The 97687-nt window shown below is 73.4% G+C and carries 109 protein-coding genes and 1 tRNA gene; 70 read left to right on the top strand and 40 right to left on the bottom strand.

Annotated features, from left to right (window positions below; all coding sequences use genetic code 11):
• Positions 1-237 precede the first annotated feature (237 nt).
• Together dnaE and ASG49_RS18045 are read left to right on the top strand one after the other, a co-directional pair.
• On the top strand, positions 238-3759 hold the full coding sequence (gene dnaE / locus ASG49_RS18050; protein WP_056544803.1) for a DNA polymerase III subunit alpha: 3522 nt from the start codon (positions 238-240) through the stop codon (positions 3757-3759).
• Between the two features lie 18 nt (positions 3760-3777).
• Positions 3778-4326 carry a hypothetical protein gene (locus ASG49_RS18045; RefSeq protein WP_056544800.1) on the top strand — a complete coding sequence of 183 codons (549 nt, stop codon included), beginning with the start codon at positions 3778-3780 and terminating at the stop codon, positions 4324-4326.
• Positions 4327-4338: 12 nt separating this feature from the next.
• Here ASG49_RS18045 and ybaK read toward each other — a convergent pair whose 3' ends face one another.
• Both ybaK and ASG49_RS18035 read right to left on the bottom strand, forming a co-directional pair.
• Positions 4339-4839, bottom strand: coding sequence for a Cys-tRNA(Pro) deacylase (gene ybaK, locus ASG49_RS18040; protein WP_056544797.1), 501 nt, complete (start codon positions 4837-4839; stop codon positions 4339-4341).
• A 4-nt stretch (positions 4840-4843) separates the two neighbouring features.
• Positions 4844-5509 carry an LON peptidase substrate-binding domain-containing protein gene (locus ASG49_RS18035; RefSeq protein WP_056544793.1) on the bottom strand — a complete coding sequence of 222 codons (666 nt, stop codon included), beginning with the start codon at positions 5507-5509 and terminating at the stop codon, positions 4844-4846.
• A 67-nt stretch (positions 5510-5576) separates the two neighbouring features.
• Between ASG49_RS18035 and ASG49_RS18030 the strand changes: the two genes are divergently transcribed.
• From ASG49_RS18030 to hisF, 7 genes are read left to right on the top strand one after another with little or no spacing between them, the layout of a single operon-like run.
• Positions 5577-6455 carry an aldo/keto reductase gene (locus ASG49_RS18030; protein WP_056544790.1) on the top strand — a complete coding sequence of 293 codons (879 nt, stop codon included), beginning with the start codon at positions 5577-5579 and terminating at the stop codon, positions 6453-6455.
• 49 nt (positions 6456-6504) lie between these two features.
• Positions 6505-7809, top strand: a complete 1305-nt coding sequence (hisD, locus tag ASG49_RS18025) for a histidinol dehydrogenase (RefSeq protein ID WP_056544786.1) — start codon at positions 6505-6507, stop codon at positions 7807-7809.
• The gene (locus ASG49_RS18020) at positions 7806-8960 is read left to right on the top strand and encodes a histidinol-phosphate transaminase (RefSeq protein ID WP_369814238.1); all 1155 of its coding nucleotides are present in this window, start codon (positions 7806-7808) and stop codon (positions 8958-8960) included. Before hisD ends, ASG49_RS18020 begins: the two co-directional genes overlap by 4 nt.
• Positions 8957-9565: an imidazoleglycerol-phosphate dehydratase HisB gene (gene hisB / locus ASG49_RS18015; RefSeq protein ID WP_056544784.1), complete on the top strand. Its 609-nt coding sequence runs from the start codon at positions 8957-8959 to the stop codon at positions 9563-9565. Before ASG49_RS18020 ends, hisB begins: the two co-directional genes overlap by 4 nt.
• On the top strand, positions 9562-10218 hold the full coding sequence (hisH, locus tag ASG49_RS18010) for an imidazole glycerol phosphate synthase subunit HisH (protein ID WP_056544781.1): 657 nt from the start codon (positions 9562-9564) through the stop codon (positions 10216-10218). Before hisB ends, hisH begins: the two co-directional genes overlap by 4 nt.
• Positions 10219-10253: 35 nt before the next feature.
• Positions 10254-11051: a bifunctional 1-(5-phosphoribosyl)-5-((5-phosphoribosylamino)methylideneamino)imidazole-4-carboxamide isomerase/phosphoribosylanthranilate isomerase PriA gene (priA, locus tag ASG49_RS18005; RefSeq protein ID WP_056544778.1), complete on the top strand. Its 798-nt coding sequence runs from the start codon at positions 10254-10256 to the stop codon at positions 11049-11051.
• Positions 11048-11809, top strand: a complete 762-nt coding sequence (gene hisF, locus ASG49_RS18000) for an imidazole glycerol phosphate synthase subunit HisF (RefSeq protein WP_056544774.1) — start codon at positions 11048-11050, stop codon at positions 11807-11809. Before priA ends, hisF begins: the two co-directional genes overlap by 4 nt.
• 137 nt (positions 11810-11946) lie before the next feature.
• On the opposite strand, the gene ASG49_RS17995 is transcribed toward hisF, so the two are convergent.
• Positions 11947-12837, bottom strand: a complete 891-nt coding sequence (locus ASG49_RS17995; RefSeq protein WP_056544771.1) for a septum formation family protein — start codon at positions 12835-12837, stop codon at positions 11947-11949.
• The gene (locus ASG49_RS17990) at positions 12834-13652 is read right to left on the bottom strand and encodes a septum formation family protein (protein WP_056544768.1); all 819 of its coding nucleotides are present in this window, start codon (positions 13650-13652) and stop codon (positions 12834-12836) included. The genes ASG49_RS17995 and ASG49_RS17990 overlap by 4 nt, the downstream gene beginning before the upstream one ends.
• A gap of 219 nt (positions 13653-13871) precedes the next feature.
• On the opposite strand from ASG49_RS17990, the gene ASG49_RS17985 reads away from it, so the two are divergent.
• From ASG49_RS17985 to leuA, 4 genes are all read left to right on the top strand, one after another.
• The gene (locus tag ASG49_RS17985; protein WP_056544765.1) at positions 13872-14432 is read left to right on the top strand and encodes a heme NO-binding domain-containing protein; all 561 of its coding nucleotides are present in this window, start codon (positions 13872-13874) and stop codon (positions 14430-14432) included.
• Between the two features lie 8 nt (positions 14433-14440).
• Positions 14441-15892: a cell wall metabolism sensor histidine kinase WalK gene (locus tag ASG49_RS17980; protein WP_056544762.1), complete on the top strand. Its 1452-nt coding sequence runs from the start codon at positions 14441-14443 to the stop codon at positions 15890-15892.
• A 154-nt stretch (positions 15893-16046) separates the two neighbouring features.
• Positions 16047-18587 (top strand): GH92 family glycosyl hydrolase, encoded by a 2541-nt coding sequence (locus ASG49_RS17975; protein WP_056544760.1) that lies wholly within the window; start codon positions 16047-16049, stop codon positions 18585-18587.
• 155 nt (positions 18588-18742) lie between these two features.
• A complete protein-coding gene (gene leuA / locus ASG49_RS17970; RefSeq protein WP_056544757.1) occupies positions 18743-20467 on the top strand; it encodes a 2-isopropylmalate synthase in 1725 nt (574 codons plus the stop codon).
• A 12-nt stretch (positions 20468-20479) separates the two neighbouring features.
• Here leuA and ASG49_RS17965 read toward each other — a convergent pair whose 3' ends face one another.
• Entirely contained in the window at positions 20480-23233 is a 2754-nt protein-coding gene (locus ASG49_RS17965) for an ATP-binding protein (protein WP_082534246.1), read from the bottom strand.
• A gap of 104 nt (positions 23234-23337) precedes the next feature.
• Between ASG49_RS17965 and ASG49_RS17960 the strand changes: the two genes are divergently transcribed.
• The 5 genes from ASG49_RS17960 to ASG49_RS17940 are packed head-to-tail and all read left to right on the top strand — an operon-like array spanning position 23338 to position 26629.
• Complete coding sequence (locus ASG49_RS17960; protein WP_056544750.1) at positions 23338-24186, top strand: alpha/beta fold hydrolase; 849 nt, start codon at positions 23338-23340, stop codon at positions 24184-24186.
• Positions 24187-24201: 15 nt separating this feature from the next.
• Positions 24202-24933: a DNA repair protein RecO gene (gene recO, locus ASG49_RS17955; RefSeq protein ID WP_056544747.1), complete on the top strand. Its 732-nt coding sequence runs from the start codon at positions 24202-24204 to the stop codon at positions 24931-24933.
• Positions 24933-25727: an isoprenyl transferase gene (locus ASG49_RS17950; RefSeq protein WP_056544744.1), complete on the top strand. Its 795-nt coding sequence runs from the start codon at positions 24933-24935 to the stop codon at positions 25725-25727. The genes recO and ASG49_RS17950 overlap by 1 nt, the downstream gene beginning before the upstream one ends.
• 4 nt (positions 25728-25731) lie before the next feature.
• Entirely contained in the window at positions 25732-26235 is a 504-nt protein-coding gene (locus tag ASG49_RS17945) for a metallophosphoesterase family protein (protein ID WP_056544740.1), read from the top strand.
• A gap of 10 nt (positions 26236-26245) precedes the next feature.
• Complete coding sequence (locus ASG49_RS17940) at positions 26246-26629, top strand: hypothetical protein (protein WP_056545089.1); 384 nt, start codon at positions 26246-26248, stop codon at positions 26627-26629.
• Here ASG49_RS17940 and ASG49_RS17935 read toward each other — a convergent pair.
• Positions 26626-27525 (bottom strand): LysR family transcriptional regulator, encoded by a 900-nt coding sequence (locus ASG49_RS17935; protein ID WP_235562161.1) that lies wholly within the window; start codon positions 27523-27525, stop codon positions 26626-26628. The two genes, ASG49_RS17940 and ASG49_RS17935, sit on opposite strands and share 4 nt — an antisense overlap.
• A gap of 66 nt (positions 27526-27591) precedes the next feature.
• Here ASG49_RS17935 and ASG49_RS17930 point away from each other — a divergent pair, with 66 nt between their 5' ends.
• The 5 genes from ASG49_RS17930 to ASG49_RS17910 all read left to right on the top strand — a co-directional run bounded on the left by ASG49_RS17930 (position 27592) and on the right by ASG49_RS17910 (position 33362).
• A complete protein-coding gene (locus ASG49_RS17930) occupies positions 27592-28533 on the top strand; it encodes a DMT family transporter (protein ID WP_235562160.1) in 942 nt (313 codons plus the stop codon).
• Between the two features lie 55 nt (positions 28534-28588).
• Positions 28589-30973 carry an FdhF/YdeP family oxidoreductase gene (locus tag ASG49_RS17925; protein WP_235562159.1) on the top strand — a complete coding sequence of 795 codons (2385 nt, stop codon included), beginning with the start codon at positions 28589-28591 and terminating at the stop codon, positions 30971-30973.
• An 8-nt stretch (positions 30974-30981) separates the two neighbouring features.
• The gene (locus ASG49_RS17920; RefSeq protein ID WP_056544738.1) at positions 30982-31395 is read left to right on the top strand and encodes an HIT family protein; all 414 of its coding nucleotides are present in this window, start codon (positions 30982-30984) and stop codon (positions 31393-31395) included.
• Positions 31396-31454: 59 nt separating this feature from the next.
• The gene (gene fabG, locus ASG49_RS17915) at positions 31455-32213 is read left to right on the top strand and encodes a 3-oxoacyl-ACP reductase FabG (RefSeq protein ID WP_056544735.1); all 759 of its coding nucleotides are present in this window, start codon (positions 31455-31457) and stop codon (positions 32211-32213) included.
• Between the two features lie 93 nt (positions 32214-32306).
• Entirely contained in the window at positions 32307-33362 is a 1056-nt protein-coding gene (locus tag ASG49_RS17910; RefSeq protein WP_162244543.1) for a DUF3048 domain-containing protein, read from the top strand.
• On the opposite strand, the gene ASG49_RS17905 is transcribed toward ASG49_RS17910, so the two are convergent.
• Entirely contained in the window at positions 33350-33994 is a 645-nt protein-coding gene (locus ASG49_RS17905) for a TetR/AcrR family transcriptional regulator (protein ID WP_056544729.1), read from the bottom strand. The two genes, ASG49_RS17910 and ASG49_RS17905, sit on opposite strands and share 13 nt — an antisense overlap.
• Before the next feature lie 127 nt (positions 33995-34121).
• Between ASG49_RS17905 and ASG49_RS17900 the strand changes: the two genes are divergently transcribed.
• Genes ASG49_RS17900 through ASG49_RS17885 form a run of 4 tightly spaced genes read left to right on the top strand, consistent with a single transcriptional unit; the run spans position 34122 to position 37738 of the window.
• Entirely contained in the window at positions 34122-34604 is a 483-nt protein-coding gene (locus ASG49_RS17900; RefSeq protein WP_056544725.1) for a hypothetical protein, read from the top strand.
• Between the two features lie 52 nt (positions 34605-34656).
• Positions 34657-34893, top strand: coding sequence for a DUF3039 domain-containing protein (locus ASG49_RS17895; protein ID WP_056545076.1), 237 nt, complete (start codon positions 34657-34659; stop codon positions 34891-34893).
• A complete protein-coding gene (locus ASG49_RS17890; RefSeq protein ID WP_056544723.1) occupies positions 34890-35918 on the top strand; it encodes a zinc metalloprotease in 1029 nt (342 codons plus the stop codon). The genes ASG49_RS17895 and ASG49_RS17890 overlap by 4 nt, the downstream gene beginning before the upstream one ends.
• Positions 35915-37738 (top strand): DEAD/DEAH box helicase, encoded by a 1824-nt coding sequence (locus tag ASG49_RS17885; protein ID WP_235562158.1) that lies wholly within the window; start codon positions 35915-35917, stop codon positions 37736-37738. The genes ASG49_RS17890 and ASG49_RS17885 overlap by 4 nt, the downstream gene beginning before the upstream one ends.
• Positions 37739-38002: 264 nt before the next feature.
• Here the strand turns inward: ASG49_RS17885 and ASG49_RS17880 are convergent, their stop codons facing one another.
• The 4 genes from ASG49_RS17880 to ASG49_RS17865 all read right to left on the bottom strand — a co-directional run bounded on the left by ASG49_RS17880 (position 38003) and on the right by ASG49_RS17865 (position 41508).
• Positions 38003-39022 (bottom strand): 1-aminocyclopropane-1-carboxylate deaminase, encoded by a 1020-nt coding sequence (locus ASG49_RS17880; RefSeq protein WP_056544720.1) that lies wholly within the window; start codon positions 39020-39022, stop codon positions 38003-38005.
• Positions 39019-39702 (bottom strand): GntR family transcriptional regulator, encoded by a 684-nt coding sequence (locus tag ASG49_RS19490; protein ID WP_056544715.1) that lies wholly within the window; start codon positions 39700-39702, stop codon positions 39019-39021. The genes ASG49_RS17880 and ASG49_RS19490 overlap by 4 nt, the downstream gene beginning before the upstream one ends.
• A gap of 134 nt (positions 39703-39836) precedes the next feature.
• Positions 39837-41063 (bottom strand): MFS transporter, encoded by a 1227-nt coding sequence (locus ASG49_RS17870; RefSeq protein ID WP_056544711.1) that lies wholly within the window; start codon positions 41061-41063, stop codon positions 39837-39839.
• 28 nt (positions 41064-41091) lie between these two features.
• Complete coding sequence (locus ASG49_RS17865) at positions 41092-41508, bottom strand: MarR family winged helix-turn-helix transcriptional regulator (RefSeq protein ID WP_235562157.1); 417 nt, start codon at positions 41506-41508, stop codon at positions 41092-41094.
• 110 nt (positions 41509-41618) lie between these two features.
• Between ASG49_RS17865 and ASG49_RS17860 the strand changes: the two genes are divergently transcribed.
• Genes ASG49_RS17860 through ASG49_RS17845 form a run of 4 tightly spaced genes read left to right on the top strand, consistent with a single transcriptional unit; the run spans position 41619 to position 44435 of the window.
• Positions 41619-42143: a PadR family transcriptional regulator gene (locus tag ASG49_RS17860; protein WP_056544706.1), complete on the top strand. Its 525-nt coding sequence runs from the start codon at positions 41619-41621 to the stop codon at positions 42141-42143.
• Positions 42140-42841, top strand: coding sequence for an ABC transporter ATP-binding protein (locus ASG49_RS17855; RefSeq protein WP_056544702.1), 702 nt, complete (start codon positions 42140-42142; stop codon positions 42839-42841). Before ASG49_RS17860 ends, ASG49_RS17855 begins: the two co-directional genes overlap by 4 nt.
• A complete protein-coding gene (locus tag ASG49_RS17850) occupies positions 42838-44208 on the top strand; it encodes an FtsX-like permease family protein (protein WP_056544699.1) in 1371 nt (456 codons plus the stop codon). The genes ASG49_RS17855 and ASG49_RS17850 overlap by 4 nt, the downstream gene beginning before the upstream one ends.
• Before the next feature lie 23 nt (positions 44209-44231).
• Positions 44232-44435 carry a zinc-ribbon domain-containing protein gene (locus tag ASG49_RS17845; protein ID WP_056544696.1) on the top strand — a complete coding sequence of 68 codons (204 nt, stop codon included), beginning with the start codon at positions 44232-44234 and terminating at the stop codon, positions 44433-44435.
• 278 nt (positions 44436-44713) lie between these two features.
• Here ASG49_RS17845 and ASG49_RS17840 read toward each other — a convergent pair whose 3' ends face one another.
• On the bottom strand, positions 44714-45022 hold the full coding sequence (locus ASG49_RS17840; protein WP_056544693.1) for a DUF4873 domain-containing protein: 309 nt from the start codon (positions 45020-45022) through the stop codon (positions 44714-44716).
• Entirely contained in the window at positions 45019-45747 is a 729-nt protein-coding gene (locus tag ASG49_RS17835; protein ID WP_082534244.1) for a TetR/AcrR family transcriptional regulator, read from the bottom strand. The genes ASG49_RS17840 and ASG49_RS17835 overlap by 4 nt, the downstream gene beginning before the upstream one ends.
• A 59-nt stretch (positions 45748-45806) precedes the next feature.
• Between ASG49_RS17835 and ASG49_RS17830 the strand changes: the two genes are divergently transcribed.
• Entirely contained in the window at positions 45807-46682 is an 876-nt protein-coding gene (locus ASG49_RS17830; RefSeq protein WP_056544687.1) for a diiron oxygenase, read from the top strand.
• A 3-nt stretch (positions 46683-46685) separates the two neighbouring features.
• On the opposite strand, the gene ASG49_RS17825 is transcribed toward ASG49_RS17830, so the two are convergent.
• Positions 46686-47411: a hypothetical protein gene (locus ASG49_RS17825; protein ID WP_235562156.1), complete on the bottom strand. Its 726-nt coding sequence runs from the start codon at positions 47409-47411 to the stop codon at positions 46686-46688.
• A 176-nt stretch (positions 47412-47587) separates the two neighbouring features.
• On the opposite strand from ASG49_RS17825, the gene ASG49_RS17820 reads away from it, so the two are divergent.
• Together ASG49_RS17820 and ASG49_RS17815 are read left to right on the top strand one after the other, a co-directional pair.
• Entirely contained in the window at positions 47588-48757 is a 1170-nt protein-coding gene (locus tag ASG49_RS17820; RefSeq protein ID WP_162244542.1) for a sensor histidine kinase, read from the top strand.
• Positions 48754-49428, top strand: a complete 675-nt coding sequence (locus ASG49_RS17815) for a response regulator transcription factor (RefSeq protein WP_056544678.1) — start codon at positions 48754-48756, stop codon at positions 49426-49428. The genes ASG49_RS17820 and ASG49_RS17815 overlap by 4 nt, the downstream gene beginning before the upstream one ends.
• On the opposite strand, the gene ASG49_RS17810 is transcribed toward ASG49_RS17815, so the two are convergent.
• Positions 49383-49703, bottom strand: coding sequence for a hypothetical protein (locus ASG49_RS17810; RefSeq protein WP_056544675.1), 321 nt, complete (start codon positions 49701-49703; stop codon positions 49383-49385). The genes ASG49_RS17815 and ASG49_RS17810 overlap by 46 nt on opposite strands.
• Before the next feature lie 163 nt (positions 49704-49866).
• On the opposite strand from ASG49_RS17810, the gene ASG49_RS17805 reads away from it, so the two are divergent.
• The 3 genes from ASG49_RS17805 to ASG49_RS17795 all read left to right on the top strand — a co-directional run bounded on the left by ASG49_RS17805 (position 49867) and on the right by ASG49_RS17795 (position 52911).
• Positions 49867-50775 (top strand): alpha/beta fold hydrolase, encoded by a 909-nt coding sequence (locus tag ASG49_RS17805; protein WP_200936374.1) that lies wholly within the window; start codon positions 49867-49869, stop codon positions 50773-50775.
• Between the two features lie 9 nt (positions 50776-50784).
• Entirely contained in the window at positions 50785-52512 is a 1728-nt protein-coding gene (locus ASG49_RS17800) for a hypothetical protein (RefSeq protein ID WP_056544669.1), read from the top strand.
• Positions 52513-52590: 78 nt separating this feature from the next.
• Complete coding sequence (locus tag ASG49_RS17795; protein ID WP_056544667.1) at positions 52591-52911, top strand: putative quinol monooxygenase; 321 nt, start codon at positions 52591-52593, stop codon at positions 52909-52911.
• 15 nt (positions 52912-52926) lie between these two features.
• On the opposite strand, the gene ASG49_RS17790 is transcribed toward ASG49_RS17795, so the two are convergent.
• On the bottom strand, positions 52927-53244 hold the full coding sequence (locus ASG49_RS17790; protein WP_056544663.1) for an AzlD domain-containing protein: 318 nt from the start codon (positions 53242-53244) through the stop codon (positions 52927-52929).
• A complete protein-coding gene (locus ASG49_RS17785) occupies positions 53241-53924 on the bottom strand; it encodes an AzlC family ABC transporter permease (protein ID WP_056544661.1) in 684 nt (227 codons plus the stop codon). Before ASG49_RS17785 ends, ASG49_RS17790 begins: the two co-directional genes overlap by 4 nt.
• A gap of 68 nt (positions 53925-53992) precedes the next feature.
• On the opposite strand from ASG49_RS17785, the gene ASG49_RS17780 reads away from it, so the two are divergent.
• Entirely contained in the window at positions 53993-55012 is a 1020-nt protein-coding gene (locus tag ASG49_RS17780; protein WP_056544658.1) for an LLM class flavin-dependent oxidoreductase, read from the top strand.
• 6 nt (positions 55013-55018) lie between these two features.
• On the opposite strand, the gene ASG49_RS17775 is transcribed toward ASG49_RS17780, so the two are convergent.
• On the bottom strand, positions 55019-55363 hold the full coding sequence (locus ASG49_RS17775; protein WP_056545072.1) for a DUF2200 domain-containing protein: 345 nt from the start codon (positions 55361-55363) through the stop codon (positions 55019-55021).
• 134 nt (positions 55364-55497) lie between these two features.
• Here ASG49_RS17775 and ASG49_RS17770 point away from each other — a divergent pair, with 134 nt between their 5' ends.
• The gene (locus tag ASG49_RS17770) at positions 55498-57003 is read left to right on the top strand and encodes a cell wall metabolism sensor histidine kinase WalK (protein ID WP_056544653.1); all 1506 of its coding nucleotides are present in this window, start codon (positions 55498-55500) and stop codon (positions 57001-57003) included.
• 59 nt (positions 57004-57062) lie between these two features.
• Here ASG49_RS17770 and ASG49_RS17765 read toward each other — a convergent pair whose 3' ends face one another.
• The 3 genes from ASG49_RS17765 to ASG49_RS17755 are packed head-to-tail and all read right to left on the bottom strand — an operon-like array spanning position 57063 to position 59203.
• Entirely contained in the window at positions 57063-57710 is a 648-nt protein-coding gene (locus ASG49_RS17765) for a hypothetical protein (protein ID WP_056544651.1), read from the bottom strand.
• A gap of 11 nt (positions 57711-57721) precedes the next feature.
• Positions 57722-58252, bottom strand: a complete 531-nt coding sequence (locus ASG49_RS17760) for a hypothetical protein (protein WP_056544649.1) — start codon at positions 58250-58252, stop codon at positions 57722-57724.
• Between the two features lie 60 nt (positions 58253-58312).
• Positions 58313-59203, bottom strand: a complete 891-nt coding sequence (locus tag ASG49_RS17755) for a class I SAM-dependent methyltransferase (RefSeq protein WP_082534242.1) — start codon at positions 59201-59203, stop codon at positions 58313-58315.
• A gap of 65 nt (positions 59204-59268) precedes the next feature.
• Between ASG49_RS17755 and ASG49_RS17750 the strand changes: the two genes are divergently transcribed.
• The 3 genes from ASG49_RS17750 (at position 59269) to ASG49_RS17740 (ending at position 61702) form a co-directional block, all read left to right on the top strand.
• Positions 59269-60081 (top strand): bifunctional 2-polyprenyl-6-hydroxyphenol methylase/3-demethylubiquinol 3-O-methyltransferase UbiG, encoded by an 813-nt coding sequence (locus tag ASG49_RS17750; protein ID WP_056544643.1) that lies wholly within the window; start codon positions 59269-59271, stop codon positions 60079-60081.
• On the top strand, positions 60072-61058 hold the full coding sequence (locus tag ASG49_RS17745; RefSeq protein WP_056544640.1) for a phytanoyl-CoA dioxygenase family protein: 987 nt from the start codon (positions 60072-60074) through the stop codon (positions 61056-61058). The genes ASG49_RS17750 and ASG49_RS17745 overlap by 10 nt, the downstream gene beginning before the upstream one ends.
• Positions 61059-61147: 89 nt before the next feature.
• A complete protein-coding gene (locus ASG49_RS17740; RefSeq protein ID WP_056544636.1) occupies positions 61148-61702 on the top strand; it encodes a hypothetical protein in 555 nt (184 codons plus the stop codon).
• Between the two features lies 1 nt (position 61703).
• On the opposite strand, the gene ASG49_RS17735 is transcribed toward ASG49_RS17740, so the two are convergent.
• Entirely contained in the window at positions 61704-62003 is a 300-nt protein-coding gene (locus tag ASG49_RS17735) for a DUF1905 domain-containing protein (protein WP_056544633.1), read from the bottom strand.
• Between the two features lie 116 nt (positions 62004-62119).
• On the opposite strand from ASG49_RS17735, the gene ASG49_RS17730 reads away from it, so the two are divergent.
• Positions 62120-62578 (top strand): hypothetical protein, encoded by a 459-nt coding sequence (locus ASG49_RS17730; RefSeq protein WP_056544630.1) that lies wholly within the window; start codon positions 62120-62122, stop codon positions 62576-62578.
• A 26-nt stretch (positions 62579-62604) separates the two neighbouring features.
• On the opposite strand, the gene ASG49_RS17725 is transcribed toward ASG49_RS17730, so the two are convergent.
• From ASG49_RS17725 to ASG49_RS17695, 7 genes are all read right to left on the bottom strand, one after another.
• Complete coding sequence (locus ASG49_RS17725; RefSeq protein ID WP_056544627.1) at positions 62605-63249, bottom strand: hypothetical protein; 645 nt, start codon at positions 63247-63249, stop codon at positions 62605-62607.
• Positions 63250-63357: 108 nt separating this feature from the next.
• Positions 63358-63564 carry a hypothetical protein gene (locus ASG49_RS17720; RefSeq protein WP_056544624.1) on the bottom strand — a complete coding sequence of 69 codons (207 nt, stop codon included), beginning with the start codon at positions 63562-63564 and terminating at the stop codon, positions 63358-63360.
• A 17-nt stretch (positions 63565-63581) separates the two neighbouring features.
• Positions 63582-64244: a hypothetical protein gene (locus ASG49_RS17715; RefSeq protein WP_156384411.1), complete on the bottom strand. Its 663-nt coding sequence runs from the start codon at positions 64242-64244 to the stop codon at positions 63582-63584.
• A gap of 95 nt (positions 64245-64339) precedes the next feature.
• On the bottom strand, positions 64340-64711 hold the full coding sequence (locus ASG49_RS17710) for a VOC family protein (RefSeq protein ID WP_200936373.1): 372 nt from the start codon (positions 64709-64711) through the stop codon (positions 64340-64342).
• Positions 64708-65643 (bottom strand): NAD(P)-dependent oxidoreductase, encoded by a 936-nt coding sequence (locus tag ASG49_RS17705; RefSeq protein WP_056544618.1) that lies wholly within the window; start codon positions 65641-65643, stop codon positions 64708-64710. The genes ASG49_RS17710 and ASG49_RS17705 overlap by 4 nt, the downstream gene beginning before the upstream one ends.
• Before the next feature lie 220 nt (positions 65644-65863).
• Complete coding sequence (locus ASG49_RS17700) at positions 65864-67015, bottom strand: fumarylacetoacetate hydrolase family protein (RefSeq protein ID WP_056544616.1); 1152 nt, start codon at positions 67013-67015, stop codon at positions 65864-65866.
• A complete protein-coding gene (locus ASG49_RS17695) occupies positions 67012-67773 on the bottom strand; it encodes a hypothetical protein (RefSeq protein WP_056544614.1) in 762 nt (253 codons plus the stop codon). The genes ASG49_RS17700 and ASG49_RS17695 overlap by 4 nt, the downstream gene beginning before the upstream one ends.
• 36 nt (positions 67774-67809) lie before the next feature.
• On the opposite strand from ASG49_RS17695, the gene ASG49_RS17690 reads away from it, so the two are divergent.
• The 7 genes from ASG49_RS17690 to ASG49_RS17660 all read left to right on the top strand — a co-directional run bounded on the left by ASG49_RS17690 (position 67810) and on the right by ASG49_RS17660 (position 75569).
• Positions 67810-69012: a homogentisate 1,2-dioxygenase gene (locus ASG49_RS17690; protein WP_056544611.1), complete on the top strand. Its 1203-nt coding sequence runs from the start codon at positions 67810-67812 to the stop codon at positions 69010-69012.
• Positions 69009-69545, top strand: coding sequence for a DUF1697 domain-containing protein (locus tag ASG49_RS17685; protein WP_056544609.1), 537 nt, complete (start codon positions 69009-69011; stop codon positions 69543-69545). Before ASG49_RS17690 ends, ASG49_RS17685 begins: the two co-directional genes overlap by 4 nt.
• Complete coding sequence (locus ASG49_RS17680; protein WP_056545064.1) at positions 69542-71236, top strand: glycoside hydrolase family 13 protein; 1695 nt, start codon at positions 69542-69544, stop codon at positions 71234-71236. Before ASG49_RS17685 ends, ASG49_RS17680 begins: the two co-directional genes overlap by 4 nt.
• A gap of 81 nt (positions 71237-71317) precedes the next feature.
• On the top strand, positions 71318-72586 hold the full coding sequence (locus tag ASG49_RS17675) for an ABC transporter substrate-binding protein (RefSeq protein ID WP_056544606.1): 1269 nt from the start codon (positions 71318-71320) through the stop codon (positions 72584-72586).
• Positions 72583-73512: a carbohydrate ABC transporter permease gene (locus ASG49_RS17670; RefSeq protein WP_156384410.1), complete on the top strand. Its 930-nt coding sequence runs from the start codon at positions 72583-72585 to the stop codon at positions 73510-73512. Before ASG49_RS17675 ends, ASG49_RS17670 begins: the two co-directional genes overlap by 4 nt.
• The gene (locus ASG49_RS17665; RefSeq protein WP_056544603.1) at positions 73509-74348 is read left to right on the top strand and encodes a carbohydrate ABC transporter permease; all 840 of its coding nucleotides are present in this window, start codon (positions 73509-73511) and stop codon (positions 74346-74348) included. Before ASG49_RS17670 ends, ASG49_RS17665 begins: the two co-directional genes overlap by 4 nt.
• Before the next feature lie 30 nt (positions 74349-74378).
• Positions 74379-75569 (top strand): ABC transporter ATP-binding protein, encoded by a 1191-nt coding sequence (locus tag ASG49_RS17660; RefSeq protein WP_056544600.1) that lies wholly within the window; start codon positions 74379-74381, stop codon positions 75567-75569.
• 51 nt (positions 75570-75620) lie between these two features.
• On the opposite strand, the gene ASG49_RS17655 is transcribed toward ASG49_RS17660, so the two are convergent.
• On the bottom strand, positions 75621-76508 hold the full coding sequence (locus ASG49_RS17655; RefSeq protein WP_056544597.1) for a ParB/RepB/Spo0J family partition protein: 888 nt from the start codon (positions 76506-76508) through the stop codon (positions 75621-75623).
• 20 nt (positions 76509-76528) lie between these two features.
• On the bottom strand, positions 76529-77200 hold the full coding sequence (locus ASG49_RS17650) for a metallophosphoesterase (protein ID WP_056544594.1): 672 nt from the start codon (positions 77198-77200) through the stop codon (positions 76529-76531).
• Between the two features lie 71 nt (positions 77201-77271).
• Between ASG49_RS17650 and ASG49_RS17645 the strand changes: the two genes are divergently transcribed.
• Positions 77272-78042 carry an enoyl-CoA hydratase gene (locus tag ASG49_RS17645; RefSeq protein ID WP_056544591.1) on the top strand — a complete coding sequence of 257 codons (771 nt, stop codon included), beginning with the start codon at positions 77272-77274 and terminating at the stop codon, positions 78040-78042.
• A 178-nt stretch (positions 78043-78220) separates the two neighbouring features.
• Here the strand turns inward: ASG49_RS17645 and ASG49_RS17640 are convergent, their stop codons facing one another.
• Both ASG49_RS17640 and ASG49_RS17635 read right to left on the bottom strand, forming a co-directional pair.
• Positions 78221-78796 carry a nicotinamidase gene (locus tag ASG49_RS17640; RefSeq protein WP_056544587.1) on the bottom strand — a complete coding sequence of 192 codons (576 nt, stop codon included), beginning with the start codon at positions 78794-78796 and terminating at the stop codon, positions 78221-78223.
• Positions 78797-78805: 9 nt separating this feature from the next.
• Positions 78806-80116, bottom strand: a complete 1311-nt coding sequence (locus ASG49_RS17635; RefSeq protein ID WP_056544585.1) for a nicotinate phosphoribosyltransferase — start codon at positions 80114-80116, stop codon at positions 78806-78808.
• 47 nt (positions 80117-80163) lie between these two features.
• Here ASG49_RS17635 and clpS point away from each other — a divergent pair, with 47 nt between their 5' ends.
• Genes clpS through ASG49_RS17590 form a run of 9 tightly spaced genes read left to right on the top strand, consistent with a single transcriptional unit; the run spans position 80164 to position 85128 of the window.
• Positions 80164-80460 carry an ATP-dependent Clp protease adapter ClpS gene (gene clpS, locus ASG49_RS17630; RefSeq protein ID WP_056545058.1) on the top strand — a complete coding sequence of 99 codons (297 nt, stop codon included), beginning with the start codon at positions 80164-80166 and terminating at the stop codon, positions 80458-80460.
• The gene (locus ASG49_RS17625) at positions 80457-81032 is read left to right on the top strand and encodes a DUF2017 domain-containing protein (RefSeq protein ID WP_056544582.1); all 576 of its coding nucleotides are present in this window, start codon (positions 80457-80459) and stop codon (positions 81030-81032) included. Before clpS ends, ASG49_RS17625 begins: the two co-directional genes overlap by 4 nt.
• Positions 81033-81051: 19 nt before the next feature.
• Complete coding sequence (locus ASG49_RS17620) at positions 81052-81480, top strand: Mov34/MPN/PAD-1 family protein (protein ID WP_056544577.1); 429 nt, start codon at positions 81052-81054, stop codon at positions 81478-81480.
• Positions 81477-81761, top strand: coding sequence for a MoaD/ThiS family protein (locus ASG49_RS17615; RefSeq protein WP_056544574.1), 285 nt, complete (start codon positions 81477-81479; stop codon positions 81759-81761). Before ASG49_RS17620 ends, ASG49_RS17615 begins: the two co-directional genes overlap by 4 nt.
• Positions 81758-82708, top strand: a complete 951-nt coding sequence (locus ASG49_RS17610) for a PLP-dependent cysteine synthase family protein (RefSeq protein WP_056544571.1) — start codon at positions 81758-81760, stop codon at positions 82706-82708. Before ASG49_RS17615 ends, ASG49_RS17610 begins: the two co-directional genes overlap by 4 nt.
• Positions 82709-82718: 10 nt before the next feature.
• Positions 82719-83090 carry a hypothetical protein gene (locus ASG49_RS17605; RefSeq protein WP_056544566.1) on the top strand — a complete coding sequence of 124 codons (372 nt, stop codon included), beginning with the start codon at positions 82719-82721 and terminating at the stop codon, positions 83088-83090.
• The gene (locus ASG49_RS17600; protein ID WP_056544564.1) at positions 83083-83478 is read left to right on the top strand and encodes a hypothetical protein; all 396 of its coding nucleotides are present in this window, start codon (positions 83083-83085) and stop codon (positions 83476-83478) included. Before ASG49_RS17605 ends, ASG49_RS17600 begins: the two co-directional genes overlap by 8 nt.
• Before the next feature lie 53 nt (positions 83479-83531).
• A complete protein-coding gene (gene murI / locus ASG49_RS17595) occupies positions 83532-84347 on the top strand; it encodes a glutamate racemase (RefSeq protein ID WP_056544561.1) in 816 nt (271 codons plus the stop codon).
• Positions 84348-84369: 22 nt separating this feature from the next.
• Positions 84370-85128 carry an MBL fold metallo-hydrolase gene (locus tag ASG49_RS17590; protein ID WP_056544556.1) on the top strand — a complete coding sequence of 253 codons (759 nt, stop codon included), beginning with the start codon at positions 84370-84372 and terminating at the stop codon, positions 85126-85128.
• 19 nt (positions 85129-85147) lie between these two features.
• Here ASG49_RS17590 and ASG49_RS17585 read toward each other — a convergent pair whose 3' ends face one another.
• Genes ASG49_RS17585 through ASG49_RS17575 form a run of 3 tightly spaced genes read right to left on the bottom strand, consistent with a single transcriptional unit; the run spans position 85148 to position 88756 of the window.
• A complete protein-coding gene (locus ASG49_RS17585) occupies positions 85148-86161 on the bottom strand; it encodes an acetamidase/formamidase family protein (RefSeq protein WP_056544554.1) in 1014 nt (337 codons plus the stop codon).
• The gene (locus ASG49_RS17580; protein ID WP_056544552.1) at positions 86158-87591 is read right to left on the bottom strand and encodes an APC family permease; all 1434 of its coding nucleotides are present in this window, start codon (positions 87589-87591) and stop codon (positions 86158-86160) included. Before ASG49_RS17580 ends, ASG49_RS17585 begins: the two co-directional genes overlap by 4 nt.
• Before the next feature lie 55 nt (positions 87592-87646).
• Positions 87647-88756, bottom strand: a complete 1110-nt coding sequence (locus ASG49_RS17575; RefSeq protein ID WP_056544549.1) for an ABC transporter substrate-binding protein — start codon at positions 88754-88756, stop codon at positions 87647-87649.
• Between the two features lie 49 nt (positions 88757-88805).
• Here ASG49_RS17575 and ASG49_RS17570 point away from each other — a divergent pair, with 49 nt between their 5' ends.
• From ASG49_RS17570 to rdgB, 5 genes are read left to right on the top strand one after another with little or no spacing between them, the layout of a single operon-like run.
• Positions 88806-89258, top strand: coding sequence for a MarR family winged helix-turn-helix transcriptional regulator (locus ASG49_RS17570; RefSeq protein ID WP_056544545.1), 453 nt, complete (start codon positions 88806-88808; stop codon positions 89256-89258).
• Positions 89259-89299: 41 nt separating this feature from the next.
• A complete protein-coding gene (locus ASG49_RS17565; RefSeq protein ID WP_200936371.1) occupies positions 89300-90238 on the top strand; it encodes an ABC transporter ATP-binding protein in 939 nt (312 codons plus the stop codon).
• Positions 90235-91020: an ABC transporter permease gene (locus ASG49_RS17560; protein ID WP_056544542.1), complete on the top strand. Its 786-nt coding sequence runs from the start codon at positions 90235-90237 to the stop codon at positions 91018-91020. The genes ASG49_RS17565 and ASG49_RS17560 overlap by 4 nt, the downstream gene beginning before the upstream one ends.
• Positions 91021-91077: 57 nt before the next feature.
• The gene (gene rph / locus ASG49_RS17555) at positions 91078-91809 is read left to right on the top strand and encodes a ribonuclease PH (RefSeq protein ID WP_056544539.1); all 732 of its coding nucleotides are present in this window, start codon (positions 91078-91080) and stop codon (positions 91807-91809) included.
• Complete coding sequence (gene rdgB, locus ASG49_RS17550) at positions 91806-92426, top strand: RdgB/HAM1 family non-canonical purine NTP pyrophosphatase (protein WP_082534241.1); 621 nt, start codon at positions 91806-91808, stop codon at positions 92424-92426. The genes rph and rdgB overlap by 4 nt, the downstream gene beginning before the upstream one ends.
• Positions 92427-92444: 18 nt before the next feature.
• Here the strand turns inward: rdgB and ASG49_RS17545 are convergent, their stop codons facing one another.
• From ASG49_RS17545 to bcp, 3 genes are all read right to left on the bottom strand, one after another.
• On the bottom strand, positions 92445-93380 hold the full coding sequence (locus ASG49_RS17545) for an NADP-dependent oxidoreductase (protein ID WP_056544536.1): 936 nt from the start codon (positions 93378-93380) through the stop codon (positions 92445-92447).
• Between the two features lie 219 nt (positions 93381-93599).
• Positions 93600-93676, bottom strand: a tRNA-Leu gene (locus tag ASG49_RS17540).
• A 9-nt stretch (positions 93677-93685) separates the two neighbouring features.
• The gene (gene bcp / locus ASG49_RS17535) at positions 93686-94174 is read right to left on the bottom strand and encodes a thioredoxin-dependent thiol peroxidase (protein ID WP_056544533.1); all 489 of its coding nucleotides are present in this window, start codon (positions 94172-94174) and stop codon (positions 93686-93688) included.
• Positions 94175-94241: 67 nt separating this feature from the next.
• Between bcp and ASG49_RS17530 the strand changes: the two genes are divergently transcribed.
• Genes ASG49_RS17530 through ASG49_RS17510 form a run of 5 tightly spaced genes read left to right on the top strand, consistent with a single transcriptional unit; the run spans position 94242 to position 97098 of the window.
• Positions 94242-94991: an energy-coupling factor ABC transporter permease gene (locus tag ASG49_RS17530; protein WP_056544531.1), complete on the top strand. Its 750-nt coding sequence runs from the start codon at positions 94242-94244 to the stop codon at positions 94989-94991.
• Positions 94988-95344, top strand: coding sequence for a PDGLE domain-containing protein (locus ASG49_RS18810; RefSeq protein WP_056544528.1), 357 nt, complete (start codon positions 94988-94990; stop codon positions 95342-95344). Before ASG49_RS17530 ends, ASG49_RS18810 begins: the two co-directional genes overlap by 4 nt.
• Before the next feature lies 1 nt (position 95345).
• Complete coding sequence (gene cbiQ, locus ASG49_RS17520; RefSeq protein ID WP_056544525.1) at positions 95346-96029, top strand: cobalt ECF transporter T component CbiQ; 684 nt, start codon at positions 95346-95348, stop codon at positions 96027-96029.
• Complete coding sequence (locus ASG49_RS17515) at positions 96026-96790, top strand: energy-coupling factor ABC transporter ATP-binding protein (RefSeq protein ID WP_056544522.1); 765 nt, start codon at positions 96026-96028, stop codon at positions 96788-96790. The genes cbiQ and ASG49_RS17515 overlap by 4 nt, the downstream gene beginning before the upstream one ends.
• Before the next feature lie 59 nt (positions 96791-96849).
• Positions 96850-97098 carry a DUF3618 domain-containing protein gene (locus ASG49_RS17510; RefSeq protein WP_056544519.1) on the top strand — a complete coding sequence of 83 codons (249 nt, stop codon included), beginning with the start codon at positions 96850-96852 and terminating at the stop codon, positions 97096-97098.
• On the opposite strand, the gene ASG49_RS18990 is transcribed toward ASG49_RS17510, so the two are convergent.
• Positions 97095-97687: cell wall metabolism sensor histidine kinase WalK (locus ASG49_RS18990; protein ID WP_162244541.1), on the bottom strand; the 593-nt coding region annotated here is incomplete at its 5' end. The two genes, ASG49_RS17510 and ASG49_RS18990, sit on opposite strands and share 4 nt — an antisense overlap.

Here is a 97687-nt window from a genome sequence, read left to right as displayed (position 1 = left end):
ACGTCGCCGGACAACTTTTTATACTGAGGGCCGCCCCCGGACATCCGGGGAGCGGCCCTCAGTTCTGTCATGCCCAGGGCACCGCGGCGTACGACGGACGGGGCTGTGTCCCTGTCAGGGGTCGCTGCGATGCTGTCGTAGGGTTGATCCTCTTCCCCCCGCACCCCCTGGAGCCGGTGAGCTCCGGGCGGTGGCTGGTGTCCTGCCGAGACTCCGCGAAAGGGCTGATCGCGCTCCATGTCCTCCCCCCGGGACGGCTTCGTCCACCTGCACAACCACACCGAGTACTCGATGCTCGACGGGGCGGCGCGGCTCGGTGACATGTTCGACCGGACCGCCGAGCTGGGCATGGACGCCATCGCCATGACCGACCACGGCAACGTGTTCGGGGCCTACGACTTCTGGTCGAAGGCGCGTGCGGCCGGGGTGAAGCCGATCATCGGCATGGAGGCCTACGCGACCCCCAACACCCCGCGCAACGTGCGCAAGCGGGTGCGGTGGAACGACGGCGGTGACGACGACGTCTCGGGCTCGGGCGCCTACACCCACATGACCCTCCTGGCCGAGACCACCGAGGGCATGCACAACCTGTTCCGGATGTCCTCGCAGGCCTACATCGACGGGTTCTTCTACAAGCCCCGCATCGACCGCGAGCTGCTCGCGCAGCACGGCAAGGGCATCATCGGCACGACCGGCTGCCCCTCCGGCGAGGTGCAGACGTGGCTGCGGATCGGGCAGTACGACAACGCCCGCCAGGCCGCCTCGGAGTTCCAGGACATCCTGGGCAAGGACAACTACTTCCTCGAGCTGATGGATCACGGGCTCGACATCGAGACCCGGGTCCGCGACGGCCTGCTGCGCCTGTCCCGGGACCTCGGCATCCCCCCGATCGCGACCAACGACTCCCACTACGTGCGCCAGGAGGACGCGGGGGCCCACGAGCACCTGCTGTGCGTCTCGTCCGGCAGCATGATGAGCGACCCCAAGCGGTTCCGCTTCAACGGTGACGGCTACTACGTCAAGTCGCCCGCGGAGATGCGTCACCTGTGGCGCGACCTCCCCGAGGCCTGCGACAACACGCTGCTGATCGCGCAGCGCTGCGACGTGGAGTTCAACGAGTCCGCCAACTACATGCCCGCCTTCCCGTGTCCCGAGGGCGAGGACGAGACCTCCTGGATGATCAAGGAGGTCGAGAAGGGCCTGCGCTACCGCTACCCGCAGGGCATCCCGGACGACGTGCGAGCCCGGGCCGACTTCGAGGTCGGCGTGATCACCCAGATGGGCTTCCCCGGCTACTTCCTCGTCGTGGCCGACTTCATCAACTGGGCCAAGGACAACGGCATCCGCGTCGGCCCCGGTCGTGGTTCGGGCGCCGGCTCGATGGTGGCGTACGCCATGCGCATCACCGACCTCGACCCGTTGGTGCACGGCCTGATCTTCGAGCGGTTCCTCAACCCCGACCGCGTCTCCATGCCCGACTTCGACATCGACTTCGACGAGCGTCGCCGCGGTGAGGTGATCCGCTACGTCACCGAGCGCTACGGCAGCGAGCGGGTCTCGATGATCGTCACCTACGGCACCATCAAGGCCAAGCAGGCGGTCAAGGACTCCTCCCGGATCCTCGGCTACCCCTTCGCGATGGGCGACCGGGTCACCAAGGCCATGCCGGCCGCGGTGATGGGCAAGGACATCCCGCTCAAGCAGCTCTTTGACCCCGCCCACAAGCGCTACAGCGAGGGTGGCGACTTCCGCTCGCTCTACGAGGGCGACCAGGACGTCCGCACGGTCGTGGACACGGCGATCGGCATCGAGGGTCTCAAGCGGCAGTGGGGCGTGCACGCGGCCGGCGTCATCATGTCCAGCGAGCCGATCCAGAACGTCATCCCCGTGCTCAAGCGCGAGGCCGACGGCGCGATCATCACGCAGTTCGACTACCCGACCTGCGAGAAGCTCGGCCTGATCAAGATGGACTTCCTCGGGTTGCGCAACCTGACGGTCCTCGACGACGCCCTGATCAACATCGAGAACAACCGCGGCGAGAAGGTCGTGCTCGAGGACCTCGAGCTGACCGACCCGGCGACGTACGCCCTGCTGCAGCGCGGCGACACCCTCGGCGTCTTCCAGCTCGACGGCGGCCCGATGCGGGCGCTGCTGCGCAGCATGCAGCCCGACGTGTTCGAGGACATCTCCGCGGTCGGTGCGCTCTACCGGCCCGGCCCGATGGGCGCCGATTCCCACAACAAGTACGCCCGCCGCAAGACCGGCCGCGAGCCGGTGGTGGCGATCCACCCCGAGCTCGAGGAGCCGCTGGCCGACGTCCTGGGCGAGACCTACGGGTTGATCGTCTACCAGGAGCAGGTGATGGCGATCGCGCAGAAGCTCGCCGGCTACTCCCTCGGACAGGCCGACATCTTGCGGCGCGCCATGGGCAAGAAGAAGAAGGAGGAGCTCGACAAGCAGTTCGCCGGCTTCTCCGCGGGCATGCAGGAGAGGGGCTACTCCGCCGCCGCGGTGAAGACGCTGTGGGACATCCTGCTGCCGTTCTCCGATTACGCCTTCAACAAGGCCCACTCCGCGGCGTACGGCGTGGTGTCGTACTGGACGGCCTACCTCAAGGCCAACTACCCGGCCGAGTACATGGCGGCGCTCCTGACCTCGGTCAAGGACGACAAGGACAAGATGGCGATCTACCTCAACGAGTGTCGCCGCATGAAGATCCAGGTGCTGCCGCCCGACGTCAACGAGTCGCAGGCCAACTTCACCCCGGTCGGGGAGGACATCCGCTTCGGCCTCACGGCCGTGCGCAACGTCGGCGCCAACGTGGTCGAGCAGATCATCGCCACCCGTCGCGAGAAGGGCCGCTTCACCGACTTCGCCGACTTCATGGGCAAGGTGCCCGCGCAGGTGTGCAACAAGCGGCTGGTGGAGTCGCTGGTCAAGGCCGGCGCCTACGACGAGATGAAGCACGGTCGACGTGCGCTGCTCGCCGTGCACGAGCAGGCGGTCGACCAGTACGTCGACATCAAGCGCAACGAGGCGATCGGCCAGGACTCGCTGTTCGGCGGTCTCGACGACGACGAGGGCGGCTTCGGCGTCAGCGTGGCCGTGCCCGACATCCCGGAGTGGGACAAGTCGACGCTGCTGGGCCACGAGCGCGAGATGCTCGGCCTCTACGTCTCCGACCACCCGCTGACCGGGCTCGAGCACGTGCTCTCCCAGGCGGCCGACTGCACCATCGGCCAGCTGCTGACCGACGAGGACCGGGGGGAGAACTCCCCGGCGACGATCTGCGGGCTGATCACGGCGGTCACCCGCAAGATCACCAAGACCGGCAACGCCTGGGCCATCGTCACCGTCGAGGACCTCGAGGGGGCGATCGACGTGCTGTTCTTCCCCAGCGACTACCAGCTCGCGGCCACGCTGCTGGTCGAGGACACCGTGGTGGCCGTGCAGGGACGCCTCGACCGGAGCAAGGACCAGCCCGAGCTGCGCGGCAAGACCGTCTCGACGCCGGTGATGGAGGAGCGCGGGGTCGGACCCGTCACGCTCAACCTGCCGGCCACGCGGTGCACGCCCCCCGTGGTGGAGCAGCTCAAGGAGGTGCTGAGGACCCACCCCGGCACGACCGAGGTCCGGCTCAAGCTGGTCGGCCGTCGCGGCACGCAGCTGCTCCGGCTCGACGACCGGTTGCGGGTCTCGGCCTCACCGGCGCTCTACGGCGACCTCAAGCACCTGCTCGGCCCGGGCTGCCTGGGGTGAGCCTGCGATGATCCCCCGGTGAGCACCGTGCACCAGGGGGCCCCCGTCGACCACGACCGGCCCGAGCCCGACGCGCCTCGACCGGCCACGCCGCGCGAGGTGCTCCTCGACGCCGTGGTGGTGCTGGTCTGGTCGCTGGTGGCAGGCGTGGTCGGCGCGCTGGTGTGGTGGCAGGCGACCCCGTTGCCGCAGGCGACCGCCACCCCCGACGGTCCCGCCCTCACGGCCGACGCGCTGGCCGGGCAGGTCGCCGTCGACGGCTGGTTCGCCGTCGTGGCCGTGGTCCTCGGACTGCTCAGCGGGCTGGTGCTCCTCGCCTGGCGGCGACGCGACCCGCTGCTCAGCGTGGCGCTCGTGGTGCTCGGCGCCGCGCTCGCGGCCCAGGTCGCCGTGCGCCTGGGCGAGGTGCTCGGCCCGGCCGATCCGGCGATCGTCCTCGACGGACGCGCCGAGGGCGCTCAGGCGCCGCTGCAGCTCGCGCTGCAGGCGCCCGGGCTGGTGTGGGTCTGGCCCGCCGCTGCGGCGCTGGGGGCGCTGCTCCACCTGTTCGTGCTGCGCCGCGACTAGCAGCGCGGCCGCTCAGCCGCTCGCCGAGGCGCGCGCCACCGGGGCCACGAGCGCTCCGGTCAGGGCGACCAGGTCGGCGGGGGCGAGGCCGAGGTCCAGGCCGCGCTTCCCGCCGCTGACGTAGACCGTCTCCCGCCCCGTGGCGGAGGCGTCGACCACGGTCTCCAGCCGGCTGCGCTGGCCCAGGGGCGAGATGCCGCCCACGACGTAGCCGGTGCTGCGCTCGGCCACAGCGGGATCGGCCATCGTGGCCCGCTTGCCGCCCACGGCCGCGGCCAGGGCCTTGAGGTCCAGCCGCGTCGAGACCGGGACGACCGCCACCACCAGGCGCCCGTCGACCTCGGCCACGAGCGTCTTGAGCACCGCGTCGGGGTCCAGTCCCAGCTGCTCGGCGGCCTCGAGGCCGAAGGAGGCGGCTGCGGGGTCGTGGACGTAGGGATGGCTGGTGAACGCCAGTCCCGCCCGCTCGAGGGCGATCGTGGCCGGCGTACCCCCGGCGCGTCGGCGTGCCACCGCGCTAGTTGGGCGACCAGCGGGTGCGGGCGACCTCGGTCGCCGGCAGCGAGGGGACCGCCCGCATCGCCCGCATCTCGTCGTGCAGGGTGTGGCGCAGCATGCCCAGCCGCTGCCGCGCGCTGTCGGCCTCGAGCAGCGCCTGGCGCTGCGGCAGGGTGAGCAGGCAGGTCGTGGCCAGCGCGTAGGAGAGGTACGCCGGGTCGTCGGGCATCTGACCGGCCAGCACCGGCCCGCCGCGCAGCTCGGAGAGCTGGTCGCGGTAGCGCTCGAAGGCCGCGAGCGTGCGCGCGGCCTCGACCTCGGCCTCCGGCTCGTCGGTGTCGCCGAGCAGCTCGACCTCCCCGCGCAGGAACGGCCCGCTGCTCTCGTGCTCGACCACCCGCAGCCGCTGCCGGCCGATCACCTCGATGTCGTAGCGACCGTCGTCGTAGGCCTCGGCCTCGGTCAGCTGGACGAGCGTGCCCACCCGGTGCACCGACTGCGCCCCGTGGTCGCCGACCTCGTAGCCCTCGCGGATCGCGACGACGCCGAAGACCCGGTCGAAGACCTCCTCGACCTCGAGCAGCTCGCGCACCATGGCGCGGTAGCGGTCCTCGAAGATGTGCAGCGGTGTCGCGACACCGGGGAACAGCACCGCGTTGAGCGGGAACAGCGGCACCGTCGTCACCCCGCCAACCTACGACGCGCACCGCGCTAGCGTGGCCAGGCGCACCCCGACATCGCTGGAGGCAGCTGTGGAGACCCGACGCCTGGGCCGGCTCGAGCACCGTTCGTCGGTGCTGGTCTACGGGGCGGCCTCGCTCGCAGAGGTCGACCAGGACACGGCCGACGCCTCGGTGGCCGAGGCACTGGCGGCCGGCATCAACCACGTCGACGTCGCCGCGGCGTACGGCGAGGCGGAGCTGCGGCTCGGCGCGATGATGGACCAGCTGCGCCCCCAGGTCTTCCTGGCGACCAAGACCGGCCTCCGCGACGAGGAGGAGGCCTGGGCGCAGATCAACCGATCGTTGGAGCGGCTGCGGACCGACCACGTCGACCTGCTGCAGCTGCACGAGGTGGGCAAGCTCGCCGACCTCGACCGCGTCACCGCCCAGCACGGGTCGCTGCGCGCGGCGGTGCGGGCCCGCGAGGAGGGGCTGGTGCGCGCCATCGGCATCACCGGGCACACCCACGAGGCGCCGGCCACGCACCTCGAGGCGCTGCGACGCTTCCCCTTCGACACCGTGCTCACGCCGCTCAACCGCACCCTGTCCCGCGTCCCGGGGTACGCCGAGGACTACGCCGCCCTGGTGGAGGCGGTCCGGGCCGACGACGTCGGGCTGATGACGATCAAGGCAGTGGCCCGTCGACCCTGGCCGGACGGGGAGCGCCGCTACGCCACCTGGTACGAGCCGCTCGACGAGCAGCCGCTCGTCACCGCCGCGGTCTCGTGGGTGCTCGACGACCACCCCGAGGTCACCGGCATCGCCACGGCGGGGGAGACCCGGCTGCTCCGCCAGGCGGTCCTGGCCGAGCGGCAGCGCCACGACCTGGCCGCCGGCGAGGCCGAGGCGACCCTCGACCGGCTGGGTGCGACCGACTACTCCACGCCCTTCGTGGGGGCCGACGCCTGACGGTGGGCGGGGGGAGAGCGGCGTCGTCGCGGGCACCTAGAATGGAGCCATGATCCGCCGCATCGACCTGCGGGACGGTGCCGCCGGCACCGATCCCGACTACCGCACCCTCGTGCCCCGCGCCGACTTCGACGTCGAGGCCGCGGTCCACGTGGTGCGTCCGATCTGCGACGACGTCCGCGACCGGGGCGTCGAGGCGATCCGGGAGTACTCCCGGAAGTTCGACCGCGTCGAGCAGACCGACATCACCGTGCCCCGCCAGGCGCTGCGCGACGCGCTGGCCGCGCTCGACCCGGCGATCCGGGCCGGGCTCGAGGAGTCCGTACGCCGGCTGCGGTTGACCTGCGAGGCCGAGCTCGAGTCCGACGTCGTCACCGACCTCGGCCCCGGCGCCCGGGTCACCCAGCGGCTGGTGCCCGTCGACCGCGTCGGCCTCTACGTGCCCGGCGGCGTGGCGCCGCTGGTCTCCAGCGTGCTGATGAACGTCGTCCCCGCCCAGGTGGCCGGGGTGGGCTCGATCGCGCTGACCAGCTCGCCGCAGGCCGACTTCGGCGGGCTGCCGCACCCCACGATCCTGGCGGCCTGCGAGCTGCTCGGCATCGAGGAGGTGTACGCCGTGGGCGGCGCCCAGGCGATCGCGATGTTCGCCCACGGGGCCGGCCCCTGCCGCCGCGTCGACCTGGTGACCGGTCCGGGCAACATCTACACCGTCTCGGCCAAGCGGCTGCTCAAGGGCATCGTGGGCATCGACTCCGAGGCCGGGCCGACCGAGATCGCGGTCCTGGCCGACGACACGGCGGACGCCGGCCACGTCGCCGCCGACCTGGTCAGCCAGGCCGAGCACGACCCCATGGCCGCCTCGGTGCTCGTCACCGACTCGCTGCGGCTGGCCGGCGAGGTCGAGGCCGCGCTGGACAAGCAGGTCGCCGCCACCCGCCACGTCGAGCGGGTTCGCACCGCGCTCACGGGCGAGCAGTCCGGCATCGTGCTGGTCGACGACGTCGAGCAGGGGCTGGCGGTCGTCAACGCCTACGCCGCGGAGCACACCGAGATCCAGACCGCCGACGCCGCCGCCGTGGCCCGCCGGGTCCGCAACGCGGGCGCGGTGTTCGTGGGCCCGTGGGCCCCGGTGTCGCTGGGCGACTACTGCGCCGGGTCCAACCACGTGCTGCCCACCGCCGGCTGCGCCTGCCACTCCTCGGGCCTGTCGGTCCGGTCCTTCCTGCGCGCGATCCACCTCGTGGAGTACTCCCGCGAGGCCCTCGACGAGGTCGCCGGCCACGTCACGACGCTGGCCCACGCCGAGGACCTCCCCGGCCACGCGGCCGCCGTCGACGTCCGGTTCGACCGGTGAGCACCACCACGCCCGCGAGCACGCCCACCCGTCCCGGCGACCTGTCCTGGGTGCCGCTGCGCGAGGAGCTCCGTGGCGCCGCGCCCTACGGCGCCCCGCAGCTCGACGTGCCCGTGCAGCTCAACGTCAACGAGAACCCCTACGGTCCCTCGGCCGCGGTGGTCGAGGACGTCGCCGCCTCCGTGGCCCGGGCCGCGACCACGCTCAACCGCTACCCCGACCGCGAGTTCGTCGAGCTGCGCGCGGGGCTGGCGGCCTACCTCAGCGCCGAGGCGGGGGTCGAGGTCGGCCCTGCGCAGGTGTGGGCGGCCAACGGCTCCAACGAGGTGATGCTGCAGCTGCTGCAGGCCTTCGGCGGGCCCGGCCGGACGGCGATCAGCTTCGCGCCGACGTACAGCATGTATCCCGAGTACGCCCGCGACGCGATGACCGGCTGGGTCGCGGGCCGTCGGCACGAGGACTTCAGCTTCGACCTCGCCGAGGCGCAGCGTCTGATCGCCGAGCACCGGCCCAGCGTCGTGCTGCTGCCCTCGCCCAACAACCCGACCGGCACCGCGCTGCCCCACGACGTGATCGGCACCCTGTGCGAGCTGGTCGGCGACACCGGCGTCGTGGTCATCGACGAGGCGTACGCCGAGTTCCGTCGCTCCGGCACGCCCTCGGCCCTCGAGCTGCTGCCCGCGCACCGCAACCTCGTCGTCACCCGCACGATGAGCAAGGCGTTCGCGCTGGCCGGCGCCCGGCTGGGCTACCTCGCCGCGGCGCCGGAGCTGTGCGACGCGCTGCGCGTCGTCCGGCTGCCCTACCACCTGTCCGCCGTCACCCAGGCGACCGCGCTCGCCGCGCTGCGTCACGCCGGGGAGCTGCTCGGCCGCGTCGAGGAGCTGCGCGCCGAGCGCGACCGCACCGTCACCTGGCTGCGCGAGCAGGGTCTCGAGGTCGCCGAGAGCGACGCCAACTTCGTGCTCTTCGGCCGCTTCGCCGATCGTCAGGACGTCTGGCAGCAGCTGCTGGACGCCGGTGTGCTGATCCGCGTCACCGGGCCCGAGGGCTGGCTGCGGGTCTCCATCGGCACCCCGGCCGAGATGCAGGCCTTCCGGAGCGCGCTCACCGCCGCGCTCGACACCACCACCGAAGGAGGCGGCCGATGAGCCGCACCGCCCGCATCGAGCGACGGACCAACGAGTCCTCGGTCGTCGTCGAGCTCGACCTCGACGGCTCCGGACGCACCGACATCGCCACCGGCGTCGGCTTCTACGACCACATGCTCGACGCCCTCGGTCGCCACTCGCTGATCGACCTCACCGTGCGCACCGAGGGCGACGTCCACATCGACGGCCACCACAGCATCGAGGACACCGCCATCGTCATCGGTGCCGCGCTGCGCGAGGCGCTGGGCGACAAGCGCGGCATCAAGCGCTACGGCGACGCGCTGGTGCCGCTCGACGAGGCGCTGGCGCAGGCCGTCGTCGACGTCTCCGGCCGGCCCTACTTCGTGCACTCCGGCGAACCCGACGGGCAGGTCTACGCCCTGATCGGCGGCTCCGGCGTGCCGTACGCCGGCTCGCTGACCGCCCACGTGCTGGAGTCGCTCGCCCACCACGCCGGCATCACCCTGCACGTCCGGGTGCTCGGAGGCCGCGACCCCCACCACATCGTGGAGGCGCAGTTCAAGGCCGTCGCCCGGGCGCTGCGTGACGCGGTCGCCCTCGACCCCCGCGAGACGGGCGTCCCCTCGACCAAGGGCACGCTCTGAGCGCGCCGCGCGTCACCGTCCTCGACTACGGCTCGGGCAACCTCCGCTCGGTCGTCCGGGCCGTGGAGCGGGCGGGTGCCGAGGTCGTGCTCAGCTCCGACCACGCCACCGCGATGGACGCCGACGGGCTCGTGGTGCCGGGTGTCGGCGCCTTCGCCGCGTGCATGGAGGGCCTGCGCGCCGTGCGCGGCCACGAGGTCATCGGCCGCCGGCTCGCCGGGGGCCGTCCCGTCCTCGGCATCTGCGTGGGGATGCAGATCCTCTTCGAGCGCGGCGTCGAGCACGGCGTGGAGACCGTCGGCTGCGACGAGTGGCCGGGCGTGGTCGAGCGGCTCCAGGCCCCGGTGGTGCCCCACATGGGATGGAACACCGTCGAGGTGCCCGAGGGGTCGCGGCTGTTCGCCGGCATCGAGGACGAGCGCTTCTACTTCGTGCACTCCTACGGCGTCCGCGACTGGACGCTGCAGACCAACGGCCGCACCCGCCCGCCCCTGGTCACCTGGGCCGAGCACGGGACGGCGGAGCAGCGCGACCGCTTCGTGGCCGCGGTCGAGAACGGCCCGCTGACCGCCACCCAGTTCCACCCCGAGAAGTCCGGCGACGCCGGCGCCGCGCTGCTGCGCAACTGGGTCGCGACCCTGCCGCACGCCTGACCCGCCCCACCGACCCGCCACCTGCGAAGGACACGATGACCCAGCACCCCGCCAGCCAGATCCCCGCGCCGCACCTCGAGCTGCTGCCCGCCGTCGACGTGGCCGGCGGACAGGCGGTCCAGCTGGTGCAGGGCGTCGCGGGCTCGGAGAAGCGCTTCGGCGACCCGGTCGAGGCGGCGCTGCGCTGGCAGCAGGCCGGGGCGGAGTGGATCCACCTCGTCGACCTCGACGCCGCCTTCGGTCGGGGCCACAACCGCGACCTTCTGGCCCGCATCGTCGGGACCCTCGACATCGACGTCGAGATGAGCGGCGGCATCCGTGACGACGAGTCCCTCGAGGCCGCGATGACCGCCGGCTGCCGCCGGGTCAACATCGGCACCGCCGCGCTCGAGCAGCCCGAGTGGTGCGCCCGGGCGATCGCCTCCCACGGCGACCGGGTCGCGGTGGGCCTCGACGTGCGCGGCCGCACCCTGGCCGCGCGCGGCTGGACCCAGGAGGGCGGCGACCTCTACGAGGTGCTCGCCCGGCTCGACGCCGAGGGCTGCGCCCGCTACGTCGTGACCGACGTCAACAAGGACGGGATGCTCCAGGGCCCCAACCTCGACCTGCTGCGCGCGGTCTGCGCCGAGACCGACCGCCCGGTGGTCGCCTCCGGCGGCATCACCGAGTTCGCCGACCTCGAGGCGCTGACCGGGCTGCTGGCCGACGGCGTCGAGGGCGCCATCGTGGGCACCGCCCTCTACGAGGGTCGCTTCACCCTGGCCGACGCCCTCGACCTCACCTGGCCCGACCGGCCGCGGCCGCCGGTCCAGCCCGAGGCCCCGCAGCCGTGAGCCTCGCCGTCCGCGTCATCCCGTGCCTCGACGTCGACGGGGGCCGGGTCGTCAAGGGCGTGAACTTCCAGTCGCTGCGCGACGCCGGCGACCCCGTCGAGCTGGCGCGTCTCTACGACGCCGAGGGGGCCGACGAGCTGACCTTCCTCGACATCTCCGCCTCCCACGAGGGCCGCTCGACGACGATGGAGATCGTGGCCGCCACGGCCGAGCAGGTCTTCATCCCGCTCACCGTCGGCGGCGGCGTCAGCAGCGTCGCCGACGTGGACCGGCTGCTGCGCTCCGGCGCCGACAAGGTGGCGGTCAACACCGCGGCGATCCGTCGCCCCGAGCTGGTCGCCGAGATCGCCGACCGGTTCGGCAACCAGGTGCTGGTCCTCTCCGTCGACGCCCGGCGCGCGCCCGGCACCGACTCCGGGTTCGAGGTCACCACCCACGGGGGTCGCACCTCGGCGGGCCTCGACGCCCTGGAGTGGGCGTCGCGCGCCGCCGAGCTCGGTGCCGGCGAGATCCTGCTCAACGCGATGGACGCCGACGGCACTCAGGACGGCTTCGACACCGAGCTGATCCGCGCCGTACGACGCGAGGTCGGGGTCCCCGTGATCGCCAGCGGGGGAGCCGGGCGGGTCGAGCACTTCGCCCCGGCGGTCGACGCCGGGGCCGACGCCGTCCTGGCCGCCACCGTCTTCCACTTCGGCACCCTGCGCATCGGCGAGGTCAAGGACGCCCTGCGCGACGCCGGCCACCCCGTCCGCTGACGCGGCGTCGTCCGTCCGGTGCCGGTTTCCCAGGTGATGAAGGGATACCGCCTCTCTGCACACCACGCGACGCGTGTGCAGAGGCAGATCGGGTTCACCACCTGGGAAACCGGACGCGGCCACCGAACGACCGAGAGCTAGGAGGCGTCCGGCACCCAGCACCAGCCGTACCGCTGCCCGTCGCGCCACTGCGGACGGGTCGGCCACTCGAAGGACCACGAGTAGCGCAGCGCCCCGTCGGCCCGCGACGCGGCGACGTCCTCGCAGGCGCTGTCGCCGCGGTCGGTGACGGCCGCGTCGAGGTAGCGCGCGTCCGCCGGCAGGTCGACGGTGTCGACCGCGCGCCAGCGGTGGGGGTCGGCGCAGGCGACGCGTCGGAAGCCGCGGGCGTCGGGGGCCGTGGTGCCGCAGGTGCCGAACCGGTCGAGCGCACGCGGACGGTCGAGCAGGCCGGCCAGGCGGGCGGGCAGCGGCAGTAGCCGGTCCTCGTCGCGGACCGCGACCACGTCGCAGCGGTAGCGGTCGGCCCCGGCGTCGGCCTGCTCCACCGACGGCGTGAACCACACCACCCGCAGCCGGCTCAGCCGTCGCGCGCTCTCGTCGCCACCGGCCCGCTCCAGAAGCGAGTCGGGGCAGGACCGGGCCACGCGGTCGCGGACCGTCACCGAGTCGACCGCGAGCAGGTGGCCCGACTCCAGCAGCGGCAGCATGCCCACCTTCACGGTCACCGCGGTGTGCGGGCCGCGGCACGCGACCGGTGACGTCGCGTCGACCGGAGCCGTGGCCCGGACCAGCGTCAGCGACCGGCACTCGCCCACCGCAGGGGCCGCGGGGGTCGCGGCCGCGCTGGGGGAGGCGGACGACGAGCCGCCCGACGAGGTCGGCGACGACCCGGACGACGACCCGGACGAGCCGGACCCGCCCGCGCAGCCCGTGAGCAGGACGGCGGCGAGCAGGACGGCGGCGAGCAGGGCGGCGGCGAGCAGGGCGGACGGCGCGGTCAGCAGGCGCGAGACCGCGGGCCTCATCGGTCGGTCTTCGCCCAGCAGATCGACCGCCGGTTGCCCGCCTGCCACTCGCCCTGCTTGAACCACGTGAAGCCGAACTCGTAGTCGACCGGGTAGTTCATCCAGGCCCCGACCGAGTCGGAGCAGAAGTCGCGGGTGCGGACCTGGGTGAGCCGCTCGCCGGGGTAGGGGTCGCCCTCGTCGCCCAGCTTGATGGTGGTCACGGCCCGCCAGTCGTGCTCCTCCGAGCACGGGACCTTGGTCGACCCGAGGACGGTGGCGCCGGTCGCGCAGGTCAGCCACTCCTCCGGGGGCTTGGCCCGGAACAGGCCCTTCGCCGGGTCGGGCAGCGCGCGGTAGGCGGCGCTCTCGGTGGTCCCGCCGACCAGGTCGCAGCGGTACCACCGGGCACCGTCGTCCCAGGCGTCCTCGGAGGGGCGGAACCACGCCCAGCTCAGCTGGATCCGCATGGCCAGGCTCTCGTCGACGCCGAGGAACTTCTCGAAGGCGGCCTCGCAGCGGGGGTAGATCCACTTGCCGTGGCCCCGGTCGTCGTAGCCGTCTCCCGTGGAGTCGGGCAGCGTGCCGATGGCGAAGGTCTGCGCCGTGTGCTCGGTCCCGCACGCCACCGGCTCGTCGTCGTTGCTGGGGCTCTCGACGTCCTCGGGGGCGAGCCGGTAGCACGCGCCGAGCTCCGGCGGGTCGGAGCGGTCGGAGGCCGCCTTGGGCGCGAGGGGCGCCGAGGAGCAGGCGGAGAGCAGCAGCCCCAGCGCGAGCAGCAGGAGCGGGGCGGCGCGCCGGTCGTGCCGGAGTGCCCCGGTCGGGTGCTGCGTCACCGGGTCCCCTCTCGGTCGTGGCGGTGCGGCGATGCTACCGCCAGGTCACCTCGCGCGACGCAACTCCACCTACCTCGTCCACCACCCGGTCGACGGTCTTTTCCGCACCCGGCCGTCACCCCTCTAGACCGGGTCCCAGGACACGGTCGTGCACCGAGCGCACGGGCGTCGCGACCCCTAGGCTCCCCTCGACGTTGCAGGCGTGCGGACGGGGGACGGGTGAAGGGCGTCATCTTGAACCTCGTGGAGGAGGCCGTGGTGCGGGAGCACGGCGACGACGTCTGGGACACGTTGCTCGAGCGCGCCGGCGTCGAGGGCGCGTGGACCAGCCTCGGCACCTACCCCGATGACGAGCTGCCGCTGCTGGTCGAGGTCGGTGCACAGCTGTTCGACGTCGAGCCCGAGGAGCTCGCCCGCGACCTCGGCCGCCACGCCGCGCAGGGCCTGGCCCAGCGGCACCCCGAGCACTTCGCCCGCTGCGGCGACACCCTCGGCTTCCTGCGCACCCTCGACGACGTGATCCACCGCGAGGTCCGCAAGCTCCACCCCGACGCCTCGCCGCCCCGGTTCTCCTTCACCGAGGTGGAGGGCACCGCGCCCGGGGGCGGGCGTGCGATGGACGTGCACTACCGCTCCGCGCGGCGGCTGTGCTGGCTCGCCGTGGGCATGATCGAGGGCACCGGGATCGTCTACGGTGAGCCGACCGAGGTGCGCCACGAGGCGTGCCAGCTCGATGACGCGCCCCACTGCACGCTGCGCGTGACGACGAGAACAGGCTGATCGACCGCATGGAACTGCTCTCCTCCACGACCTCCGGATCGACCGATCCCGCGAGCGAGGTACGCCGCCTGCGCCGCCAGCTCCGGCGCGAGCAGGTCCGTCGCCAGGCCGCCGAGTCCATCGGCGAGCAGGCCACCGCCGACCTCTACGACTCCGTGCGCGAGCTGCGCAGCGCCCAGACCGAGCTGCTCGAGAAGGCCGACCAGGACCGTGTCGTCGCCGAGCTGGCCCGGGCCCTGCGCCAGGACTTCGACACCGCCCAGGTCGTCAACCGCGCCGCCGAGTCGGTCGGCCAGGCCACGATGGTCGACCGCTGCGACGTGCTGCTCGTCGACGCCGACCGGTACTCCGCGGTCCGCGGCTCCTGGACCGGCTCGGAGGAGGCGGCGGCGCTGCCGCAGCCCGCGTCGTTCGTCGACCTGCCCGAGCCGCTCACCTCGCTGCTCCTGGAGGCGGCCCAGCAGCTGACCCCGCTCCAGGTCGCGCACGTCGGTCAGGACGACCGGCTCGGTGCGGCCGGTTCCGCCGAGGTCCTCAGCGCGCTGGGCGTGCTGGCGCTCGCCGCGGTGCCGATCGCGGTCGGCGACGAGGTGGTCGGCTGGTTGCTGCTGTCCTCGATCCGGCCGCGCGGGTGGCAGCCCCGCGAGATCGCCATCTGCCAGGGCGTCTCCCACGACCTGGTGGCCTCCCTGGTGCAGGTGCAGGCCTTCGAGCAGCAACGCGAGTCCGTACGCCGCCTCGAGGAGCTCGACCGGGCCAAGGACGCCTTCATCTCCACCGTCAGCCACGAGCTGCGCACGCCGCTGACCAGCATCGTCGGCTACCTGGAGATGATGAGCGAGGGCGGGATGGGCGAGCTCAGCGAGGACGTCTCGCAGGGCATCACCATCATCGAGCGCAACGTCGGGCGGCTGCGGTCGCTGGTCGAGGACCTGCTGGCCCTCTCGGCGTACGACGCGGAGCAGGTCCACCTCGACATGCGACCCCTCGACCTCGGTCTGGTCGTCGCCGACTGCCAGCAGACGCTGGCGCCCGCGACCCACGCCAAGCAGCTCGAGCTGGCGCTGGTCACCGAGGCGTCGCTGCCGGCGGTGCTCGGTGACCGGACCCAGCTGGAGCGGGTGGTGCTCAACCTGCTCAACAACGCGGTGAAGTTCAGCCACGACGGCGGCGTGGTGACGGTGCGGCTCAATCTCGAGGACGAGCAGGTCGTGATGCGGGTCGTCGACCGCGGCATCGGGATCCCGCTCGCCGAGCAGGACCGGCTGTTCTCGCGCTTCTTCCGCTCCTCGCTCTCGGTCGCCGACGAGATCCAGGGCACCGGCCTGGGCCTGGCGCTGGTGCAGTCGGTCGTGGAGTGGCACGCCGGCACCGTCGAGGTCGAGTCCGCCGAGGGGCAGGGCACGACGGTCGTGGTCCGTCTCCCGCAGGCGCCCCGACCGGCCGGCACCCGCGGCTGATCCAGCCCCCTGGGCGGCCGGGCACCGGCGTGGCAGGGTGAGGCGGGCCACGTCCGGCCGCCGGGTCGCGTCGGCCCGGCGTTCGGGCCCCACGGCCCCGGCGCGACACCCGGGAGCGGTGCACTGCCGCCCCGACCCGCCCCTGGAGGAACCCGTGGCCACACCGCTCCCCGGCACCACCGGCCGCCGCGTCGTGCCCGTCCTGGCCCTGGCGCTGGGGCTCGCCGGCCTCGCGCTCCCCGCCGCCGGGGCGGCGTCCGACCCGGTCTCCGCCGCGACCACCGCCGCGACCACCGCCGCGACCACCGCCGCGACCACCGCCGCGACCACCGCCGCGTCCACCGCCCCGTCGGCCGGCGGCAGCAGCCGCACGCTGCGCTCCGTGGTCCGCTACGTCGACCCGCTGATCGGCACGGCCAACGGCGGCAACACCTATCCCGGTGCGGTGCGGCCGTTCGGGATGCTGTCGTGGTCGCCGACCAGCACGAGGGGCGACCAGACCGACACCGGCGCCGCCAACGGCTACCAGTACGACACCACCCGGATGCGCGGCTTCGCGCTCACCCACGTCAACGGCGCCGGGTGCCACCCCGGTGCGGCCGGCGACGTGCCGATCTTCCCGCACGTCGGGGCGATGACGGTCTCGCCCAGCGCCGACAGCACGGACGCGACGTACGCCAGCGACTTCTCCCACGCCGACGAGGTGGCCGAGCCCGGCCGCTACGCCCTCGGGCTGGCCAACGGCGTCCGCACCGACTTCGCGGCCACGACCCGCGCGGGCGTCGGCACCCTGGCCTTCCCCCGCGGGAAGGAGGCCAACCTGCTGTTCCGCGTGTCCAACTCGCTCAACGGCAGCGAGGACGCCGACGTGCGGATCGACCGTCGGGCCCGCACCGTCAGCGGCTCGGTGCTCACCGGCGGGTTCTGCAGCCGTCGCGCCAACGGCGGCGGCAGCAACAAGTACTCCTACTACCGGCTGCACTTCACCGCGCACTTCGACCGGGCCTTCGCCCGCACCGGCACCTGGGTCGACGGGGCGCTGCGACCGGGCACCACCTCGGCGAGCGGGGGCGAGGGCTACGAGACCGGTGCACTGCGCCGCGGCCGCGGCTCGGGCGGGTACGTCGGCTTCGACACGACGCGCCGCGGCCCGGTGACGATGCGCGTCGGGCTGTCCTACACCAGCGCCCGGGCGGCCGAGGCCAACCTGCGCGAGGAGGTCGGGCGACGTGCCACCGTCCGCTCCGTCGCGGCCCGGGGCACCCGGGCCTGGGAGGCGCAGCTGCGTCGCATCGAGGTGGCCGGGGGCACCCGGGGCGAGCGCACGGCGTTCTACACCTCGCTCTACCACGCGGCGCTGGAGCCCAACGTCACCAGCGACGTGGCCGGCACCTATCCCGGCGCCGACCGCTCGGTGCGCCGGCTCGTGCGCGGCCAGCGCGCGCAGTACGGCAACTTCTCGGGCTGGGACCAGTACCGCGCGCACACCCAGCTGCTGGCCCTGCTGAACCCCCGTGTGGCGGGCGACTTCGCCCAGTCGCTGCTCAACCTGTCGCGGCAGCGCGGCGGGGTCTGGGACCGGTGGGTGCACGTCAACGGCGCCACCCGGGTGATGACGGGCGACCCGAGCGGACCCACGCTGGCCGGGATGCACGCGCTGGGCGTGCGCAACTTCGAGGTCCGCGCCGCCCTCGACTCGCTCGTCAGGCAGGCCAGCGTGCCGCACCCCGACGGCCTGTCCGACTACGGCTGCCCCGGTCAGTGCGCCGGGATGCGACCCAACCTGGCGGAGTACCTCCGGCTCCGCTACGCACCCCAGGACGACTGCCACTGCTGGGGCGGGGCGGCCGAGACCCTGGAGGACGCCGCGGCCGACTACGGCCTCTCGGACTGGGCCGGGCGCCTGGGTCGCACGGCCACGCAGCGCCGCTTCGCGGAGCGGGCCGGGTGGTGGGAGAACACCTTCGACCGGGACGCGACCCCGGAGGGCGGCTACCAGCGGGCGAGGAACGCCGACGGCTCCTGGCTGGCGCCCTTCACCCCGGCGACCGGCGAGGGCTTCGCGCAGGGCACGTCGGCGACGTACACCTGGATGGTGCAGCACGACGTGCAGCGACTGGCCACCCTGATGGGTGGGCGGTCGCGCGCGGCGCAACGGCTCGACGCCTTCTTCCGCACCCCCGACGGCGGCTGGTCGACCACGGTCGACCCGCTGCGCTACGACCCGACCAACGAGCCCGGCATCCACACCCCGTGGCTCTACAACGCGCTCGGCCAGCCCTGGAAGACCCAGGAGACGGTGCGGGCCTACCTCCGGCTCGTCTACGGCACCGGGCCCACGGGCCTCCCGGGCAACGACGACCTCGGCACCATGTCGGCGTGGTACGTCTGGGGCGCGCTGGGGATGTATCCCCAGACCCCCAGCCGCGGCGAGGTGCTGCTCTCGAGCCCGACCTTCACCCTGGCCCGGATCCACCGCGGCAACGGCCGCACGATCACGGTCCGGGCGCCGGAGGCCTCCGCGCGCGCGGTCTACGTCGAGGGCCTGCGCGTGGGCGGCCGCCCGACGACCCGCAGCTGGCTGCCGGCCTCCGTGCTCAACCGGGGCGGGGAGCTGCGCTACGACCTCTCCACCCGGCCCGACGAGCGCTGGGGGACCGGTGCCCGCGACCTGCCCGTGGACCACGGCCGCTGAGCTGCGGGTAGGGTGGTCGCCGATGACGTGCCGCAGCCTCCTCCTTCGCTGCCGCAGCGAGGTCTGACCCGCCGGACCTCCTCGCTGCGGAGAGCTCGCCGTGCCCGGCCCGCCCGCGAGGGCGACGACCCGACAGCGACCACGAGGACCTCCCCATGACCCTGCAGCACTCCGGCTTCACCAACACCCAGCGCGCGAGCGGCATGCCGGTGCAGCGCTACCGCCCGTTCCCGCCGATCGACCTGCCCGACCGCACCTGGCCCTCGCAGACCATCACGCAGGCGCCGCGCTGGCTCTCCACCGACCTGCGCGACGGCAACCAGGCGCTGATCGACCCGATGTCGCCCGAGCGCAAGCACCGCATGTTCGACCTGCTCGTGAAGATGGGCTACAAGGAGATCGAGGTCGGTTTCCCGAGCGCCAGCGAGACCGACTTCGCCTTCGTGCGCCAGCTGATCGAGCGCGACAAGGTGCCCGAGGACGTCACCATCTCGGTGCTGACCCAGGCCCGCGAGGACCTGATCGAGCGCACGACGCAGTCGCTGGTCGGCGTCCACCACGCCAACATCCACCTCTACAACGCGCTCGCGCCGATGTTCCGCAAGGTCGTCTTCCGCGCCAGCCGCGACGAGGTCAAGGACATCGCGGTGCGCGGTACCGAGCTGTTCATGAAGTACGCCGAGGCCAACCTCGCCCAGACCGTGATCGGCTACGAGTACTCGCCCGAGATCTTCACCAGCACCGAGCTGCCCTTCTCGCTCGAGGTGTGCGAGGCGGTCTCCGACGTCTGGCAGCCCGACGACGGCCGCGAGATCATCCTCAACCTGCCGGCCACGATCGAGGTCGCGACGCCCAACGTCTACGCCGACCAGATCGAGTGGTTCTCCCGCCAGCTGACCCGGCGCGAGCACACCACCATCAGCCTGCACCCGCACAACGACCGCGGCACGGCCGTGGCCGCGACCGAGCTGGCCCAGATGGCCGGCGCCGACCGGGTCGAGGGCTGCCTCTTCGGCCACGGCGAGCGCACCGGCAACGTCTGCCTGGTGACGCTGGGGATGAACCTGTTCAGCCAGGGCGTCGACCCGCAGATCGACTTCTCCGACATCGACGAGGTGCGTCGCACGGTCGAGTACTGCACCCAGCTGCCCGTCCACCCGCGGCACCCCTACGCCGGCGACCTCGTCTACACCGCCTTCTCCGGCTCCCACCAGGACGCCATCAAGAAGGGGCTGGAGGCCCTCGAGCAGGAGGCCGCCGACGCCGGTCGCCCGGTGGGCGAGCAGCCGTGGGAGGCGCCGTACCTGCCGATCGACCCCAAGGACGTCGGCCGCACCTACGAGGCCGTGATCCGGGTCAACAGCCAGTCCGGCAAGGGCGGCGTGGCCTACGTGATGAAGTCCGAGCACAAGCTCGACCTGCCCCGCCGGCTGCAGATCGAGTTCAGCCGCGCGGTGCAGGAGCGCACCGACGGCGAGGGCGGCGAGATGGGTCCGGCCGCGATCTGGGAGGCCTTCCAGGGGGAGTACCTCCACCCGACCACCCCGCTGCGCCTGAACTCGGTGCACACCTCCTCGGCCGCGGGGGAGAAGGACCAGCTCGACGTCAACGTCTACGTCGACGGCGAGATCCAGTCGTTGCACGGCTCGGGCAACGGGCCGATCGCGGCCTTCGTGGACGCGATCAACTCGCTCCCGCACGGGTTCGACGTGCGGGTGCTCGACTACGCCGAGCACGCGCTGTCCTCGGGCGGCGACGCGATCGCGGCGGCCTACGTCGAGTGCGCGGTGGGGGAGAAGGTGCTGTGGGGCGTCGGTCTCGACGCCAACATCGTCACGGCCTCGCTCAAGGCCGTGATCTCGGCGGTCAACCGGCGCTGAGGGGCCGCCGGCTCAGGCGGGCCGCGCGGACGGCGTACGACGCAACGGGAGCGTGACGCCGAAGGTGCTGCCCTCGCCCGGGGCCGAGGTGACGTCGACCCGGCCGTCGTGCGCCTCCACGATGGTGCGCACGATGGCCAGGCCCAGGCCGGTGCCCTGGATGGCCTGCTCCTGGGCGGTGGCCGAGCGGTAGAACCGGTCGAAGACCTGGCCGAGCTCGGTCGGGTCGATGCCGAGGCCGGTGTCGCCGACCTCGACCAGGGCGCTGCGGTGCTCGGGGGCCTGGCGCAGCCGCAGCGAGACCCGGCCGCCGTCGGGGGTGAACTTCACCGCGTTGGTGAGCAGGTTGGTGAACGCCCGCTCGAGGTGGCTGGGCTCGCCGCTGACCGGCACCGGCAGGTCGGGGAGGTCCCAGCAGGTCTCCAGCCGTCGGCCGGCCAGGGCGCTGTCGACCGAGGCGATGCTCTCGCGGACGACGTCGCGCAGGTCGAGGTCCTGGGTCGGCTCGGTGCGCCCGCCGGCGTCGGAGGTGGCGAGCAGCAGCAGGTCGTCGGCCAGCGACAGCAGCCGGGCACCGTTGCGTCCGACCACCTCGACCAGCTGCTCCTGAGCGGGCTCGAGGTCGCCGACGAGGCCGTCGAGGAGCATCTCGGCGCTGCCGATGATGCTGCTCATCGGCGTGCGCAGCTCGTGGCTGACGGTGGAGACGAAGTCGTCCTTGGCGTGGTCGAGCTCGCGGAGGCGCGCGACGACCTGGCGCTCGCGGCGCAGCGCGTTGACCAGGATCTCCTGGCTGCGACGGGTGTCGGTGACGTCGTGGGCGACGAAGAGGTAGGCGAAGACCGTCCCGCGGCCGGTGGTGACCGGGTTGCTCGTCATCGAGATGCGCAGCGGCGAGCGGCCGTCGACCAGGAGCGTCCAGTCGCGGGTCTCCGGGGCGAGCTCGGACCCGCCGCCCGCGAGGAGGTCGGCGACCGTGAGCGGGTCGTCGTCACCGCACTCCTCGACGCGCTGCAGGAAGTCGGTGAGCAGGCGGCCCTCGGCGCGCGCCGCGGGCAGGCCCAGCAGTCGTTCCGCGCCGGGGTTGAACAGCGTGATCCGGCCCTCGAGGTCGGTGCCGACGAAGGCCATCGTGGTGGCCGAGCGCAGCAGGTGGCGCACCAGCCCGGCGCTCTCGCGCGCGTCGGTGACGTCGGTCGCGCTGAAGACCAGGGTGACGGGCTCGTCGGGCCCGGCCGTGTGCACCGCGTTGGAGAACACCACGCTGCGGTGCTCGCCGTCGCGGGTCAGCACCGTGGTCTCGCCCGAGCGCGGCAGCGAGGGCAGGTGGGCCACGAGCTCGCTGAACCGCAGCCGCTGGTGGGCCGGGACGAGGGTCTCCCAGATCGGCCGGCCGACGAGGTCCTCGGCGGCGTACCCCGTCATCCGGCAGGTCGCCGGGTTGGCCGCGATCACGGTGCCGTGCTCGTCGGTCACCACGATCAGGCTGGAGGCGGTGTCGATGACCGCGCGGGTGTAGGTGCGCTCCGCGCCCAGCCGCTCCTGCAGCTCCAGCGGCTCGGTGAGGTCGATCAGGTGCAGCGAGTACGACGCCTGCTCGCCCGACGCGTCGAGCAGCGACAGGATGCCCTCGAGCCGGGTCCGTGACTGGCCGACCACGCCCATGTCGCCCGACCAGCCCTCCGTGCTGCTGGCGAGGTCGAGGCCGGGGGTGGTCAGCAGCTCTCCGACCTCACGCCCCACCAGCTCGCCTGCAGGGCGGCCCAGCAGCCGGGCGGTGGCGGGGTTGGCCTCGGCGACCCACAGCCGGCCCTGGCGGCGGTGGACCAGCAGCACCGGCACCCGCGACTCGGTGAAGCTGCGCCGGAAGACGCGCTCGCTCGCGGTGGTGCGGGTCAGTGCGCGCTCGCGCTCGCGCATCGCCTGCACCAGCGGCAGCGCGATCAGGGTGGCGCAGATCAGGTAGACCTGCGAGACGATCCCTCCGGTCGTCGGGTCCCCGGCGCCGAGCACCGGGAACGGGCCCCAGCCCAGCGCCGTACCGGTGGAGACGACCAGGGCGAGGGCGACCAGCTGGAGCAGGACCGTGCGCACCTCGAAGCGGGCCGCGGCCCACACCAGCAGCGGCAGCGGGACCAGGCCCACGCCGGGCAGCAGCGAGCCGAGCGGCCCGAAGGCGACGGCGGCCACGAGCAGGAGCAGGGCCGTGTGCAGCGCTACCTCCGCCTGTCGGCCCGGCACCGTGCGGCGGCTGCCCCCGAGCATGGCCAGCGGGCCGAGGAGCACCAGGGAGGCGAGGTGGGCCGGGGCGATCACCAGGGCGGTCTGGCCGTAGGGCCGGTCCAGCCACACGGCGTACACCGCGGCGACGGCGAGCCCGGCCACTGCCGCCCCGCAGCCCGCGGCCAGCACCAGCAGCCAGGTGTCGCTGAGCCGGCGCAGCCGGCCCCCGGTCCAGCGCAGCACCAGCGTCAGCACGACGACGGCCTCCGCGGTGTTGGCCAGGCCGAGCAGGGCCGAGGGCAGCAGCGGTCGGCCGGCGGTCAGGTTCGCGGCCGTCCAGACCAGGAGCAGCAGGACGGTCATCGCCACCCGGCGCTCGGCCCGGGTCAGCAGCAGCGTGAGCAGGCCGAACCCCGCGGTGGGCCACCACGAGACCGTCACCTCGAGGGTGTACGCCGCCAGCAGCGCGCCGACCCCGGTGGCGTACGCCGCCAGCAGCAGCCCGGCGAGCACCAGGCGTCGTCGCGTCGTCTCCCGTGGCACCGCCTGATTCTCACCCCTGCGGACGGGTGGGAGTGCGGTTTCGGGCTCCCGTGATCTGGACGAGATCGTCGCGGCGGGGCGGACGGCCTGCCAAGGTGGCCCCCATGAGCCTGGTTTCGGAGCGCATCGGTCAGTTCTTCCACGACGGCCACCGCCTGGAGTTCACCGAGTACGGCGGCGGCGACCGCTGGGTGGTGCTGCTCCACGGCCAGCTGATGCCGCGTCGGATGCACCAGCCGCTCGCGCGGCACCTGGCCTCCCAGGGCCACCACGTGGTCACCCTCGACCTGCTCGGCCACGGCCGCTCCGACCGGCCCGACGACCCGCTGCTCTACTCCATGACCGCCTTCGGCGAGCAGGTGGTCGCGCTGCTCGACGAGCTCGGCATCGAGTCGGCCGTCGTCGGCGGCACCTCGCTGGGCGCCAACACCTCGCTCGAGGTGGCCGTCGCGGCGCCCGAGCGGGTGCGCGGGCTGCTGCTGGAGATGCCGGTGCTCGACAACGCGCTGGAGGCGGGCATCCTCGCCTTCGCGCCGCTGCTGTTCGCCTCGCGCTTCGTGCCGCTCAGCGTCGCCGCGCTGCGCGCGGTGACCCGTGCCGTGCCCCGCGGCCTGGTGCCGTTCTGGACCGGCATCGCGCTGGACACCATGGACCAGCGCCCGGCGCCGATGGCCGCGGCCATCCACGGCATCTTCTTCGGGCGCATCGCGCCGTCGTCGCGGATGCGGCAGCGGATCCAGGCGCCCGCGATGGTGGTCGGCCACCCCAGCGACCCGATCCACCCGGCCGCCGACGCGGCGATGCTGGCCGGCGAGATGCCCGACGCCCGCTTCGTCGAGGCGCACTCGATCCTGGAGTGGCGTGCCCGTCCCGCGCGGCTCGACGGGCTGGCCTCGGACTTCGTCGCGGAGTGCTTCGCGCGCGAGGCGGTGCCGCGCAGCGTGGGGAGCTGAGGGGACAATGGCCCCATGCCCCTGTACAGCGACGAAGCGGTGGTGCTGCGCACCCACAAGCTGGCCGAGGCCGACCGCATCATCACGTTGCTGACCCGGGAGCACGGGGTGGTGCGAGCGGTGGCCCGCGGCGTACGACGCACCTCCTCGCGCTTCGGCTCCCGGCTCGAGCCGTTCACCCACGTCGACCTCCAGCTGGCCGTGGGCCGCAACCTCGACACCGTCACCCAGGCCGAGACCCGCGCGCCGTTCGGGTCGGTGATCTCGGCCGACTACGACCGCTACACCGCGGCGAGCGTGATGCTGGAGACCGCCGAACGGCTGGTCAGCGAGGAGCGGCAGCCCTCGGTGCAGCAGTACCTCCTGCTCGTCGGGGCGCTGCGCGCGATGACCGCGGGGGAGCACCGTCCCGGTGACGTGCTCGACTCGTTCCTGCTGCGCTCGCTCTCGGTCGCGGGCTACGCCCCCTCGCTCTCGGCCTGTGCCAGCTGCGGGCTCGAGGGTCCGCACCGCGCCTTCAGCCCGGCGGCCGGCGGCTCGCTGTGCACCGTGTGCCGCGTCCCCGGCTCGGCCAACCCGGCCGGCGAGACGCTCACCCTGATGGGGGCGCTGCTGGCCGGGCACTGGGACGTCGTCGACGCCGCCGAGCAGCGCCACCGCAAGGAGTCGCGGGGGCTGGTCGCGGCGTACGTCTCCTGGCACCTCGAGCGCGGCCTGCGCTCCCTGCCCCACCTGAGCGAGACCTGATGCGCCGTACGACGCGACGGGCCGCGCCGGCCCGCGCCGAGGTGCGCCGGCCCGACCCGCACCCCAGCGGCGCGACCGCGCCCGTGCTGCCGGCCGAGCTGGTGCCGCAGCACGTCGCGATCGTGATGGACGGCAACGGCCGCTGGGCCAAGGACCGCGGGCTGCCGCGCACGGCCGGACACACCGAGGGCGAGTCGTCGTTGTTCGACGTCGTCGAGGGCGCCATCGAGGTCGGCGTGAAGGCGATCTCGGCGTACGCCTTCTCCACCGAGAACTGGTCGCGCTCGCCCGAGGAGGTGAAGTTCCTGATGGGCTTCAACCGCGACGTGATCCGGCGCCGCCGCGACGAGATGCACGAGCTCGGCGTGCGGGTCCGCTGGGCCGGCCGGGCTCCACGGCTGTGGCGCTCGGTCGTCAAGGAGCTGCAGGTCGCCGAGGAGCTGACCCGCGACAACGACGTGCTGACGCTGACGATGTGCGTCAACTACGGGGGCCGGGCCGAGCTCGCCGACGCCGCACGGGCCCTGGCCCAGGACGTCGCCGCGGGCAGGGTGAACGCCGACCGCGTCGACGAGCGCACCTTCGCGCGCTACCTCTACGTGCCCGAGCTGGCCGACGCCGACCTGGTCTGGCGCACCTCGGGGGAGCAACGGCTGTCCAACTTCATGCTCTGGCAGGCGGCCTACAGCGAGCTGGTCTTCACCGACGTGCTCTGGCCCGACGTCGACCGCCGTCACCTGTGGGCGGCCGTCGAGGAGTACGCCGGCCGCAACCGCCGCTACGGCCAGGCCTGACCGCGTGCGCGTCGCCGTCCTCGCCGACACCCACGCGCCGCGGTTCTGGAAGGGCTGTCCGCCCGGCGTGGCACGTGCCCTGGAGGGCGTCGACCTGGTGCTGCACGCCGGCGACGTGTGCACCCCGGGGGTGCTCGACGAGCTGGCGACGTGGGCCCCGGTGCTCGTGGTGCGCGGCAACAACGACGGCGACGACGTCGCCGCGTGGGGCGCGCCCGAGGTGCTCGAGACCGAGCTGGCGGGGGTGCGCGTGGCGATGCTGCACGACAGCGGAGCGGCGAAGGGCAGGGGCGCACGCCTGCGCCGGCGGTTCCCCCGAGCCGACCTCGTGGTCTTCGGCCACTCCCACATCCCGTGGGACGAGGTCCACGAGGGCCAGCGCGCCTTCAACCCCGGCTCGCCCACCGACAAGCGGCGCCAGCCCCGGCCCACGATGGGCGAGCTGGTGCTGACCGAGGGGCGGATCGTCTCGGCCAGGATCTTCCCGGTCGACCTGCCTCACGGTTAGCGTGCGACGGGTGAGCCGGGCACCCCACGAGAACGTCGCCACCGTGCTGGTGGACCCGTGCGTGCTCGCCGACCTCGAGCTCTCGCTGATGGCGCTGGACCTGCGGGTGTGGCCCGTCCGCACCGCCCCGATCTGCGCGGACGGCCCGCGCCAGGAGTTCCAGGTGCGGCGCCGGCTGCTGATGGGCCGCCGCGGCGCGTGGGACTGCGCGGCCACCTGGGTGCCGGTGTGGATCGGCTTCGGCCCCAGCTGGCGCACCGGCGACGAGCCGCTGCCCTGGGCGGCGCACGAGGCGCTGTGGGAGGCGCTGGGCCGCCGCGCCGAGCACGTCCGGTTCCACAAACGGCTGGGCGGCGTGCGTCCCCTGCCGCTGCCGGTCGACCTCGACGGCTAGGCGGCACCCGACGCGCGGAGCCGGTCGAGCACCAGCCGCAGCGGGGGCCAGGCGTCGCGGCCGCGGCGGGTGGCGGCGTACGCCGTGAGCACCACCCCCGTGCCGGCCAGGTCGAGCACGCGCACGCCCGGGCGGGTGGCCCGGTCGACGGGCAGCAGCCCGACCCCCAGCCCCTGCTCGACGAGGTCCTCGACCAGGTCGAGGCTGTCGAGGAAGTGCGTCAGGCGGGGGGAGAAGCCGGCGGTCGCCGCGAGGATCCGGACGGCGTCCTCGTCGGCGGTGTTGCGCGAGTTCACGATCCACGGCCGGTCGGCCCAGCGCCGCAGGTCGTGGGCGTCGTCGACCGGCTCGTCGGCCGGCACCGCCAGCCCCCAGGTGGTGCTCCACAGCGGGACCAGCCGCAGGGTCGGGGCGACGGCAGCCGGGGCGAGGTCGTAGTCGTAGGTCAGCGCCAGGTCGAGGTCGTCGGACTCCAGCAGGGCGTGGGCCTCCAGCGGCTCGTGCTCGCGCACCGTGACCGTGACGCGCGGATGGGTCGCGGCCAGCTCGCGCACCACCGGCAGCAGCGAGCGCCGTACGCCGGTCGCGAAGCCGCCGACCCGCACCGTGCCGACCGGCTCCGCGTCGGGGTCGAGGTCGAGCCGGGCGGCGTCGACGGCGGCCAGGATCGTCACGGCGTGGTCGGCCAGCCGCAGGCCCGCGGGGGTCAGGCGGACCCGGCGACCCACGGGCTCCAGCAGGTCGGTGCCGGACTCGCGGGCGAGCGCGGCGAGGTGCTGGGAGACCGCCGAGGTGCTGAGCCCGGTCGCGTCGGCGACCTCGCGCATCGAGCCCCGCCGGGAGAGCTCGAGCAGCAGCCGGAGCCGACGGACGTCCACCACGACATCGTCCAGCATTGCTGGACGGTGTGTCCAGCACGATCACGTGGACGCGGACGGTCGTGGTCGGGTGGACTGCTCCGCGTGAGCACCTCCACCACCCTCGCCCCCGCGAACCCCGGCGGTCCGGCCGGCACCCCCGTCCTCGGCGGCTCCCGCGCGGGCGCGGCCATGGCGACCGCCTCGATGCTGTGCGTCCAGCTCGGGCTGGCGCTGTCGGTCGGGCTGATCGGCACCGTCGGCGCCGAGGGGGCGGCGTGGCTGCGGCTGGTGTGGGCGGGCGCGTTCTTCGCGCTCCTCGGTCGGCCGTGGCGGCTGCTGCGGTCGGGCGCGACGGCGCGCTCGACGCTCGCCGCGTGCGTGGCGCTCGGCGTGGTGACGGCGTCGGTGACGCTGCTGTTCATGCAGGCGGTGGCCCGGCTGCCGCTGGGCACGGCCAGCGCCCTGGAGTTCCTCGGCCCGCTCTCGGTCGCGGTGCTGCGCGGGCGGGGGAGCGCGCGGTGGGTGTGGCCGCTGGTGGCGGCCGCGGGCGTGCTGCTGCTGACCGAGCCGTGGTCGGGTCAGGCCGACCCGGTGGGCGTCGCGTTCGCCCTGGGCGCGGCGTGCTGCTGGGCGGCGTACATCCTGCTGACGCAGCGCGTCGGCGACGAGGTCGCCGGGCTCGCCGGGCTGTCGGTCTCGATGCCGGTCGCGGCGCTGGTCGGGACGGCGTACGTGCTGGTCACCGGGGCCGACGTGCTCGACCGGCTCACCCCGGGGCTGTGGCTCGCCGGACTCGGCCTGGCGCTGCTGCTGCCGGTGGTGCCGTTCTCCCTGGAGCTGCTCGCGCTGCGGCGGCTCACCACGGCGGCGTTCGGCACCCTGATGTGCCTCGAGCCCGGGTTCGCCCTGCTGCTCGGCCTGCTGCTGCTCGGCCAGGTGCCCACCGGGCTGGCGGTGCTCGGCATCGGCTTCGTGGTCGTCGCCGGCGTCGGCGCCGAGCGGACGGGCGCCCGCGAGGTGGAGCAGCCGACCCATCCCGGGTGAGCCCACGGGGCGAGCCCCCGTGTGAGGTCTGTGACCGCCGGGGTACACATGGCGCATGGCGCTGCGACGCAAGACCCCGATGGACGACATCGACGAGAACGACCTGCACGTGGGGAGCCTCAAGCACGAGGCGGCCGGTGTGACCGCCGTGGCGGTCGCGATGAAGCGGTCCCTGCAGCAGATGGGCCCCTACCGCACCGCGCGGACGCTGCTCAAGCTCAACCAGGCCGATGGCTTCGACTGCCAGGGCTGCGCGTGGCCCGACCCCGACCCGGAGCACCGCCACACCGCGGAGTTCTGCGAGAACGGCGCCAAGGCCGTGGCCGAGGAGGCCACCAAGCGCACCGTGCCGCCGTCGTTCTTCGCCGAGAACAGCCTGGCCGACCTGGCCGACCGCAGCGACTACTGGCTGGGGCACCAGGGCCGCCTCGTGCACCCCGTCGTACGCCGCGCCGGCGCGACCCACTACGAGCCCATCTCGTGGGACGACGCCTTCGCGCTGATCGGCGAGCACCTGCGCGGGCTCGACAGCCCCGACGAGGCGGTGTTCTACACCTCCGGCAAGGTCTCCAACGAGGCGGCGTACGTCTACCAGCTCTTCGCCCGCAGCTTCGGGACCAACAACATGCCCGACTGCTCCAACATGTGCCACGAGTCGACCTCGGTCGCGCTCGCCGAGACGATCGGCATCGGCAAGGGCTCGGTCAGCCTCGACGACGTCCACCACGCGAAGCTCATCGTCATCAGCGGCCAGAACCCCGGCACCAACCACCCGCGGATGCTCTCCGCGCTGGAGGAGGCCAAGCGCAACGGCGCCAAGATCCTCGCCATCAACCCGCTGCCCGAGGCCGGGCTGATGAAGTTCAAGAACCCCCAGACGGTCAAGGGCATGACCCTCGGCCAGGGCCTGGCCGACACGTTCCTGCAGATCCGCATCAACGGCGACCTCGCGCTGTGGCAGGCGATCGGCCACGTGCTGCTCGAGGCCGACGCCGCCGGTCAGGAGGTGCTCGACCACGACTTCATCGACCAGTGCACCGTCGGCTTCGAGGAGTGGGCCGCCGGCCTGCGCGAGCTCGACTGGGACCGGGTCGAGTCGGCCACCGGCCTGAGCCAGGCGCAGATCCGCGAGGCCGCGCAGATGCTCATCGACTCCGACGCCACCGTGCACTGCTGGGCCATGGGCATCACCCAGCACCGCAACTCCGTGGGCACCATCAAGGAGTTCGTCAACATCGCCCTGGCGCAGGGCAACATCGGCAAGCCCGGCGCCGGTCTGTGCCCGGTGCGCGGCCACTCCAACGTGCAGGGCGACCGCACCATGGGCATCTGGGAGAAGGTCCCCGACCACTTCCTCGACGCTCTCGAGTCCCACCACGGCATCACCCCGCCGCGCGAGCACGGGCTCGACACGGTCGACTCCATCCGCGCGCTGCGCGACGGCAAGGCCAAGGTGTTCGTGGCGATGGGCGGCAACTTCGTCTCCGCCGCGCCGGACACCGTGGTCACCGAGGAGGCCATGGAGCAGGCCGAGCTGACCGTCCAGGTCACCACCAAGCTCAACCGCTCGCACGTGAAGTGCGGGCGGACCGCGCTGATCCTGCCGCCGCTGGGCCGCAGCGAGAAGGACCTCACCGGCGGCCGCGAGCAGCGGGTCACCGTCGAGGACTCGATGTCGGCCGTGCACGCGTCCAAGGGTCCGCTCACGCCGGCCGGTCCCCACCTGCGCTCCGAGGTCGACATCGTCTGCTCGATCGCCGAGGCGACGCTGGGCACGAGCGGCCCGGTGCCGTGGAGCGACTACCGCGCCGACTACACCGAGATCCGTCGCGCCATCTCGATCACCGTCCCCGGCTGCGGGGCCTACGACGAGAAGGTCGACCAGCCCGGCGGGTTCGTGCTGCCGCACCCGCCGCGCGACAGCCGTACCTTCCCCACCGAGCAGGAGCGGGCCGTCTTCAGCGTAGTGCCGATGAGCGTGCTCGAGGTGCCCGAGGGCCGGCTGCTGCTGCAGACGATGCGCAGCCACGACCAGTTCAACACCACGATCTACGGCCTGTCCGACCGCTACCGCGGCATCGAGAACGGCCGCCGGGTGATCTTCATGCACGAGGACGACATCCGCGACCAGGGCTGGTCCGAGGGCGACGTCGTCGACCTCGTCAGCGAGTGGGAGGACGGCACCGAGCGTCGCGCCGCGGAGTTCCGGATCGTGCGCTTCGACACCCCGCGCGGGTGCGCGGCGGCGTACTACCCCGAGACCAACCCGCTCATCCCGCTGGACTCCACCGCCGAGAGCAGCAACACCCCCACCTCCAAGGGCGTCATCATCCGGCTCGTCGCCGAGCAGGAGGACAAGGACGCCAGCGAGGGCCACGGCGACGCGGTCGGCTCCGACGAGGGCCACAAGTCCGACGTCGAGCCCCACGTGATGAGCTGACCGGCGCCGTGCCCGCGTGCCTGTTCTGCCGCGTGGCGGCGGGGAAGGCCGAGGCCTCGGTGGTGTGGGAGGACGACGACCTCGTCGCCTTCCTCGACATCCGGCCGCTCTTCAAGGGCCACACCCTGCTGGTGCCGCGTGCGCACGTCGTGACCCTGCCGGAGCTCCCGGCCGCGCTGCGCGACCCCTTCCTCGCGACGGCGCAGCGGCTGGCCACGGCGATGGTCGACGCGCTCGGGGCGCAGGGGTCGTTCGTGGCGATGAACAACACCGTCTCGCAGTCGGTGCCGCACCTGCACTGCCACGTCGTGCCCCGCACCAAGGGCGACGGGCTGCGGGGCTTCTTCTGGCCCCGCACCACCTACGCCGACGTCGACGAACGGGACACCTGGGCCGCGCGCCTGGCCGCCTCGTTAGAGTGACCGGCGGGTAACCACGGGCCGCACGGCCCGATCCGACGATCATTGAGGAGACCGACGACATGGGTCGTTTCGACGGACGGGTGGCCATCGTCACCGGCGCGGCGCGAGGCATCGGCGCCGCCATCGCACGCCGCTTCGCCGAGGAGGGGGCCGCCGTGGCGATCCTCGACCTGGACGAGACGCAGGCGGCCGCGACCGCGACCGAGGTCGGCGGGGACGCCGGCGCCATCGGCGTGGGCTGCGACGTCGCGAACGCGGCGTCGGTCGAGGCGGCGGTGGCCCGCGTGGTCGAGGAGCTGGGCGGCGTCCACATCCTCGTCAACAACGCCGGCATCACCCGCGACAACCTGCTCTTCAAGCTCACCGAGGACGACTGGGACCTGGTCATGGGCGTGCACCTCAAGGGTGCCTTCTTGATGAGCAAGGCCGTGCAGAAGACCTTCGTGGAGCAGAAGTACGGCAAGATCGTCGGCCTCTCGAGCGTCTCGGCCAACGGCAACCGCGGCCAGGCCAACTACTCCGCCGCCAAGGCCGGCGTGCAGGGCTTCACCCGCACCCTGGCCCTGGAGCTGGGCAAGTTCGGCGTCAACGTCAACGCCATCGCGCCGGGCTTCATCGCCACCGAGATGACCGACGACACCGCCCGCCGGGTCGGCATGAGCGTGGAGGACTTCCGCGCCGCGGCCGCCGACCGCAACCCGGTCAAGCGCGTCGGCTTCCCCGAGGACATCGCGGCCGCCGCCGCGTTCCTGGCGAGCGACGAGGCGTCCTACATCACCGGTCAGACGCTCTACGTCGACGGCGGCGCCAAGATCTGAGCAGCCGCGCCGACCGCACCCGGTCGGCGGACACACGCGGACACGGGCGGGCCTTGCACGATTTGCGGGGCCCGCTCGGTCATGCTGCTGCCCATGACGCCCCCCGGACGCCCGTACGCCGTCGTGCCCCGGCGTCGCGCGCCGCTCCTCGCCGGTCTGATCACCGCCGGGCTGGTCGGGCTGGCCGCCTGCAGCCCCGCCCCCGCCGCCGAGAAGGAACCCGCCTCGCAGCCGGTGTCCGGCGGCACCCAGCTCGCCGCGCTGTGGCCGCTCACCGGCCGGTCGGTCGACGAGCGGACCCCCGACCACCCGGTCGTGGTGGCCAAGGTCGACAACACCCGCGCCAGCGCCCCCCAGGTCGGGCTGGCGCAGGCCGACCTGGTCACCGAGGAGCTGGTCGAGGGCGGCATGACCCGACTGGCGGTGATGTTCTACGAGGACCTGCCGTCGGTCGTCGGCCCGGTGCGCTCGATGCGGGCCACCGACATCGGCATCGTCAAGCCGACCCTCGGTGTCGTCGCCGCGAGCGGCGCGGCCCCGTCGACGCTGAAGCGGGTGCGCAAGGCCGGCATCACCGCCTTCGACGACCGCAACGGCACCGGCTACTACCGGGACCCGGCACGGACCAAGCCCTACGACCTCATGGTCAAGGTGCCGGCGCTGGTCGCCTCGCTCACCGAGGAGCCCGTGGTGCCGCCGAGCTACCTGCCGTGGGGCAGCGCCGCCGACTTCCCGGGCGGCACCCGCGCCCGCAGCCTGGAGGCGGTGTTCAGCGACGAGCACACCACCTCGTGGCGCTTCGCCGACGGCACGTGGGTCAACGACAACAGCTTCGCCGCGCCCGGCCAGCGCTTCGACCCCGACACCCTGCTCGTGCTGCGGGTGAGGCAGCGCGACGCGGGCTACCTCGACCCGGCCGGCAACCGGGTGCCCGAGACGGTCTTCACCGGCCGCGGCGAGGCGATGCTGCTGCACGGGGGCGAGCTGGTCCGCGGCACGTGGTCCAAGCGCACGGCCGGCTCGCCGCTGCGGCTGCGCACCGAGGCGGGGGAGCTGCGGGTGCCTGCGGGTCGGACCTGGATCGAGCTGGTCCCGACCGACCAGGACGGTGGCCGCGTCTCGGTCGGCGGGTCGGGTCAGTCGGGCTGACACGGGTCGGTCAGCGTGACGCCCTGGTCGGCGAGCTGGCGGACGCCGGCCAGCAGGAAGCCGATGGCCGCCTCGACGCGGCGTACGGCCGCAGCGGGGTCGGGGGCGGTGCTCACGTCCTCGCCGGCGGCCTGGACGGCGCCGAAGATGATCCGGCTGAAGGTCTCGCGCATCGCGTCGTCGAGGTCGTCGCCGGAGACCTCCAGCACCCGTCCGACCACCTCGCGGACCAGGGCGTAGCTGGACCGCTCCTCCTGCTCGCGGAACCGCTCGTGGCCGAGGGTCGCCGGCCCCTCCTGCATCACCACGCGCTGGTAGGCCGGCTGCCGCACCACCACGAGGAACGCCCGCAGCCCGGCCAGCGCGGCCTCCCAGGGGTCCTCGACCCCGTCGACCGCGTCGCGGACGGTCTGGGTGGCGTCGGCCTCGACCTGGGCGAAGACCGCCTCGAAGACCGCCTGCTTACCGCTGAAGTGGTGGTAGAGCGCGCCCTTGGTCAGGTCGGCGGCGGCGACGACGGCGTCGAGGCTGGTGCCGCGGTAGCCGTGCTCGGTGAACTGCGCCCGCGCCGCGTCGAGCAGGGCGCGGCGGGAGGAGCCGGTGAGACGCCGGCGCAGCGAGGCGGGGGGCACCCGCGCAGCATAGGGCCGGGCGGTGTGGGTGAGGTCACCAGCGAGGTCCGTGAGCGGTGGGGTCGGCGGGGTACATACTGGAAGTACGTACCTTCGGTATGTGAACCATCACGGAAAGGTGTCTCCCATGACCCGCTCCCTCCCCTCCGTACGACGCGCCGACGTGCTGCGCTCCGTGGTCGAGGTGCTCGACCGCCGGCTCGACGGCGTCCTCCCGCAGGACGTCCGCGGCCTCGACCAGGCCTTCGCCGACGACCTCGACCTGCTGGGCGCGCTCACGCTGCGCTGGCACGCCCGGCTCGGGGCCCAGCTCGACCGGGCCCTCGACGTGCCCGTCGCCGACCGCCCCCGCGCCGTGTCGCTGGCCTGGGCCACCACCGCCGAGCAGATGCGCGGCGTACGACGGCTGCTGGACCGTGAGGCCGAGCACCCCCGCTCGGCCGAGGTGCGGCGACTGCTGGAGCGCTCGACCGCCGCCGAGCACGGCCTGCTGGCGCGTGCCGCCGGTGTGCCGCTGGCGTCGGTGAACGGCCGCACGCTGCTCGCCGAGGGCCGTGCCCTGGTGCGACCCGCCCTGGCCGATCGGATCCGGGCGCTCGTCCCCGCGTAGGTAGGATGCCGGGGTGAGCAGCCCACAGACACCCGGTTTCGGGACCGGCGTCCTGGAGGACACGCGCGTCGAGGAACGCACCGTGCCCACCGATTCCGGTGACCACGAGCGGTTCTCCCACTACGTGCCCAAGGCCAAGCTGATGGACGCGATGGTCAACGGCACCCCCGTCATCGCCCTGTGCGGCAAGGTGTGGATCCCCAGCCGCGACCCCAAGAAGTACCCCGTGTGCCCGTCGTGCAAAGAGATCTGGGAGACCATGCGCGGCGGCCAGGAGGGCGACGAGTGACGCACCGCCGCACGCTGGCCCTCGTGGCCGCGGCGGCGCTGGGGCTCACCGCCCCCACGCTGCCCCTCGCTGCCCAGGCCTCCGGGCCGTCCGAGCTCGCGACCGTCGCCGGTGCCGGTGCCGGTGCCGGTGCCGGTGCCTCGGCCGCCGCGGTCGTGCCCTGCCTCACCGGCGCGGCGCTGCGCGACGACGACGTCCCGGCCTGGCGCCGCGGCCAGCTCGAGGACACCCCCACCATCACCGACGAGGACCTGCAGGCCGTGGTGCCGGCCGAGACGACGCGTCGCTCGGTGCAGGCCGAGGTCGAGCCGGTGCTGCCGGCGACCGTGACCGTCCCGGTCTACGTCCACGTCATCAAGGGCACCCACCGCGGCGAGCGCAACGCGTTCGGGCCGCGGAAGGTGGCCCGTGCGCTGGGCATCCTCAACAACGCCTTCGACGGCGGCCAGGGCGCCAAGAACGCCCCGACCCGCTACCGCTTCGAGCTCGTGCGCACCGACTACACCAAGCGCGACGGCTGGTTCCACGCCTACAACAACGGCTCGCGCGACAACCGCATGAAGCGTGCCCTGCACCGCGGCGGCGCGGACGCCCTCAACCTCTACCTCAACCGCGGCGGTGCGCCCGGGATGCCGGTGCTGGGCTGGGCGCGGTTCCCGTGGCGCGCGGCCGGCACGCCCCTCGACCACGTCAGCGTCAACATCGACGCGATGCCGGGTGGACGCGCCGACGGCTACAACGCCGGCGACACCCTGGTCCACGAGGTGGGTCACTGGATGGGCCTGTTCCACACCTTCGAGGGGGGCTGCGAGGGCGGCGGCGACCTCGTCGCGGACACCGCGGCCGAGGCCGAGCCGGAGTTCGACTGCACCGAGGGACGCGACACCTGCCCCGAGCAGCCGGGCCTCGACCCCGTCCACAACTTCATGGACTACTCCCTCGACGCGTGCATGACCGAGTTCACCGCGGGCCAGGTGCGCCGCATGGACACCGCGTTCGCGCAGTACCGGTCCGGGCGCTCTTGACCGAGGCTCACCCCCCGGCGCAGATCGACCTGTCGCCGGCGTACCCCGGCCGCGCGGCCTGGGGCACCGCCGGCAGCCTGCGCGCGTGGCAGACCGCAGCGCTGGCGTCGTACGCCGAGCGCAACCCGCGCGACTTCCTGGCGGTCGCCACCCCCGGGGCCGGCAAGACCACCTTCGCGCTGACGGTCGCCAACGAGCTGCTGCAACGGCGCGTCGTCGAGCGGGTCACCGTCGTCGCCCCCACCGAGCACCTCAAGACCCAGTGGGCCGAGGCGGCGGCCAAGGTGGGGATGGCGCTGGACCCGGAGTACGGCGGCAAGAAGGGGCGCACCAGCGCCGACTTCGTCGGGGTCGCCCTGACCTACGCCGGTGTGGCCGCCAACCCGCTCGCCCACCGGATCCGCACCGAGCGCTTCAACACCCTGGTGATCCTCGACGAGGTCCACCACGCCGGTGACGCCCGCGCCTGGGGCGAGGCGGTGCGCGAGGCCTTCGAGCCCGCGCGGCGACGCCTGGCGCTCACCGGCACGCCGTTCCGCTCCGACGTCAACCCGATCCCGTTCGTCACCTACGCGCCCGGCGAGGACGGGGTGCCGCGCTCGGTGGCCGACTACACCTACGGCTACGCCCACGCGCTGGCCGACCACGTCGTGCGCCCGGTGCTGTTCCTGGCCTACAGCGGCGCGATGCAGTGGCGCACCCGGGCCGGTGACGAGGTGGCCGCCCGGCTGGGGGAGCCGCTCACCAAGGACCTCACGGCCCAGGCGCTGCGCACCGCGCTCGACCCCACCGGCTCCTGGATGCCCTCGGTGCTGCAGGCGGCCGACCGCCGCCTGTCCGAGGTGCGTCGGCACGTGCCCGACGCGGGCGGCCTGGTGATCGCCACCGACCAGACCTCGGCACGCGCCTACGCCCGGCTGCTGACCGAGATCACGGGCGACAAGCCCACCGTCGTGCTCTCCGACGAGAAGGCCGCGTCGAAGAAGATCGCCGCCTTCTCCGAGGACGGCTCGCGCTGGATGGTCGCGGTGCGGATGGTCTCCGAGGGCGTCGACGTGCCGCGGCTCGCGGTCGGGGTCTACGCCACCACCACCTCGACCCCGCTGTTCTTCGCTCAGGCGGTGGGCCGGTTCGTGCGTGCCCGCAAGCGCGGCGAGACCGCCTCGATCTTCCTGCCGTCGGTGCCGGTGCTGCTGGGCCACGCCGGCCAGCTCGAGCTCGAGCGCGACCACGTGCTGGGCCGCCGGGTCACCGACGAGGACGACATCTTCGCCGCCGAGGACGAGCTGCTCGCCCAGGCCAACGCCAGCGAGGGTGCCAGCGACGACCAGCTCGGCGTCTTCGAGGCGATGGGCTCCGAGGCGCGGTTCGACCGGGTGCTCTACGACGGCGGCGAGTTCGGCCACGAGGGCGAGGTGCACGTCGGGTCGGAGGAGGAGATGGACTTCCTCGGCATCCCCGGCCTGCTCGAGGCCGACCAGGTGCGTGACCTGCTCCGCCACCGCCAGAGCGAGCGCGCGCGGCGTACGGCCTCGGCGGGGCGGGCGGCGGCCTCGGCGGCGGCCTCGGGGGGCTCGGGCGCTGGTGCGAGTGCTGCGGACCACGCTCCGCGCCAGGTCGCGACCCACGAGCAGCTCGCCACGATGCGCCGCGAGCTCAACGGCCTCGTCGCCGCCTGGTTCCACCGCACCGGCCAGCCCCACGGCATCACCCATGCCGCCCTGCGCAAGCAGTGCGGCGGCCCTCCCGCCGCCGCCGCCACCGCCACCGAGCTCGAGGCCCGGATCGAGAAGATCCGGGAGTGGGCGACGCGGGGGTAGGGGCGGGGGCAGTTTCACCGGCCAGCCGGTGAAACTGCCCGCGAGACCGGGACGAACCGGTCAGCGGCGGCCAGTTTCGCCACACCAGTAGCCCGGATTGTCCGATCAGCGCCGACAGCCCGCGGGGCGTCGTACGTCGGGGTGGCCCCGACGCCCACTGCGCATGACGTCCCGGGGTGCGTCAGACGCAGTGGCGCCCCGGGCGACCAGCTCGTACGACGCACGGGGCGACCCGGCGGCGGGGAGCAGGTCCGACCCGGCGATCTAGTCGAAGATGCCGCTGTAGGCGTTGAGCGCGGGCTGGCCGCCGAGGTGGGCGTAGAGGACCGTGGAGTCGCGGGGGATGTCGCCGCTGGTGACGAGGTCGACGAGGCCGGCCATCGACTTCCCCTCGTAGACGGGGTCGATGATCATCCCCTCGAGCCGCCCGCTGAGCCGGATCGCCTCGATCGTGGACTCGACGGGGATGCCGTAGAGGTCGCCGGCCCAGCCCTCGAGCACGGTGACCTCGTCCTCGCGCAGGTCGCGGCCGAGCTCGATCAGCTCCGCGGTGTGACGGGCGATGCGGGCCACCTGGGCGCGGGTCTTCTCCAGGGTCGCGGAGGCGTCGATGCCGAGGACGCGGCGCGGGCGGCCGGTGATCTCCTCCAGCGCGGCGAACCCGGCGATCATGCCGGCGTGCGTGGAGCCGGTCACCGTGCAGACCACGACGGTGTCGAAGAAGACGCCGAGCGCGCGCTCCTGCTCGGCGACCTCGAAGGCCCAGCTCGCGAAGCCGAGACCGCCGAGACGGTGCTCTGAGGCGCCGGCCGGGATGGCGTACGGCGTGCCGCCGGCCTCCTCGACCTCGCGCAGCGCGTCCTCCCAGGACGCCCGGATGCCGATGTCGAAGCCGCTGTCGTCGAGGCGCACGTCGGCGCCCATGATCCGCGACAGCAGGATGTTGCCGACGCGGTCGTTGACCGGGTCGTCCCAGTCGACCCACCGCTCCTGCACCAGCCGGCAGCCCAGCCCCAGCTTGGCCGCGACGGCGGCGACCTGGCGGGTGTGGTTGGACTGGTAGCCACCGATCGAGACCAGCGTGTCGGCGCCCGAGGCGAGCACGTCGGGGACGATGTACTCCAGCTTGCGGGTCTTGTTGCCGCCGTACGCCAGGCCGGAGCTGACGTCCTCGCGCTTGGCCCAGACCGCGGCGCCGCCGAGGTGGTCGGTGAGCCGGTCGAGCCGGTGGACCGGGCTCGGGCCGAAGGTCAGCGGGTAGCGCTCGAAGTCGTGCAGCCTCATGCGGGGTGCTCCTCGGTGGTGGCGGGGTCGGGGGTCAGGTCGACGAGGTGGTCGAGGCATCGCCAGGTCTCGCGCTCGACGGCGGCGGCGTCGTCGGCCCGTCCGGCGGCGAGGTGGTCGAGCAGCCGGGCGTGCCGGACGACCGAGTCGTGGCCGGCCAGCGAGGCGAAGCGAAGCCGCTCGGCGCGGCGTACGGACGGGGTGTGCTGGTCGAGCACGTCGGCCACGGCGCGGTTGCCGGCGACCCGCACCGGTACGCCGTGCAGCTCGTCGTCGGCGGCCAGCGCCGCCTCCACGTCACCGGACGCGATCGCCGCGGCGAACGCCTCTCCGGCCCGGCGCATCTCGTCGAGGTCGGTCGCGGTCAGCAGGGGTGCGGCCTCGCGGACCGCCAGCTCGTGCATCGCCGCGACCACGGCGCTCGCCTCCCGCAGGGTGCGCGCGTCGGGGGTGGTGACGACGGTCGAGCGACCGGGCACGGTGGCGACGAGGCCGGCGCGCTCGAGGCGGAGCAGGGCCTCGCGGACCGGCGTACGGCTCACCCCGAGCTGCTCGGCGAGGTCGACGTCGCGCAGCTGCTCGCCCGGCGCCAGGTCGCCGATGACCAGGGCTGCACGCAGCCGGTCGTGCACGTCGTCGCGCAGCAGTCGCCGCGGGACGGGGGTCGAGACAAGCGGCATGCAATATATTGCAGCACGGATCGGGCTCGTTGACCAGTCCGAGGTGACCGGGGAGACGGGTGGTCCCTGACGTTCTCGCCCCGGATCGCGCGGGGAGGGGCGAGGACGTCAGGGACTACCGAGCAGGGTGGGCCTCAGTCGAGGTCCCCGACGAGCACCGCCTCGGCCTCGTCGCGCTGCGCCTCCTCGGCGGTCTCCTCGTGGCGGGTGGTGGCGGCGACGGTGCGGGCGCCCACGGCGAGCACCACGACGCCGATCGCGACCATGACCGCGCCGAACCAGAACGGCGCGTGGACGTGCGGGGCGGCCTCGGAGCCGAAGAGCCGCAGCGCGACGTAGGGGCCGACGGCGCCGCCGGTGAACCGCACGAAGGAGTACGCCGCGGACGCGACCGGCCGCTCGACCGGCGCCGCCCCCATCACGGCCTCGGTGATGAGGGTGTTGTTGCTGCCGATGAAGGCACCCGAGGCGACGATGCCGACGATCACGACGGTGGGCTGGTCGGCCCAGATCGCCATCACGGCGAGGTCGGCGGTGAAGAGCACCAGCGTGGCCAGGATGGCCGGCACGGTGCCGATCGCCCGCTGCACCAGCGGCGCCACGACGACCGAGACGAACGCGACGAGCAGGCCCCAGCCGAAGTAGACCCAGCCGATCTCGATGATGCCGAGCTCGGGCAGCGCGAACGGGCCGGCGGCGAGGATGGTGAAGAAGCCGATGTTGTAGAAGATCGCGGTCACCGCGACGATCAGCAGCGGCTTGTGGGTCAGCGCGCGGAACGGGTCCGCGAGCGACGTACGCCGGCCGGTCGGCGGGGTGCTGGGCAGGAAGATCGCGGTGGCGATCAGGGCGACCACCATCAGCACCGAGACGCCGAAGAACGGGGCGCGCCAGGACTGCTCGCCCAGGACGCCGCCGATGAGCGGGCCCGAGGCGATGCCGATGCCCAGGGCCGCCTCGAACAGGATGATCGCCTGCCCGGTCGAGCCCTTGGCCGACATCACGATGGTGGCCAGCGCGGTGGCGACGAAGAGCGCGTTGCCCAGGCCCCAGCCGGCGCGGAACGCCACGATGGCACTGACCGAGTCGGACGCGCCGGCGAGCGCGGCGAAGACGATGATGAGCACGAGTCCCGAGAGCAGGGTGCGCTTGGCGCCGATGCGGCTCGAGACCACGCCGGTGACGAGCATGGCGATGCCCATGATCGCCATGTAGCTGGTGAACATCAGCGAGACCTGGCTCGGCGTGGCGTCGAGCTGGGCGGCGATGGACTTCAGGATCGGGTCGACCAGGCCGATGCCCATGAAGGCGATGACGCAGGCGAACGCGACCGCCCAGACGGCCCGGGGTTGCTTCAGCATGACTTCCTCTGCAGGTGGTGGTGGATGGTCAGGAGACGAGCTCGCGCAGGACCGCTACGGCGGTGGCGAGGTCGTCGGGGGAGAGGCCGGCGGCCTCGGTGCGGTCGGCGACGAGCGCGGCGTTGCGCTCGCGGACGCCAGCGAGCTGCGCCCGGCCCGCGTCGCTCAGCGCGACCAGGGTCGAGCGGGCGTCGTCGGGGTGGGGGGAGCGGTCGACCCAGCCCTTGTCGGCGAGGCCCTTGACCAGCCCGGTCATCGTCGGCTGGCGGCAGCGGTCGGCCTCGGCGAGCGCACCGACCGTGCTGGGACCGAGCTCGTCGAGCAGGCTCAGCACGCGGGTGCTGGCGGCCGGGACGCCGACGTCGTTGCGGCGTACGACACGCACCAGCCGGGCGGTCAGGACCACCAGCTCGTTGCTGAGGTGCTGCACGTCGTGGTTGCTCACGACAACCAGTATGCATAGGCAGGCTATGGACATGCAACCTCAGGTGGCACCGGTCGGGCTCGCCCAGGTCTCTATTCACTCCGAGTAGTCATCGTGTGTATAGTCGCGCCATGTCCACCGCCCACGTGCTGCTCGGCGTCCTCGCGGGCGGTCCGGCGCACGGCTACGACCTCAAGCGCGAGCACGACGCCCGGCTGCCCGGCGCCAAGCCGCTGGCCTACGGCCAGGTCTACGCGACGCTGGCGCGGCTCGAGCGCGACGGGCAGGTCGAGGTCGCCGCGACCGAGGGCGGGAGCGGTCCCGAGCGCACCGTCTACGCCATCTCCGAGGTCGGCGAGGAGGTGCTGCTCGACTGGCTCGCCACCCCCGAGCAGCCCGGGCCGTACGCCGCGGAGGAGCTGGTGCGCAAGACCGTCACCGCGCTGCGGCTGCACCGGGACGCCCGCCCCTTCCTGGCCGCCCAGCGGGCGCTCCACCTCGAGCGGATGCGGGCCCTGGTCGCCGAGCAGCGAGCGGCGCCCGACGTCGAGGCGCGGATCGCGCTCGACCACACCATCGTCCACCTCGACGCCGACCTGAGGTGGCTGGACGACGCGGCTGCACGGGTCGCCGACGAGGGGAACGCACTGCGATGACCAGCACTGACGGGAGTGGCGCCACGGCGCTGCTGCGCGCGCACGCCCTGCACAAGTCCTTCGGTCGCACCGAGGCCCTGCGCGGCGCCTCGGTCGAGGTGGCCGCGGGCGAGGTGGTGGCCCTCACCGGCCCGTCCGGCAGCGGCAAGTCGACGCTGCTGCTGTGCCTGGCCGGGGTGCTGCGCCCCGAGGCCGGCTCGGTCGCCTACGACGGCTCGCGCCTCGACGACCTGCCGGAGGCGACGCGCACCCGGCTGCGGCGCCGCGAGTTCGGGCTGGTGCTGCAGTTCGGCCAGCTGGTGCCCGAGCTGAGCGCGGTGCAGAACGTCATGGTCCCGCTGTTGCTCGAGCGGCACGGCCGCGCCGCCGCCCGCACCGCCGCGCTGGCGTGGCTGGACCGTCTCGGGGCCGCCGGCCTGGCCGACGCGCTGCCCGGCGACCTCTCCGGCGGGGAGTCCCAGCGGGTCGCGATGGCCCGCGCGCTGGTGACCGGGCCGTCGGTCGTCTTCGCCGACGAGCCGACGGGCTCGCTCGACCGGGTCAGCGGTGAGGACGTGATGGAGGTCCTGGTCTCGACCGCGCAGTCCACCGGCGCCGCGGTGGTGCTGGTGACGCACGACAACCGCGTCGCTGCGTACGCCGATCGCGAGGTCGTGCTGCGCGACGGCGCCGTCGACGACCCGGCGGTCGTGCGGTGACGACGCTCGCGCTCGTCCTGCTGCGCCGGGGCGGACGGCTGCGGCCGGTGGTGGTCGCCGCGACGACGGCGGTGGTGACCTCGCTGGTCCTGGTGGTGGTCGCCGTGCTGATGCTCCCCGCCGACCCCGACGAGCTGTTGTTCAACGTGGTCCAGGAGCCGGGGCTGCGCTACGGCACCGTGCTCGGCATGAGCCTGCTCGTGGTGCCGCTGCTGCTCCTGCTCCACCAGGCGTTGCGGCTCGGCAACGCCTCGCGGCAGCGCCGGCTGGCCGGCCTGCGGATCGCAGGCGTGACGGCGCGCGAGGCGCGCCTGCTGGGGGCGGGGGAGGTCGCCGTCCCCGCCCTGGTCGGCTCGCTGCTCGGCATCGTCGGCTTCGGTGTGCTGCGGTCCGTCCTCGGCGGCGGTGCCGACGGCGGTCCGTCCCTGGTGGTCGGTGACTACGGCTACTCCGTCGCGCTGGTCCCGACCTCGGTCACGCCGACCTGGTGGATGGTCACGTCGGTCGTGGCGGGCGTCACTGCCCTCGGTGTCCTGCTCGGGCTGCGCACCGGCTCCGGGGTCAGCGACCCTCCCCACGGCGTGTCGCGTCGCAGCGCAGCGCGGGCGCCGCGACCGTGGGGGGCCTGCGTCCTGGTCGCGCTGGTCCTCCTCACCGTCCCCGCGGCGGTCGTCCCGCCCGTGGCGTACGCCCTGTTCGTGGACGGGTTCGGGACGCTCGCGCTGGTCGCGGTCACGGTCCTCGCCTTCGTCAGCACCGGACCGTGGGCAGCCCACCTCGCGGGTCGCGTGGCGCAGGACCGTGCGAGCACCGTCCCCGTCCTGCTCGCGGCCAGGCGGCTGGTCGTGGACCCGCGGCCCGCGGGTCGGGCGGGCGCGGCGGTCGGTGGGGTGGGTCTGGTGGCGGGCGGCGTCGGCGTGCTGCTGGGCGACGTGGTCGGGTCGGGCGGAGCGGACTTCTTCTTCGTCTTCTCCTACGTCCTGGTCGCCCTGGGGCTGCTCGTGACCCTGCTGCTGGTGAGCCTGACGCTCGCGGTGCACTCCGTTGAGACGCTCACCGACCGGCGTCGCTCGATGGCCTCGCTGCACGCCCTGGGTGTGCCGGCGACCGACGTCCGCCGCTCGCAGCAGTGGGAGGGCTACCTCGTCGCGGTCCCGATGTCGCTCGTCGGCACGCTGCTCGGCGCGTGGACGGTGGGCGGCACGGCGGTCGTCGACCCGGCGGCCGGACCGGCCCCGCTCGTGCTCACCCTGGCGTGCGTCGTGCTCACGCCGGTCCTGGCCGCGTGTGCGGTGCGACTCGCGGTCGCGCTCACCGGCCCGGTGGCACGTCGCGTCGTCGATCCCGAGCACCTCCGCACCGCGTGAGCCCGCCTGCCTAGGCTGGCGCGGTGTTCCTCCTCTTCGGCTTCGGCACCAAGCAGCGCCACGTCGGCCCGGGCGACTCCCGCACCTGCCCGCGCTGCCACAACACGACGCGGTGGGCGCGGATGCGGCAGTACCGCCAGTTCACGCTCTTCTTCGTCCCCGTCGCCCGCTGGAAGCGGCAGGAGCTCGAGGTGTGCGGCATCTGCGGCACGTCGGCGGTCGTCTGAGCGGTAGGTCTCGGTCGTCCGGTGGGTGTGCGGCGACGCTGGCATCCCGGTGAGGGGCAGTTTCACCGGCCGGCCGGTGAAACTGCCCCTCGCTGACACGCCAGCGCTGTGCGACCGGGGTGTCGACGACGCTGGTCTGACACTGGCACTCGCGGACCGACGTACGACGCCCCGCGGTCTGCTGCGCCGGGGAGCCGGGCGCTCCGCCGGAGATGTTGCTCCGGCGCAGTGGCGGTTTCCCAGGCGACCTCGGGAATCCGCCACCGGTCAGCCCAGCCCTAGAAGGGAGGCCGACCCGTCCCGCTGACCCGGAACCGACCCCAGGGGTCGCGGTCGGAGAGCCGAGCCGGCGCCTCGCCGTACGCCGTGCGCAGCGTGACAACCGACCCGGACCTGCCGTCGTCCAGGGAGTCGTCGGCTGCGACGCGGCCCCACCAGTGGAACAGCCCGTCGATGGGCTGGAAGTGGCCGCGCAGCCGGACCCGGACCTCCACGCCGCCGACCAGCGCGGGTCCGTCGTAGGACTCCCCGGGCTCGTGGACGACCGGCGTCGTGTTCGGGGTGTCCGGCGTCGTCGGCGCGCTCACTCGGCCACCAGCCGCAGCTTGCCCTGGCGGTCGACGACGACGCCGTGCTCGGAGGCGATGCCCTCGAAGGCGTGCCAGACGAACGAGCTGAGGTAGCGCGAGACCGCCGCCCGGCTCATCGTCCTGCGCCGCAGCCACCACTCGCCGGTGGAGAGACCGAGCCCGACCAGGCCGTGCGCCCAGGGCTCCGCGCCGGCGGCGTCGAGGCCGAGGTCGCGCAGGACGTCGCCGAGGGTGCGGGCGATGGTCGCGGCGACCATCTCCTTGCCGTCGGCCAGGGGGTCGTCGGTCGTGGGGTGCTCGACGAGCAGGAAGAACACGTGGGGGTGGGCGGCGATCAGCCGCAGGTAGACCTCGCACCCCTTCTCCACGCGCTCGCGGATCGGGGTGTCGGTCAGCAGCACGGGGAGCAGCCCGTCGATCACCTGCTGCGCGCCCCAGGCGCCGACGGCGCGGTAGAGGTCGTCCTTGTCGGCGAAGTAGCGGTAGAGCACGGGCCGGCTCACCCCGGCCGACGCCGAGACCTGCGCGATCGACGCGCCCGGCCCGTGCTCGTCGATCGCGGCGACCGCGGCCTCGACCAGCTCGGCGCGACGCGCCTCGCGGTGCTCGTCCCAGCGGGAGGCGCGGCCGTCCTCGGAGGAGACCAGGTCCTTGACCCCGTCCCGCACCCCGGTGCCGACGCGTCTAGCGGTGTCGGTGACGTCCTTGACGCGGCGTGTCATGGTCGTCACAGTAACTCAGTGTTACGGCAAGTAACAGTTACTTCGAGTCAGGAGTCCCGATGAGCCTCTCCGTCCCCGAGCGCCTGCTGAAGTCGTCCGCGCGCCACTCCTACGACCCCGAGGTCGACATCGACTGGGACGCCGCCGTGGACCCGACGCTGTGGGGGATGCAGCCCGAGCGGATGTCGCTCTACGGCACCGAGCTGTGGGAGGGCCTCACCCCGGAGCAGCGGGTCACGCTGTCGAACCACGAGGTCGCCTCGATCGCGAGCGTCGGGCTGTGGTTCGAGCTGATCCTGATGCAGATGATGCTCCGGGACGCGTACGACGACGACCCGACCACCGCGCACATGCACTACGCGTTGACCGAGGTGGCCGACGAGTGCCGGCACTCCACCATGTTCGGCAAGTCGATCGCCCACCTCGACGTCCCGGCGTACGGCCCGCCCGCCTCGGTGCACCGCCTCGGTCGGCTCTTCCACACGGTGGTGCGCGGGCCCTCGGCGTACGCCTCGATCCTGGTGGCCGAGGAGATCCTCGACACCTGGCAGCGCGAGGTGATGAAGGACGAGCGGGTGCAGCCGGTGACGCGGATGGTCGCGCGGATCCACGTGCTGGAGGAGGCGCGGCACATGACCTTCGCCCGCGACGAGGTACGCCGCCAGGTGGCGGGACTGTCCGGGCTGGCGCTGCTGAAGCAGCAGGTCCTGACCGCGCAGACCTGCTTCATGGTGGCCCGCTCGCTGGTCAACCCCGAGGTCTACCGCTCGGTCGGCATCGACCCTCGGGTGGGGCGTCGTGCGGCGCTCGGCAACCCCCACTACCGCGCCACGATGCAGTGGATGGGGGAGAAGCCGCTGGCGTTCCTGCGCGAGAACCGGCTGCTGCCCGCCCACCAGGAGAAGACCTGGCGGGGGTCGCTGCTGCTGGGGTGAGCCTCAGCGCCGCGGGTCGGGCTCCGCGGAGGTTGCGGCTCCCCGGACCAGGTGGAGCCCCACGGCCGCGAGGGACGCGGCGGCGAGCACGAACAGGACGGTCTCGCCCGCGGCTCCCATGGCGGCGCCGAAGAGCGAGAGGAAGACCGCCGACCCGGCGACGATGGCGAGCGGGGCGGGGACCTGGCCGGCACGGGCCAGGCCGGTCAGCAGCATCGGCCAGCCGAGGTGGAAGCCCAGGAGCGCGAGCACCGCGGTGAAGCCCAGGCTCACGGCGCTGTCGGTCCGGGCGAAGGCGTCGAGCAGCTCTTGGGAGACAGGTGGGGCGCCGACCATCGCGGCCGCCTCGGCGTGGAACTGGCCGAAGGCGAACAACGCCACCAGCGAGGCTGCGGTCAGCGTCCCTCCGGCCGCGGTGAGCCGGACGCCGCGGCCCGTGACGACCCGGGCGCGGTAGCCGAGCACGGCCGGCAGCTGCAGCAGGGCGGTGGCCATCACCAGCAGTCCCCAGCTGGTCCAGGCGGCGCGTGAGCCGGCCACCGAGACGGCGAAGACCTCGTCGCCCCCGCGCGGCTGCACAATCGACGCCGCCGCGAGGGTGACGCCGCCCAGGACGAGCATCGCGCCGGCCCACCGTCGCCGTCGCACGCGCCGGCGGGTGGCGTCGTCGGGCCGGCCCGGCTTCGTGCTGGGACGGACCTCGGAGGGGGGTGCGGACGGTGCGGTCATGGCGGTCATGGCGTCTCCCGGTGCGGTGGTCTGGGTGGCAGCGACGCTAGGCAGCCGTACGTCGCCGCCGCGCCCGGCGTGGGGCCGATCCGCATCGGTGTCAGGGAGGACGCCGGGCGCCGATCTCCACCCTGGGACTGATGCCGCGGGGCGCCGATCGTCCTACGCTCGTGGACATGAGGTCCTGGGCACTGGACCCACGCACACGCCACGCGCTGCTGGCCGTCGGGCTCGCGGTGGGGGCGGTCGCGCAGCTCGGGGTCGACGGTGACGTCGGTGCGCCGCTCCTCGGGTGGGTCCTCCTCACCACGCTCCCGCTGGCGCTTCGCGACCGCGCGCCGGTCACCGCCGGGCTCGTGGTCCAGGTCGTCTTCCTGGTCGGCACGCCGTGGGCGTTGCAGGTCGAGCTGCTGGCGCAGGGGGTCGCGGTGTTCCTCGTCGCCACCTACGTGGCGGCCCTGGGACCGGGTTCGTGGCGTGGATCGGTCCTCGCCGGGCTGGCGTCCCTGGCGCTGCTCGGGACCCAGGGCGCGATCGACCCGCGCTTCGACGCGACCGGTGCGGTGGTGGCGAACTGCGTCTACGTCGCGATGTCGTGGGGCGTCGCGGCGGCGGTCCGCGTCCATGCTGAGAGCGCGCGACGGTCGCGGCGGCTGGCCGAGCACGCGACGCGCACCTCGCGGCAGCAGGCGCGCCTGGCCGTCGAGGAAGAACGCTCCCGGCTGGCCCGTGAACTGCACGACGTGCTGGGGCACTCGATCTCGGTGATGGTGATGCGGGCGCGGGGCGGCATCCACGACCACGCGACCGATCCCGCCGTCGGGCTCGAGGCGCTGCGTGACGTCGAGGCGGTGGGGGCGCGGGCACTGGCCGACGTGCGCGTGCTCCTGCAGCTCGACCACGGCACACCGGCCGCCGACGACCCGGGTCCGGATCGTGAGGAGGGTGGCGCCGAGCACCGTCCGGCCCCGGGGATCGACGACCTGGCGGAGCTCGCCGCCCAGACGACCCGCGCCGGGCTGACGGTCGAGCTGAGCGAGCGTGGTGACCGCCGGCCGGTCAGCGGCGGACTCGCGCTGACGGCGTACCGCGTGGTGCAGGAGTCGCTCACCAACGTGATGCGTCACTCGCACGCGCCCTCGGCCCGGGTCGTGCTGGTGTGGGGCGAGCAGGACCTGCGGGTCGACGTCACCGATGCCGGGCCGTCGCTCCTGGGACCGCCGGGCGGTCGCGGGCTGCTGGGGATGACCGACCGGGTCAGGCTGCTGGGGGGCGAGCTCTCCTGGGGCGAGGTCGAGGGCGGTGGGTTCGGCGTACGGGCCTGCCTCCCGGTCACGTCCCCGTGAGCGGCTCGCCGGGACTCCGGCTGCTGGTGGTCGACGACGAACGGCTGGTCCGTCTCGGGCTGAGCGGCATCCTCTCCTCGGCCCCCGACGTGGAGGTGGTGGGGGAGGCCGCGGACGGCGTCGAGGCGGTCGAGGTCGCTCGGGCGACGCGCCCGGACGTGGCCCTCGTGGACGTGCGGATGCCGCGCTGCGACGGCATCGAGGCCACGCGCCGGCTGCGCGCGTTGCCGTCGCCGCCGGCCGTCGTGGTGCTGACCGCGTTCGATCTCGACCGCTACGTCTACGAGGCGGTGCAGGCGGGCGCCTGCGGGTTCCTGCTCAAGGACGCCCCGGAGGAGCGGCTGCTGGCCGCGGTCCGCGGGGCGGTCGAGGGCGTGGCCCTCTTCGACGCCCGGCTGACCCTGCGTCTGGTCGGCCGGTTCGCGGCCCGGACCCGGGCCGGGACCGAGCTGCGGCGTCGCCTGACGCCGCGGGAGGAGACCCTGCTGCTCGAGCTGGCCTCGGGTTCCGGCAACGCGGCCATCGCCGCGCGCCTGGACATCACCGAGGCCACCGTGAAGACCCACGTCTCGCACATCTTGGCCAAGCTCGGGCTGCAGACCCGTGTGCAGGCGGTGGTCCTCGCCTACGAGTCGGGCCTGGTCGGCACCGACCCGCGTTCCCCACGTTGACCCTCCCGCCGCGGGTCTGGCTCCGGGGGCAGCGGCTGCGGGTCGAGCTCGGCCAGCACGCGGTCCACGTCGAGGACCATCCAGCGCCGTCCACGTCCCCCGACGATGATGATCGAGGTCTCCTCGGCGATGGTGGGTCGCTGGTCGTCGTCGCGGACCTGCAGCGGCGTCCCGGTGACCACCGCCTCCAGGACGTCGGCCTGGCCGGCCGGCAGCGTCTCGAACAGGTCCTGCAGGTGGGACTGCACGTGTCGGATGTCCTCGGTGCGTCCCATCGCGGGACTCCTCTCCTCGGGTCGACCGCAGGCCGCAGGCCTGTCCAGGTCAGATCCCGAGACCGTCGCTCCACTGTGCGCCCGAACGCCGCGCCGCACCAGCCCCCGACGACGGGGGCTAGCGTGGGGACCCCGGCCGACGACCACCCGAGGGACGATCCACATGCCCCGCATGACCCCCAGCACGGTCCGGCTCCACGGCCACGACCTGTCCTACGTCGACAGCGGCACCGGCCCTGTCGTGCTGTTCATCCACGGGATCCTGGGCTCGCAGCGCCAGTGGGAGCACCTCGTCGACCGGATGGACGACGACCACCGGGTGCTGCTGCCCGACCTGTTCGGCCACGGCGACTCGGCCAAGCCGTCCGGCGACTACTCGCTGAGCTCCCACGCCGCGACCCTGCGCGACCTGCTCGACCGCCTCGGCGTCGACCGGGTGACGCTGGTGGGCCACTCGCTGGGCGGCGGCATCGCGATGCAGTTCTTCTACCTCTTCCCCGAGCGGGTCGAGCGCCTGGTCCTGGTCTCGAGCGGGGGACTGGGTCGCGAGGTCAACCTGGTGCTCCGCGCGGCGACCCTGCCCGGCGCGGCGCAGGTGCTCGGCGTCGTCGCCTCCGCACCGGTGCTGTCCCGCCTCGAGGCTCTCGGCCGCGGGGCCCAGCGGATCGGCTGGAAGCCCGGCGCCGACGTGGCCGCCGTCTGGCGCGGCTTCAGCACCCTCGGCGACCGCGAGAGCAGGGCCGCGTTCCTGTCCACAACCCGCGCCGTCATCGACGTCGGCGGCCAGAGCATCTCCGCCCACGACCACCTCGAGGGCGCGCTGCCGGTCCCGACGCTGATCGTGTGGGGCACCCGGGACCACATGATCCCGGCCGCGCACGCCGTCGCCGCCCAGCAGGCGGTGCCGGACTGTCGGGTCGAGCTGTTCGAGGGCGCCGGGCACTTCCCCCACCTCGACGCCCCGGACCGGTTCGCCCGGGTGCTGCGGGCGTTCGTCGCGGACGTCCCGGCCCAGGCGCGGCCCCGCCACGGGTGGGCGAGGCGACCCGCGCGCAAGGGGCTTCCCGGATAGCGTCCTGGGATGCCCGGTCGACGTCCGCCCCCGGCCCGTCGCCGCACCGCGTCACCACGCCGGACCGGCACGCGCGACCGGGCGCTGCCGGTCGCCGGACCGGGCGAACGGCTGTGGGTGCTCGACGTCCCCTACGGCACCCAGGTCGAGGGGGCCACGTGGCACCCGGCGGTCAGGACCCATCTCCACGTCGGCCGCGCCCTCCCGGCGCACCTCGCGCCGTACGCGCCGGGCCCGCACACCCTCGGGCGGTTCGTCGAGAACACCCTCAACGCCGACGGCCCGACGCCCGTCCCCGAGCCGACGGGCGTGCTCGAGCCACGGCAGAACCAGTACGAGGCGGCCGACGCGATCGCGGCACGAGCCGCGGCGGGCGGACGTCAGTTCCTGCTGGCCGACGAGCCGGGCGTGGGCAAGACGATCTCCGCGGTCCTCGGGGCGACGGCGGTCGGCGACCTCCGGGGTGCGCGACGGGTGCTCGTCGTGGCGGACCGGCCCGCCGCGATCACCATCGGCCACTGGTGCCGCACCATCGAGGCGCTGGGCGACGCCGGCCTGGAGTGGGTGGTGATCACCTGGGACCGGCTCGAGAAGGTCACGGGCCACGACTGGGACGTGATCATCGCCGACGAGGCCCACGCGCTGCGGCGTACGACGACGAAGCGGTGGAAGCACTGGGCGCGGGTCTCGGGGCACGGACGATCGCACGAGACGGCGCCGTTCGTCATCGCGACTACCGCGACCCCCGGACACACGCCGCTGGAGCTGCCCTACCTCGCCCCCGCCTACGGGCAGGTCCACGACGAGCCGGTGCGCGAGTGGACCTCGGCGTCCCGACCGGCCGAGGTGTTCGCCGCCGCGCTCGAGCGCCACGGCGTCGGGGTCGAGCAGGGTCGTCACGGCGCGACCTGGACCACCGACGCCGGGCGGCGCGCCGCGGACCTGAAGCTGGTGCGCGGCTGGCTGGCCGACGACCGTCCCCCGGCGATGCTGCACCGCGCCGCGCCGTGGGGCCCGGTGCCGATCTCCGGGATGCCGGTGGCGCTGACGCCGACGGAGCGCAGCGCGTACGACGCCGAGTGGGGCGAGTTCTGCCGCGAGATGGAGATCGCGCGGCGTGGCCGCAGCATCGCGAAGGGCCGGTCCGCGCTGCTGCGCTTCCGTCAGAAGGCCGGGCTGCTCCGGGTCGACTCGACGGTCGCCTGGATCGCCCAGCAGGTCCAGGCCGAGCGCCAGGTGGCGTGCTCGGTGGAGTTCGTCGCCACCGCGGCCGACCCGATCGCCGACCGGCTGCGCGACTCGGGCATCGACGTGGCCACGATCTACGGCCGCGACCGGTTCGACCCCGAGGTCGAGCGGCTGCGGTTCCAGACCGGGCGAGCGAGGGTCTGCGTGTTCACCACGGTCGCGTCGATCAGCCTGCACGCCGGTGAGGCCCTCCCCGACGGTCGGCGGGCCAGCACCGAGCCTCGGGTCGGCGTCTTCCACCAGCCACGGTTCTCGGGGATCGCGGGGCGGCAGGTGACCGGCCGCACCCACCGCGACCACCAGGTCTCGCCGTGGCACGTGGCCTACGCCGAGGGCACGGTCGAGGAGCAGGTCGGCAAGGTGATGGTCGAGCGGATCGCCGCCGCCTCCGACACCGTCGGCGGCGACACCACCGGACTGGCCGACCTCGCCCGGCTCCTCGGGGCCGACTGGCTCCCGACCACGACGCTGACCGAGGACGGGGCCTGACCGTCCGTCGGTCCGACCTGCGAGAGTGCGAGCCGGAGCCGGCACCCCGGCCCGTCGTACCCGACCCAGGAGAACGCCTTGATCTACATCACCGTGAAGAAGAAGCTCAAGCCCGGCACCGCGGAGGCCTACCTCGCGGCGAGCCAGGCCTACACCGACGCGACCCGCGCCGAGCCCGGCAACCTGTTCTACGAGCACTACCGCAGCGTCGACGACCCCGACACGATCCTGACGATCGAGGCCTTCACCGACAAGGCGGCCGGCGAGGCCCACGTCAACACCGACCACTTCCAGAACGGGGTGGACGGCGACGCCAAGCAGTACATCGCCGAGCGCCCGGACATCATGTACATCGACGCCGCGGACCGTGACGGCTGGGACAAGATGTCGGAGTTCTGAGCCGTACGCCGGACCTCAGATCGCCCGCAGCCCGGCGGTCACGACGACCGCGACGACGACGCACAGCACGAGCGAGCAGCGTCGCCAGAGCATCACGCCGGCGACGGCGACGCCGACGGTGTGGGCACCCACCGACCACGAGCGCCCGCTGGCGAGCACCGAGGTGACGACGAGCGCGCACAGGAGCGTCGGCGCCATCAGCACGATCACGCGGGTGAACCACGGCGGCAGCTCCCGGCCGCCGAGGAGCACCGGGCCGAAGGCCTTGATGAGGACCGTCAGCGCGGCGCAGCCGAGGATGAGGACCCAGACCTGGGTGGAGGTCAGCGTCATGCCGGTCTCCTCACGAGACCGATCAGCGCCACGGCGCTGGCGGCCAGGATCGGGATGCCCGGAGGACTGATCGGCACCAGCGCGAGGGCGAGGAGACCGCCGCCCGCCGCCGCCCAGCGGGACGTCCGGTCCCTCAGCTCGGCGATCAGCAGCGACAGGAAGAACACCGGGTAGATCGCGTCGAGGCCGAGCCGGTGCGTGTCACCCAGGGCCTGCCCGAAGACCGCGCCGACGACCGAGCCCAGTGTCCAGGTGAGGTACTGCGGGAGGGTCGTGCCGAACAGCAGCCACCGGTCGAAGGTGCCGTCGCCGCGGTTGGCCAGCGCCCACGAGGAGTCGACGACGGTCTGGCCCTGCGCCGCCCGCTTCCACGGGCCGCCCGGCAATGACGGCGCCAGCGCGACGCCCATGGCCAGGAAGCGCGTGTTCATCAGGCTCGCCGCGGTCAGCGCGGCGGGGATGCCGCCACCGACGGTGACCACCGACAGCATCGCGAACTGAGCGGAGCCGGCGAACACGACCGCCGAGGTGACGACCGCCTGGGTGACGCTGAAGCCGGCCTGACGGGCCAGGACGGCGAACGAGAGGCTGAGCAGGAAGCCGACCACCGCGAACGGGACCCCCAGCCGCACGCCGCGACGGAACGCCTCGCGCGCCCCCGCGTCCCTCGCCTCCGCCACGTCCGCAGTGTAGGAAGCCCTGACCGGCAGCCGGGAAGAAGGCGGGCCGGGGCGGGGTTCTGCCCGACATGAAGAACATCGGCTTCCTGTCGTTCGGCCACTGGAACCCGTCGGCGCACTCGCAGGTGCGCTCGGCCTCCGACGTGCTGCTGCAGTCGATCGAGCTCGCGGTCGCGGCCGAGGAGCTGGGCGCCGACGGCGCCTACTTCCGGGTGCACCACTTCGCCCGGCAGCTCGCCTCACCGTTCCCCCTGCTCGCCGCGGCCGGCGCCAGGACCAGCCGGATCGAGCTGGGCACCGGCGTGATCGACATGCGCTACGAGAACCCGCTCTACATGGCCGAGGACGCCGGGGCCGCCGACCTGATCGCCGGCGGCCGGCTGCAGCTCGGCGTCAGCCGCGGATCACCGGAGCAGGTGGTCGACGGCTTCAAGTACTTCGGCTACGACCCGGGCGAGGGCAACGACCACGCCGGCATGGCGCGTGAGCACACACGGGTGTTCCTCCAGGCGATCGAGGGCGCTCGGTTCGCCCAGCCCCACCCGCGACCGATGTTCCCCAACCCGCCCGGGCTGCTCGGTATCGAGCCGCAGTCGCCCGGCCTGCGCGACCGGATCTGGTGGGGTGCCGGTACCCGCAAGACCGCCGTCTGGGCTGGGGAGCAGGGCATGAACCTGATGAGCTCGACGCTGCTCACCGAGGACTCGGGGGTGCCGTTCCACCAGCTCCAGGCCGAGCAGATCCACCTGTTCCGCGAGGCGTGGAAGACGGCCGGCCACCAGCGCGAGCCGCGGGTCTCGGTCAGCCGCAGCATCTTCCCGATCGTCGACGCGACCGACCGGGCGTACTTCGGTGCGCAGCGGGGCAGCGAGGACCAGGTCGGGTTCATCGACGGCGGCACGGCCCGGTTCGGCAAGACGTACGCCGGTGAGGTCGACCAGCTGGTGAGGGAGCTGGCCGAGGACGAGGCGATCGCGGCCGCGGACACGCTGCTGCTGACGATCCCCAACCAGCTCGGCGTCGACTACAACGCGCACCTGCTCGACAGCGTCGTGCGCCACGTCGCCCCGGAGCTGGGCTGGCGCTGAGGGCGCTCAGGCCCGGAGCACCTTCTCCATCGGCTTGCCCTTCGCGAGCTCGTCGACCAGCTTGTCGAGGTAGCGGATCCGCCGCATCAGCGGGTCCTCGACCTCCTGCACCTTGACCCCGCAGACCGACCCGGTGATGAGCGAGACGTGCGGGTGGAGCGAGGCCGCGGCGAAGAAGTCCTCGAAGGTGGTGCCGGCCTCGAGGTGGTGCTGCAGCGTGGGCGCGTCGAAGCCGGTGAGCCAGCCGACGACCTCGTCGAGCTCGGCCCGGGTGCGCCCCTTCTTCTCCACCTTGGCGAGGTAGTGCGGGTAGACCGACGCGACGCTGGTGGTGAAGATCCGGTGGCCCATGCCCGGAGGGTAGACCGGGCACCGACCGCGGGTCACGGGCCACGGGGTCCTGGCGCGGGCCCGGAGGGCGTGATTGGCTGCCACGTCGGGGCGTTCCGTCGGGGCGTCCCCTGCCGCCGGCTCGGGGAGGCGTCGTGGACGAGTCGCTGGACGGCGCCCACCTGTGGCGCCTGACGCTCGAGCACTCGCCCATCGGGATGAACCTCGTCGCCCTCGACGGCCGGCTGCTCATGGTCAACCGCGCCTTCTGCGACATGCTCGGCTACGACGCGACCACGTTGACTCGGCGCGGGTTCCAGGACGTCAGCCACCCGGACGGGGCCGAGGCCGACCGCCTGGTCTTCGCCCGGGCCAGCTCGGGTGAGATCGACTCCTTCCGGATGCTCAAGCGCTACGTCCACGCCGAGGGCCACGCCGTGTGGGGCGACCTGTCGGTCGCGCTGGTGCGCGACGGCGACGGGCACCCGCTCCACCTGATCGCGCAGATCCTCGACGTGACCGAGCAGCGCGAGCGGGAGGCGCGCCTGGAGGCCGCCCGGGCCGAGCTGCAGCGCGAGCACCAGACGCTGGAGGCGATCTTCGAGGCGGTGAGCGTCGGCCTGCTGCTGATCGGGCGCGACGGTCGCTACGAGCGGATGAACCGCCGCCACCGGGAGACCATGGACCTGCCGTTCCCGGACGGGCACGCGGGACAGGCCGGCCAGCTGGGCCACGTCTACCACCTCGACGGCGAGACCCTGCTGACCGCGGAGGAGATGCCGTCGTCCCGGGCGGTCGCGGGGGAGGAGTTCTCCGACTTCACCTACTGGGTCGGTCGCGACCCCCGCACCCGCGCCGCGTTCTCCACCTCGGCCCGGCAGGTGCGCGGTCCCGACGGCGAGCGGCTCGGCGCTGCCCTGGCCTACCAGGAGGTCACCGAGCTGCTGCGCGCGGTGCAGGTCCAGGACGAGTTCGTCTCCTCGGTCTCCCACGAGCTGCGTACGCCGATCACCTCGGTGCTCGGTTACCTCGAGCTGCTGTGCGACCACGACGACCTGCCGACCGACGTGCTGGCCCAGCTGCACGTCGTACGCCGCAACGCCGAGCGGCTCGAGTCGCTGCTCTCCGACCTGCTCCTCGTCGGCCAGGTGGGGGAGGACCGGCTGGTGCCGCAGCGGGCGTGGAGCGACCTGGCCGCGGTGCTGGACGAGGCGGTCGAGTCGGTCCGACCCGCCGCGGCCGAGCGGGGCGTCGACGTCGCGCTCGACGCCCCGACCGGGGTCACGGCCCTCGTGGACGAGCAGCAGGTCCGTCAGGTGGTCGACAACCTGCTGTCCAACGCCGTGAAGTACAGCGACGTGGGCGGAGCCGTCGGCGTCCTGCTCCGCCAGGTCGCGGGTGCGGTCGAGATCGAGGTCCGCGACACCGGGATGGGCATCCCGTCGCACGAGGTGGACCTGGTCTTCGGCCGGTTCTTCCGCGGCGATGCGGCGCGGGAGCAGCACATCGCCGGCACCGGTCTCGGCCTCGACATCGTCAGCTCGATCGTCGCCGCCCACGCGGGCACGGTCAGCGTCGAGAGCGAGGTGGGTCGCGGCAGCACCTTCCGGGTGGTGCTGCCCCAGCCGGGCGGGGTGCCCGAGGACCCCGCCGGCGCGTAGACGACAGCAGCCCACGACCGGGAGGTCGCGGGCTGCTGGTCGAGCGGGAGGTCAGCGGGTCAGCTGTCCTTGCGCTCCTGCTTCTTGGTCTCGGTGAGCTGCTCGAGGCGCTCGGCGTCGGCGCGGGCGTCGTCGGCGGCCTTCTTCGACGCCTTGGCGTCGTCGAGCTCGGCCTTGGCCTCGCGCTGGGCGGCGGCCTTCTTGTCCTCGGCGCGCTTCTGCTCCGCGGCCTTCTGCTTCTCGACGGCGTCCTTGCGGTCCTGCGCCTTCTTGTCCGCGGCGGCCTTCTTGTCGGCGGCGACCTGCGCGGCCTTCTTCTCGGCCTCGGCCTTGCCCTTCGCCTCGGCGACGTCGGCCTCCTTCAGCCCGGACGCGGCCTTGTCCTGGGCCTGCTCGCGCTGCTTGGCGGCCTTGCGGCGCGCGGCGGCGGACTTCTTGGAGGCCTCGCGGCGACGCTCGGCGGCCTCGGCCTCGAGCTGGGTGGCGGTCGCGAGCTTGGCCGAGCGCTCCAGGCGGTCGGTGCCGCGCCGGGTCAGCTGCTCGTTGAACAGCAGCGTGCCGGCCAGCTTGTCGGTGGAGCCGACGACGCGGTCGAAGCCGAGACGCGCGGGGGCGTCGTCCGCGACCCGGCTGCTCAGCCGACGGTCGACGACCGTCAGGGGAAAGCGGGCGATCTCGTAGGGCAGGGCGATCAGGGTCTTGATCATGGGGTGGGTCCTCACTTCTCGGTGTCGGCGCGCAGCTGCGCGGCCTGTACGTCGGCCTGGGTGGCCTCGCGCTCGAGGCGCGCCTTCTCGGCAGCGGCCTGCTGCTCGGTGGCGTCGGCGGAGCGCACCTCGCGCTCCGCGTCCTGCAGGTTCTTCTCGGCGAGCTGCTCGGCGTCGCGCTCGGCCTTGGCGCGCTCGGCGGCGGCCAGCTGGGCGGCGTCGCGCTCGGCGGCGTCGTGCTCGCCCTCGCGGCGGTCCTCGACCTGCGACTCCGCCTTGGCGGCGTCCTTCTGGGCCTCGCCCTGCTCGCGGGCGGCCTCGCGGCTGGTCTCGCGGAGCTCCTGCGAGGCCTCCTCGCGCTTGGCGTCGGCCACGGCCTCGTCAGCGACAGCCTGCTTGCGGTTGGCGGCCTCGGCCTGCTGGAGCTGGCCCTCCTCGACCAGCTCGTCCTTCCCGGTCACGGCTCCGGCCACTTCCTTGGCCTTGCCCTTGACGCTGTCCAGCAGTCCTTCGCGTGCCTGTGCGGCGTTGTCGTTGCTCATACCTCACCGTGCCCGGTGCGGGGGAGGCCGAGACGAGGTCGCAGTGTGACGTTGGTCCCCTCAGGCGGCGCGCACGACCCGGTGGACGTCGACGGGGTGCGGCACCCGCGGCCCGTCGTACGCCGGGTCGGTGCGGGCCACGGCCGCGAGGTACTCCCGCACCAGCGGGCGCAGCCGCGGGGTGAGCCTGCCCTGCACCGTGAAGTCGAGGACCCGGTCGCTCGCGTCGACGAGGTCGAGGCGCGCCCCCAGGGTGGTGGTCGGCTCGGCACGCAGCCCGGCGTCGGCGAGACCGCGGGCGACGTCCTCGCTGAACCACTGCCGGTGCCCCGCCACCGGGGGCGCGAGCACGTCGGTGAGCGCGTTGAGCACGCCGCGGGGGCCGCTGAGCACGAGCAGCTCGCCGCCCGGCCGGAGCAGGTCGTGGGCCGCTCGCAGCGCGACCGCGACGTCGGGCACGTAGTACATCGAGTGCACGAAGGTGACGACGTCGAACCCGCCCGTCAGCCGGGCGTCGGCGAACGTCGCGACCTGCGGCTCGGCGCTCAGCGCGTCGCGGCGCAGCCCCGCCATCGCCGCCGCCCAGGACCGGGTGCTGCCGGCCCACGGGTCGACCCCGACGTAGCGGACCGGTCGTGGCTGCACGACGTCGACGGCCGCGCGCGCGACCTGCGCGTCGAGCGCCCCGTCGCCGCAGCCCACCGACAGCACCGAGACCGGGCCGGTGGGACGACCGGCGAGCCGGGCGCACAGGTGGTCGGCGATCAGCGCGCGCTGGTCGGAGCGGGCCTCGAAGGCGGCGTGGTCGCGGGCGTACCCCTCGGGCGCCAGCGCCGGGAGCGGCCCGGCCCCGCGGTGGGCCTCGCGCAGCGCGTCGAGCAGCCCGGGGCCGGCGTCCTGCCGCACCTGCGGCGCGGGTCCCGGCGAGGGGGCCCGCGTTAGGTTGGTCACCTCGGCGAGTCAAGCACGCGGCCCATCACGGGTGCCGCTCTCGGACGACCGGGTGAGGGGCTCCCATGACCACCGGCGACACCGCCGCACGCAGCCTCGAGCACTGGAGCGAGGCGGGGCGCACCGGCATGGAGGCGTTCTACGCCCTGGCCACCGAGGACTACCGCCAGCTCGCGCTGGCCGCCGACTGGCGCACCCTGCTCGCAGAGCGCGCCCACGAGGGCTGGTCGCTGCTCGACGTCGCCTGCGGCAGCGGCAAGTGGCCGACCGCGCTGCTGCGCCACGTCGACCTGGCCGGGCTGCCCGACGTCGCCTACGACCTGCTCGACCCCTCGGAGTTCTCGGTGCGGGAGGCCGGGGGAGCGCTCCGCCCGCCCTTCGTCGCCCGCCACGAGCTGGTGACCACGCTGCAGGACCTGGCGCCCGAGCACACGGCGTACGACGTCGTCTGGGCCACCCACGCGCTCTACGCCCTGCCCCCGGCCGAGCTGGACGCCGCCGCCGAGCGCTTCGTCGCCGCGATCGCCCCGGGCGGGCTGGGCCTGGTCGCCCAGGCCACCGCCGCCTCGCACTACCTGGTCTTCTACGACGCGTTCCGCGCCGGCGTGCGCGACGCAACGCCGTACACCACCGCGGAGCAGGTGCGTGACGCCCTCGCCGGCGCCGGGGCCGACGTGCGCGAGCAGCGGGTGCGCTACCGCACCGGCACGGGCGACCGCGCGGTCGTGGAGGGCTTCCTGCAACGCTGCGCCTTCGACACCGGGGTGTCGCTGGAGGAGATGGAGGCGGCGCCGGTGCTCGGCGACTACCTCGCCTCCTGCCGCGACTCCGCCGGCTCCTACACCTTCGAGCACGAGGCGGCACTGCTGTGGCTGTGAACCCCGAGGTCAACGAGCGACTCCCCGCGCAGAACCGCGAGGGCGGGCTCGAGCAGGACTGGGCGGGCGACGACCAGGACTGGTGGGACTGGTACGTCACCCTGGCCGTCAACGAGCAGGCCCCGACCGACCTGGTCGCCGGCCCGGGGCTCCCGCCCGTCGACCCCGCGTCGGACGAGCAGCTGGCGCACGAGCTGGCCGAGCCCTACGACCTGCCGCGCGACGCCGTCGAGCAGTTCGCCCGCGACGCCTTCGTGCGGCTGCCGGGCGTGCTCTCGCCCGCCGTCGTGCGCCGTCTCGCCGAGCGGCTCGAGGTGCTGCTCCGGGCCGAGCACGGCGACGACGTGGCCGGCCGGTTCACCGCGCTGGAGCAGATGTGGCTGCACGACGACCTGATGCGCGCGGTCGCGCTCTCGCCCCGCCTCGGCGGGCTGGCGGCGTCGCTGCTGGGCGAGACCGGCGTACGGCTCTACCACGACAACGCGCTGTCCAAGGAGCCCGGCTGCGGCCGCACCCCGTGGCACCACGACGCCGAGCACTTCCCGCTCCAGACGGTCCAGGCGGTCACCGCGTGGATGCCGATGTCGGCGATCCCCGGCCGGATGGGCCCGCTGTCGTTCGCCCGCGGCCGCGACGTCCGCGAGCAGGTGGCCGACCTCGCCTTCGACAAGGTCGGCACGTCGTACGACGCCGCCGTCGCCGACCGCTTCGCCGAGCGCGGTGTCGCGGTCGAGTCGCAGCCGTTCGCCGTCGGGGACGTGTCGTTCCACTCCGCGCTGTGCTTCCACACCGCCGGCCCCAACCTGACCACCCAGCCGCGCCGGGCGCTGGCCACGACCTACTTCGTCGACGGCGCCCGCGTCGTGGAGTCGCCCACGCTGATCAGCGGCACCTGGCGGGAGTTCCTCCCGGGTGTCGAGCCGGGTGGGATCGCCGCCTCCGAGCTGAACCCCGTGGTGGGCCGGGTCGAGCGCTGACCCACCGGCCGGGCGAGGTGTTGTCAGGCCCGCGTGACGGGACGACAGTGGGACCACCCCGGACGCGCCGGGGCGACCGAGGAGGCCCCATGTCGACCCACCACCGCCCCGCCCTCGTCCGCGCCACCCTGGCCCTGGAGGACGCCACCGCCCTCGACGGAGCGGTCGGCGCGCTGCGTCCGCACGTCACGAGGCTCTTCGGCAGCGGGGTCCGCGGCCGGGTGCTGCGCGGCGACCAGGTCGGCCACGCGCTGCACCCGGTGCTGACCAACCTCGTGCTCGGCAGCTGGACCTCGGCAGGCGTGCTCGACGTCGTCGGCGGCGCGGGCGCGGCCGGTTCGGCCCAGCGACTCGTCGCCACCGGCCTCCTGTTCGCCGGCCCCACCGCCTGGACCGGCTGGGCCGAGTGGTCCGGCACCGGGCAGCGCGAGCAGCGGGTTGGCCTCGTCCACGCGGCCACCAACGGGGCCTCGATCGGCCTGTACGCCGCGTCGTACCTCGCCCGACGACGGGGGGACCACCGCGCCGGGCGCGCCTGGGCCCTGGCCGGGGCGACAGTCTCGAGCGTGGGTGCCTACCTCGGGGGACACCTGTCGCTCGCCAAGAAGGTCGGCAGCCACCACCCGGCGTACGACGCGACCTGAGTCAGCGGTCGGTGCGGCCGACGTCGAGCCCGGCGGCGAGCTCGAGGTCGGTCTCCACGTCGATCCCGGCGAGCCGTCGCGCGGCGACCTTGAGCGGCACCAGGTAGCGGCCGTCCCGGGGGAACAGCGCGGTCGTGAAGAGCGTGCCGTGGATGCGGACCGTGACCGGCACCTGGCCCCAGTACTCCAGCCCCTTGGCGGCGAGCTTGATGTCCTCGGTCTCCTCGGCCGGCACCCGCAGGAACCAGTACGGCGCCGGGCCGCGCCACTCCACGACCTCGCCGGTGAACTCGAAGTCCATCGCACGAGTATCACCCGGGACCCGGGACGACGGGCAGTCCGAGCGCCACGTCCCGGCGGCGCGCCCCCGGGCCGGGCCAGGGCCGGAGCCCGACCGGCGCCTGACAGGCTGGACGCGTGAGCGACCTTCCCCCCGACGACGACCTGCGCCCCGAGGTCCGCTGGGCCACCCACGCCGGCCCCGACTTCCTCGTGCTCCAGCTCCCGCCCGTCCCCGTCGTGCAGGGCGGCGGTGCGCACGACGCGATGAAGAAGCTGTTCGCGCTGCGCGGGTTCCGCCCGGTCGCGCAGACCGACGACCTCGACCTGCAGCCCGCCAACGGCTGCCTGCTGACCCGCACCGGCCGGACCCGTGCCGAGCTGCTGCTGCGGATCGGGGGCGAGGACGCCAGCCGGATCCCGCTGCACTCCCTCGACCACGCGTGGCTCGCCCGCGCCGTGAAGGGCGGCCAGGCGGCGGTGCTGCTCGCCGAGGCGGCCGTGGGCGCGGACGGCATCGTCACCCGGGCCGACCTGCTCCGCGACGTGGACGCCGGCGTCGTGCTGGCCGCGCTCGTGCCCGCCGGCGACGCCTGAGCCCCACCGGTCCGGGCGCTGCTGCGTCACCCGGTCGAGGAGGTGATGCCGTCCTCGGCGGGCTCGAGGGTGAAGGAGCCGACGAACTGCTCGAACTCCTCGGTGCGGCGGTCCGGCACGTCGTCCGGGGCGGCCGAGGCCTGCCACACCAGCTGGTAGGTCACGTCGAGGCCCTCGGGGCTCGCGAGGTAGACCACCAGGGTCGAGTCGTCGTCCCCGCCGGTGACGGTGGACCACGTGAGGTCCCCGACCTCCACCTCGGCGGGCTGGTAGTCGGCCTCCGGCGGTGCGTCCGCCTCGATCTCGTCCAGCATGTCCTGATACGCCTCCTGCTGGACCTTGTCGCCGATCAGGCCCACGCCCATCGTGACCTCGAGCCCGTCCGCGCTCAGGGAGGCCATCCGCAGGTCGGGCGAGGTGGTGTAGCCCTCGGGGAAGCGCCACTGCGCGTCCAGCCCGGTGCCGGGGAACTCCTTGGCCAGGATCGGTCGCTGCAGCAGGTCGTCGTCGGGGTCGAGCACTCGGGGCGAGGGGGACGCGGACTCGGCCTCGGGCTTCCCCTCGGGAGCAGCCCCGGCCTCGGTGCCCGAACCGCCGCAGGCGGCGAGGCCGGCCGTGAGCACGAGCGCGGTCGCGGCGCCGAGCAGGCGGCGTGGGTGGATCCGGGTCATGCGTCCCCCGAGGGTGTGTGTGGCCGGAGCACGACGGTAGCGACCGCACGACCGACGTGCCCGGGTTTCGGGCCGGTCGTGCTCGTTACCGAGAGGCAGCCGGACGGCTCACCGGCTCGGCGTCACCGGGGCGACGGGCGCGGAGGAGGAGGACGAGGGGGAGGAGCGGTCGTCCTCGGAGCCGCCGCACCCGGTCAGGGCGGAGGCGAGACCGACGGCGAGACCGACGGCGGCGACCCGTCCCGTGGTCGAGGGGTGGGTCCGGGGCGTGGACCACACGGGGCGGGCGGCCGCCCGGATGTCGGCCTGGACCACCTCGAAGCCGCTGGCCGTCAGGGTGCTGCCTCGAGGTCGAGGGACCCGACGGTCTGGTAGACCTCGTCGAGCCGCTCGCCCGGCGTGTCGGCCACGGTCGTGTCGTAGGCGAACAGGAGGACCGCGTAGGTGCCGTCGACGCCGTCGGGCGACCAGAAGTAGGTGCGCAGGCTGCCCGACGTGCTGTCCGTCGCGGTGGTGACGATGGGCTTGCCCCCCACCTCCACCTCGTCGACGGTGACCTCCTGGTCGGCGTCGGCGCGGTCCGCCAGCGCCTGGCCCTCGGTGCGGCTGTCGGTGCCGGCCTTGAAGCCGATCGCGAGGTCGTACTTCGCGCCGTCCTCGTCCTGCGACGAGGCCTGCTGCGCGTCCGACGTCTCGTAGGTCTCCGGGAACTTCCACGTCAGGTTGCGGTCGGTCCCCTTGATGACGACGCCGCGGACGACGTCGTCGAGCAGGTCCTCACCCGGGTCGGCGGGGTCGACGCTCGCCGCACCGTCGGCCTCGACGCCGATGGAGGCGCCGGTGGAGGCGCTGGTGGACGCGCTGGTGGACGGCGTGGCCGCCCCGGAGTCCTCCGCGGACCCGCCGTCGCCCCCCGACTGCCCGCACCCGGCGAGGACCATTGCGGCCAGGCAGGCGAGCACCGCTCCGACCGCGCGCGTCCGTCGTGCCCCCATGCGTTCCCCCGTGGTGATGAGCGTCCGGCGACGCTAGCAGCGGAGGTGCCCCCGCCTCAGGGGAACGGACCGGGCCGTCGGGAACCCGACCCGGCTCAGCGGGGGACCTGCTGCAGCGTCCAGCCGTTGCCGTCGGGGTCCTCGAAGTGGGCGTAGAGCACCCCGCCGAGGTCGTCCACGTCGGAGACCTCCACCTCGCGCTCGACCAGCGTGCGGCGTACGGCGTCCAGGTCGTCGACCACGAGGTGCAGCCCCCGCAGCCGCGGCGCCTCGGGGTCGCTGATCCCGACGCCGATGACGATCGAGCAGGCCGACCCGGGCGGGGTCAGCTGCACCACGCGCATGCCGTTGCCGGGCTCGACGTCGTGGTCGAGGCTGAAGCCGAGCTGGTCGACGTAGAACGCCTTGGCGGCGTCGACGTCGGTGCACGGCAGCGGGATCAGCTCCAGCCGCATCTCGAGGCTCATCCGCGCAGCCCGGCGTCGATCTCGGACAGCGCCTGCGTCAGCCCGACCTGCGGGCTCCAGCCCCACGCGTGGGCACGGTCGGCCGAGAGACGTCCGGTCCAGGCCGGGCCGTCCTCCCAGGTCGGCTCGACGCCGAGGGCAGCCGTGACGGTGCCGAGGTAGTCGCGCTGGGTCGCCTTCTCGCCGGTGACGTTGAGCGGGGTGCAGCCGCCCTCCACGGGCCCGGTCGCGGGGTCGGAGCCGCTGGGGATGCGGCCGGCCGCGAGGTCGGCGGCGACCGCGGCGAGGTCGTCGACGTGCACCCACGGGAAGGTGGCGTCGGGCTGGGTGCTGCGCGCGGACTCGTCGTCGCGTACCTGCGCGGGCCGGAGCGTGTTCCACACCGAGGTCTCGCCCGCGCCGAGGATGGCCGGGGGCCGCAGCAGCACCGTGGTCAGGCCATCGACCTCGGCGAGCGCGCGGTCGGTGGCCAGCTTGGTCACGGGGTAGTCGCCCCCGTCCTCGCCCACCACCCGGGACTCCTCGTCGACGTCGCCGGCCTCGGGGGAGCGGTCGTAGACGGCCGCGGTCGAGATGTGGACCAGCCGGGTGACGCCGGCGTCGCGGGCGGCCCGGGCCAGGACGGGCGTGCCCTCGACGGCGATGCGGTGCTGGGTCTCGAGGTCGGAGCCCATCGGGTGGACGGTGGTGACCACGGCGTCGGCGCCCTGCACCACCGTCTCGGCGAGGTCGGGGTCGAAGAAGTCGCCGACGTGCTCCTCGACGCCGGCGAGGTCGGGCGCGGTGCCGGCGCGGCGTACGACCGCACGCACCGACGCGCCCCGCTCGACGAGGGCCTCGACGGTGCGGGCCCCGACGAGGCCGTTGGCCCCGGTGACCACGACGACGGGGGAGGAGCCAGGGGAGGACGTGGTGCTGCTCGACTCGGTCATGTCCCCAGCCAAGCACGCAGCCCGGCCGGGTGGTGGAGGAGGTCGCGTGGCCGTGCGGTTGCCCGGCGGGTCACGGACACGGGGTCGGCCACGCCGAAGTGACGATCAGTTCGTCCGGCCCGGGCCGGGCGCCACGCTCACCGGCCCGCGCCCCGTGTCGAGCTGATCGTCGCTCGGGTGCGCACCGGAGCCAGGTCCGGCTGGCCGCTGTCGCGTCGGGTCAGGCGGGGAGGGCGGGCAGGACGCGGCCGGTGACCTCGCCGAGGGTGATCCGGCCGCCGAGGGCGCCGGGGGCGGTGGCGCGCAGGGTGACCTGGGCGCCGTCGGGGAGGAAGCGCTCGCCGCGGAACAGCTCGAGCAGCGAGCCGACCTGGTCGGGGGCGTCGCCGGAGATGGTGCCGCTGGCGTAGAGGTCGCCGGTGCGCAGCGAGGCGCCGTTCGCGGTCAGGTGGGCGAGCATCTGCGCGGGGGACCAGTACGTCGCGGCGTACGGCGGGCGGCTGACCACGTCGCCGTCGACCACCACCTCGACGGCGACGTCGTAGCCGGCGGGCTCGGCGACGGCGAGGTGCGCCGGCGGGGGCGGGTCCTGCCCGGGGAGCGGGACGCGGGCGGCCTCCAGCGCGGCGAGCGGGGTGACCCAGCCGCTGATCGAGGTCGCGAAGGACTTGCCGAGGAACGGCCCCAGCGGGCGGTACTCGAAGGCCTGCACGTCGCGCGCCGACCAGTCGTTGAGCAGGGTCACGCCGAAGACGTGGTCGCGGAACGCCGTGGTCGGCACCGGCGTCCCGTGGACCGAGGGCGCCCCGACGACGAAGCCGAGCTCGGCCTCGAGGTCGAGCCGCTCCGTGGGTCCGTACGACGGCCGCTGACCCCAGGGCCGCCGCACGTCGGTGCCCGAGACGACGACCGTCCCGGCGCGGCCGTGGTAGCCGATCGGCAGCGAGCGCCAGGCCTCGGGGAGCGGGTCGGCGGCGTCGGGCCGGAACAGCCGGCCGACGTTGGTGGCGTGCTGCCGCGAGCAGTAGAAGTCGACGTAGTCGGCGACCTCGAACGGCAGCAGCGCCGCGACGTCGGCGACGGGCGTCAGCAGCGGCTCGACCTCCGCGCGACGGCCCGGGTCGGTCAGCGCCTCGACGACGCTCGCGCGGGTGCTCCCCCACAGCGCCGGGCCGCGGGCGAGGAACGGGCCCAGCGACGGGGCGGCGTGCACGGGGTCGCCGGTGAGCCGACCGAGGTCGAGCACCAGGTCGCCGACCCGGACCCCGACGTACGGCGTCCCACCGGCCCCGGCGACCACGGCGAGCGGGAGGTGGTCGACGTCGTGGCCCGACCCCGCCGCGCCCTCGACCCAGGTCGGCGCGGGGCTCACGTCAGGTCCCGGACCGACAGGTCGTCGAGCGCGACGGCGAGGTCGGGCACCGCCACCGAGACGCACCATCGTCGCGTGCGGCGCGCGGCGTCCGGGTCGTCACGGACCCAGGCCACGGCGGCGTCGGCGTCCCCGAGCGCCGCGGCGACGGCGGCCGGCCCGTCGCCGTCGAGCGCGACCCGCACCGCGCGCAGCCCGGTGAGGGCGTCGTCGAGGCCGTCGCCGACGAGGGCGAGCGGCAGCTCGCGGTCGAGAGCCGCCTCGATCGCGGCGGCGGTCCCCGGGCCGGGCGCGTGGGCCAGCAGCACGCCGAGCTCACGCGCGGCCAGCTCGTCGAGCGCGCCCAGCCACCCCGCCGTGGGCTCGCCGGTCAGCACCGGCAGCGCGACGTGGACCGCGAGATCCTCCGGGGCCTCGGTCACGTCGAGCACCTGCACGACGCGACGGGCGTTGTGGGCGAGGTCGGCCTCGTCGCGCAGCGCGATCTCGACGCGACGCACGGCCAGGTCGCTCGTCACGAGCGACCGCAGCGCGGCCTCCAGCATCCCGGCGCCGCCCGTCACCCGCAGGTGCACGGGCAGGTCGCCCGGGGGCAGGTGGGGCAGCTCGCGGTCGGTCACCGCGACCCCGCCGACGACCTCGCCCAGGTCGCCGCTGCGCAGCGACGCGTGCGCCTCCAGGGCGCGGTCGAGGGACAGGCCCCGCGGTGGCAGCACCGCGGCGTCGTCGAGGAGCGCGTGGCACCACGGGGCAGGCATGTTGCGAGGCTAGAGGACGCGGGGCAGGGTGACGGAGTGGCTTACTACCGTCGCGTCGGCGACGTCCCCCGCACCCGGCACACCGCGTTCCGCGACGAGGCGGGTGCGCTCCGCTGCGAGGAGCTGATGGGGGAGGAGGGGTTCTCCAGCGACTCCTCGCTGCTCTACCACCGCGGCGTCCCGTCGGCGATCGTCGACAGCCGGGTGTGGGACCTGCCCGACCTCACGACGCAGGCCAACCACCCGCTCAAGCCCCGGCACCTCAGGCTGCACGACGTGGTCCCACCAGGCTCGACCGAGGAGAGGGGCGGCGACCCGGTGACCGGGCGGCGGCTGGTGCTCGGCAACGCCGACGTGCGGATCTCCTACGTCGTGTCGGGGGAGACCTCGGCGTGGTACCGCGACGCCGTCGGTGACGAGTGCGTCTACGTCGAGCAGGGCAGCGGCACCGTCGAGACCGTGTTCGGGGCGCTGGCCTACCGCACCGGCGACTTCGTGGTCGTCCCCCGCGCGACCACCCACCGCTGGGTACCGGCGGAGGAGAGCCGGCTCTACGCGATCGAGTCGAGCAGCCACGTGGCGCCGCCCAAGCGCTACCTGTCCCGCTACGGCCAGCTGCTCGAGCACGCGCCCTACTGCGAGCGCGACCTGCACGGCCCCACCGAGCCGCTGCTGCTCGAGGGCACCGACGTCGAGGTGCTGGTCAAGCACCGCGGCCACGGGCCGGGCGGGATCGTCGGCAGCCGGCTGACCTACGCCACGCACCCGCTCGACGTGGTCGGCTGGGACGGCTGCCTCTACCCCTACACGTTCAACGTCGAGGACTTCATGCCGATCACCGGCAAGGTCCACCAGCCGCCGCCGGTGCACCAGGTCTTCGAGGCGGGCGGCTTCGTGGTCTGCGCGTTCTGCCCGCGCAAGGTCGACTACCACCCGCAGTCGGTGCCGGTGCCCTACTACCACTCCAACGTCGACTCCGACGAGGTCATGTTCTACGTCGGCGGCGACTACGAGGCGCGCAAGGGCTCGGGCATCGGGATCGGGTCGATCTCGCTGCACCCCGGCGGCCACGCCCACGGACCGCAGCCCAGCGCGGTCGAGGCCTCGATCGGGGCGGAGTACTTCGACGAGCTCGCCGTCATGGTCGACACCTTCCGTCCGCTGGAGCTGGGCGAGCTCGCGCTGGCGGTGGAGGACCCGGCGTACGCCTGGACCTGGGCGGGGCGCGGCCCCGCGTGAGCACCTGGATCGCGTTCCTCCGGGCGGTCAACGTCGGCAAGCGGCAGTACCCCATGGCCGAGCTGCGCGCCGCCCTCACCGCGGCCGGGTTCGAGGAGGTCGAGACCCACATCCAGACCGGCAACGTGCGGGTCCGCACCCGGCTGCGCAGCCGGGAGCGCGTCGCGGCGGCGCTCGAGGCGGCGATGCTGGCCGACCGCGGGTTCGAGGTCCCGGTCGTGCTGCTGAGCCCGGCCGAGCTGGCGCAGGTGGTCGCGGACGCCGACGTGGTGCGGGCCGAGCACGGCGACCCCGCCTGGCGGCAGTACGTCGAGCTGCTGGCCTCGCAGCCCGACGCAGCCGCCGCGGCGCTCATCGAGGGGGGCGTCCCCGGGGCCCGGGCCCTGGTGCGGGAACGGGCCGTCCACCTCCTCTACGATGTCGCGTTCGGTGAGGCGAAGCCGCCGCGGGCCGCCGTGAACCGGGCGTTCGGGGTCTCGACCAACCGCAACCTCACCGTCCTCCGCACCCTCTCCGAGAAGTGGTCCCGATGAGCTCCCAGCAGTGGTGGCGGCACGCCGTCATCTACCAGGTCTACCCGCGCTCCTGGGCCGACGCCGACGGCGACGGCATGGGTGACCTGCCGGGCATCACCTCGCGGCTGCCGCACCTGCGCGACCTCGGCGTCGACGCGATCTGGCTCTCGCCCTTCTACACCTCGCCGCAGCACGACGCGGGCTACGACGTCGCCGACTACCGCGACGTCGACCCGCGCTTCGGCACCCTGGCCGACGCCGACGCGATGATCGCCCGCGCCCACGAGCTGGGCCTGCGGATCATCGTCGACATCGTGCCCAACCACTCCTCCAGCGACCACGTGTGGTTCCAGCAGGCGCTGGCCGCGGCTCCCGGCAGCCGCGAGCGCGCGCGCTACCTCTTCCGCGACGGCACGGGGCCCGACGGCTCCGAACCGCCCAACAACTGGATCAGCAACTTCGGCGGCCCCGCGTGGACCCGCGTCACCGAGGCCGACGGGTCGCCGGGCCAGTGGTACCTCCACCTCTTCGACGTCACCCAGCCCGACTTCGACTGGACCAACCCCGAGGTGGGCGAGGAGATGGAGCGCAACCTGCGCTTCTGGCTCGACCGCGGCGTGGACGGCTTCCGCATCGACGTCGCCCACGGCATGGTCAAGGCCGAGGGACTCCCCGACGACGCCGTGCTCAGCCACGAGATGGTGGGCCGTACGTCGGACCACCCGATGTGGGACCAGCCCGGCGTGCACGACATCTACCGCCGCTGGCGCCAGGTCACCGACTCCTACGCAGTGGAGGGTGAGGACGCCGATCGGATCCTGTGCGCCGAGGCGTGGGTGACCCCGGCCGAGGCGCTGGCCGCCTACGTCCGTCCCGACGAGCTCCACCAGGGCTTCAACTTCCCGTTCCTGGTCACGCCGTGGCTCGCGCCCGAGCTGCGGGCCTCGATCACCGACTCGCTGGCCGCGGTCGCGCCCCACGGCGCCGTGCAGACCTGGGTGCTGTCCAACCACGACGTCGTCCGGCACGCCTCGCGGCTCGGCTTCGAGCCGACCCCGGGCCCGTCGCGGATGGGCGGCATCGGTCCCGGCGACCCGCAGCCCGACGCCGGGCTCGGCCTGCGTCGCGCCCGGGCGGCGACCGCCATGATGCTGGCGCTGCCGGGGTCGGCGTACCTCTACCAGGGCGAGGAGCTCGGCCTGCCCGAGGCCACCGAGCTGCCCGACGAGGTGCGCCAGGACCCGACCTGGTTCCGCTCCGGGCAGACCCAGTGGGGCCGCGACGGCTGCCGGGTCCCGATGCCGTGGCAGGGCGACGCCCCGTCGTACGGCTTCGGGCCGGGGGAGGCCTCCTGGCTCCCGCAGCCCGCGGCGTACGGCGAGCTGGCCGTGGACCGCCAGACCGGGGTCGACGGCTCGACCCTCGAGCTCTACCGCACCCTGCTGCGGCTGCGCCGCGAGCACGGGCTCGGCGTGCGTGAGCTGTCGTGGCTCGAGGACGCGGGCGACCCCGACCACGTCCTGGCCTTCGACCTCACGGCTCCCGGCGCTCCGACGGTGCGCGTGGTGACCAACGTCGGCGGCGAGCCGGTGGGGCTCCCGGCCGGCGAGGTGCTGGTGTCCTCCGCCCCCTCCGACGAGGTCACGGCTTCGTCACTCCCGGGCGACAGCACCGTCTGGATGCTTGTGGAGGGCCGGTCGCCGCACTAGGTTGCTGAGTCCCCGTTGTGATCCAGGTCACGCCGCAGCGCGACCCACTCGTCCGGGCGGGGGAGGATCGAGGAGCAGCCGATGCCACCACGTCCACGGTTACGACGCCTGCTGGGAGCGGCCGGCACGGGGGTCCTCGCGTGCGGACTGCTGTCCGCCTGCGGGGGTGACGACGGCGGCGTACCCGTCGTCAACCTGTACGGCGGGGCCTCCGCCGCCGGGTTCGACAAGATCATCGCGGACTGCAACGAGCAGGCCGACGGCAAGTACCGCATCGTCGGCAACCTGCTGCCCAGCGACGCCGACGGCCAGCGCGAGCAGCTCGTGCGGCGCCTCGCCGCCGGTGACGACAGCCTCGACCTGCTCGGCATGGACGTCACCTGGACGGCGGAGTTCGCCGAGGCCGGCTGGATCCGTGAGCTGACCCCGGAGCAGGCCGACGTCGCCACGAAGGACACCCTGCAGCCCACCATCGACACCGCGATGTGGGAGGACAAGCTCTACGGCGTCCCCAAGCACACCAACGTGCAGCTGCTGTGGTTTCGCAAGTCGCTGGTGCCCGACCCGCCCACCACCTGGGACGGCGTGATCGAGCAGGCCAAGGCGCTCAAGGACGAGGACAAGCCCTACGTCGTCGGCATCACCGCCGCTCAGTACGAGGGCTACGTCGTGGCCTTCAACACCATCCTGTCCTCGCTCGGCGGCACCCTGGTCAACGAGGACAGCACCGAGGTGACCGTCGACGAGAAGACGGTCCGGGCGCTGGAGATCCTCAAGGGCCTGGCCGACAGCGGCGTCGCGAGCGCCTCGCTGTCCAACAGCCAGGAGCCCGAGATCTTCGCCCAGATGCAGAACGAGCAGGCCGCGTTCATCATGAACTGGCCCTACGTGCTCTCGGCGATGAAGGCCGCCAACGAGGACGTCGCGAACGACCTCGGCTACTCCGAGCTCCCCGAGTTCGCCGAGGGCGAGAAGCCCCGGGCCACGCTCGGCGGCATGAACTACGCCGTGAGCACGTACTCCCGGCACCCGGAGGAGACCTTCGACGCCGCGATGTGCCTGCGCACCCCCGAGCACCAGCTCGAGACCTCGCTGGAGTCCGGCGACCCGCCGGTCGCGCCCAGCGTCTACGAGGAGGCGGAGTTCAAGGAGGCCTACCCGATGGGCCCGGAGATGCTCAACGAGCTCGAGACGGCCGTCCCGCGGCCGATCACGCCGCTCTACCAGAACATCTCGACCATCGTCTCGAGCACCCTCTCGCCGCCCAGCCAGATCCAGCCCGAGGAGACGGCCGAGCAGCTGAGGTCGGCGATCCAGGACGCCATCGACGGGAAGGGGATCCTGCCGTGAGCACGACCCTGCAGCAGCCGACCGGCGCCGACGAGGCGGTGGAGATCGCCAAGAAGCGGGCCAGCGAGGGCAAGCGGGCCGAGCGCAAGCTGGGGATGCTGCTGTGCGCGCCGGCCGTCGTGTTCATGCTCGCCGTCACGGCGTACCCGATCCTCTACGCGGTCTACCTCTCGTTCTTCCGTGCCGACCTGCGACTGCCCGGGCAGAACGAGTTCGTCGGGTTCTCCAACTACGTCACGGTGCTGACGAGCCCGATCTGGTGGACGGCCTTCGGCCTGACGATGTTCATCACCGTCATCAGCGCGTTCCTCGAGCTGGTCTTCGGCATGATGCTCGCCGTCGTGATGCACCGGACCCTGGTCGGCCGCGGCCTGGTCCGTACGTCGGCCCTGGTGCCCTACGCCATCGTCACGGTCGTCGCGGCGTTCTCCTGGCGGTTCGCCTGGACCCAGGACATCGGCTGGCTGGCCGGTGACGCCGCGCCGCTGACCGACCGCTGGTCCTCGATCTGGATCATCATCCTGGCCGAGGTCTGGAAGACGGTGCCCTTCATGGCGCTGCTGCTGATGGCGGGCCTGGCGCTGGTGCCCGAGGACCTCCTCAAGGCCGCCTCCATGGACGGCGCGACCGCGTGGCAGCGGTTCTGGAAGGTGACGGTGCCGCTGATCAAGCCCTCGATCCTGGTGGCGCTGCTGTTCCGCACCCTCGACGCGTTCCGCGTCTTCGACAACATCTTCGTGCTGACAGGGGGGTCCAACGACACCTCGTCGGTCTCGATGGTCGCCTACAACAACCTGATCCGCGGCCTCAACCTCGGCATCGGTTCGACGATGGCGGTGCTGATCTTCCTCACCATCGCCGTCATCGCGATGGTCTTCGTCAAGCTCTTCGGAGCAGCCGCACCCGGACAGGGGGAGCACCGATGAGCGCCGCCACCGCCACCCCGGCCAAGAAGGCCGGCTGGGCCGCCGTCGACCTCGTCGTGCTGCTCTACGCCTTCATCCCCGTCATCTGGATCGTGTCGCTCTCGCTCAAGGGCGACGACACCCTCAACGACGGCAACTTCCTGGTCCGCAAGCCCACGGGGGAGGCCTACAGCGAGATCTTCGCCAACGAGGACTTCGTGCGGGCGCTGATCAACTCCATCGGCATCTGCGTGATCGCGACCTTCGTGGCGCTGCTGCTGGGCACCATGGCGGCGTACGCCATCGCCCGGCTGGAGTTCCCCGGCAAGCGGACCATCGTGGCGATGTCGCTGCTGATCTCGATGTTCCCGCAGATCGCGCTGGTGACGCCGCTGTTCAAGATCGAGACCGCGATCGGCATCTTCGACACCTGGCTCGGTCTGATCCTGCCCTACATCACCTTCGCGCTCCCGCTGGCGATCTACACCCTCTCGGCGTTCTTCCGGGAGATCCCGTGGGAGCTGGAGAAGGCCGCGAAGATGGACGGCGCCACGCCGTACCAGGCCTTCCGCAAGGTGATCGCACCGCTGGCCATGCCCGGGGTCTTCACCACCGCGATCCTGGTCTTCATCGCCTGCTGGAACGACTTCCTGTTCGCGATCTCGCTGACCTCGACCAACAGCGCCCGCACGGTGCCGGCGGCGATGTCCTACTTCACCGGCGCCACGACGTTCGAGAAGCCGGTTGCCGCGGTGGCGGCCGCCGCGGTGATCATCACCATCCCGATCGTCATCTTCGTCCTGTTCTTCCAGCGGCGGATCGTCGCCGGCCTCACGTCCGGAGCGGTCAAGGGCTGAGGCCCGCGACCACCAACAAAGGAGCACCCCGTGGCTGAAATCGTCCTGGACCACGTCGTCAAGCGCTACCCCGACGGGGCCCTGGCCGTCGACGACTTCAACCTGACCATCGCCGACGGTGAGTTCATCATCCTGGTCGGCCCCTCGGGCTGCGGGAAGTCCACGACCCTCAACATGGTCGCGGGGCTCGAGGACATCACCCAGGGCGAGCTGCGCATCGACGGCAAGATGGTCAACGACAAGGCGCCCAAGGACCGCGACATCGCGATGGTGTTCCAGTCCTACGCGCTCTACCCGCACATGACGGTGGGCGAGAACATGGCGTTCCCGCTGACCCTCGCGGGCGTCGACAAGGCCACCATCAAGAGCAAGGTCGACGAGGCTGCGACGATGCTCGAGCTGACCCAGCACCTCGACCGCAAGCCGGCCAACCTCTCCGGCGGCCAGCGCCAGCGGGTCGCGATGGGCCGCGCGATCGTGCGCAGCCCCAAGGCGTTCCTGATGGACGAGCCGCTGTCCAACCTCGACGCCAAGCTGCGGGTGCAGATGCGCACCCAGGTCTCGCGGATCCAGAAGACGCTCGGCACCACGACCCTCTACGTCACCCACGACCAGACCGAGGCGATGACGCTCGGCGACCGCGTCGTGGTGATGCGCGGCGGGATCGTGCAGCAGGTCGGCTCACCTACCGAGCTCTACGAGCAGCCCCGCAACCTCTTCGTCGCCGGCTTCATCGGCAGCCCGTCGATGAACTTCCTGCCCGCGACCATCGAGGGTGAGGCGCTCGCCACCGGGCTCGGCCAGCTGCAGATGCCCGACCGGATCCGTCGCGCCGTCGAGCGCAGCAAGGGCCGCGAGGTCATCGTGGGCATCCGGCCCGAGCACTTCGAGGACGCCGCCCTGGTCGGCGACAAGCCGGGCTCGACCTTCGAGGTGCCGGTCGACCTGGTCGAGTCGATGGGCTCCGACGTCTACGCCTACTTCAGCGTCCGCGGCTCGACCGCGACCTCGCGCGACCTCGACGACCTCGCCGCCGACACCGGGCAGGACATGCACGGCGAGGGCACGCAGGTCAACGCCCGCCTCGACGCGGCCGCCAACGTGCGGTCGGGCCAGCAGGCGCGGCTGTGGGTCGACACCGCGAAGATGCACGTCTTCGACGGCGAGACCGGTGAGAACCTCACCCACGAGTCGCACGAGCGGGCGGGCGCTGCGAGCTGATCCGGGTCCGGCCCGGGGCTCAGCCCGGGCCGGCGCCGGGTCGGACGTCGTTCAGGCGCGGACGGCCCCGCCGGGGCTGGACCGCCGCCGGGCGCGCTGCTGCTGGTCGCGGATCATCTGCAGGACCTCGGTGTTCCAGGCGTGCTCGCGGATCAGGCGGTAGCGCTCCCCGGCGACGCGGATGTAGGCGTCGGCACCGGTCTCCAGCGGCCCGCGGACCCCGGCGTCGTCGATCATCTGCACGACGGGGGTGTACTCCTCGTCGAACCAGCGTCGCGCCATCGTCTCCTCGTCGAAGTAGGCGCGCTCGGCGTGCATCAGCCGGCAGGCCCAGGCCTCGACCATCTCGGCGAGCCGGTGGTAGTCGTCGGGGCGGGTGCAGTTGATCTCGGCGCGGCGGTGACCGGTGAGCGGCACCCGCTTGAGGAACCGCAGGCCCCAGTTCTTGCCGTCGAGGTCGCGGCGGCCGCCGATGCCCTCGGTGTCGATGACGGTCTCGATCTCGGTGACCATCGCCTCGATCTCGCGGGTCCCGAGCGAGCGGGCGACGGAGACGCGGTGGTGGCCGTCGCGCACGAAGTAGAGGTTGCCGAGCTTGTAGACGTCGATCGGCGGGAAGTAGTGGCCCTCGCGGGTCTTGCGGGCGATCTGCTCCCAGCGCTGCCGGCTCTTGTCGGTGGTGGGCCGGAAGCGGCGGTCGAAGTCGCGGACCTTGTCGACCGACCCGACGATCCGGTCGAGCGGGATCACCTGGATGCCGAGCGAGTGCTCGCCGCGACGACCGAGCGCCTTGACGACCTCGGAGAACGACAGGCTCTCCTTGGCCGACTCGGTGTCGGCGCGCAGCCACCCGGCCAGCTGGGACAGGGTCTGGTGCCTGCGGGCGCGCAGGAAGTCGTTCTCGGCATCGGCGCGGGGGGAGCCGGTGTCTCTCACCATGGCTCCATCATCCCCCGTCCTCAGGCCGACCGCGTCGCGATCGAGCCGCTGCGAGCGGTGATGTCGATTACGCGCCAGGGGATGACGTTGCGGACCGTCGTACGCCCCACGGTGCGGTCGGGCTTGGGCATCCCGAACGGGTGGATGTGGCCGTGCAGGTGCCAGGTCGGCTCCAGCCGCTCCAGCACGCCGTGCAGGGCCTCGATCCCGACGTGCGGGCCGTCGTCCTCGTCGCCGAGTCCGAACGGCGGCGCATGGGTGAGCAGCACGTCGACCGGGCCGCGGCGCCGGGCCTTGCGCACCAGCCGGGACGCCCGACCGTTGAACTGGCGCTGGGTGTACTGGTGCGGGCCGGGGCGGTACTTCACGCAGCCGCCGAGCCCGGCGACGCGGAGCCCGGCGACCTCCACGACCTCCTGGTCGGCGTGGATCACGCCGGCCGGACGCGGGGAGTCGGCCCAGCGGCCGTCGAGGGTCCAGGTGCCGTTGCGCGACTCGCGCGCCCGGCTGACCTCGGGGTCGTGGTTGCCAGGCACGAAGACGACCGGGCAGCTGACGGTGGAGGCGATCCACTCCAGGTAGTCCCACGGCAGGTCGCCCGCGGACAGGACGAGACCCGGCGCGATGTCCCGCAGGGTGTGGTCCTGCAGGTTCGACGCGATCTCGTCGGCGACGACCAGGGTGGTGACCATCACCCGGACACTACCGGCGTGGCGCGCGTCACGCACACGCCTCGGTGGGCGCCCGGGGGCACAGTGGGGCGATGGCCGACCTGCTCGTACGACGCGAGGGCGCCGCGCTGTGGCTGACCCTCGACCGCCCCGACTCCCTCAACGCGCTCACCGGCGAGATGGTCGCCGACCTCGCCGAGGCGCTGCGCGGCTCCACCGCCGACGCCGACGTCCGGGTGGTCGTGATCACCGGGACCGGCGCGGCCTTCTGTGCCGGGGCCGACCTCGGGGGCGACGACCCGGCCGGGAAGTACGACGGGGGCTCGGTGGACGGCGCCAACGCGCTGGTCCGGGCGGTGACCGACCTCGCCGTGCCCGTCGTCTGCGGGCTGAACGGCGTCGCCGCCGGCGTCGGGATGCCGCTGGCGCTGGCCTGCGACCTGGTCGTGGCGGCGCGCTCGGCCTCGCTCACCCTGGCCTTCACCCGGATCGGCCTGATGCCCGACGGCGGCGCGACCGCGCTGGTCGCGGCGGCCGTGGGCCGGGCGCGGACGATGCGACTGGCGCTGCTGTCCGAGCGCATCGACGCCGACGAGGCCCACGCGGCCGGGCTGGTCAGCCACGTCGTCGACGACGCCGACTACGAGCAGGCGCTGGCCGACGTGGTCGCCCGGGTGGCGGCCGGCCCGCCCCTGGCGTACGCCGCGACCAAGAAGGCCGTCAACGCCACCACCCTCGGCGACCTCGAGGGCGCCTTCGCCCGCGAGCGCTCCGGCCAGTCGGTCCTGCTCCGCACCGCCGACGCCACCGAGGGCATGGCCGCCTTCGCCGCCAGGCGCCGGCCGACCTTCACCGGAGAGTAGCCGGCGATCGGGGGTGCGGCGGTCTCGTGACGGTCGCAGAGCGACCTCCTCGACCAGCCGAGGGCGGCGCAGAGCGACCTCCTGGACCAGAGCAGGGCGGCGCGCCGCAGCAGCCTGCGGGTGGTCGAGGAAGGCGCGCAGCGCCTGTCACGAGACCCGGTGACCAGGCGCGCAACGGTCAGGCGAGCCGGGCGCCGGCGTCGCGGAAGGCGGCGAGGGCCGCCTCGGTGGACTCGGGGGCCACGCCGACGCACAGGTCGGTGAGGACGCGGGTCTCGAAGCCCTCGCCGACGGCGTCGAGGACGGTGGCGCGGACGCAGTGGTCGGTGGCGATGCCGCACACGTCGACCTGCTCGATGCCGCGGTCGCGCAGCCAGGAGGCGAGCTTCTCACCCTCGGGAGAGGTGCCCTCGAAGCCGGAGTACGCCGCCTCGTGACGCCCCTTGCGGAACACCTCGTCGAAGGGCCGGTGCTCCAGGGCGGGGTGGAACTCCTCGCCGTCCGTGCCGACCTCGCAGTGCACCGGCCACGTGTCGACGTAGTCGGGGTTGCTCGACCAGTGGGCGCCCGGGTCGACGTGGTGGTCCTTGGTCGCCACCACCACGTCGTACGACGGAGCACCGGACCCGCCCTCGGACCAGGCCCGCAGGAGCTGCGAGACCTCGCCTGCGACGCGCGCGCCACCGCTGACGGGCAGCGAGCCGCCCTCGCAGAAGTCGTTCTGGACGTCGACGACGATCAGGGCGCTCTTCATGCGCGGAGGCTACCGCTCGTGGACGGTCTCGATCACGGGGTCGCCCTTGGACAGCTGGCGGGCGACCTGGGGGAGCTCGGCGCGCGAGCGAAGGTGCCGTGCCCGGGCGGCCTTGAGCGGCTCGCGGCCCACGACCTCGCCGTCGCGCACCAGCGGGGTGAGCAGCGGCCGGTCGTCGCCGTCGTTGACCGCGGGGGAGCCGATGCCGACCACCTCGGCCTCGGCGACGCCCTGGGGCGAGAGCCGGCGCAGGGCGTACTTCCGGCCCCCGATGGAGATCTTGTCCGTGCTCTTCTTGGCGACGCCCACGAGGGTGCCGTGGTCGTCCTCGCGGGCGACCAGCTTGTAGACGAAGCCGCAGGTCGGGTGGCCGCTGCCGACGACCAGCTCGGTGCCCACGCCGTAGCCGTCGACGGGGGCCGAGGAGAGCCCGGCGATCGCGAACTCGTCGAGGTCGCTGGTGACGATGATGCGGGTGTCGTGGGCGCCGAGGTCGTCGAGCTGGTGGCGCACCTCGTGGGCGAGCACGCCGAGGTCGCCGGAGTCGATGCGCACCGCGCCGAGCTCGGAGCCGGCCACCTCGACGCCGAGCCGGACCGCCTCGGCGATGTCGTAGGTGTCGACCAGCAGCGTGGTGCCGCGCCCGAGCGAGGCGACCTGGGCGCGGAAGGCGTCGGTCTCGGAGTCGTGCAGCAGCGTGAAGGAGTGCGCGCTGGTGCCGGTGCTGGGGACGCCGTACTGCTGGCGGGCGCGGAGGTTGGAGGTGGCGGTGAAGCCCGCGACGTACGCCGCCCGGGCGCTGGCCACCGCCGCCCCCTCGTGCGTACGCCGCGCGCCCATCTCGATGCAGGGACGCTCGCCGGCCGCCCACGTCATCCGCGAGGCCGCCGAGGCGATCGCCGAGTCGTGGTTGTAGATCGAGAGCAGCACGGTCTCGAGCACCACCGCCTCGGCGAAGGTCGACTCGACCACCATGAGGGGGGAGTAGGGGAAGTAGATCTCGCCCTCGGGGTAGCCCCAGACGTTGCCGTGGAAGCGGTAGTCGCCCAGCCACGCCAGCGTGGGCTCGTCGACGATGCGCTCCTCGCGCAGGAACTCCAGCTCCGCGTCGCCGAACCGGAAGGCCTCCAGGGCGTCGAGCGCGCGCCCGACGCCGGCGACCACGCCGTAGCGGCGACCGGCGGGCAGCCGGCGGGGGAAGAGCTCGAAGAACGAGCGGCGGTGGGCCGCCCCGCTGGCCAGCGCGGCCTGCAGCATCGTCAGCTCGTAGTGGTCGGTGAGCAGGGCGGTCGACGCTGCCGCACCGGGAGTCGAGGTCACCGGGACACACTAGGGCTGGCCGCGTGCGCGGCGTGCACAATGGCGTGGTGTCCACCTCCCCGGTCGAGCTCGACGAGCCCGCGGTCGACGAGACCACGGCGCTCCAGACCCCCTGGGTGACCATCGTCTGGAACGACCCGGTCAACCTGATGTCCTACGTCGCCTTCGTCTTCCAGCAGCACTTCGGCTACGGCAGGAAGAAGGCGGAGAAGCTGATGATGGAGGTCCACGAGCAGGGCCGGTCGGTGGTCTCGACGGGCACCCGCGAGGAGATGGAGCGCGACGTGCAGGCGATGCACGAGTACGGCCTGTGGGCCACGATGCAGAAGTCCGACACCGCGTGAGCGGGTTCCGGAGGCACCGCCGCAGCGGCGCCGCGGTGGCGACCTTCACCGTGCACGAGGCCGACCTGCTGCGCTCGCTGGCGGGGCAGATCATCGAGCTGCTGCGCAGCGAGGAGGCCACGCCGCAGGCCGAGGACCCGCTGGAGCGGATGCTCGACTTCTCGGGCCCGACCACCGTCCCGGACGACCCGGTGCTCGCGCGGCTGTTCCCCTCGGCGTACCCCGACGACGAGGAGGCGGCCGGCGACTTCCGCCGCTACACCGAGGCCACGCTGCGCGACGGGAAGGCGGCCTCTGCGGCGACGGTCATCGACAGCCTCGAGGACGCGGGGCTGCCGGCCGAGCCCGAGGACGGCGTGTTCATCGACGTCGAGCTCGACCCGCCCACCGCGATGACCTGGATGCGCGCCTTCACCGACATGCGGCTGGCCATCGCCACCCGGCTCGGGGTGGAGGAGGGCGACGAGGAGCGCTGGGCCGCGCTGCCCGAGGACGACCCCCAGGCGCAGGTGCACGACATCTACGAGTGGCTGGGGTTCCTGCAGGAGACCCTGGTCCGGTCCGCAGCCTGATCTCGCCTACGCTGGCCGCGTGCTCACCCTGACCGAGGCCGTGCGCGACCAGATCGTCGCCCACGCCAAGCGGGACCACCCCGACGAGGCCTGCGGCGTGGTCGCCGGACCCGAGGGCAGCGACCGCGCCGAGCGCGTGGTGGAGATGGTCAACGCCGCGGGGTCGCCGACCTTCTACGAGTTCGACTCCGGCGAGCTGCTCGACCTCTACAAGCAGATGTGGGCCCGCGACGAGGAGCCGGTCGTGGTCTACCACTCCCACACCGCGACCGAGGCCTACCCCAGCCGCACCGACATCGGGCTGGCGAGCGAGCCGGGGGCGCACTACGTGCTGGTCAGCACACGCGAGCACGGGAATTCTGACGGCCCTGTGGAGTTCAGGTCGTATCGCATCATCGACGGCGAGGTGACCGAGGAAGAGGTCACCATCGTGAAGGAGCACTCATGACCATCGAGGTCCGCATCCCCACCATCCTGCGCACCTACACGGGCGGCGAGAAGGCCGTCCAGGGGCAGGGCGACACGCTCGCTGCCCTCATCGAGGACCTGGAGGGCAACCACCCCGGCCTCAAGGACCGGCTCGTCGAGGCCAAGGACGGCCAGGACGACCTGCGCCGGTTCGTCAACCTCTACGTCAACGACGAGGACGTCCGGTTCACCGGCGGCCTCGGCACCGCGCTCTCCGACGGCGACCAGGTCGTCGTGCTCCCGGCCGTCGCCGGCGGATGACGCGCTACGACGACCTGCTCGCCTCGGTCGGGTCCACTCCGCTGGTCGGGCTGCCGCGGCTCTCGCCGTCGCCCGAGGTGCGGCTGTGGGCCAAGCTCGAGGACCGCAACCCGACGGGGTCGATCAAGGACCGCCCGGCGCTGCGGATGATCGAGGCCGCCGAGGCCGACGGCACGCTGCGCCCCGGCTGCACGATCCTGGAGCCGACGTCGGGCAACACCGGCATCTCGCTGGCCATGGCGGCCAAGCTCAAGGGCTACCGCCTGGTGTGCGTGATGCCCGAGAACACCTCGGCGGAGCGGCGTCAGCTGCTGCGGATGTGGGGTGCCGAGATCGTCTCCTCGCCGGCCGCGGGCGGCTCCAACGAGGCGGTCCGGGTGGCCAAGAAGGTCGCCGACGAGCACCCCGACTGGGTGATGCTCTACCAGTACGGCAACGCCGCCAACGCGCTCTCCCACGAGGAGGGCACCGGCCCGGAGATCCTCGCCGACCTGCCCGAGGTCACCCACTTCGTCGGCGGCCTGGGCACCACCGGGACGCTGATGGGCGTCAGCCGCGCGTTCCGCAAGCACAAGCCCGACGTCAAGGTGGTCGCCGCCGAGCCCCGCTACGGCGAGCTCGTCTACGGCCTGCGCAACCTCGACGAGGGCTTCGTCCCCGAGCTGTACGACGAGTCGCTGATCGACTCCCGCTTCTCGGTCGGGCCACGCGACGCCGTGCGGCGGGTACGCGAGCTGCTCGAGGCCGAGGGCATCTTCGCCGGCATCTCGACCGGCGCGATCCTGCACGCCGCGCTCGGCCAGGCCGCCAAGGCGGTCAAGGCCGGCGAGCGCGCCGACATCGTCTTCATCGTGTGCGACGGCGGCTGGAAGTACCTCTCCACGGGGGCCTACGAGGGCACGGTCGACGAGGCGGAGGACCGCCTCGAGGGCCAGCTCTGGGCCTGAGGGGACACCGGTGGAGCAGGCCTTCGACTACCTCCAGCTCGCGCTGGGGGTGCTGTGCGGGGTCGCGTCGGTGTGGCTCGTCGTGCAGCTGGTGCGCGACCGGCCGCCGGGCAACCGGCTGACCGACCTGCTCGGGCTGCTCGAGGTCGGGCTGCTCGTGCTCGCGGTCCTCGGCGTGGTGCGCCTGGTCACCGGTGGCGACGGCGTCCCCGCGTGGGAGTACGCCGGCTACCTGCTCGCGACGCTGCTCTTCGTGCCGGCCGGGCTGGTCTGGTCGGCCGGCGACCGCTCGCGGGGCGGCACGGCGGTGCTGCTGGTCGCGGTGCTGCTCGTGCCGTTCATGTTCGTGCGGCTGGCCCAGATCTGGGCCTCCGGTGGCTAGGCCCTCCAGCCCCACCGCCACCGGCTGGGGTCGCGCGCTGGTCTTCGTCTACGGCGTGTTCGCGATCGCGGCGACCGGCCGCTCGGTGCTGCAGCTGACCACCGAGTTCTCCCGCGCCCCGCTGCCCTACCTGCTGAGCGGGTTCGCGGCCGTCGTCTACTGCGTCGCGACGTACGCCCTGGCCACCGGTCGCCGGCGGCTCGCGCTGGTCACGGTCGGCATCGAGCTGGTCGGCGTGCTCCTCGTCGGGCTGAGCAGCCTGCTGCTGCCGCAGGACTACCCCGACCGCACGGTGTGGTCCGACTTCGGCGCGGGCTACGGCTTCGTGCCCCTCGTGCTGCCCGTGGTCGGGCTGTGGTGGGTGCTGCGCGGCGTACGCCGGGCGTGACCTGCCTCGCCATTGCGCCCCACGGGCGACACCGGGCGTTAGCCTCTCTCCTTGTGAGTGACGCGCCGATCGGGATCTTCGACTCGGGCTTCGGAGGTCTGACCGTCGCCCGGGCCGTGATGGACCAGCTCCCGCACGAGCCGGTGGTCTACCTGGGTGACACCGCCCGGCAGCCCTACGGCCCCAAGCCGATCGGCGAGGTGCGCGAGTACGCCCTGGAGTGCCTGGACCACCTCGTCGAGCAGGGCGTCAAGGCCCTCGTCATCGCCTGCAACTCCGCCAGCGCCGCCGTGCTGCGCGACGCCCGCGAGCGCTACGACGTGCCGGTCGTCGAGGTGATCCTGCCCGCGGCCCGTCGCGCGGTCGCCGCCACCCGCGAGGGCCGGATCGGCGTGATCTGCACCCGCGCCACCGCCGAGTCCATGGCCTACGACGACGCGTTCGCCGCCGCCCCGCAGGTGACGCTGTCGACGCGGGTCTGCCCCCGCTTCGTCGAGCTGGTCGAGCAGGGCGTCACGAGCGGGCCCGAGCTGCTCGCCGCCGCCCACGACTACCTCGACCCCCTGGTCGCGGCGCAGGTCGACACCCTGATCCTCGGCTGCACCCACTACCCGCTGCTCACCGGCGTCATCTCGCTGGTGATGGGCGACGGGGTGACGCTGGTCAGCAGCGCCGAGGAGTGCGCCAAGGACGTCTACCGCACCCTGGTGCAGCACGGCCTGGAGCGGGAGAGCCACGAGCCGGCCACGCACCGCTTCCTGACCACGGGTCAGCCCGAGGAGTTCGCGACCATCGGCCGCCGCTTCCTCGGCCCGGAGCTCCAGCGGGCGACCCAGTTCGCCGGCGGCACGTGGGTGATGTCGGCATGAGGCCCCCCGCGAGGTCGGCGCGGTGAGGGTCACGGTCATCGGCTGCTCGGGCTCCTACCCGGGCCCCGAGTCCTCCGCCAGCTGCTACCTCGTCGAGGCCGAGCTGCAGGGCCGCACCTGGCGGATCCTGCTCGACCTCGGCAGCGGGGCGCTGGGCTCGCTGCAGCGCCACGTCGACGCCGGCTCGATCGACGGTGTCTTCCTCTCCCACCTGCACGCCGACCACTGCCTCGACCTGTGCGGCTACTACGTGATGCGCAAGTACCACCCCGACGGCGCGCTGCCGCGGATCCCCGTGTGGGGCCCCGCCGACACCGCGGGGCGGATGGCGCGGGCCTACGACCTGGAGGAGCAGCCGGGGATGAACGAGGAGTTCGACTTCATCCCCTACGGCACCACCGCGATCCAGATCGGCCCGTTCACCGTCACCGCCCGTCGGGTCGTGCACCCGGTCACGGCGTACGGCCTGCGGATCGAGGCCGACGGCCGCGCCCTCGCGTACTCCGGCGACACCGGGCTGTGCCACGGCCTCGACGACACCGCCCGCGAGGCCGACCTGTTCCTGTGCGAGGCGTCCTTCATGGAGGGCGCCCCCAACCCGCCCGACCTGCACCTGACCGGGGCCGAGGCGGGCAGCACCGCCCAGCGGGCGAGGTCGCGCAAGCTGGTGCTCACCCACATCCCGCCGTGGCACGACCCGGAGCGGGTGCGGGCCGAGGCCGAGGGGGAGTACGACGGACCGATCGTGCTCGCGGTGCCCGGGCAGGTGCACGAGGTCTGAACGACCGCGTGCCCCCCGCTCAGCGCCGCCGCAGGTAGTCCGCCCCCACCGCACGCAGCCGGTCGTGGGTGCCGTCGTAGGCGACGGCCGGGCCGAGCAGGCCCTTGGGCAGCTTGCCGACCATCGTGTAGTTGGTGTCCACGACGTTGCCGACGGGCGCGAGCCCGGCCTGGCTGACCAGCTGCAGGGCGTCGAGGTCGTCGAGCCCGAGGAGCGACCCGGTCCAGCCGACCAGGTCGAGCTGGCTCATCCGGTAGGCGTCCTCGAGCGGGCGCGTCGATCCCGTGGTGATCAGGAAGTCGTCGCTCTCCAGCCGCGGCGACGCCGGCGCCGAGCCCTTGACCAAGTCGATCACCACGACGGTCTGCATCGCCGCCTCGACCGCGGTGCCGCACACCTCGCCCTCGCCCTGGCGGGCGTGGCCGTCGCCGATGGAGAGCATCCCGCCGGGCACGTTGACCGGGAAGTACGCCGTCACGCCGGCGCGCAGCTCGGGGGTGTCCATGTTGCCGCCGTGGGCGGCCGGGGTGATGCTCATCAGCACCTCGCCGGCCGCCGGAGCCACGCCCACGGTGCCGTGCATCGGATCGAGCGGCAGCTCCACGGAGAAGTCGGAGCGGCGGGCGCTGAAGCGGCAGGTCCCGGAGGCCACGTCGACGTCGTACACCCACACCCGCTCCTCCAGGGCCGGGTGCAGCATCGCCGTGGCGTGCGTGGTGGTGAGGGCGCCGAAGTGCGGGAAGGTCGTGGAGACGGCCCAGTCGCGGGCGGGCACGATCTCGACGAAGTGCACGGCCAGGGTGTCGCCGACCTCGGCCCCCTCGACGGCGATCGGGCCGCTGACGGGGTTGAGGTAGGGGAAGGTGCACACCTGGCTGGGCAGGTCGTCGTGGCCGCGCACCAGGCCGCCGAAGCAGTCCTCGGTGGTGACCTCGACGACCGTGCCCGGGGCGACGGTGAGCAGCGGATCGCGGCCTCCGAAGGCGAACGACCACTGCTCCGGGGTGGGGCTGAGCGTGCGGACCTCGGTCATGGGGTGGCCTCCCAGCTCGTGGTGGCGCCGGTGGTGGTGCCGGCGGTGTCGTCGAGCACCAGCTCGGGCCGGCGACCGGTGGCGAGCAGGAAGCCGAGCAGCACGGCGCCGATGGCGAGCCAGACGAAGCCGAGGGTCTGCGCGGCCACGTCGGCGTTGACGACGACGAAGGCCAGGATGACGAAGCCGATGACCGGCGCGACGAGGTGCTTGAACCACGCCCGGCTGCCGTTGCGGACCACGTAGTGCCACACCACCGAGACGTGCAGCACCAGGAAGGCGCTCAGGGCGCCGAAGTTGACCAGGGTGCTGAGCAGCGTGATCCCGTCCTCGCGGGTGGCCATGTAGAGGCCCAGGACCAGCGACACGGCGGCGACGAGCAGCGTGGCATTGACCGGGACGCCCTTGGTGGGGTGCACCTTGGCCAGGAAGGAGGGCAGCTGGCGGTCGCGGGCCATGGCGTAGAGCAGCCGCGAGGTGGCCAGCTGGGCGACGAGGGCGTTGGCGAAGCCCCAGGCGATGGCGGTGGCGAGCGCGGTGAGCATGGCCAGCCACGGGCCGGCGGCCACGGCGGCAGCGTCGTAGAACGCGGTGCCGCCGGCGTCGCCCTCGGCGATGAGCGTGGCGGGGTCGGGCACCAGCAACGCCGCGATCCAGGTCTGGACGACGAACAGCGTGCCGGCGAGGAGCAGCGCGGCGACCATCGAGCGGCCGATGGCGTGGGCCTGCTCCTTGCTCTCCTCGGCCAGCATCGAGATGCCGTCGAAGCCCAGGAAGGAGAGGACGGCGATCGAGACCGCGCCGAGCACCAGGGAGATCGAGAACGTGTCGGGGTTGTAGAGCGGGGTGAGGTCGAAGCCCCGACCCCGGCCCATCGCCAGGGCGACGATGCCGATCACCACGAAGACCGCCAGCACGACCAGCTCGCCGACGAGCATCACCTTGTTGACCTTGGCGGTCATCTCGATGCCGGTGTAGTTGACGACCGTGTTGAGGACCACGAAGCCGACCAGCCACAGCCACACCGGCACCGAGCCGATCAGCGAGTGCATCGCGATCGAGGCGATGAGGTAGAGCAGGCCGGGGATGAGGACGTAGTCGAGCAGGATCATCCAGCCGGAGAGGAACCCGACCGGGGCGGCGATCCCGCGCCCGGCGTAGGTGTAGACCGACCCGGCCATCGGGAAGGCCCGCGACATCTGGGCGTAGGACAGGGCGGTGAACATCATCGCCACCATGCCGATGGCGTACGCCAGCGCGACCATGCCGCCCGAGCCCTGGAAGACGCCGCCGAAGATGCCGAACGGCGCGATCGGGACCATGAAGACCAGGCCGTAGACCAGCAGGTCGGTGAAGCTCAGGGAGCGGTGCAGCTCCTGGGTGTAGCCGTAGCGCTCGACGTCGTGGGACGTCAGGTCGGGTTCGCTCATGGGGTCCTCGTCCGGTCCGGGCCGCCCGTGCGGCCAGGGGGGAGCGTAGGCCCAATCACTTCCAGATGGAAGTACTCCGTCCGGTGTCCCCGTGGGCGCCCGCCACGACCGCGAGGTCGAAGGCGTCGGCGCGGGCGAGGTGCATGCCGCGGCGGCGTCGCAGGTCGGCGACCTCGGGCACCCCGCGCGACAGGGCGTCGGCGTCGAGGGCGTCGCGCCGTGCCAGGGCCGCCACCAGCCGGACCCCGTCGTAGACGCCCTCGGCGTAGGAGTCGAGGACCGGCGCCCGGGGGCCGAGGAGCGCCTCGTGCCGGGCCGCCAGGTCGGCGTGGTCGTCGTCGGCGAGCGAGGCGAAGGACGGCATCGCGGCGTACAGGGTGCCGGTGCGGTCGCCCCGCGCGGCCATCAGGCCGTTCTCCTCCAGCGCGCCCGAGAGCCGCACCAGCCGCTGGTCGAGCCCGGCGCGGCGGGCCGCGGTGTTGAAGGTGGCGAGGTCGCGCCCGACCATGCTGAGCAGCACGGCGTCGGCCCGCGAGCCGACCAGGTCGTCGAGCAGCCGCTCGAGGCGGTCCTCGAGACCGCCGAGCGGCACCCGGGCCTCGAGCACCACCGACGCGCCCTGCTCGGCGACGAGCCGCCGAGCGTGGCGGTGCACCGCCCGGGGCCAGATGTAGTCGCTGCCGACCAGGGCCCAGCGGCGCAGCCGGTGGACCTCGGTGAGCCAGGCGATCGGTCCGCGCAGCTGTCGGGTGGGATCGGCACCCAGGCAGACCACGCCCGGGAGCCGGCGCCCGCCCTCGTGGGGCGGGGTGAACACGTACGGCGTCCGGCCGCCCAGCGCCGACTCGACGGCGCGGTGCACGTCGCTGGTGTGGAAGCCGACCACGGCGTCCACCAGGCCCCCGGCTGCCAGGCCGGCGACGTCGAGGGCCACCTCGGCCGGGCGCCGGCCGGCGTCGACCAGGACGAGGTCGAGCACCCGTCCCGGCAGCTGCTCGGCGGCGTTGGTCTCGTGGGCCGCGAGCAGCGCGGCGTCCAGCGCCGAGGGGCCGGTCAGCCCCAGCGGGCCCGACTGCGGGACGGCCAGGGCGACCCGGAGCCGGCCCGCGGGCCGCGGCAGGTGCTGCGCCTCCAGCGGGTCCGTCAGCCCCGCCTCGATCTCCACGGGTGTGAGTATGCTCCGCGGCACCGGGAGGACGAGGGGGTGCCGGGCGATGGGGCGACCGGACGGGACGACCGACGCCGCGCTGCCGCCGTCGCTCGTCGACCGGCTGACCACGCTCCAGCGGCAGGCCGCCCGCGGGCTGGCCACGGCCCTCGCGCAGGACGGGTGCACGCTCGACCAGTGGCGCGTGCTCCGGGCCCTGGGCGACGGCGAGGGCCACACCATGGGCGAGCTCGCCGATGGCCTGCAGGTCCCGGCGCCCACGCTGACCCGCGTCACCGACACGCTCGCCGACGCGGCGCTGGTCTACCGCCGCCAGGCGGGGGAGGACCGGCGCCGGGTGCTGCTGCACCTCAGTCGCCAGGGGCGACGGCGCCTCGACGGGCTGGAGGCGCTCGTGGCTGCCCACGAGTCCTCGCTGCTCGCCTCGCCGCCGTGGGCGGCCGCCGCGGCCGAGCTGACGGGGCTGCTGGCGCCGGACGGGCACGCCCGGACGCGCTGAGGTCCCGGGGCCACGTCTCACCCCTTGGCATGATGTCGCGCGTGATCACCCTCGAGAACGTCACCAGGCGCTACGGAGGCTTCACCGCGGTCGACCGGGTCTCCTTCACCGCCCAGCCCGGGCGCGTGACCGGCTTCCTCGGGCCCAACGGCGCCGGCAAGTCCACGAGCATGCGCATCATGGTGGGGCTGACCTCCGCCGACGAGGGTCGGGCCCTCATCGGCGGGCACCGCTTCGCCGACATCCCCAACCCCTCGCGCCACGTCGGGGTGCTGCTGGACGCCTCGGCGCAACACGCCGGTCGCACCGGCCGCGAGGTGCTGCGGATCAGCGCCGACACCATGGGCGTGGGTCGCCAGCGGGTGGAGGAGATGCTCACCCTGGTCGGGCTGAACGGTGACGAGGCAAAGCGCCGCGTCCGCAACTACTCCCTCGGCATGCGGCAGCGCCTCGGCATCGCCAACGCGCTGCTGGGCGACCCGTCGGTGCTGATCCTCGACGAGCCGGTCAACGGCCTCGACCCGGCCGGCATCCACTGGATGCGCGGGCTGCTGCGCAGCTTCGCGCAGGGCGGCGGGACCGTGCTGCTGTCCTCCCACCTGCTGCACGAGGTGGAGATGATCGCCGACGACATGATCCTCATCGGGCGCGGCAGGATCGTGGCCCAGGGCACCAAGGCCGAGCTGCTCCAGACCCAGGGCACCTACGTGAAGCCGTTCGAGACCGGTGCGCTCGACCAGCCGCTCGCCGCGGCCGGCATCACGTTCCTGCCCTCGGGCGACGGCGGCGTGCGGGCCGAGGCCGACCCCGTCGACGTCGGTCGTGCGGCGGCCGGTGCCGGGGTGGTCCTGGTCGAGCTGCGGCCCGCCGAGGGCGCCGGCCTGGAGGAGATGTTCCTCCAGCTGACCGCGGGCGACGCCCGCGAGCCCGTCACGAACCAGCCCCCACGCCCGGTCGGACCCCAGGGAGCCCCCCGATGAGCCAGACCCTCGACCTGTCGACCACCAGCCGGACCCCGTTCTCGCGGCTGGTCAAGGTGGAGCTGCGCAAGAGCTGGGACACCCGCGCCGGCATCTGGCTGCTCGCGATCACCGCGGGCCTGGCCGTGGTGGTGATGGTGATCGCGATGATCACGTTCGCGGTGCAGGACCTGCCGCTCGACTTCGGGCTGCTGATGGCCACCACGACGTACACCACCGGGCTGCTGCTGCCGGTGCTCGGCATCATGCTCGTCACGGGCGAGTGGGGGCAGCGCACCGGGATGGTCACCTTCGCGCTCGAGCCGTCGCGGACGCGGGTGGTGCTGGCCAAGCTCGTCGCGGGGCTGCTCCTGGCCGTGGTGGTCGCCGTCATCGCGGTGGTCGCGGCGGTGCTGAGCAACCTGCTCTACGGCCTGCTCTCCGGCAGCGACATCTCCTGGGACCTCGGCCAGACCTCGCTCCAGGGGTTCGTGATCCTGCAGGCCGTCTCGATGCTCACCGGCTTCGCGATCGCCGCCCTGCTGCTCAACACCGCGGCGGCGATCGTCGTCTACTTCGCCTACTCCTTCGTGCTCCCGATCGTGTTCGCGGTCGTCGCCGGCCTGGTCGGCTGGTTCCGCGACCTGCAGCCCTGGATCGACTTCGCCAACGCGCAGACACCGCTGTTCGACTGGAGCATCTCGGGCGTGGAGTGGGCGCACCTGCTCGTCTCGGGGATGCTCTGGCTGGGCCTCCCGCTCGCCCTGGGCATGGTGAGGATCCTGCGCGCCGAGGTGAAGTGAGGCTGGCCCGGGGAGCAGTCGGGACGGCTGTCGGGCCCGCCCCGTAGGGTCGCGCGCATGACCTCACGAGCCGACGGCCGCGCCGACGACCAGCTGCGTCCGATCACCCTCACCCGGCACTGGCAGGACCACCCGGCGGGCTCGGTGCTCGTCGAGTTCGGCCGCACCCGGGTGCTCTGCGCCGCCTCGGCCTCCGAGGGCGTGCCGCGCTGGCGCAAGGGCTCCGGCCTGGGCTGGGTGACCGCGGAGTACGCCATGCTGCCCTCGGCCACCAACACCCGCTCCGACCGCGAGTCGGTCAAGGGCAAGGTCGGCGGCCGCACCCACGAGATCTCCCGGCTGGTGGGCCGCTCGCTGCGCGCGGTGATCGACTACGAGGCGCTGGGCGAGAACACCATCGTGCTCGACTGCGACGTGCTCCAGGCCGACGGCGGCACGCGCACGGCGGCCATCACCGGCGCCTACGTCGCGCTCGCCGACGCCGTCACCCACCTGCGCGAGCAGGGCGCGCTGAAGGGCGACCCGCTCACCGGCTCGGTGGCCGCGGTCTCCGTGGGCATCATCGACGGCACCCCGCGGCTCGACCTGCCCTACGAGGAGGACGTCCGCGCCGAGACCGACATGAACGTCGTCATGGACGGCGCGGGCCGTTTCATCGAGGTGCAGGGCACCGCCGAGGGCGCGCCGTTCGACCGCGCCGAGCTCGACGCCCTGCTCGACCTCGCCGCCGGCGGCTGCGCCGACCTGACCCGCATCCAGGCCGAGGCCCTCGGCTCCGCCCGCTCGTGACCCCGGCCCCGCGGCTGTTCGTGGCCTCGCGCAACCCCGGCAAGATCGCCGAGATGCGGCGGCTGCTCGAGCAGCACGTGCCCGGTGTCGAGGTGGTCGGCCTGGCCGACGTGGCGGCGTACGACGAACCCGTGGAGGACCAGCCCGACTTCGTCGGCAACGCGCTGCTCAAGGCCCGCGCCGGCCTGGCCGCGACCGGCCTGCCGAGCATCGCCGACGACAGCGGGCTGTGCGTCGACGAGCTCCACGGGATGCCCGGCGTGCTCTCGGCCCGCTGGTCGGGCCAGCCGAAGTCCGACGAGCGCAACAACCGGCTGCTGCTCGAGCAGCTCGCCGACAGCCCCGACGAGCGCCGGGCGGCGCAGTTCCGCTGCGCCGTCGCCGCCTGCCACCCCGACGGCCGCGAGCTGGTGGTCGAGGGCGTGATGGCGGGGCGGGTGGTCCACGAGGTGCGCGGCGAGGGCGGCTTCGGCTACGACGGGCTGTTCGTGCCCGACGACCAGGAGGGCGACCTCACCTCGGCCGAGCTGTCGCCCGAGGCCAAGGACGCGATCTCGCACCGCGGTCGGGCACTGCGCGAGATCGCGCCCCAGGTCGCCTCGCTGCTGCGGGGCTGAGCCTGCCGGAGCGGCGGGTCAGACCGTGATCACGACCTTGCCGCGCGGGTGGCCGTCCTCGGAGAGCCGGTGGGCGTCGGCGACGTGGTCGAGGTCGAAGGTGTCGGCCACCACGACGCGCAGCCGTCCCTCGTCGACGAGCGCGGCCAGGGCGTCCAGCCCGGCGCGGTCGGGGCGCACGAAGACGTAGGTGCCGCCGAGCTCGCCGACGGTCGCGGCGTCGACCACGGAGGCGAGGCGGGTGCTGCCCTCGCGGAGCTGCTTCGGCGCGTCGTCGAGCGCCTCGCCGCCGATGAGGTCGAGCACGGCGTCGACCGGCCCGCCCACCGCGGTCAGCTGCTCGCTGACGGGGCCGGCGGCGTAGTCGACGACCTCGTCCGCACCGAGCTCGCGCAGCCAGTCGTGCGACCCGGCCGAGCCGGTCGCCACCACGGTCGCGCCCAGCGACTTCGCGATCTGCACGGCCAGGTGGCCCACCCCGCCGGAGGCGGCGTGCACCAGCACGCGGTCGCCTGCGGTGACCTCGAGCGCCTCGGTCAGCGCCTGGTAGGCCGTCAGCCCGGCCAGTGGCAGCGCGGCGGCCTCCTCGAAGGAGGCCCTCGTCGGCTTGGCGGTCACCGTGCGCTCGGGTGCCGGGACGAGCTCGGCCGTGGTGCCCTGGTGGACGTCGTCGCGGCGTACGTAGCCGAAGACCTCGTCGCCCACCGCGACACCGGTGCGCACGGCCGGCCCGACGGCCTCGACGACCCCGGCGACGTCCCAGCCCGGGATGATCGGCAGGTGGTGGGGGAAGGCGCCCTGCAGGTAGCCCTCGCGGATCTTCCAGTCCACGGGGTTGACGCTCGTCGCCCGGACGCGGACCAGGACGGTGTCCGGCCCCACGGGCGGGTCGTCGACCTCGGTCACCCGCAGGTTGTCGGCTCCGCCGAACTCGTCGTACACCGCTGCTCGCACTGGCTGTCCTCTCGTCGGTTGCTGGTTCGTCGTACCCAACAGGGGAGGGGGTGGTGCGATTCCGCCGGCGCTCGTCCGGTCAGCGGGCGCCGGATCTCGTAGACGCGCGGACACAAGTCCGGTCAGGCGGCCGGCAGATGTGGTTATAGCCGGTCGAACCGGACGGCCTGGGAGAACTTGTGTCCGCGCGTCTACGGGCGCGCAGCGCTCCGGGAGGGGTGGTGCGCCCGGCGAGAGTCGAACTCGCACTGTCCAGGACCTAAACCTGGTGCCTCTGCCTGTTGGGCTACGGGCGCGGGACCGTGTCAGCCCAGGCCGAGGTCCTTGCGGAGCTTGGCGACGTGGCCGGTGGCCTTGACGTTGTAGCGCGCGACCTCGACCCTGCCCTGCTCGTCGACGACGACGGTGGAGCGGATGACGCCCTGGACGACCTTGCCGTAGAGCTTCTTCTCGCCGAACGCGCCGTACGACGTCATCACCTGCTTGTCCTCGTCGGAGGCGAGGGTGATCGTCAGGCCGTCGCGCTCGCGGAACTTCGCGAGCTTGGCCGGCTTGTCCGGGGAGATGCCGACGACCTCGTAGCCCTGGCTGCGCAGCGAGTCGAGGGAGTCGGTGAAGTCGCAGGCCTGCGTGGTGCAGCCCGGCGTCATCGCGGCGGGGTAGAAGTACACGATCACCTTCGACCCGCGCAGGTCGGAGAGACGGACCACCTCGCCGGTGTCGGTCGGCAGCGCGAAGTCGGGGGCCTCGTCACCGGGGGAGAGACGGGCGGGGGAGGGGGTGGTCTCGCTCAACGGGGAGTCACGTCCTGTCCGTTCGGGGAGTTGTTGCGAACGATTCGCAATAACGTAGGGTCGCGGCATGCACGTTCCCGACGGGTTCCTCGACGCACCCACCTCGATCGCCACGGCGGCCGTGGCCGTCGGGGGCGTCGCGCTGGCGCTGCGGGGCGCCCGACGAGAGCTCGACGACCGTACCGCGCCGATGGCGGGCCTCGTCGCGACCTTCGTCTTCGCCGGGCAGATGATGAACTTCCCGGTCGCGGCCGGCACCAGCGGCCACCTCCTTGGCGGTGCGCTCGCGGCCGTGCTCGCCGGTCCGTGGACCGCCGTGCTGTGCGTGACGACCGTGCTGATCGTGCAGGCGCTGTTCATGGCCGACGGTGGCATCACCGCGCTCGGCACCAACGTCGACCTGATGGCCATCGTGGGCGTCGGGGTCGGCTGGCTGGTCTTCGTGGCCGTACGCCGCGTCCTGCCCACGCGCCTGGGCTCGGTCGCCCCCGCGGCGGCCGTCGGTGCGTTCCTCAGCGTCCTCGCGGCGGCCACGCTGTTCAGCGCGCTGTTCGCGCTCGGCGGCACCGCGCCCGTCTCGCCCGACCGGGTGCTGGTGGCGATGCTGTCGTGGCACACCGTGATCGGTCTCGGCGAGGCCGCGATCACCGCGCTGGTCGTGGGGTCGGTGGTCGCGGTGCGACCCGACCTGGTGCACGGCGCGCGGCCGGCGCTGAAGGCCCGCACCCTGGAGGTACGCCGCCCGGTCACCGCCGCCCCGACGGCGCCCGCCTCGAGCGCGCCCGCCCCGACCGCGCCCGCCGGCGACGCCGCATGAGCCGTCGCGGGTTCCTGCTGGCCTTCCTGCTCGTCAGCCTGGTGATCGCGGGGGTGGGCAGCTACTACGCCTCCTCGCACCCGGACGGGCTGGAGTTCGTGGCGGAGCGGACCGGCTTCCTCGACTCGGCCGACGACTCGCCGGCCGCCGCCAGCCCGTTGGCGGACTACCAGACCAAGGGCGTCGAGGACGAGCGCGTCAGCGGCGGGCTGGCGGGCGTCATCGGCGCGGCGGCCACGCTGCTGGTCGCGGGGGGCCTGTTCCGGGTGCTGCGCCGACGCGGACCGGCCGAGGACGACGACACCGAGCCCGCCGAGCCCGCCGGGGCCCGCGTCCCCCAGGCACGGTCCTGACGTGGGAGCCGGGCACGGCCACCGGCTGCACTACCACGGCCACAGCGTCGTCCACCGGGCTCCGGCGCACCTCAAGCTGGTCGCCCTGGTCGGCTTCATGCTGCTGGTCGTGGCCACGCCGCGGCAGTGGTTCTGGGTGTTCGCGGTGCACGCGGTGGTGCTGCTGACGGTGGTCGGCCTGAGCCGCGTGCCCCCGGCGTACCTCGCCAAGCGGATGGTCGTCGAGACGCCGTTCGTGCTGTTCGCGGTGCTGGTGCCGTTCATCGCCGAGGGACCGCGGGTCGACGTGCTCGGCCTCGCGGTCTCCGAGCCCGGTCTGCTCGCCGCCTGGGGCCTGCTGGTCAAGGGCACGCTGGGCGTGCTGGCCTCGCTCACCCTGGCCGCCACCACCGAGCCGCACGACGTGCTCGCCGGGCTGCGCCGGCTGCGGATGCCCGACCTGTTCGTGCAGATCATGGGCTTCATGCTGCGCTACCTCGACGTCGTCACCGCCGAGCTCGGGCGGATGAGCACCGCGATGCGCTCGCGCGGCCTCGACCCGCGCTCACCACGCCACTGGCCGGTGCTCGCGCGCTCGCTGGGCTCGCTGTTCATCCGCTCCTACGAGCGCGGCGAGCGCGTGCACCTGGCCATGGTGGCCCGGGGGTACGACGGGACGCTGCCGACCCGGGAGCAGCCCTCGTGAGCGTCCCGGTCCTCGACGTCCGGGGCCTCGCCCACGCCTACCCCGACGGCCACCAGGCGCTCTTCGGCGTCGACCTCCACGTCCACCGGGGGGAGCGGGTGGCGCTGCTCGGGCCCAACGGTGCCGGCAAGACCACGCTGGTGCTCCACCTCAACGGCATCCTCACCGCCGGCGCCGGGTCGGTGCACGTGTCGGGGATGGCGGTGGAGAAGAAGAACCTCAAGGAGGTACGCCGCCGCGTCGGCGTCGTCTTCCAGGACCCCGACGACCAGCTCTTCTCCGCGACGGTGCGCGACGACGTGGCGTTCGGTCCGGCGAACCTCGGGGTGAGGGGCCCCGAGCTCGAGGCGTGCGTGCGGGGGGCGCTCGCCCAGGTCGGCATGCTCGAGCACGCCGACAGGCCGCCCCACCACCTCTCCTTCGGCCAGCGCCGGAGGGTGGCGGTGGCCACCGTCCTGGCGATGCAGCCCGAGATCCTGGTGCTCGACGAGCCGTCGTCCAACCTCGACCCGGCGTCGCGTCGCGAGCTCGCGGACATCCTGCGGGGGCTCGACGTCACCGTGCTGATGGTGACCCACGACCTGCCGTACGCCCTCGAGCTGTGCCCCCGGGCCGTGGTCCTCCACGACGGGCAGGTCGTCGCCGACGGCGCCACCCACGACCTGCTGACCGACGCCGAGCTGATGCGACGCCACCGGCTGGAGCTGCCGTTCGGCTTCGACCCGGCCGCGCTGCCGCGCCCCGGGCCCGTTGTAACGTGACCCCCGACCACCCGCCGCCCACGCGGGTCCAGCGTGCGTGACCGACAGGAGCCAGCCCCGTGTCCGACCAGGTGTCGTCCCTCGAGCGTGAGATCGAGCAGACCCGCGAGCGGCTCGCCGCCACGATCGACCAGCTCCTCCACCGCGCGAGCCCCAAGACCATCGCCAAGCGTGAGGTCGCCTCGGTCAAGGGCTACTTCGTGGACCCGGCGGGCAACCCCCGCCAGGACAACATCCTCAAGGTCGTCGGCGGTGTCGCGGTCGCGGTGACGTTCTTCTACCTCGTGCGGCACGTCGCGGGCGACTAGACCGTCCGCACCAGGCCCTCGAGGTCCAGCTTGCCCTCGGGCGCGATCCGCGAACCCGGCGCCGGCAGGTCGAGGGGCGCCACGAAGCGGAAGGTCGTGCCCTCGCCGGCCGCGGAGGTGCACTCCATGCGGCCGTCGTGCGCCTCGGCGATGGCCCGCACGATGCTCAGGCCGAGGCCGGTGCCCTGGATCGCCTGCTCGGTGGCGAGCGAGGAGCGGAAGAACCGCTGGAACAGCTGGTCCTGCTCCTCGACGGGGATGCCGAGACCGGTGTCGCTCACCGACACGGTGGCCTCGCGCGCCCCCGGCTCGCCGGCGACGGCCAGCCCGACGTCGACCCGACCGCCCTCGGGGGTGAACTTCACCGCGTTGCCGACCAGGTTGAGGACCAGCCGCTCGAGCTGGCACGGGTCGCCCTGGAGGACGACCGGCTCCTCGGGGGTGCGGACCGCGAGCGTGATGCGCTTGCTGCGTGCGGCGTGGGTCAGCACCTCGGTCGCCGAGCGCACCGGCACCCGCAGGTCGGTCGGCGCGCGCTCGACCGAGAGCCGCCCGTCCTCGACCTTGGCCAGGGTGAGCAGGTCCTCGA

This window comes from Marmoricola sp. Leaf446 (genome assembly GCF_001424755.1).
Lineage (GTDB): Bacteria > Actinomycetota > Actinomycetes > Propionibacteriales > Nocardioidaceae > Marmoricola.
Note: the sequence above shows the minus strand (reverse complement) of the source record. Positions and strands in the feature narration are given on the sequence as shown.

Coding starts and splice junctions, on each gene's coding strand:
- dnaE (WP_056544803.1), top strand. CDS start 238: ATGTCCTCCCCCCGGGACGGCTTCGTCCACCTGCACAACCACACCGAG.
- hisD (WP_056544786.1), top strand. CDS start 6,505: ATGATCCGCCGCATCGACCTGCGGGACGGTGCCGCCGGCACCGATCCC.
- hisB (WP_056544784.1), top strand. CDS start 8,957: ATGAGCCGCACCGCCCGCATCGAGCGACGGACCAACGAGTCCTCGGTC.
- priA (WP_056544778.1), top strand. CDS start 10,254: ATGACCCAGCACCCCGCCAGCCAGATCCCCGCGCCGCACCTCGAGCTG.
- ASG49_RS17995 (WP_056544771.1), bottom strand. CDS start 12,837: ATGAGGCCCGCGGTCTCGCGCCTGCTGACCGCGCCGTCCGCCCTGCTC.
- ASG49_RS17980 (WP_056544762.1), top strand. CDS start 14,441: ATGGAACTGCTCTCCTCCACGACCTCCGGATCGACCGATCCCGCGAGC.
- leuA (WP_056544757.1), top strand. CDS start 18,743: ATGACCCTGCAGCACTCCGGCTTCACCAACACCCAGCGCGCGAGCGGC.
- ASG49_RS17960 (WP_056544750.1), top strand. CDS start 23,338: ATGAGCCTGGTTTCGGAGCGCATCGGTCAGTTCTTCCACGACGGCCAC.
- recO (WP_056544747.1), top strand. CDS start 24,202: ATGCCCCTGTACAGCGACGAAGCGGTGGTGCTGCGCACCCACAAGCTG.
- ASG49_RS17950 (WP_056544744.1), top strand. CDS start 24,933: ATGCGCCGTACGACGCGACGGGCCGCGCCGGCCCGCGCCGAGGTGCGC.
- ASG49_RS17935 (WP_235562161.1), bottom strand. CDS start 27,525: ATGCTGGACGATGTCGTGGTGGACGTCCGTCGGCTCCGGCTGCTGCTC.
- ASG49_RS17925 (WP_235562159.1), top strand. CDS start 28,589: ATGGCGCTGCGACGCAAGACCCCGATGGACGACATCGACGAGAACGAC.
- fabG (WP_056544735.1), top strand. CDS start 31,455: ATGGGTCGTTTCGACGGACGGGTGGCCATCGTCACCGGCGCGGCGCGA.
- ASG49_RS17910 (WP_162244543.1), top strand. CDS start 32,307: ATGACGCCCCCCGGACGCCCGTACGCCGTCGTGCCCCGGCGTCGCGCG.
- ASG49_RS17900 (WP_056544725.1), top strand. CDS start 34,122: ATGACCCGCTCCCTCCCCTCCGTACGACGCGCCGACGTGCTGCGCTCC.
- ASG49_RS17880 (WP_056544720.1), bottom strand. CDS start 39,022: ATGAGGCTGCACGACTTCGAGCGCTACCCGCTGACCTTCGGCCCGAGC.
- ASG49_RS19490 (WP_056544715.1), bottom strand. CDS start 39,702: ATGCCGCTTGTCTCGACCCCCGTCCCGCGGCGACTGCTGCGCGACGAC.
- ASG49_RS17870 (WP_056544711.1), bottom strand. CDS start 41,063: ATGCTGAAGCAACCCCGGGCCGTCTGGGCGGTCGCGTTCGCCTGCGTC.
- ASG49_RS17860 (WP_056544706.1), top strand. CDS start 41,619: ATGTCCACCGCCCACGTGCTGCTCGGCGTCCTCGCGGGCGGTCCGGCG.
- ASG49_RS17855 (WP_056544702.1), top strand. CDS start 42,140: ATGACCAGCACTGACGGGAGTGGCGCCACGGCGCTGCTGCGCGCGCAC.
- ASG49_RS17835 (WP_082534244.1), bottom strand. CDS start 45,747: ATGACACGCCGCGTCAAGGACGTCACCGACACCGCTAGACGCGTCGGC.
- ASG49_RS17830 (WP_056544687.1), top strand. CDS start 45,807: ATGAGCCTCTCCGTCCCCGAGCGCCTGCTGAAGTCGTCCGCGCGCCAC.
- ASG49_RS17825 (WP_235562156.1), bottom strand. CDS start 47,411: ATGACCGCACCGTCCGCACCCCCCTCCGAGGTCCGTCCCAGCACGAAG.
- ASG49_RS17820 (WP_162244542.1), top strand. CDS start 47,588: ATGAGGTCCTGGGCACTGGACCCACGCACACGCCACGCGCTGCTGGCC.
- ASG49_RS17810 (WP_056544675.1), bottom strand. CDS start 49,703: ATGGGACGCACCGAGGACATCCGACACGTGCAGTCCCACCTGCAGGAC.
- ASG49_RS17805 (WP_200936374.1), top strand. CDS start 49,867: ATGCCCCGCATGACCCCCAGCACGGTCCGGCTCCACGGCCACGACCTG.
- ASG49_RS17800 (WP_056544669.1), top strand. CDS start 50,785: ATGCCCGGTCGACGTCCGCCCCCGGCCCGTCGCCGCACCGCGTCACCA.
- ASG49_RS17790 (WP_056544663.1), bottom strand. CDS start 53,244: ATGACGCTGACCTCCACCCAGGTCTGGGTCCTCATCCTCGGCTGCGCC.
- ASG49_RS17780 (WP_056544658.1), top strand. CDS start 53,993: ATGAAGAACATCGGCTTCCTGTCGTTCGGCCACTGGAACCCGTCGGCG.
- ASG49_RS17775 (WP_056545072.1), bottom strand. CDS start 55,363: ATGGGCCACCGGATCTTCACCACCAGCGTCGCGTCGGTCTACCCGCAC.
- ASG49_RS17765 (WP_056544651.1), bottom strand. CDS start 57,710: ATGATCAAGACCCTGATCGCCCTGCCCTACGAGATCGCCCGCTTTCCC.
- ASG49_RS17760 (WP_056544649.1), bottom strand. CDS start 58,252: ATGAGCAACGACAACGCCGCACAGGCACGCGAAGGACTGCTGGACAGC.
- ASG49_RS17750 (WP_056544643.1), top strand. CDS start 59,269: ATGACCACCGGCGACACCGCCGCACGCAGCCTCGAGCACTGGAGCGAG.
- ASG49_RS17740 (WP_056544636.1), top strand. CDS start 61,148: ATGTCGACCCACCACCGCCCCGCCCTCGTCCGCGCCACCCTGGCCCTG.
- ASG49_RS17735 (WP_056544633.1), bottom strand. CDS start 62,003: ATGGACTTCGAGTTCACCGGCGAGGTCGTGGAGTGGCGCGGCCCGGCG.
- ASG49_RS17725 (WP_056544627.1), bottom strand. CDS start 63,249: ATGACCCGGATCCACCCACGCCGCCTGCTCGGCGCCGCGACCGCGCTC.
- ASG49_RS17715 (WP_156384411.1), bottom strand. CDS start 64,244: ATGGGGGCACGACGGACGCGCGCGGTCGGAGCGGTGCTCGCCTGCCTG.
- ASG49_RS17710 (WP_200936373.1), bottom strand. CDS start 64,711: ATGAGCCTCGAGATGCGGCTGGAGCTGATCCCGCTGCCGTGCACCGAC.
- ASG49_RS17705 (WP_056544618.1), bottom strand. CDS start 65,643: ATGACCGAGTCGAGCAGCACCACGTCCTCCCCTGGCTCCTCCCCCGTC.
- ASG49_RS17695 (WP_056544614.1), bottom strand. CDS start 67,773: ATGCCTGCCCCGTGGTGCCACGCGCTCCTCGACGACGCCGCGGTGCTG.
- ASG49_RS17680 (WP_056545064.1), top strand. CDS start 69,542: ATGAGCTCCCAGCAGTGGTGGCGGCACGCCGTCATCTACCAGGTCTAC.
- ASG49_RS17675 (WP_056544606.1), top strand. CDS start 71,318: ATGCCACCACGTCCACGGTTACGACGCCTGCTGGGAGCGGCCGGCACG.
- ASG49_RS17665 (WP_056544603.1), top strand. CDS start 73,509: ATGAGCGCCGCCACCGCCACCCCGGCCAAGAAGGCCGGCTGGGCCGCC.
- ASG49_RS17655 (WP_056544597.1), bottom strand. CDS start 76,508: ATGGTGAGAGACACCGGCTCCCCCCGCGCCGATGCCGAGAACGACTTC.
- ASG49_RS17650 (WP_056544594.1), bottom strand. CDS start 77,200: ATGGTCACCACCCTGGTCGTCGCCGACGAGATCGCGTCGAACCTGCAG.
- ASG49_RS17645 (WP_056544591.1), top strand. CDS start 77,272: ATGGCCGACCTGCTCGTACGACGCGAGGGCGCCGCGCTGTGGCTGACC.
- ASG49_RS17640 (WP_056544587.1), bottom strand. CDS start 78,796: ATGAAGAGCGCCCTGATCGTCGTCGACGTCCAGAACGACTTCTGCGAG.
- ASG49_RS17615 (WP_056544574.1), top strand. CDS start 81,477: ATGACCATCGAGGTCCGCATCCCCACCATCCTGCGCACCTACACGGGC.
- ASG49_RS17610 (WP_056544571.1), top strand. CDS start 81,758: ATGACGCGCTACGACGACCTGCTCGCCTCGGTCGGGTCCACTCCGCTG.
- ASG49_RS17585 (WP_056544554.1), bottom strand. CDS start 86,161: ATGACCGAGGTCCGCACGCTCAGCCCCACCCCGGAGCAGTGGTCGTTC.
- ASG49_RS17580 (WP_056544552.1), bottom strand. CDS start 87,591: ATGAGCGAACCCGACCTGACGTCCCACGACGTCGAGCGCTACGGCTAC.
- ASG49_RS17570 (WP_056544545.1), top strand. CDS start 88,806: ATGGGGCGACCGGACGGGACGACCGACGCCGCGCTGCCGCCGTCGCTC.
- ASG49_RS17560 (WP_056544542.1), top strand. CDS start 90,235: ATGAGCCAGACCCTCGACCTGTCGACCACCAGCCGGACCCCGTTCTCG.
- rph (WP_056544539.1), top strand. CDS start 91,078: ATGACCTCACGAGCCGACGGCCGCGCCGACGACCAGCTGCGTCCGATC.
- ASG49_RS17530 (WP_056544531.1), top strand. CDS start 94,242: ATGCACGTTCCCGACGGGTTCCTCGACGCACCCACCTCGATCGCCACG.
- ASG49_RS18810 (WP_056544528.1), top strand. CDS start 94,988: ATGAGCCGTCGCGGGTTCCTGCTGGCCTTCCTGCTCGTCAGCCTGGTG.